This is a genomic window from Bradyrhizobium sp. USDA 3650, assembly GCF_054057395.1.
Genome location: NZ_JBSRZG010000001.1, coordinates 6205044 through 6320386, shown reverse-complemented (window position 1 = coordinate 6320386; position 115343 = coordinate 6205044). Strand labels below are relative to the sequence as shown.

The window sequence follows — 115343 nt, the reverse complement described above, 5'->3', positions numbered from 1 at the left end:
ATGGGCGGATCAAGCCTCGGGCCGGAGGTGCTGGCCGAGACCTTCGGCAAGAAGCCCGGGTTCCCGAAGCTCCACGTGCTGGATTCCACCGATCCGGCACAGGTGCGGGCGATGGAGGCCAGGATCGACATCGCCAACACCGTGTTCATCGTCTCCAGCAAGTCCGGCGGCACCACCGAACCGAATGCGATGAAGGATTATTTCCACGAGCGCGTCGCGCAGGCGGTTGGGCCGAAGGTCAAGACCGGCCACCGCTTCATTGCGGTCACCGATCCCGGGTCGTCGCTGGAGAAGGCGGCGAAGACGCTGAACTACGCGCGCATCTTCCACGGCGAGCCCTCCATCGGCGGACGCTACTCGGTGCTCTCGCCGTTCGGGCTGGTGCCGGCGGCAACCGCGGGCATCGATATCAAGACCTTCATCAAGCACGCGCTTGCGATGGCCCGCTCCTGCGGACCGGACGTGCCGCCAAGTGAGAACCCCGGCGTGCAGCTCGGCCTTGCCATGGGCCATGCAGCGCTCGAAGGCCGCGACAAGGTGACGATCCTGTCGTCGAAGAAGATCGCCGATTTCGGCGCCTGGGCCGAGCAGCTCATCGCGGAATCGACCGGCAAGGATGGCAAGGGCCTGATCCCGATCGACGGCGAGCCGCTGGGCGAGCCCGCGGTCTATGGCAATGACCGGCTCTTCATCGACATCCGTATCGAGGGTGAGGCGGATGCCGCCCATGACTCGCAGCTTGCTGCGATCGAAGCGGCCGGCCATCCCGTCGTGCGCATCGTGATGAAGTCGATCGACCATCTCGGCCAGGAGTTCTTCCGCTTCGAGATGGCAACGGCGGTCGCAGGCAGCATCCTCGGCATCAACCCGTTCGACCAGCCGGACGTGGAAGCGGCCAAGATCAAGACCCGCGAGCTCACCGCCTCGTTCGAAAAGACCGGCGCGCTGCCGGCCGAACGGCCGGTGGTCAGCACCACCGAGGCCGATCTCTACACCGACGAGACCAATGCCGCGGCCCTGCGCGCCGCCGGCGCCAACGGCGACCTCACCTCATGGCTGAAGGCGCATCTGTCGCGCTCCAAACATGGCGATTATGTCGCCCTGCTCGGCTACATCGCCCGCGACAAGGCGACGATCGACGCACTCCAAGCCATGCGGCTCGAAGTGCGCGAGAAGCGACATGTCGCAACCTGCGCCGAGTTCGGACCGCGTTTCCTGCACTCGACCGGACAGGCCTACAAGGGCGGGCCCGACAGCGGCGTGTTCCTCCAGATCACCGCCGAGGATGCCAGGGACTTGCCGGTGCCGGGCCAGAAGGCCAGCTTCGGCGTCATCAAGGCCGCGCAGGCGCGCGGCGACTTCGACGTGCTTACCGAGCGCGGCCGGCGCGCGCTGCGCGTCCACCTGAAGGGTGGGCTCAAGAAGGGTCTCGCGGCGCTCAATGCGGCGCTCAATGACGCACTGAACTAAGGGGAATTCCTCAAATGCAACTCGGCATGATCGGCCTCGGCCGGATGGGCGGCAACATCGTTCGCCGCCTGATGCGCCACGGACATTCGACGGTGGTGTACGACAAGGATGCCAAGGCCGTCGCGGGCCTTGCCGCAGACGGCGCTGTCGGCTCGGCGACGCTCGAAGAGTTCATTGCGAAACTGGAGCGGCCGCGCACGGCTTGGGTGATGCTGCCGGCCGGCCACATCACCGAGACCACGATCGACACGATCGCGGGCGTGATGCAGGAAGGCGACGTCATCATCGACGGTGGCAACACGTTCTGGCAGGACGACGTCCGCCGCGGCAAGGCGCTGAAGAAGCGCGGCATCCACTATGTCGACGTCGGCACCTCCGGCGGCGTCTGGGGCCTCGACCGCGGCTATTGCATGATGATCGGCGGCGAGAAACAGGTGGTCGATCGGCTCGATCCGATCTTCGCCGCGCTCGCGCCCGGCGCCGGCGACATTCCGCGCACGGAGGGACGTGAGGGCCGCGATCCCCGCATCGAGCAGGGCTACATCCATGCCGGCCCCATCGGCGCCGGGCATTTCGTCAAGATGATCCACAACGGCATCGAATACGGCCTGATGCAGGCCTACGCCGAAGGTTTTGATATTCTCAAGAACTCCAACATCGAGGCCTTGCCGGCGGATCATCGTTACGATTTCGATCTCGCCGATATTGCCGAAGTGTGGCGCCGCGGCTCCGTGATTCCGTCCTGGCTGCTCGATCTCACTTCGACGGCGCTCGCCGACAGCCCGGCGTTGACGGAATATTCCGGTTTCGTCGAGGATTCCGGCGAAGGACGCTGGACCGTGAACGCCGCAATCGACGAGGCCGTGCCGGCCGAAGTCCTGACCGCGGCGCTGTTCGCACGTTTCCGTTCCCGCAAGGAACACACCTTCGCGGAGAAAATTCTCTCAGCGATGCGAGCCGGCTTCGGCGGCCACAAGGAGCCGAAGCAGCCGGCTGCTTCGAAGCCCAAATAGCTCGGAAGTAAAACGTAACAAGCGAAGGCCAATAGTTCGTGACAAAAGACCCGCAAGCCAAGCGCAAGCCGGAAAATTGCGCCTTCGTCATCTTTGGTGTCACCGGCGACCTCACCCATCGGCTGGTGATGCCATCGCTCTACAATCTTGCGGCCGAGCATCTGTTACCGGAAAAGTTTTGCGTGGTCGGCGTCGCCCGCCGGAGCCAGTCGGACGACGAACTGCGCGACAGCCTGTTGAAGGGCTTGCGCCAGTTCGCGACCCGTCCGGTGGACGACGACATTGCCAGGAAGCTGCTGGAATGCGTGACCTTCGTCGAAGCCGACGCAAAGGATCCGCCATCCTTTGATCGCCTGCGCGAGCATCTGGATTCCCTGGAATGCGCGCAGGACACCGGCGGCAACCGGCTGTTCTACCTCGCGACCCCGCCGGCTGCGTTCGCGCCGACCGCGCGCGAGCTCGGCCGCACCGGCATGATGAAGGAGAACGGCGCCTGGCGGCGGCTGGTGATCGAAAAGCCGTTCGGCACCGACCTCGCCTCCGCGCGCGCGCTGAATGGCGAGCTGCTGAAGATCATGGACGAGCACCAGATCTATCGGATCGATCACTATCTCGGCAAGGAGACGGTGCAGAACATCCTGGTGCTGCGCTTTGCCAACGGCATGTTCGAGCCGATCTGGAATCGCAACCATATCGACCACATCCAGATCACGGTGGAGGAAAAGCTCGGCGTCGGCCATCGCGGCGGCTTTTACGACGCCACCGGCGCGCTGCGCGACATGGTGCCGAACCATCTATTTCAGCTGATGTCGCTGGTCGCGATGGAGCCGCCGGCGCGGTTCGACGCCCATTCTGTGCGCTCCGAGAAGGCCGAGATTCTGACCTCGATTCAGCGCCCGAGCGAAGAGGAAGCGCTGAAGAGCTCGGTGCGCGCCCAATATCTGTCGGGGCGCATCGGCGACGATGAGATCCCGGACTATCGCAAGACCGAGGACGTCAAACCCGGCAGCACCACCGAGACCTATGTCGCGCTGAAACTGATGATCGACAATTGGCGCTGGGCCGGCGTGCCGTTCTATTTGCGGACCGGCAAGGCGCTCGGCCACAAGCGCACCGAGGTCGCGATCAAGTTCAAGCAGGCACCGTTGTCGATGTTCTCAGGCACCGCTGTCGATCGCCTCTCCCAGAACTTCCTCACGATCGGCATCGCGCCGACCGAGACCATCGAGCTCCAGTTCAACGCCAAGATCCCGGGGCCGAGCGTCACCATCGACGGCGTCGAGATGAAGTTCCGCTATGGCGACTATTTCCGGGCCGATCCCTCGACCGGCTACGAGACGCTGATCTACGACTGCATGATCGGCGACAACATCCTATTCCAGCGCGCCGACGGCATCGAAGCCGGATGGGAGGCGGTGCAGCCGTTCCTGGACGCCTGGAAGAACGCGGGCAGCAACGGCATCGAGACCTATCAAGCCGGCAGCGACGGCCCCGCCTGCGCCGATGAATTGCTCCGCCGCGACGGCCGAAGCTGGCGCAAGTTTTCGTGACGGCGGCCGGACAGCCGGAGCTCATCGTCGCGGCCGACGCCGAGGCTCTCGCGCGGGCCGCGGCCGAGCGGGTGATGGCGCGAATCGCCGACAATCCCGGGCGCATCGCGATCTGCCTGACCGGCGGCTCCAGCCCGAAGAAGCTCTACCAGCTGCTGGGCAGCGAGGCCTGGCGCGAAAAAATCCCGTGGGAGCGCGTGCACTGGTTCATCGGTGACGAGCGCTTCGTGCCCGAAAGCGACCCCCTCAACAACATGGCGGTTGCCCGCGCGACCTTTCTCGATCGCAACGCGCCCTCCGGCCATGTTCACCCGATCCCGACGACGGCTGACACCCCCGATCAGAGCGCCGAGGCCTATGCGCGCGAGCTGCAGGCTTTCTATGGCGCGGAAAGCCTCGATCCGGCGCGGCCGCTGTTCGACATGGTCTTGATGGGCGCAGGTCCCGACGGCCACACGGCGTCGCTGTTCCCGGGCTACCCCGCGATCGAGGAGACCGAGCGCTGGGTGGTCGGCGTCCCCAAGGCCAATGTTGCCCCCTTCGTGCCGCGGGTCTCGCTCAGCCTGCCCGCGCTGGCGTCCTGCCGCGAAATGCTGTTCGAGATAGCGGGGCACGACAAGCAGCCGATCTTGACGCGCCTGCTCAATGGCGAGACTCTGCCGGCTGTACACGCGCGCTCGAATGGCGAGACCGTCTGGCTGGTCGACCAGGCCGCGCTTCCAGGGGGAATTCGTGACGGGCGTTGAAGCACCTTGTGCATTGATCGTGATGGGCGTGTCGGGCTCGGGCAAGAGCACGGTTGCAAAAGCGCTCGGCGAGCGCCTCGGCTGGCGCTTCGAGGACGGCGACAGCTTTCATCCCGCCAGCAATGTCGAGAAGATGCGGGCCGGCCATCCCCTCACCGACGAGGACCGCTGGCCCTGGCTCAACGCCATCGCCGACGAGATCGCGCGGGTCTGTGACAAGGGCGAGCACGTGATCATCGCCTGCTCGGCGCTGAAGCATACTTATCGGGACGTGCTGCTGCGCGGACGTGACGACGTCCGCTTCGTCTTCCTCAGGGGCACGAAGGAGCTGATCGCCGCCCGCCTCGCGCAACGCAAGGGGCACTTCATGCCGCCCGGCCTGCTGACGAGCCAGTTCAACACGCTGGAGCCGCCGGAGGCCGGCGAGCACGTGATCACCGTCTCGATCGACGAATCCGTGGAAGCGATCGTGGACGGCGCGGTGCGGCAGTTGAAACTGGGCGGCGCGAAACGCTGAGGCCAAACACCCAAGAAACACCCAAGGGACCGCCATGACAAAAATCTCGCTCGTCGTCTCCGACGTCGACGGTACGCTGCTGACCAAGGACAAGACGCTGACCGACCGCGCGAGGTCCGCGGTGCAGCGTCTGCACCAGGCCGGCATCGGTTTCACGATTACGTCGAGCCGCCCCGCGATCGGCATGCGCTTCCTGATCGAGCCGCTGGCACTCTGGCTGCCGGTCGGCCCGTTCAATGGCTCCTCGATCGTCGATCCCGAGATGAACCCGGTCGAGCAGCATCTCATCCCGGCCGGCGCGGCCGAGCGAAGCTTGCAAATTCTCCGGGACTTCGGCGCCGACATCTGGCTGTTCACCACCGACAAATGGCTGATCGACAAGCCTGATGGCCAATACGTCGCTCACGAGCAGCACACCATCCGCTCCGATCCCACCATCGTCACGGACTTTTCACCGTATCTCGCCAGCGCCTGCAAGATCGTCGGCGCCAGCGCAGATGCGGCGGGCCTCGAGCGTTGCGAGAAGGCGATGCAGAAGGCGCTCGGCAGCGAGGCGATGGCAGTGCGTTCGCAAACCTACTACCTCGATATCACCCCGCCCGGCTTCGACAAGGGCACCTTCGTGCAAGCCATGGCCAGGCGCCTCGGCATTTCAACCGACGCGGTCGCCACCATCGGCGACATGCAGAACGACCTCGCGATGTTCCGCGTCAGCGGCACCTCGATCGCTATGGGCAATGCGGCCGACAACGTCAAGGAGCAGGCGACCCACGTCACCGCGAGCAACGAGCGGGACGGCTTTGCGGAGGCGATGGAGATGATCTTGAAGCGGAACGTGAGTGGTTAGACGAGCGTGCTGGTTTCACCTCTCCCGCTTGCGGGAGAGGTCGACGCGTAGCGGCGGGTGAGGGTTCTCTCCTCTCGGGGGTTCTCGCCCGCGGAGAGACCCCACCCCAGCCCTCCCCCGCAAGCGGGAGAGGGAGCGCACCTCCGCTCGGGATACGAGCGAAGCTAATCCACTTCACTACTTCGACCGCTGCATCGCAGGCTTCTCGCTGCCATGCCTTGCCGCCGACAGATTATGCGCGGTGTTGACCAGCGCGATGTGGGTCAGCGCCTGCGGGAAATTGCCGGTCTGACGCTTGGCGCCTGAATCATATTCCTCGGCCAGCAGCCCGACATCATTGGCGATACCGACCACGCGATCGAACAGGATCTGCGCCTTGTCGAGATCGCCCGACAGCACATGGGCATCGGCCAGCCACAGGCTGCAGGCGAGGAAGGCGCCTTCGAGCGGAGGTTGCCCCGCAGGCACCTCGCGGGGATCGTGCCGCAGCACGAAGCCGTCGCGCAGCATGTGGTTTTCGACCGCCGCGATGGTGCCGCGAATGCGCGGATCCGACGCTTCCAGGAAGCCGACGGCCGGCAGCAGCAGCACGCTGGCATCGAGCAGCTTCGAGCCGTAGGACTCCACGAAGGCATTCTCCTCCGCGTCGAAGCCCCTGTTGCAGACGTCGCGATGAATGGCCTCGCGCAACGTGCGCCAGTGCAGCAGCGGCGCCTTGAAGCCGAAGGTCTCGGCGCTCTTGATGCCGCGGTCGAAGGCGACCCAGGTCATCACCTTAGAGAAGACATAGTGCTTCGGCTCTCCGCGCCGCTCCCAGATGCCATGATCGGGCTGGTCCCAGACTTCGGCGAGATGCTTGAGCACGGCGCATTCCAGCGCCCAGGTCGTCTCGTCGTCGAGCTTGAGCTTGGCCATCCGCGATTGGTGGAAGGCGTCGATCAGTTCGCCGTAGACGTCGAGCTGGAGCTGCGCATGCGCGGCATTGCCGACGCGCACCGGCTGCGCGCCTTCGTAGCCATCGAGCCAACCGGCTTCCCATTCCAGCAGCCGCCGCTGCCCCCAGATGCCGTACATGATCTGCATGTTCGACGGCGAGCCTGCCGCCGCACGCAACAGCCAATTGTGCCAGGCCAGGGCTTCCTCGGTATAGCCCGAGTTCATCAGCGCCAGCAGCGTGAAGGTGGCGTCACGCAGCCAGCAGAAGCGGTAGTCCCAATTCCTGGCGCCGCCGAGCTTCTCCGGCAACGAGGTGGTCGGCGCCGCGACGATGCCGCCGGTCGGACCGAAGGTCAGCGCCTTGAGCGTGATCAGCGAACGCACGATCAGGTCGCGGTAGTCGCCATCGCGATGACAGTGGCTGCACCAGTCCTGCCAGAATTTTTCCGTCTCCTGGAGCGCGAGCTCCGGGTCGATCGGCGGGGGCGGCTCGAGATGCGAGGGGCCGTAGGTCAGCACGAACGGCACGGTCTCGCCGGCCTTCACCTCGAAATCGGAAACCGTGGTCAAATCCTCACCGCGGGTCTGCGCCGGCGTCCGCAGCACGGTCATGTCCTGCCCGGCGACCGCCAGCAGGGAATGGTCGATCCGCCGCACCCACGGGATGTCGACGCCGAAGCCGAAGCGGATGACGAGCTCCATCCGCATCTTGACCGTGCCACTGACACCGCGGACCAGCCGCACGATGTCGGAGGCCTTGCCGCGCGGCGGCATGAAGTCGATCAGCGCAACGGTGCCGCTGTTCGTCTCAAAGCGCGTTTCGAGGATGAGGGTGTCGCCGAGATAGCGGCGCGACGTCGCGGTGACGTCCTCGCCCGGCGCAATCAGCCAGCGGCCGTTCTTGTGTGTGCCGAGAAGCGCGGCAAAGCAGGCATCGGAATCGAAGGCCGGCCAGCACAGCCAGTCGATCGAGCCGTTGCGGCCGACCAGCGCCGCGGTCTCGCAGTCGCCGATCAGCGCATAGTCCTCAATTTTCTGAGACAATGGCGTACGAGCCTTGAAAACGGCAGCCTCGGAGCCCCGGCGATCAACGCCCGCCAGGCAACGAGCGTTCCCGTGTCGCGGCCTTCAAAGCCGCGAGATCGACTTTCGAGGCGATCTTGTCGAGCGTCACAGGCAGGCGCTGGCGCCAGTTCGGATGCTCGTCGATCGTGCCGGGAATGTTGGGCTGGTCGATCACGCCGAGCAGATCCTCCAGCGACACCGCAAGCAGCCGCGACGGCGTGCGCGACAGGAAGGCGAGCACCGAATAGACATCATTGGCACGGATGCCGTTGGCACGCAGGATCTCGTCGAGCAGGCCGAGCGCATCCCAGCGGGCCTGATCGTTCTCGCCGGGATCGAGCCCGAGCGAGCGCTTCATCTTGAGATCGCTGAATGAGCGCCAGCCGGCATAGGTCGACAAATCATGCGTGTTCAGCGTCACCAGCGCGTTGGGCCGGTAGTGATCGACGGGCCGGAAGTGACCGGCGTCGTCGCGCTCGAACATCATGACGAGGTAGGACCAGATGCCGAAATCCTGCATGGTCTCGCGAAATCCTTCCGGCACCGTGCCGAGGTCTTCGCCGATCACGATGCACTTATGGGCCGCGCTCTCGCGCGCCACGGTCGCCAGCAGCGCCTCGAACGGCATCTGCACATAGGCGCCGTTGTCGGGTTTGAAGCCGCGCGGCACCAGATACAGCCGCTTCAAGCCCAGCACGTGATCGAGACGGATGGCCCCTGAATGGCGCATCGAAGCCGCGAGCATGTCGGCGAACGGCACGAAAGATTGCGCCTCCAGGCCACCGGCATTGAAGCCGGCAAGACCCCAATCCTGGCCGATGGTGTTGAGCACGTCCGGCGGCGCGCCGACCGCGAGATGACGGGAGATCGCCCCCTGCTCATTCCAGGCATCGAAGCCGTTCGACTGCACGCCGACAGCAACGTCGAGATAGAGCCCGACCCGCATGCCGAGCTGGCCAGCCAGCTCCTTGGCGGCATGCAATTGACTATCGGCCGTCCATTGCACGAATTCGACGAACTCGACCTCGTGCTTGTCTGGGCCATTGCGCAACTCGGCGCATTTCGTCTCGTCCGGCTTTTGCCATTCCATGGGCCATTCCCACCACGGCGCCGCGAAGCGATGGCGGAGCACCTCGAAGCAGGCAAAGCGGGACAACAGCGGCGCGCGAGCCGCGCGGAAGGCGTCGAACTGGTTGCGGCGGACGCCGCTCGCGGTTTTCACGAAGCTATCGAAGGCGGCGCGCAGGCCGAGCCATTTCAAGGCCGCCATGTCCGAATAGGGCACACGATCGCCGTCACGGAGCCGCGCGGCGGTCGCGGCCGCGTCGGGGACGAGGTCGGGGGAAAATTCCGGGATCGCCTCGACGTCGATATAGAGCGGATTGAGAAACAGCCGGCTGTTCGGCGAATAGGGACTGCAATCGGCCGGATGGTCGTCGAACAACACATGCAGGGGATTGAGCCCGACGCCATTGGCCCCCAACTGCTTGGCCAGCCGGACGAGACCGGCGAGGTCGGTGAAATCGCCGATGCCCCAATTGCGCTCGGAGCGAACGCTGTAGAGCTGCACGGCAAGCAGCCAGCCGCGGTCGAAATCGCCGCCGAAGGCCCGCTCCGGCGCCACGATCATCGGCACCTCTTCCGCCACGCCTTCGGCATCGGTCAGCGTCAGGCGGTGATAGCCGAGCGGCAGGCCGGCCGGCCAGGCAATCACGGGCTCGCGCGTCTCACCTTGCGCGATCAAATTGCCGTTGCCGGTCATCTTCCATTTGAGTGGTGGCGCACCGGTCGTCACCAATTCGGTGCGCGGATGTCCCAAGGCGCGGACCACCACGGGCCCGCTGACGAAGCGGTAAACCCGCTTCTCCGGCAGGGCGTCGAGGATGGATTTGAGGGCCACGGGATCGGTGACCCGCAGCTTTCCAAGGGCATCGACGAATTCAGATTGAACGCCCTTGATCCGGGCTTGAGCTAAAAGATCCATTCGGCACGCAGCTTGCAAGCCATTCTCTGGCCGGGGGAATTGATTTTAACGAGGTCGCGGAAGAGGTTAGTCAGGGTTAACTCGCAAACCGCACCTGCCGTTCCCCAGGGAACCAATGACACACAAGCGGCTTTCTATAGTGGTATCAAGCGTAGGTTCCCGGCAAGGGAAACGGGCTCCTGCTTTCTTGTCAATGGCATCACCGTGAACAAGACAATTCAAACTGTCGAGAGTGCCGCAGCGGGCAGCACTTTCCTCATCGAGGACGTCTATCCCCTGATCGACGGCGGGCGCTTCGCCGTGAAGCGGATCGCGCGCGAATCGGTCGAGGTCTGGGCCGACATCTACCGGGACGGCGACGCCGTGATCGGCGCAGCGCTGATCTGGCGACAGGAGCAGGACCGCGAATGGCGGAGCGAGCCGATGATCCCTCACGGCAATGACCGCTGGTCCGGCGCATTCACACCCGTCGAGCCCGGCAAATATGTCTATGCGATCGAAGCCTGGACCGACGAATTCGCCACCTGGTCGCACACGGTCGCGCGCAAGCAACGCTCCGGTGCCGACGTCACACTCGATGCGATCGAGGGCGCCGGCCTTCTGACCAAGGCGCATGGCGCGCAGCAGGACGCCGCCGCCGTCATCGTCAGGCAATGCGAGGACTATCTTCAGACCGGCAACGTTGCCCCGCTGCTGGCAACCGAGCTCGGCGCAGCCATGGCCGAGAGCCAGTCGCGGCCTGATCTCACGCGCTCGGCGCTATTCCCACTGTTCGTCGACCGCGACAAGGCGCGCTTCAGCGCCTGGTATCAGATGATGCCGCGTAGCCAGAGCGTGGTGCCGGGACAGCATGGCACGCTCCGCGACTGCATCGCGCGCGTGCCCGACATCGCCGCGATGGGCTTTGACGTGCTCTACTTCACGCCGATCCATCCCATTGGCCGCACCCGGCGCAAGGGCCGCAACAACATGCCGGTGGCGGGCGACGGCGATCCCGGCTCGCCTTATGCGATCGGCGCCATCGAGGGCGGGCACGATGCGCTGCACCCCGAACTCGGCACGATCGAGGATTTTCGCGCGCTGGTCGCGACCTGCCTGGAATATGGCCTCGAACTCGCGCTCGACTTCGCCGTGCAATGCTCGCCGGACCACCCGTGGCTGACGCAACATCCGGAATGGTTCAAATGGCGCCCGGATCGCTCGGTGCGGACGGCCGACGGGCCCTATTCCGATATCGTGATCCCCGATTTCGCGTCCGTCGACCGTGCTGGACTGTGGAACGCGTTTCGCGACGCCATGCTGTTCTGGATCGACCACGGCGTCACCATCTTCGCCATCGACAATCATGACACCGCGCCGCTCGCCTTCTGGGAGTGGCTGATCCGTGACATCCGCCGCCGGCATCCCGAGGTGATCCTGTTCTCCAAGACGTTTGCGCGCCCGAAGCTGATGAAGGGTCTCGCCAAGCTCGGCTTTGCACAATCGTTCAGCTATTTCCCCTGGCGCACGGCGACGTGGGAGCTGGAGCAATATCTCGGCGAGCTGACGCGCTATCCCGAACGTGATTTCTATCGGCCGAACCTGTTCGTGAATACGCCCGATCTTTTGCCCTATCATCTCCAGGGCGGCGAGACCTGGGCGTTCAAATCGCGCGTCGCGCTGGCCGCGACCTTGTCCGGCAATTATGGCGTTTACAGCGGGTTCGAGCTGCTGGAGCACGACGCTGTCCCCGGCCGCGAGGAATATCTCGAATCCGAGAAATACCAGATCAAGCAGCGCGACTGGAACAAGCCCGGCAACATCAAGGCCTACATCACGGAGCTCAATCGCATTCGCAATGACAATGCTGCGCTTCAGCAGACGGCGAACCTGCGCTTCCTCGGCATCGAAGACGGCGAGACGATCGCCTTCGTCAAGGAAGCGACCGACCCGGCCAACATCGTCGTGGCCGTGGTTGCGCTCTCGCGCCACGTACGCGAATTCTGGTTGCCGCTCGGCGACGTCACGGTTGACGCCGGCGGGCAGCGACACCATGTGTCGGCACTCGAAAACCTCCTCACCGGCGAACAGGCCCGCATCGAATGGGGCGGGATCAAATTGCGTATCGATCCCGAGCGCGATCCGGCGCTGCTGTTCCGCTGCCTGGCGTAAGGGCGCACGCCATGAACGTATTGTCTTCCGTCGACACCAAGAAAGCCGAGGCTGCCGAGATCGTGGATGAACTCTGGTACAAGGACGCCATCATCTATCAGCTCCACGTCAAGGCGTTTGCCGATAGCAATCAGGACGGCATCGGCGACTTTGCAGGGCTGACCGAGAAGCTGCCTTATCTCCAGGAGCTCGGCGTCACCGCGCTGTGGCTGCTGCCGTTCTACCCGTCGCCCGGCCGCGACGACGGCTACGACATCGCCGACTACGGCGCGGTCAATCCCGATTTCGGGACAATGAAGGATTTCAAGCGCTTCATCCAGGAAGCACAGAAGCGCGGACTGCGCGTCATCACCGAGCTCGTCGTCAACCACACCTCGGACCAGCACAATTGGTTCAAGCGCGCGCGCCGCAGCCCTCCGGGCTCGAGCGCCCGCAACTGGTATGTCTGGAGCGACACCGACCAGAAATACCAGGGCACCCGCATCATCTTCACCGACACCGAGAAGTCGAACTGGACCTGGGATCACGAGGCCGGCGCGTTCTACTGGCACCGCTTCTTCTCGCACCAGCCGGATCTCAATTTCGACAATCCGCGCGTCGTCAGCGCCCTCATCCAGGTGATGAAGCGCTGGCTCGATGCCGGCGTCGACGGCTTCCGTCTGGACGCCATTCCCTATCTCTGCGAGCGCGAAGGCACCTCGAACGAGAACCTCCCGGAGACGCATGCCATCATCAAGCGGCTGCGCCACGAGCTGGATTCCTACTCCAAGGGCAAGCTGCTGCTGGCCGAGGCCAATCAATGGCCGGAGGACGTGCAGGAATATTTCGGCCGCGGCGACGAGTGCCACATGGCCTACCACTTCCCGCTGATGCCGCGCATCTACATGGCGATCGCGCAGGAGGACCGTTTCCCGATCACCGACATCCTGCGCCAGACGCCGGACATTCCCGCAAGCTGCCAGTGGGCGCTGTTCCTGCGCAACCATGACGAGCTGACGCTGGAGATGGTGACCGACGTCGAGCGCGACTATCTCTGGACCACCTACGCCAACGATCCGCGCGCCCGCATCAATGTCGGCATCCGCCGGCGCCTCGCGCCGCTGATGGACAACGACCGGCGCAAGATCGAGCTGATGAACTCGCTGCTGCTGTCCTTCCCGGGAACGCCGATCATCTATTACGGCGACGAGATCGGGATGGGCGACAACATCTATCTCGGCGACCGCAACGGCGTGCGCACGCCGATGCAGTGGAGCCCGGACCGCAATGGCGGCTTCTCGCGCTGTGACCCGGCCCGCCTCTACGCGCCGCTGATCATGGATCCGGTCTATGGCTACGAATCGGTGAACGTGGAGGCGCAGTCGCGCAGCCTGTCCTCGCTGCTCAGCGCAACCAAGCGCCTGATCTCGGTGCGCAAATCGACGCTCGCCTTCGGCCGCGGCACCATGACCTTCATCCGCCCGGCCAACCGCGCCGTACTGGCCTATGTCCGGCAGTACCGCGACGAGGTGATCCTCTGCGTCGCCAATCTGTCGCGCGCCGCCCAGGCGACCGAACTCGATCTGTCGCCCTGGAAGGACCGCATCCCGCAGGAGATGCTCGGCCGCACGCGTTTTCCGGCGATCGGCGAACTGCCCTACATGGTCACGCTGGGGCCCTATGGTTTCTACTGGTTCCAGCTCACCGAGCGCGACAAGTCCGAGCCGGTGATGCCGCGCGCTGTCCCGGAATTCGAGACGCTGGTGGTGCCGGTGAACTCGACCTGGGTGTCGCTGGCGCGCGAGCGCGGCGTGTTCGAGCATGAGGTGCTGCCGGGATTCCTGTCGCGCACGCGCTGGTATCCGGAGCACAATCCCAAGCAGATCAAGCCGACGCTGACCTCGGCGGTGCCGTTCTGCGACATCGGCGACAACAGGCCCTGGATCGCGTTCTTCGAGGTGGCGCAGGGCGACGCCACCACGCGCTACGTGCTGCCGATGCAGATCGAATGGGTACGCTTCGACCGCGAACGCTTCAATCCCAGGGCGCTCGCCGCCGTGCGCCAGGGTGCCCGCGAAGGGACGCTGCTGGATGTGGCAACGGAGCAGATCTTCATCGGCCTGTTCCTGCGCAACCTGTCGCAGAACCTGGTGGTGGAAGAAAACAATCTGCGGCTGGAGTTCAAGGCGACCAGCCGGTTTGCCGAGTACACCATCAAGGAGCCCGAACGCATCCGCGCGATCGAGCAGTCGAACAGCACCGCGCTGGTCGATAACCAGTATGTCGCCAAGATCTATCGCCAGCTCGAAGCCGGCATCAATCCCGAGATCGAGATCGGCTCCTACCTCACCGAAATCGCCCGCTTTGCCAATACGCCGGCACTGCTCGGCAGCGTCGAGCTGGTCGAAGACGACCGTCGCAGCGCAGTCGGCGTGCTGCACGCCTATGTCGAGAACCAGGGCGACGGCTGGGGCGTCACCGCGGGCTATCTCGACCGCTATATCGACGAGCAACGGGTGCTGCCACCGGGCGAGATGCCCCGCGAGACCCAGGAACAAGCGCCCTATCTGCATTTCATTACGCAGATCGGCCGACGGCTCGCCGAGCTGCATGTGGCTCTGGCCGCTGCAAAGCCCGGCGATCTCGCGCCGGAGCCGATTGGCTCCGCACAAATCAAGCGCTGGTCATCGGAACTCAAGACACGGGCCGAGCGGGTTTTCGAGCGGCTGGCCGCCGGCAGCGACGGCCTGCGGGAGGTGGATCGACCGCTGATCAATCAGCTCGCCGCGGAGCGCGCGTCCCTGTCCGGCCGGCTCAACGCGCTATTACCTTCCGGGATCGGCGGGTTGAACATCCGTCATCATGGCGACTTCCGCCTCGGGCAAACTCTGATCGTGAAGGACGATATCTTCATCATCGACTTCGACGGCGATCCGCGTTTGCCGCTGGCCGACAAGCGGCGCAAGCTGCCTGCGGCGCGCGACGTTGCCGGCCTGATCCGCTCGATTGATCTTTCGGTTAACGCGGCGCTCCACCGCGCGCTCACCGGTGCTTCCGACGAACAGGGCCGGCTTACGGCTGCGCTCGACGAATGGCGCGAGCGCACCACCGCGACGTTCCTCATTGCCTACCGCGAAGCCATGACCGATCGGCGGCTGTGGCCGGAAGATCCGCAATCCGCGGCAGGCCTGTTAAGGTTTTTCCTGCTTGATCAAGCGTTTGAGGAAGTAGAGTACGAGCTGTCCCACCGGCCTGAGGGGCTCCATGCGCCGCTGTCCGGACTGCTTCGCATTCTGTCCAGTATCGAGAGCGAAGCCCATGCCTAAACTCCCTGCCGAGGCCTATGCGATCATCGAGGGTCGCCACTCCGATCCGTTCCACTATCTCGGGCTGCATCCCGAGGGCGACAAGAGCGTGGTGCGCGCGTTTCTCCCCGATGCTTCCAACGTCGAGGCGGTGGGCGAGCACGGCGAGGTGGCGAAGCTCGATCGCGTCCATGATGCCGGCCTGTTCATCGGCGCGCTTCCGAACGGCGCGAAGCACTATCAGCTCCGCGCGAAGTTCGGCGATAACGTCATCGAATTCGAGGACACCTATCGCTTTCCGCCGATCCTGACCGATTTCGACCTCTATCTGCTCGGCGAAGGCACCCACCAGCGCCTTTACGACAAGCTCGGCGCGCATCCGTTGCGGCTCGAAGGCATCGATGGCATCGGCTTCGTGGTGCTGGCGCCCAACGCGCGACGTGTCTCCGTGGTCGGCGACTTCAACTTCTGGGACGGGCGGCGCCATCCGATGCGGGTGCGCGGCGCGGGCTATTGGGAATTGTTCATCCCGCACGCCAAGGCGGGCGACCACTACAAGTTCGAAATCATCGGACCGCATGGCCATCTGCTTCCGCTGAAGTCCGACCCGATGGCCTTTGCAAGCGAGGTGCGGCCGAAGACCGCTTCCATCGTGTTCGACGAAGCGCATCTGCCGCGGCCGCGACCGGCGCCCGACGGCATCAACGCATTGTCCGCGCCGATGTCGATCTACGAGGTCCATCTCGGCTCGTGGCGGCGCAAGAACGGCGATGAATGGCTGACCTATCGCGAGCTGGCCGAGCAGCTGCCGGCCTACGCCCGCGACATGGGCTTCACCCATCTCGAATTCCTCCCGGTCAGCGAGCATCCTTTCGACGGCTCATGGGGCTATCAGCCGACCGGCCTGTATGCGCCGACCAGCCGCTTCGGCACGCCGGAGGATTTCGCCGCGCTGGTCGACGCCTGCCACCGCGAGGGCGTGGGCGTGCTGCTCGACTGGGTGCCCGGCCACTTCCCGGACGATCCGCACGGGCTCGGCAGCTTCGACGGCACGGCGCTGTACGAGCACGCTAATCCGCTCCAGGGCCGGCATCTCGATTGGGGCACGCTGATCTACAATTACGGCCGCACCGAAGTGACGAACTTCCTGGTCTCGAACGCGCTGTTCTGGCTCGAGCGCTACGCGATCGACGGACTGCGCGTCGATGCGGTCGCGTCCATGCTCTACCTCGACTACAGCCGTCCACCCGGCGCGTGGATTCCGAACCAGCACGGCGGCCGGGAGAACATCGAGGCGATCGCGTTCCTGCGCCGCTTCAACACCGAGCTGTTCGCGCGTTTCCCGCAGGCGACCACGGCCGCCGAAGAGTCCACCGCCTGGCCGCAGGTCTCGCGTCCGGTCGAATTCGGCGGGCTCGGTTTCGGCTACAAGTGGAACATGGGCTGGATGCACGACACGCTGAACTACATCAGCAAGGACCCGATCCACCGCAAGCATCATCACGGCGACATCCTGTTCGGCCTGCACTACGCCTTCTCGGAGAACTTCGTCCTGCCGCTGTCGCATGACGAGGTCGTGCACGGCAAGCGCTCGATTCTGGGGCGCATGCCCGGCGACGAATGGCAGCGCTTCGCGAATTTGCGCGCCTATTACAGCTTCATGTTCGGCCATCCCGGCAAGAAGCTGCTGTTCATGGGCGCCGAGATCGCGCAAAGCCGCGAATGGAATCACGACCAGTCGCTCGACTGGCACTTGCTCGAATACAAGCCCCATTCAGGCATCCAGGCGCTGATCCGCGATCTCAACCGGCTCTATCGCGCGGTGCCCGCCCTGCACCAGATGGACTGCGAGCAGGCCGGTTTCGAATGGCTGATCACCGACGACGCCAACCGCAACGTCTTCGCCTGGCTGCGCAAGGGATTTGACGAGCACGCCCGGTGCATGGTGATCGTCAACTTCTCACCCAACGTCTATCGCAACTACCGCGTTCGCGCGCCCCTCAGTGGCAAGTGGAAGGAAGTCTTCAACTCCGACTCCGCCCATTACGGCGGCAGCAATGTCGGCAACATCGGCGAAGTCCACGCCGTCAATGGCGAGCTCCGGCTCACCATTCCGCCGCTCGCTGCGATCTTCCTCGTTCCGGAAAGCTGAACGATGCGCCTGACTGCTGGATCGCCCGCACGCCTCGGCGCAAGCTGGGACGGACGCGGCACCAATTTCGCGCTGTTCTCCGCGAACGCGCAGAAGGTCGAGCTGTGTCTGTTCGACATGCAGGGCCGCCGCGAGCTCGAGCGCGTCGAGCTGCCGGAGCGCACCGAGGATGTCTGGCACGGCTATCTCAACGACGTCTCGCCCGGCCAGCTCTACGGCTACCGCGTGCATGGCCCCTACGAGCCGGAGCACGGCCACCGCTTCAACGCCAACAAGCTGCTGCTCGACCCCTATGCCAAGCGGCTTTCCGGGCGGCTGGTCTGGAGCGACGCGCATTTCGCCTATCGCACCGGAAGCCCGCGCGAGGACCTGTCGTTCGACCGGCGCGACAACGCGCGCGGCATGCCCAAGGCCGTCGTCGTCGACGAGACTTTCAACTGGGGCCGCCGCGAGATCCGGCCCAACATCCCCTGGGAAGACACCATCATCTACGAGGCCCACGTCAAGGGACTGACACAGAAGCGCGACGACGTGCCGCCGAATTTGCGCGGCACCTATGGCGGCCTGTCCTCGCCGGCGATGATCGAGCACCTGAAGAAGCTCGGCGTCACCACGGTGGAGCTTCTGCCGGTGCACAGCTTCGTCGACGACCGCATCCTGGTGGAGAAGAAGCTTGCCAATTACTGGGGCTACAACACCTTGTCGTTCTTCGCGCCCGAGCAGCGCTACGCCCAGGACAACGCCCTCGATTCCTTCCGCACCACGGTCGCGCGCCTGCACGATGCTGGCATCGAGGTGATGCTCGACGTCGTCTATAACCACACCGCCGAGGGCAATCACCTTGGTCCGACGCTGTGCTACCGCGGCATCGACAACGCCTCCTATTACTGGCTGAACCGCGAGAACCCGCGCTATTACGACGACTTCACCGGCTGCGGCTCGTCGGTGAACCTCACCCATCCGCGCGTACTGCAGATGGTGATGGATTCCCTGCGCTACTGGGTCGAGGTCTGCCACGTCGACGGCTTCCGTTTCGACCTCGCCACCACGCTGGCGCGCGGGCCGAACGGTTATGATCGCGGCAGCTCGTTCCTGACCGCGATCCGCCAGGACCCGGTGCTGGCGAGCGTCAAGCTCGTCGCCGAACCCTGGGACCTCGGCCTTGGCGGCTATCAGGTCGGCGCATTTCCTTCGCAATGGTCGGAGTGGAACGACCGCTACCGCAGCGCCATGCGCCGCTACTGGAGCGGCGAAGGCAGCCTGATCGGCGACATCTCCAGCCGCATGACGGCGTCCTCCGACCTGTTCAACCACGATGGACGGCGGCCGCGCGCCAGCGTCAACCACATCACCGTGCATGACGGTTTCACCCTCGCCGATCTCTTCAGCTACAACGAAAAGCACAACGAGGCCAATGGCGAGGACAATCGCGATGGCTCCAACGACAACCACAGCAACAATTGCGGTGTCGAGGGCCCGACCGACGATCCCCAAATCGTCAGCTTGCGCCGGCAGCTTCGCAAGAACGTACTGGCCTGCCTCATGTTGGCGCAGGGCATTCCGCTGATCCTCGCCGGCGACGAGGTCGGGAATTCGCAATCAGGCAACAACAACGCCTATTGCCAGGACAACGAGGTTGGCTGGGTCGGCTGGGACAATCTCGGCAAGGACGGCGACGACATGGTCGATTTCGTCGCCGAGCTCGCCGATATCCGCCGCCGGTTCTCGCAGCTTCGCAGCCATCGCTGGCTCGACGGCCGCCCCAAGGACGGCATCTCCTACGGCGCGCTGTGGCTGACGCCGGCCGGCGACGAAATGACGGAAAGCGATTGGAAATTCCCGGAAGGGCGGTTTCTCTCCTATGTGATGGGGCCGATGGAACCGGGCAGCGCCGCGATCTTTATCGTACTCAACGCAGCCCCCGAAGAGATCGCATTCAAATTGCCAAAAATGACCGAATACAAGAGTTGGCAGCAAATCCTGAACACGACCGACGCCAAGCTGAACACGGTCGACTTCCTGCCCGGAAGCGACAGCAAGGCGCCGCCGCGCTCCGTGCTCGCTTTCGCGGGGGCGCTATGAGGCCATCCTTCGGGGCGAGGCCGACGAAGGACGGCGTGTCGTTCCGGCTGTGGGCGCCTGCAGCGCGCCGTGTCGATCTCCTGCTCGACAGACGGCACGCGATGCAGCGCCGGCAGGATGGCTGGTATGTCGCCGAGATTGCCAACCTGCCCGTCGGCAGCGACTACAAATTCAGGATCGATGACGAGATCGACGTGCCCGATCCGGCGTCTGGATTCCAGCCCGACGACGTGTTCGGCCCGAGCGAGGTGATCGATCACGAGGGCTTTGCCTGGCGCGCATCCGATTGGCGCGGCCGTCCCTGGGAAGCGACGGTGCTGATCGAGACGCATGTCGGCACCTTCACCGCGGAAGGCACCTATCGCGCCATGATCGACAAGCTCGATCATCTCGTCGCGACCGGCATCACCGCGGTCGAGCTGATGCCGCTGGCCGACTTCGCCGGTCGCCGCGGCTGGGGTTATGATGGCGTGCTGTGGTACGCGCCCGACAGCGCTTATGGTCATCCCGATGAATTGAAGACGCTGATCGACGAAGCCCATCTGCGCGGGCTGATGGTGTTCCTCGACGTCGTCTACAATCATTTCGGCCCCGAGGGAAATTACCTCGGCCGCTACGCGCCCGCCTTCTTCACCGACGCGCACACGCCATGGGGCAGTGCGATCGATTATCGCGTGCCGCAGGTTCGCGCTTTTGCCGTCGAAAACGCGCTGTCGTGGCTCAGCGACTATCGCTTCGACGGCCTCAGGCTGGATGCCGCCAACCACATCATGGCGATCCCCGGCGAGCAATCGATGCTGCAAGACCTCAGCGTCGCCGCGGGCGAGCTTGCCAAGGCGACGGGACGGCACATCCATCTCGTGCTGGAGAACGGCGACAACCGCGCGAGCCTGCTCGACGCCGCGCAGGAGCCTCCCAACGGCAAATATCGCGCCCAGTGGAACGACGACTACCACCACGTCTGGCACGTGATGCTGACGGGCGAGCTCGCCGGCTATTACGCGGACTATCAAACGCCGCGCCTCGATCTCGCACGCGCGCTCGCCTCCGGCTTCGTCTATCAGGGCGAGATCTCGGAATTCTGGGGCAAGAAGCCGCGCGGCGAGAAAAGCGATGAGCTGCCGCCGGCAACCTTCGTCAACTTCCTGCAAAACCACGACCAGATCGGCAACCGGCCGCTCGGCGACCGGCTCGAAATCCTGGCATCGCCCCAGCAGATCGAAGCCGCACTCACGGTGACCCTGCTCGCGCCGATGGTGCCGATGCTGTTTCAGGGCGAGGAGTGGGGCTCCACCGTGCCTTTCCCGTTCTTCTGTGACTTCCAGGGCGGACTGGCTGATGCCGTGCGCAAGGGGCGCAAGCAGGAGTATGCCTGGGCCTATGAGACGTATGGCGACGAGGTGCCCGACCCGCTCGATCCGGCAACGCTGCAATCGGCCGTGCTCGACTGGAGCGGTCACACGCCGGAGCAGGATGCACGCCTCGCGCTGGTGCGGGAGCTGCTCGCTCTCCGCCACAAAGAGATTGCGCCACGACTGAAAGGTGCGCGCTTCGGTGACGCCGCCGTGGCCGATAGCGGCCTGCTCACCGCGCATTGGAACATGGGAGATGGCGCGACGTTGCGCCTCGTGGCCAATCTCTCCGACAAGGACATCGCATACCCCGACAGCGGCGTGGGGACCCCGATCTGGGGCGGCGCAGGCAGCGACCGGCTTACGCCCTGGTCGGTGGTCTGGCGCCTCGGAGGCTGACATGCCTTCTGCCATTCCTCTCGCGACCTACCGGCTTCAGCTCACCGCGGATTTCGACTTCGACAAAGCCGCCGCGGTGGTGCCCTATCTGAAGGCGCTGGGGATCACGCATCTCTACACCTCACCGGTGATGAAGGCCCGCAAGGGCTCCACCCACGGCTATGACACCGTCGATCACAGCCAGTTCAATCCGGAGCTCGGCGGCGAGGCCGGCTTCGCGCGGCTCAGCGAGGCGCTGACGCGACACGACCTCGGCCTCATCATCGATTTCGTACCGAACCATGTCGGCGTCCACTTTGCCGACAATCCCTGGTGGCTGGACGTCCTGGAATGGGGCCAGGCCTCGCCGCACGCCGTCTCCTTCGATATCGACTGGGATCAACTGGCTTTCCGCGCCCGCGGCGGCGTGCTGCTGCCGATCCTCGGAGCGTCCTATGGCGAAGCGCTCGAGAGCGGCGATATCGAGCTGCGCTACGATCCCGACGAAGGTAGTTTCTCCGCCTGGTATTTCGAGCATCGATTGCCGATCGCGCCGGAGCGCTATGGCGAGATGCTGCGGATGATCGTGAAGGACGCCGACGCCGCCGGGACCGAGGCCGGCAAGCGCATGCTGTCGCTTGCGGCCCGCTATACGGGACTGCGCCGTCCCAACCGCAAGGAAGCGCCCGGCTTCAAGGCGGAGCTCAAAGAGATCGCACGCGGCGCCGATATCATCGCGCGCGGCCTCGGCGCCTATCGCGCCGCCAAGGACCGTCCCGCGCAGACGCTGGCACTGCATCATTTGCTGGAGCGCCAGCACTACAAGCTGGGGCACTGGCGGCTTGCCTCCAGCGACATCAATTATCGTCGCTTCTTCGACGTCAACGGGCTCGCCGGCATGCGCGTCGAGGATCCCGGCACGTTCGCCGCCACGCACCGGCTGGTGAAGCAACTCATTGCCGACGGCAAACTGCAAGGCATCCGGCTCGATCATATCGACGGGCTGCGCGATCCCGCGCAATATTGTCAGCGGCTGCGCCGGCTGGTGCGCGACGCGCAGGGCACCACAAAGCCGTTCTATACGGTGATCGAGAAGATCCTTTGCGAGCACGAGCGCCTGCCGCATTTCGCCGGTGTCCAGGGCACCACCGGCTACGAGTGGATGAATGCCATCACTCACGTTCTGGTCGACGCCAAGGGGCTGGAGGCCCTGGACGAGACGTGGCGGCAGATCAGCAACCGGCCGCCGCGGCTGGCGCCTTACGTCAAGGACGCCAAAAGGCGCGTGCTGGAGACGCTGCTGACCAGCGAATTCACGGTTCTGACGCGCCTGCTTGCGCGCATCGCCAATGGGCACTACTCGACCCGCGACTTTTCCGCCGACAGCCTGCGGCAGGCGCTCGAGCTCTATGTGCTGCATTTCCCGGTGTACCGCACCTATTTGACGACAAGCGCGCCGACGGCGAACGATCGCAAGCTGATCGACGACACTATCGAGCAAGCGCGCCGGGAATGGTTCGCCGCGGACGAAGGCATTTTCGACTTCCTGCGCGACGCCCTCACCATGGATTTGCTCAAGCCCGGCCGTCCCCCGCACAGTGCTCCGAGGGTGCGCCGCTTTGCGCTGAAGGTGCAGCAATTCACCGGACCGATGATGGCGAAGTCGCTGGAGGACACCGCTTTCTATCAATTCCACCGGCTGCTCGCCCTGAACGAAGTCGGCGGCGATCCCGCAAGCAAGGGCCTCACCATTCCCGCTTTTCACGACGCCATGCAGGCCCGCGCCAGGGAATGGCCGCAAGGGATGACGGCGACCGCCACGCACGACACCAAACGTGGCGAGGACGCCCGGGCGCGGATCGCGGCCTTAACTGAAATTCCCGGCGAATGGACCAGCGCGGTCGCGCGCTGGAAAGTCCTCAACGCGCCGCACCTCGCGCTCGACGGCAATCTGCGCGCTCCGTCGGCCACGTTCGAATACATGCTCTATCAGACGCTGCTCGGCGCCTGGCCGCTTGTGGAGACGGCCGATGCCGGTTTCGTCGCGCGTATCCAGGCCTATGCGCTCAAGGCCGCGCGCGAGGGCAAGGAGGAGACCAGCTGGCTCAACCCGCACGAGGCCTATGAGAACGGCGTCAAGAGCTTCATCGCGAAGATCCTCGATCCCGCGCTGTCAGGCGAATTCCTGGAGGCGCTGCAAACCCTGGCTCGTCGCGTCGCGCTGCTCGGCGCGCTGAACGGGCTGAGCCAGCTCACGCTGAAGGCGACACTGCCGGGCGTGCCCGACTTCTACCAGGGCACCGAATTCTGGGATTTGTCGCTGGTGGATCCCGACAACCGCCGCCCGGTGGATTTTTCCGCGCGACACGCGGCGCTGGGCACGCTGAACAATCCGGATTGGAATCATCTGATCAAGAGCTGGCCGGACGGCCAGCTCAAGCTGGCCTGGACGCGGCACCTGCTCAAGCTGCGCAACGAGTTGTCCGACGTCTTCGCGCGAGGTGACTACCAGCCGCTTGAGGTGCGGGGCGCACATGCCGACCATGTCGTGGCCTTTGCCCGCCGCCACGGCCGCACTGCTGCGATCGTCGCGGTCGGGCGCCACTTCGCACCTTTCACGCAAGCAGGACGCGAATGGCCGGCCCTCGATGGGGTCGATGCCACCGTCGACATCACGGGCTACAACGTGCCGGGCTTTGCAGGGAACGATCTGCCGCTCGCGCAGGCGCTTCGCGGTTTTCCCGCTTCTGTGATCCCGGCGCGCCCCGCGGGTGCGGCGAAGCCGGTGCGACAGCGCGCCCGCGCTTGAACGCTAACTTTTCGCGTCTTTGCCCAACAGCAGCTGGCCGCGCTTGCGGATCGTGGCCTGTGCCATCTCCGCAAAGCGCTGCAATAGCCAGGGTAGCACCACCTGCACCTTGACATGGTCGTCGGCGACGTCGACCTGCCCCGTCGCGATCTGCCCGAGCGCGCGGATGCGGAAGTTCATGCTGTCGCCGCTCCAGCGCTCCTCCTCGACCTGCATCACGGGAATGCTGGCGGCAGCGCGGCCGAGCCCGGTCTTGAGCCGGCGCACCGCCTCCTCGCGGCCGAGGCGATGGGGAATGGAGACGACAAGCGGTGCTGACATGGCTCTGCCCAGCTAGTGATTGAACCTCACATAATCATGCCGGCCGGTACCACAAAGGTTCCATGCAAGTTGAGCGTGCACCCCGTGTTTCATTGGCGGAACTTTAAAACCTGCGGCAAGTTGCCATCGCACAACGGGACAGGTTGCAAGAGACCCTTCCAACGAAGGGCCGGAGGAGATTCCGCATGTCTATCGGTACGATCATTCTGATCATTTTGGTCATCGCGCTGCTCGGCGGCTTCAGCGGCATCGGCGGCGGCCCGTTCTACGGCACCGGCTATTACGGCGGCGGCGGCCTCGGGCTCGTCATCGTGATCTTGCTGATCCTGTTGCTGCTGGGACGGATCTAGCTGGGTTCGGTAGGGTGGGTTAGCCGGAAGGCGTAACCCACCTCTTTTCTTTCCGCGTCAACAGAAGTGGTGGGTTACGCTTCGCTAACCCACCCTACTTCTTTTTCGTCGCGAGCTTCTTGATCGCTGTCTTGATCGACACGGCCGCATCGTCATAACCATCCCACGCCTTCGACCGCGGCAGCAGCCCCGGCACCGTCCGCAACGTATACCGCTTCGGATCGAGATCGGTCTTCACCTGCGCCCAGGTGAGCGGCATCGACACGGTGGCGCCGGCGCGCGCGCGCGGCGACAGAGGGGCCACCGCCGTCGACATGCGGTCGTTGCGCAAATAGTCCAGGAAGATCTTTCCCGTTCGCAGCTTCTTCGACATGTTGAGCAGATAGCGCTCGGGATCGTCGTCCGCCATCCACTGGCAAACGCCTTGTGCAAAGGCCTTGGCCTCCTTCCAGCTCACCTGATCGCGCGCGCCATGACGCAGCGGTACCACGACGTGCAGGCCCTTGCCGCCGGTGGTCTTGCAGAAGCTTTCCATGCCGATGTCGGTCAGCCGCTGCCGCATCTCCTTGGCGGCCTCGACGACCTCGGCGAAGACGACGTCGGGCGCGGGATCGAGATCGAACACCAGCCGGCCCGGAGTATCGTAGGCGTAAGGCGCGCAATTCCAGGGATGCAGCTCGACGCCGCCGATCTGTGCTACGGCCGCGAGCCCCTCGATGCGATCGATCTGCAGGTAAGGCTTGCGGTCGCCGGAGACCCGCGCGAGCTCCAGCAGGTTCGACGTGCCCTGCATGGCGTGGCGCTGGAAGAAGCACTCGCCCTTAATGCCGTCGGGCGCGCGGATCAGCGAGCACGGACGGCCCTTGAGGTGCACGATCATCCATTCGCCGACAGCTTCGAGATAGCGCGCGAGATCCAGCTTGGTGACGGGATCGCCATTGCCGTCGTCCGGCCAGAGCTCCTTGTCCGGCTTGGAGATGACAACTCCCATCACTTCGGCACTGCCGCCAGCCTGGGCCGTTCGTGCGCCAGTCTTCGCTTGCGCGCGCGGCTTGGCGCGCCGCTTCGTCGAGGGCTCAGCAAGCTCGGTATCGACCGGTGTCTCGGCCTCGACCTCCGCCGCCGGCTTGTCCTGCCGCAGCCCTTTGAAGGCGGCTTGGCGGATATTGCCGTCGGCGGTGAAGCCGGCGAACTCGATCTCCGCCACGAGCTCCGGTTTCAGCCAGTGCACCTCCCGCGCTTTTTTCGGTGCGTTCTTGCCGCCAAAGGGGCTTTGCTTCGCCTCCATGGCTTTCAAGGACGGCATGATGCGCTTGACCTTGTCCGCGCCGAAGCCGGTGCCGACCATGCCGACGAAGGCGAGATGATCGCCGCGGTGCACGCCGGCCATCAGCGAGCGGAATTTGCCGTTGGTGGTCTTGTAGCCGCCGATCACGACCTCATGGCCAGCGCGGCATTTGGCCTTGGTCCAGCTTTCCGTCCGCCCCGAACGATAAGGTGCGTCCAGCTTCTTCGACACCACCCCCTCGAGCTCGAGCTTGCAGGCCGATTGCAGCACGGCGTCGCCGCCGCTTTCGAAATGCTCGACATAGCGAATCTGGCTCGATTTCTTCTTACGTGCCTCCAGGAGCTCCTTGAGGCGGTCCTTGCGCTCCCCGAGCGGTAGCCGCCGCAAATCGAGGCCTTCGACGAACAGGAGGTCGAAGGCGAAGAAGATGAGCTCGTCGGTCTTCCCGTCCGACAGCGCGGCCTGGAGTGACGAAAAATTGGGTGCTCCGTTGTGATCGAGCGCGACGATCTCGCCGTCGATCATCATATCCGGCAACGCGCCCGCTTCCTTCGCAATGCTTGCGAATTTTTCGGTCCAGTCGAGGCCTTTGCGCGTCTTCAACGTCGCCTTGCCGCCCTCGACCCGCAGCTGCACGCGGTAACCGTCGAACTTGATCTCGTGGCACCAGCCTTCGCCCCCCGGCGGGCGCTCGACCGAGGTGCAGAGCTGCGGCGCCACGAAATCCGGCATCTCCGCCGCCTTCTTCGCGCTCGTGGCAGTCGTGGCTTTCTCCTTTGCCGTTTTTCCGGTTTTCAACGCCGCGCGGGGTGCCGGCGTGACCGTGCGTTCTTTCGCCTCGTCCGCCCGGTTGGACTGCCAGACCGCGTCGGCCTTGGCCCTGGTGCCCTTCGCCAGCATGAACGGTCTTGGCGCGCGCCCCTTGCCTCCGGCGATCTGCTCCATCGCGCGCCCGGAGGCGACCGATTTGTCCTCCTCGAGAATGTCGTTGTCTGCGCCCTCACGGACATGTTCGTCGCGATGCTTGATCAGGAGCCAATTGGTCCGTTTACCGCCGGTGCGGTCGTTGCGCATGCGTACCAGGACCCAGCTGCCGTGCAGCTTCTCGCCATGCAGGGTGAACTTCAGATCGCCCTTCTTGAAACCGCGTTCGGGATCTTCGGATTCCCATGTGCCGCGATCCCACAGCATGACCGTGCCGCCGCCGTACTGGCCTTCCGGAATCGTGCCCTCGAAGTCGCCATAGTCGAGCGGATGATCCTCGACCTCGACGGCCAGCCGCTTGTCGTGCGGATCGAGCGAGGGCCCTTTTGTCACCGCCCAGGACTTGAAGACCCCATCGAACTCGAGCCGCAGATCGTAGTGCAGCCGCGAAGCGTCATGCTTTTGAATCACGAAGCGCCGCTGCTTCGATGGCGCCACCGCGGTTTTGCCCGACGGCTCCGGCGTCTTCTCGAAATCACGTTTCTGTCGATACTTGGAGAGCTTTTGCAGCACGACTGGTCCCGGATTCTCTTTCGGCGTGGAAGCCTATCACGGCCCGCATCCCACCCGGAACCAAAACCCCGCGGGACGGTTGGGGTTCCAAAATGACTCGCAGACGCTGGAGAACGGAATGGCACCGCGCGCCTATTGGAAGGGAACGTTGAAGCTCTCGCTGGTCAGTTGCCCCGTTGTGCTTTATCCGGCGACCACCGCGGCCGAGAAGACGCGGTTTCACATGATCAACCGCGAGACCGGCAACCGATTGAAGCAGCAGATGATCGACGCCGAGACCGGCGACGTCGTCGAGAGCGACCAGAAGGGCCGCGGCTACGAGCTGCGCAAGGGCAAATATGTCGAGATCGAGCCGGAGGAGCTCGAAGCGGTCCAGATCGAGAGCAACCACACCATCGACATCGAGAGTTTTGTGCCGAGCGACGAAATCGACCAGCGCTATCTCAACCATCCCTACTATATCGCGCCCGACGGCAAGGCCGCGGTCGATGCCTTCGCCGTGATCCGCGACGCCATGAAGGACCAGGATCGCGTCGCGCTCGCCAAGATCGTGCTCACCAATCGCGAGCACATCATCGCGATCGAGCCGCTCGGCAAGGGTCTGCTCGGCACCACGCTGCGCTTCCCCTACGAACTGCGCGACGAAGACCAGTTCTTCGACGACATCAAGAGCCCGAAGATCACCAAGGACATGGTTGAGCTCGCCGGCCATATCCTCCAGACCAAGGCCTCCCATTTCGATCCCAGCAAGTTCAAGGACGACTACGAGAACGCGCTGAAAGCGCTGGTGAAGCGCAAGGCCAGCGGCAAGACAATCGAACTGCCTGAGCCTGAGGAGAAGCCAAGCAACGTCGTCAGCCTGATGGATGCGCTGAAGCAGAGCTTGAAGGGGCGCGGCGGGAAGAAGACGGCGGCGAAGTCCCATGCGCGCCGGGCATCGGGGCGGCAGCGCGCCGCGAAGAAGACGCACCGATCGACGGCGCGACAGAGGAAGGCGGGTTGATTTAATCCGTCATTGCGAGCGCAGCGAAGCAATCCAGTATGTTTCCGCGGAGGCAGTCTGGATTGCTTCGCTGCGCTCGCAATGACGATGTTGATGCAGGCTTGCGCCGCCATTTCGGTCGTCATGCCCGGGCTTGTCCCGGGCATCCACGTTCTCGGGTCCCCCACATCAGGACGTGGATGGCCGGGACAACCCCGGCCATGACGGATCGTCGCACGTGGTCAGCCTAGTCCCCCGCCTTCAACCGATAGCCGATGCCCGTCTCCGTCAGCACATATTGCGGCCGTTCCGGATCGGCTTCGATCTTCTGCCGGAGCTGGCGGACATAGACGCGTAGATATTGCGCGTCGGTCAGCTCGTCCCAGAGCTCCCTCAGCAGGAATCTGTGAGTAAGCACCTTGCCGGCGTGCTGCACCAGCACACGCAGGAGGTCATATTCCTTCGGCGACAGTTTGACATCGCGCTCTCCGACCTTGACGATCCGGCGCACCAGATCGACCGAGAGATCGCCGGCACGAAACACCGGCCGTTCGCCCTGGATCTGAAGCTGGTGCCGCAGCGCGGCGCGGAGGCGCGCCAGCAGCTCGTCCATGCCGAATGGCTTTGTCAGGTAATCGTCGGCACCGAGATCGAGCGCCTCCACTTTGCCGGCCTCGTCGCCACGGCTCGACAGCACCACGATCGGCACAGCTTCATTGCGGGCGCGGATGGTACGCAACAACTCATGGCCCTGGATATCGGGCAGGCCGAGATCGAGGATGATCAGCGCGGGATCCTCGCTGAGCTTCTCCAGCGCGGTCTTGCCGTTCGACGCCTCCAGGATCTCATAGCCTTGCGTCGAGAGCCCCATCCGCAGCAATTTGCGGATCGGCGGCTCGTCGTCGATGACCAGCACCTTGATCGGGGCAGCGCTCATGCGGCGGTATCCAATGCGCGGGTCCGGGCCGGAATGGGCAGGCGGATGGTCAGTACCGCGCCGCTCCGGTCACTGCGATTCGCAGCCGAGATCGTGCCACGCATCGCCTCGACGAAGCCGCGGGAGATGGCGAGCCCCAGCCCGGTGCCGGGACGAACATGGTCGCCCTTCTGCGCGCGATAAAACTTGTCGAACACGCTCTCGAGCTCCTCGGACGGAATGCCGTCGCCCTCGTCGGCGATCTGGAGCACCACATGATCGCTGTCGCGCCGGCTGCGGATCGAGACCGTCGCGTGGGGCGGCGAATATTTGGCGGCGTTGTCGAGCAGGTTGAACAGCACCTGCTCGAACAGCACCGCATCGAGCTGGAGCATGGGAAGGTCTGCGGCCAACTCCAGCTCCACCTTGTGGGCGGTGAGGATCTTGGCTGCGCGCCGGAGCGCGCTGCCGACGATCTCTCCGAGATCGTGCAACGCAGCGTTCGGCACGATGGCGCCCGATTCGAGCTTGGTCATGTCGAGCAGATTGGCAATGAAGCGGTTGAGCCGTTCGGATTCGTCGATCACGGTGGCGAGCAGGTCGCGCTTCTCGGTGTCGGAGAGCGCGCTGGCGAGATCGCGCATGGTCGAGGCAGCGCCCAGCACGGATGCGAGCGGCGTCTTCAGGTCGTGTGAAATCGAGGTCAGCAACGCGGAACGCAGCCGCTCGGATTCGACGGAGCGCTTGACGCGATCGACGTCCTCGACCAGCAGCACGCGCTCGATCGCCAGCGCGCCCTGGTCGACCAGCGCGTCGAGCAGCCGGCGCTGGTCTGGCGTCAGCAAGGGACCGGTGCGGTCGTTGTCGATGCCGATGACGCCGATCGGGCCGCGCCCGGTGCGCATCGGCAGGAACAGCCGTTTTGCACCCGGCAGCGTGTCCGAGCCGCGGCCGGCAGGACGGTCATTGCTCCAGGCCCAGTTGGCGGCGGCGAGGTCGGCCTGATCGAGATCGTCCTCGGGGGGATAGCCCGACTTCACCGTGAGCAGGCCGTCCTCCGGCAGCAGCAGCACCACGCGGACTTTCAGCATCAGCGCGATCTGGTAGGCGGTCGCCCACAGCACGTCGTCGAGCGTGCCGGTGCCGGCGAGCTTGCGGCTGAAAGCATAGAGCTGCTCGGTGGTCCGGATGCGGCCGATCGCAGCATCAGCCTGGGTGCGGACCCGCCCCGCCACGTTCGACACCACGAACGCAATCAGCATGAAGAAAAAGAACGCCGCGACATTGGTCGGATCGGTGATGGTGAAGGTATAGACCGGCGGCAGAAAGAAGAAATTGTAGGCGAGCGACGCCGCGACGCTCGCAAGCAGCGACGGCCACAATCCGTAGCGCACGGCAACCGTCACCACGGCGGTCAGAAACATCAGGTCGACGTTCTCAATGCCGAAATACGGCTTGATCGCCACGGCGGCAGCGAGGCCAAGCGCGGTGATCCCGAGTGCCTTCAGATAGGGCCGCGCATCGAACGGGTCCGATCGCGTTGCGGTCTGCACCGCCGTCTTCGGCGCCGGCTCGCTCGTGAGCTCGTCGCCGGGGATGACATGCACGCTGATATTGCCGGCACGGCGCACCAGATCATGCACGACGGAGCCGCGCGTCATCTCGAACCAGAGCGAGCGCGTCGACTTGCCGATCACGATCTGGGTGACGTTGTTGCCCTGCGCGAAGTTGACGACGTCGTCGGCGAGGCGGCGGCCCACGCCCGGAATCGTCAGCGCCTCCCCGCCAAGCGATTCCGCGAGCCGCAGCGTATCGGCCAGCCGGTCGCGCTCCTCATCTGACATTTGCAGGGATCGCCGCGTCTCGATCGACACCGCGATGAACGGCGCGTGCAGCCGGTCGGCCAGCCGCTTGGTATAGCGCACGAGGCTGGCCGCGCGCGGATCTTCGCTGACGCAGACCAGGATGCGCTCGCCCGCGGCCCAGGGACCCGCGATCGCGTTCGCCTGCATGTGGGTGAGCAGCTGCTCGTCGACCCGTTCGGCCGTGCGCCGCAGCGCGAGTTCGCGCAGCGCCGTCAGGTTGCCCGGCGAGAAATAATGCTCCAGCGCCCGCTCGGCCTGCCTGGGGACATAGACCTTGCCCTCTTTCAGCCGCTGGATCAGGTCGTCGGGCGTGAGGTCGATCAGCTCGATGGCGTCTGCGCGGTCGAACACCGAATCCGGCACGGTCTCCCGCACCCGCACATGGGTGATCTGCGCGACGACGTCGTTCAGGCTCTCGATGTGCTGGATATTGACGGCGGTGTAGACGTCGATGCCGTGGGACAGCAGCTCCTCGACATCGAGATGGCGTTTGGGATGGCGGCAAAGGGGAGCATTGGTGTGGGCGAGCTCGTCGACCAGCGTGATTTTCGGCCGGCGCGCGATCACGGCGTCGAGGTCCATTTCCTCGACAATCTGGCCGCGGTAATCGAGCTTCTTACGCGGGATCACCTCCAGCCCGCGCACCAGCGCCTCGGTCTCGGCGCGGCCATGGGTCTCGACGAAGCCGACCACGACGTCGATGCCGGCCTTGCGCTTGGCGTGGGCGCTTTGCAGCATCTCGTAGGTCTTGCCGACGCCGGGAGCGGCGCCAACGAAGATCTTCAGCTTGCCGCTCACGCCCTCCTCCCGGCGCGCGGCTTCCAGCAGCGCCTCGGGCGAAGGACGTTGTTCGGGATCGCGGCGCTCTCGGACCATCAGATCAATATAATCATCCGCGCGGACCTAGCCTAGACTACTTCGTGGCACGATCGAGCGCGAGATTGAGAGCCAGCACGTTGACCCGCGGCTCGCCGATCAGGCCGAGCAGGCGGCCCTGGGTGTTGGAAGCCACCATTTGCTTGACCTGATCCTCCGCCACATTTCGCGCTTTCGCGACGCGCGGCACCTGGAATTGCGCCGCTTCCGGCGAGATATCTGGATCGATGCCGCTGGCTGAGGTCGTCACGAGATCGACCGGCACGGCGACATTCGGGTTCTCGCCCTTGAGCTTGTCCACATCCTCCTTCAGCCGGTCCGCCAGCGCCTTGCTGGTCGGGCCGAGATTGGAGCCGCCCGAATTGGCGGCGTTGTAGGGCGCCGGCACCGTCTTGGTCGAATCGTTCGGATCCGGCGCCACCGTCGCCGAGGGACGGCCGTGGAAATATTTGTCGTCCTTGAACTCCTGCCCGATCAGGGCGGAGCCGACCACCTTTCCGTCCTTCTCGATCAGGCTGCCCTGCGCCCGCGCGGGGAAGATCGCGCCGGCAATAGCGGTCATCGCGAGCGGATAGGCAAGTCCGGTGATGGCGGTGAGCACCAGCAGCAGGACGATGGCAGGGCGGATTTCTCTGAGCATGTGTTTCTCCTATTTCTTTCGTCATTGCGAGCGAAGCGAAGCAATCCAGGATCTTTCCACGGAGGCAGTCTGGATTGTTTCGTCGCTTCGCTCCTCGCAATGACGGGGTTAAGCCAGGCGTAAAGCGGTCACCACCAGGTCGATCGCCTTGATGCCGATGAAGGGAATGACGATGCCGCCGAGGCCGTAGATCAGCAAATTGCGCCGGAGCAGTGCGCCGGCCCCGACCGCACGATAGGCGACGCCCTTCAGCGCCAGCGGGATCAGCGCGATGATAACAAGCGCGTTGAAGATGATCGCCGACAGGATGGCGCTCTGTGGGCTCGACAGGTTCATGATGTTGAGCACGTTGAGCTGGGGGTAGAACGCCAGGAACATCGCCGGGATGATCGCGAAATATTTCGCGACGTCGTTGGCGATCGAGAACGTGGTCAGCGCGCCGCGCGTCATCAAGAGCTGCTTGCCGATCTCGACCACCTCGATCAGCTTGGTCGGGTTGGAGTCGAGGTCGACCATGTTGCCGGCCTCGCGAGCCGCCTGCGTGCCGGTGTTCATGGCGACACCGACGTCAGCTTGGGCGAGTGCCGGGGCGTCGTTGGTGCCGTCGCCGCACATCGCCACCAGCTTGCCCTTGGCCTGCTCGTCGCGGATCAGCTTGAGCTTGTCCTCGGGCGTTGCCTGCGCCAGGAAGTCGTCGACGCCGGCTTCCGCTGCGATCGCGGCCGCCGTCATCGGATTGTCGCCGGTGATCATGACGGTGCGGATGCCCATGCGCCGCAGCTCGGCAAAGCGCTCGCGGATGCCGCCCTTGACGATGTCCTTGAGCTGGATGACGCCGAGCAGCTTGCCGTCCCTGGCGACCGCCAGCGGCGTGCCGCCGGCCTTCGATATGTCGTCGGCAATGGTCTGGATCTCGCGGCCGATGTCCGAGAGCCCGGCGGGCTGGATGGAACGAGCCGTGTTGCCGGAGGCGACCACCAGCGGTGCACCGCCACCGACATAGTTGAGGATCGCATCGACCGCCCCCTTGCGCACCGACGAGCCGCCGGCATCGACACCGCTCATGCGGGTCTGCGCCGTGAACGGGATGAAGGTAGCTCCCAACTCGGCCATGTCGCGGCCACGGATGCCGTATTTCTCCTTGGCCAGCACCACGATCGAACGGCCCTCCGGGGTCTCGTCGGCGAGCGAGGCGAGCTGAGCCGCGTCAGCAAGCTCCTGCTCGGTGACGCCGCGCACCGGGCGGAAGGAGGTCGCCTGGCGATTGCCGAGCGTGATCGTTCCGGTCTTGTCGAGCAGCAGCGTGTCGACGTCTCCGGCGGCCTCGACGGCACGGCCGGACATCGCCAGCACGTTGAAGCGGACCAGGCGGTCCATGCCGGCGATGCCGATCGCCGACAGCAGTGCGCCAATCGTGGTCGGGATCAGCGTCACGAACAGCGCAACCAGCACAACCACCGAGATCGAGCCACCGGCATAGGCCGCATAGCTCGGGATGGTGACGGTGGCGAACACGAAGATGATGGTGAGGCCGGCCAGCAGAATGTTGAGCGCGATTTCGTTCGGGGTCTTCGCCCGCTCGGCGCCCTCGACCAGCTTGATCATGCGGTCGATGAAGGTCGAGCCTTGAGCTGCCGTGATCCGCACGCGGATCCAGTCGGACAGCACTTGGGTGCCGCCGGTCACCGCCGAACGGTCGCCGCCGGATTCGCGGATCACGGGCGCGGACTCGCCGGTGATGGCGGCCTCGTTGACGGACGCGACGCCCTCGATCACCTCGCCATCGGAGGGAATGGTATCGCCGGCCTCGACCAGCACGATGTCGCCGACCTTGAGGCTGGTGCCCGGCACCAACTTGAAAGTGCGGTCGGAGCCGGTCAGCAGCTTGGCCTGGCTCTCGGTGCGGGTCTTGCGCAGCGATTCCGCCTGCGCCTTGCCGCGGCCTTCGGCCACCGCTTCGGCAAGGTTGGCAAACAGCACAGTGAACCAGAGCCAGACGATGATCTGGAAGGTAAAGCCGAGATTCCCGCCGCCCGTGACGAGGTCGCGCAGGAAGATCACCGTGGTGAGCGCAGCCACGATCTCGACCACGAACATCACCGGATTCTTGACCATCAAGCGCGGATCGAGCTTGATGAAGGACGCGCGGATCGCAGGCACGACGATCTTGGGATCGAACATCGCCGAGACGGACGCACGCTTTTGCAGTTTCATGGTATCCATGGAGGTCACTCCAAACAATCAGAAGGCTATCAATCAGAACACTTGCTGCTCAGAACACTTGGCCGGCGTTCATCGCGAGATGCTCGACGATCGGGCCGAGCGCGAGCGCCGGGAAGAAGGTCAGTCCCCCGATGATCAGGATCACGCCGACGACCAGGCCGACAAACAGCCCGCCGGTGGTCGGGAGGGTGCCCGCGGACGGCGGGATCGATTTCTTGGCGGCCAGCGAACCCGCAATCGCCATCGCCGGGATGATCATGAAGAAGCGGCCGACGAACATCGCGCTTGCAAGCGTGAGGTTGTAGAAGAAGGTGTTGCCGGTGAGGCCCGCGAAGGCCGAGCCGTTGTTGCCGGTCGCCGACGTGAAGGCATAGAGCACCTCGGTGAAGCCATGCGGCCCGGCATTTGCCATCGAGGCGACCGCCGCCGGATAGACCACGCCGACCGCCGTCCAGCCGAGGATCATCAGCGGCAGCACCAGGATGGCCAGCATTGCCATCTTGACCTCGCGCGCTTCGATCTTCTTGCCGACATATTCCGGGGTGCGACCGACCATCAGGCCCGCCACGAAGATCGCGAGGATGACGAACAGCAGCATGCCGTACATGCCGGCCCCGACGCCGCCGACAATGATTTCGCCGAGCTCGATGTTGATCAGCGGAATCATGCCGCCGAGTGCGGTGAAGCTGTCATGCATGGCGTTGACCGCGCCGCAGGAGGCGGCCGTCGTGATCACGGCGAACAGGGAGGACGCGACAATGCCGAAGCGGACTTCCTTGCCCTCCATGTTGCCGCCTGTCAGGCCGAGCGCGTGCATGGTCGAGGTGCCGCTGGCTTCCGCCCAATAGGTGATGGCGACACCGGCGAGGAACAGCACGCCCATCACCGCGAGGATCGCCCAGCCCTGGCGTTGGTTGCCGACCATGCGGCCGAACACGTTGGTCAGCGCCGCGCCGAGTGCGAAGATCGACAGCATCTGCACGAAGTTCGACAGCGCGGTTGGATTTTCGAACGGATGTGCCGCGTTGGCGTTGAAGAAGCCGCCGCCATTGGTGCCGAGCATCTTGATCGCAACCTGCGAGGCGACCGGCCCGACCGCGATGGTCTGCTTGGCACCCTCGAGCGTGGTGGCCTCGACATAGTCACTGAGCGTCTGCGGTATGCCTTGCGAGACCAGGAACAGCGTATAGACGATACAGATCGGCAACAGCACATAGAGCGTGCAGCGGGTGACATCGACCCAGAAATTCCCGACGGTGCGTGCCGACGCACGCGAGAAGCCGCGGATCAGGGCGACCGCCAGCGCGATGCCTGTCGCCGCCGACAAGAAGTTCTGGTGCGTCAAGCCGAGCATCTGCACGAGATAGGACAGCGTGCTCTCTCCACCGTAGTTCTGCCAGTTAGTGTTGGTGATGAAGGAGATCGCGGTGTTAAAGGACAAGTCGGCGGCGACCGCCGACTGCCCGGCTGGATTGAACGGCAATACATCCTGAAGCCGCATCACGCCGTAGATGATGAGGAAGCCGCCGACATGGAACAGCAGCATGGCGACCGTATAGGTCAGCCAATGCTGCTCGCGCTTCTCGTCGACGCCGGAGAACCAGTAGATGCCGGTCTCGATCGGACGCAGCACCGGCGACAGGAAGGTCCGCTCGCCGTTGAACACGCGCGTCATGTACCAGCCGAGCGGTTTTGTGAGCGCGACGATAATGACGCAAAAGAGAATGATCTGGAGCCAACCGATCACAGTCATGACATCAACCCTTCAGGCTTCGTGAGCACGGTCAGAACCGCTCGGGCCGCAGCAGCGCGTAAGTGAGGTAGAACAGGAGGCCGAGCGAAACGGCGCCTGCGAGCGAATAATCGAAGATCATGGTCCGCTCCCTCAGAGCCGTTCGCAGGCGTAGGTGTAGCCGATCGCAACGGCGAAGAAGCCGAAGCCCAGCGCCAGCATCAGAACGTCCATCATGGAGATACTCCTCGTTGCGCCCTTGATTTGGACGCAACCGTTTCTCGGGAGACCCGGTCGGCGCGTGAAAGGAAATGCCAGTGCATTTCCACGGCGCCCACCGGGACTTTTGACTGGGCTGAAGTGCCACCGCGGGCATAGGTTTTCGAGACGAGGGCCGTGGCGAAGTTATAGGAATCTCATAAAGGGCCGGCGGCGGTTCAATGCCCGCACTTATGAAATACCTATATCTCTCGCCCCGTCCCCATCTCGTTTTCAAATGCCGTTTTGACCATCCTGGAGAGGCCGGCCGACTGACCGACGCCATTCCAGGAGGCCTGACGTGACCGCCGCACGCCGACACCACGAACCGCCGTCACTCAGCGATCGCTTGCACAGCACGCAGGCGATAACCCGATCGTTGATGCTCGACATTATCGAGCACGCCTGCCGTCGCATCCCTTTGCTTGGACAAAGCGAACGCACCGCACGCATCTTGCGCCTGATCGACGTCGAGGCCTGGGCCGATGCCACGCTGGCGCTGATCGAGCTGGAGCTGCCGCTATGGCGGGTCCGCCGCATCGCCTATGACGAGGGCGAATGGCACTGTGCGCTATCGCGCGAGCGCGAGTTGCCGGATTGGCTCGACGCCGCGGTCGAGGCCCGCCACGCCGATCTTTCGCTGGCGCTGCTGGCGGCTTTCATCGAGGTCAAGGCATTGGCCCTGGAAGTTTCGCGTTCGAGCGTTCCCGTTGTTCGTCCCGCGTCTGACCCGCTCTATGAGCCGGTCGGCTGCGAAAATTTCGGCTAGTGGGCCGGACACAGTCCGGTTCGGGGCACTTATGACGTTCCTATATCGCAGCACCGACAGTCGTCTCGCATTCCTATGCTGCGACAGCCATCATGCAGGGCAGATCAAAGCGGCAGCTTCGCCGCCACGAATGAGGACTTCCAGCATGTCGATGCTGACACATGGCTTTGACCGGCCCTTCGATGGAGCCGAGCGCCCGGCGCGACCGTCAACGGCACGCAAGGCCCGGTTCGAGCGCTTTGCCCTTGGCGCGCTGACCATGCTCTCGATGGGAAGCGTGCTTACCGCGCTGATCGCGCTGAAGACCGCGATCCTTGTCTGGCGCCTCCACGCGTGACCAGCGCCTTGACCGTGAGGTTTTCCAGACATGGTTGAGCTGAAGATCATCATCCTGGTCGCATTGATGGCCGTGCTCCTGCTCAGCACGCGCATCGCGGCGACACCAACTTCGGACAGCTAGCGTGCAGCCGCTTAAGCGAAATCTGGAGCAGGCGATCACCACGACGGTCCTGACGGTGACCTTGAGCTTGATCTGGGGCGCGGTCCTGACGCTCGTCATCACACTCGTGGCGCGCGGGCTCGGAGCATAAGCCCTCACGCCCATCGACCGCGAATTGACCATGGCTGCCTACGGGGCGAGCAACCGGCTCCGTGGCCAAGAGGCACGGCTAAAAGGCGTGGCCAAAAACACCCGGCCGATCTGGCGCAGTTTCACGGAACCGTGTAGATCGGTTTCATGAGCATCAGCAACGTCAACGTCGTCGCCCATCCCCTGGTCCAGCACAAACTCTCCCTGATGCGGGAGAAGGACCGCTCGACCAAGAGCTTTCGCGAGATCCTGAACGAGATCGGGATGCTGCTCGGCTACGAGGTGACGCGCGACCTGCCGCTGGAGCTGGTCGATATCGAGACGCCGATTGCGCCGATGCGGGCGCCCAAGATCGCCGGCAAGAAGCTCACGCTGGCGCCGATCCTGCGCGCCGGCGTCGGCTTCCTTGACGGCATGCTGGCGCTGATGCCGTCGGCGCGCATCGCCCATATCGGGCTCTACCGCGATCCTGAGACGTTGCAGGCCGTCGAATATTACTTCAAGGCGCCGCAGGACCTGTCGGACCGCACCGTGATCCTGATGGATCCGATGCTGGCGACCGGCAATTCGGCCTGCGCCGGCGCCTCGCTGCTGAAGGCGCGCGGCGCCCGCGACATCCGCTTCGTCTGCCTTCTGGCCGCGCCTGAAGGCATCGCGCAGTTCCAGAGCGAGCATCCGGACGTGCCGGTCTGGACCGCCGCGATCGACGAGCAGCTCAACGACCATGGCTATATCGTGCCGGGCCTGGGCGACGCCGGCGACCGGATGTTCGGCACCAAGTAGACAGGTTCGCGCGGTCGGGTTAGTCCGGTTGCCATGAGCGCCAATGAGTTTTCGCTGCAATCGCTGATCCGGACCGAGGCCGCCGCCGATCCGGCCTTCGTGTTCGACGGCACGCGGGTCTCGCGCGCGGAGTTCTCGGAAAAGATCGAGCAGACCGCCGCCTGGCTTGCCGCGCAGGGTATCGGCACGGGCGACGTCGTCGCGGTCTGGCTGGTCAACCGGATCGAATGGATCGCGCTCCTGTTCGCCGCCGGCCGCCTCGGTGCCATCATTGCCGCCGTCAATACACGCTATCGCAGCGCGGAGGTCGCGCATCTCCTGAAGCTGTCCGGCACCAGGCTGATGGTGATCGAAGCCGCGTTTCGCTCGATCGACTTTGCCGCTATTCTCGCCGACGTCGCGAAGGACGAGGTGCCTGCGCTGCGAGAGATCGCGGTGGTCGGCGCGGATGAGATTCCCGCCCAATGGCCATGCGTGCGCTTCGACGCCTTCGACAAGCCCTATCCGCCGGCCCCGCCCGCTCAGGATGATTTCGATCTGCCGGTTCTGCTCTACACGACGTCAGGCACGACCAAAGGACCGAAACTCGTCGCGCATTCGCAGCGAACGTTGGCCACGCACGCCGCCTCCGTCGCCGAGGCGCTAAAACTCTCTCCCCAGCGCCATGCGCTGCTGGCCATGCTGCCGTTCTGCGGCACCTTTGGCATGACGAGCCTGCTCGGCTTCGTCGCAGCGGGCGCGACCGTCCACGCGCTCGACGCCTTCGAGGCCACGCCGGCGCTGAAGATTCTCCGCGAGTGCGGAATCACGCACGCCTTTGGCTCGGACGAGATGTTCCGCCGCATCCTCACCCTCACCGAGGCGCCGCATCCGTTTCCGCATCTCGAAGTCTGCGGCTTTGCCGCATTCCAGCCCGGCTGGCGCGAGCTCGCCGCGGAGGCCGAGGCGCGCGGCATGCCGTTGCACGGCCTCTACGGTTCGAGCGAGGTGCAGGCGCTGTTCTCGATCGCACGTGCGAGTGACGCCTTCACCGATCGCATCGAGGGCGGCGGCTGGCCGATGTCGCCGGAGGCCAAGGTCCGTGTGCGCGACACCGAGACCGGCGAACTCGCGGCTCGCGGCATCTCTGGCGAGATCGAGATCCATGCGCCGTCACGCTTCCTCGGCTACTATAACAATCCCGACGCGACGCGCGACGCCATCACCGCAGACGGCTTCTTCCGCACTGGCGATATCGGCCAGCTGCGCGGCGACGGCTCCTTCGTCTACGAAACCCGCGCGGGCGACGCCATGCGGCTCGGCGGCTTCCTCGTCGCGCCCGGCGAGATCGAGGACGAGCTCAAATCGTGCGCTGGCGTGGCCGACGCCCAGGTCGTCGCGGTCGATCTGAAGGGAAACGCACGCTGCGTTGCCTTCGTGGTTGCCACCCAGGACCCCCACCACGAGCCGCCGCGGCAGGACGCGTTGACCATGCGCCTGCGCGAGCGGCTCGCCGGCTACAAGGTCCCCGCGCGGATCTATGTCGTTGAGACCTTCCCCGTCACCGACAGCGCCAACGGCGTCAAGATCCAGCGCGCCCGGCTTCGGGCCATGGCGATGGAGCGGATCGCTGCGGAATAAGGTCTATGGGCTTCGCTTGGAAGCGACCATCGCAGGGCCGGCAATGGTGCGCGCTCGAGCCTAGTACGACTTCGCCAGTCCAAGCACCTTTTCCGCAATGAAGCTGAGCGCAAGCTGCGGGCTGACCGGCGCGATGCGCGGGATCAGCACCTCGCGCAAGTAACGCTCGACGTGGAATTCCTTGGCATAGCCGAAGCCGCCATGGGTCATCACCGCCTGCTCGCAGGCATGATATCCGGCCTCACCCGCAATGTATTTCGCGGCATTGGCGGCGCCGCCGCAAGGCATGCCCTTGTCGTATTGCCAGGCCGCCGACATCACCATCAACCAGGCCGCCTCGAGCTCGACCCAGTTGACGGCCAGCGGATGCTGAATGCCCTGGTTCTTGCCGATGGGCCGGTTGAACACCACGCGGGTCTTGGCGTATTCGGTCGCGCGCGACAGCGCGAGCTTGCCGAGGCCGACGGCTTCCGCTGCGATCAGAATGCGCTCGGGGTTCATGCCTTCGAGAATGTACTGGAAGCCTTTGCCTTCTTCGCCGATGCGATCCTCCATCGGGATTTCAAAGTCCTCGAAGAACAGCTCGTTGGAATCGACGACCTTGCGGCCCATCTTCTCGATCTCGTGGACCTTGATTCTGTTGCGATCGAAGTCCGTATAGAACAGGCTCAGCCCATGCGTCGGCGAGCGCACCTCCTCCAGCGGCGTGGTGCGCGCCAGCAGCAGGATCTTGTGCGCGACCTGCGCGGTCGAGATCCACACCTTCTGGCCGTTGACGATGTAGCGGTCGTTCTTGGCCACCGCGCGGGTCTTGAGCTGGGTGGTGTTGAGGCCGGTGTTGGGCTCGGTCACGGCAAAGCACGCCTTCTCGCGACCCTCGACCATCGGCGGCAGCATGCGCTTGCGCTGCTCTTCGGTGCCGAACACGACGACGGGATTGAGCCCGAACACGTTGATGTGCACCGCGGATGCGCCGGACATGCCGGCGCCGGATTCGGCGATGGCGCGCATCATGATCGCGGCCTCGGTGATGCCGAGGCCGGAGCCGCCATATTCCTCCGGCACGCAGATGCCGAGCCAGCCGGCGTCCGCCATGGCCTTGTGAAAGTCGTGCGGGAAGCCGCCGTCGTGGTCCTTCTTCAGCCAATAAGCGTCGGGAAAGTCCTCGCAAACCTTTGCGACAGCGTCGCGAATGGCTTCCTGCTGAGCGGTGAGCGCGAAATCCATGTTCTTGATCTCCTTCTTGGGAGAAGCGATCGCGCAATCTCCCCCTCGTCGCGTTCCCCACTCGACGGCCGTGGCGGATTGGTGCGCCCGAACGTGCCTTCGCTTGCGTTCTTTAACTTGAAAAACAGGGTACAGATACGTGAATTTCCCTATCAACTGTGTGTAGCATGCATAGGGTCATGCGGCGCGAGGATGCGGGCGCGCCGTTATTTCGTAGGGAGGAAACCGCGATGGCCGGACTTTATTTCGAGGAGTTTTCCGTGGGCCAGGAGTTCAGGCATCCCCTGACGCGGACCGTCACGGAGATGGACAACACCATGTTCAGCCTGCTGACGCTCAATCCGCAGCCGCTGCACATCGACGCACATTTTGCGGCCCAGACCGAGTTCGGCCAGCGCATTTTCAACAGCCTTTACACTCTTGGGATCATGATCGGCATGACGGTCTATGATACGACCATGGGCACCACCGTTGCCAATCTCGGCATGACCGACGTCACTTTTCCGAAACCGGTCTTCCATGGCGACACGCTGCGGGCGACGACGAAGGTGCTATCTTTGAGAGAATCAAATCGCGTCCCAAAGCGGGCATCGTCGAGTTCGAGCACCACGCTCTCAACCAGAACGACGAGATCGTCGGCAAATGCCGCCGCATGGCGATGATGCACAAGAGGCCGGTCTGATGCGTTCGATGCTGTTCGTGCCGGGCGACTCCCCGCGCAAATTCGAGAAGGCCAGCGAAGGCAACGCCGGCGCGCTGATCATCGATCTCGAAGATTCCGTCGTCACCGACAAGAAGCCGGAGGCGCGCGGGCTGACGCTGGCGATGCTCAACGGCCGCAACAAGCCGCATCAGCTCTATGTCCGGGTCAACGCGCTCGACACCGGCATGACGCTCGCTGACCTTGCCGCGGTGATTCCAGGCAAGCCCGACGGCATCGTGCTGCCGAAATCGCAGGGTGGCGACGACGTGCGACAGGTCGCGACTTGGCTCGAAGCTTTTGAGGCTGCGGCTGGCATCGCCATCGGCTCGACACGCATCGTCTGCGTCGCGACCGAAACCGCAGGATCGATCTTCGGGCTCGGCAGCTACAAGGGCTGCTCCCCTCGCCTCGCGGGCCTGATGTGGGGCGCGGAGGATCTCTCGGCCTCGCTCGGCGCGACTGAAAAGGCGTCAGGCGGTGTGTTCCACAGCCCTTATCGGCTGGCGCGCGATCTCTGCCTGATGGCGGCGGCCGCGGCCGAGGTCGCGCCGATCGACACCGTCTATACCGATATCGACAATCTGGCGGGGCTCGAACAGGAAACGCGCGCGGCGCGGCGCGACGGTTTTTCGGCGAAAGCGCTGATCCATCCCAAGCACGTCGACGTGGTCAACGCGGCGTTCGAGCCGACCGAGGCCGAACGCAATTGGGCGGAGAAGGTGATCACGGCGTTCGCGAACAATCCGAATTCCGGCACGCTGCGCCTCGACGGCCAGATGATCGACAAACCGCATCTTCGCGCCGCGAAGAAGATCCTCGGCCAGAGCTAGATCAGGACGCCGCGCTTCGACAGATGGGATCGAAGCCACTCTCAGCGTCGTCGTGGCCGGGCTTGTCCCGGCCATCCACGGGCTTCCACGCAACCGGCACCCAAAACGTGGATGCCCGGGACAAGCCCGGGCATGACGAAGCGAAAACGTCCCGCCCCTCACTTTCCGCAGGCAGGAGAGGCGAAGACCGCCGCTAGACGATCTTGATCGACATGTCCGGCAAGCCGTCGAGCTTGCACAACAGCACGTCGCCCTTCACGACCGGGCCGACATTCTCGGGCGTGCCGGAATAGATGATGTCGCCGGCCTTCAGCTCGAACGCTTCCGACAGTTTTGCGATCTGCTCGGCCACGCTCCAGATCATCTTGCTGAGATCCGAGCTCTGCTTGACGGTGCCATTGATCGCCAGCGAAATAGCGCCCTTGTCGAAATGACCGGTCTTGCTGGCCGGGTGGATCGGTCCGATCACCGCGGCGTGGTCAAAGCTCTTGCCGATCTCCCATGGCTTCTTCTCCGCGGCCATGCCGTTCTGGAGATCGCGTCGGGTCATGTCGAGGCCGAGCGCGTAGCCATAGACGTGGTCGAGCGCCTTCTCGGCCGGGATGTTGCTGCCGCCGGATTTCAGCGCGGCGACCAGCTCGACCTCGTGATGATAGTTCTTGGTCAGCGACGGATAAGGATGATCGGCGACCTCGCCGACCGCGACGTTCTGGATCGCGTCAGTCGGCTTCTGGAAGAAGAACGGCGGCTCGCGGTTCGGGTCCGAGCCGCGCTCGATCGCGTGCGCCGCATAGTTGCGCCCGATGCAGTAGATGCGGCGGACCTGGAACACCTGGGTTTCGCCGACGATCGGGATGGTGACCATCGGCACCGGAAAGATCGGCTTCGGCCCGGCCTGCGCCGCAGCCGGCGCAACTTCCGCGATTGAGGCAGCACTTGCCGCCGCTGCAATTGCGAGCAGCTCTCGTCGCGTGGCTGAGATCCCTGTCATGTTTTGTGCTCCCTTTTTATGTTCGTTGGGCGCATCATGCACGCCGACCCGCCTGATAATCAATATTCAGTATGCCAGCAACGCTGCACCGGCACCTCGTCTAATCGACGAGAACACCGCCCGCAGCCCCGCCTTCCCACCCCGGCTCCCATTCGCCCTAGCATGGAACTTGCATAAATTCTGGGCGACATGGACGCCGCATGAACCTCATCAGCCTCGATATCCGCATGCTCCGGTCGCTGATCTCCGTGGTCGAGACCGGCAGCATTACCGAGACCGCGCGGCGGCTGGGCCGTACCCAGCCGGCGATCACCCTGCAATTGCAGCGGCTGGAGGAGCTCACCGGCAAGCAATTGTTCGAGCATGCCGGGCGCCGGCTGACGCTGAGCGAGGACGGCACCACGGTTCTCACCTACGCCAAATCCATCCTGCGGTTGCATGACGAATTGATTTCGCAACTGGCGTCACAGGAGATCGAGGGTCAGGTCGTACTCGGCACGCCCGACCTCTACGCCGCCTTCATGCTGCCGCAGATCCTCAGCGTGTTCCGAAAATCCTTTCCCCGCGTCCAGGTCGAGCTCAATTGCGCGCTCTCGACGCCGCTGGTGGGCCTCGTCAAGCGCGGCGATGTCGACATCGCGCTCGTCACCCGCATGAACGATTTTACGGGCGGCCAGGTGGTGCGACGCGAGCAGTTGGTCTGGATGACCGGCGAGCAGTCTGCCGCGCACCAGGAACGGCCCATTCCGCTGGCGTTGCTGCCGCCCGGCAACATCTACCGCGACTACGCGATCGACACGCTGGAACGCGCGAATTTGCGCTGGCGCATCGCCTGCGTCAGCGAAAGCGTCGGCGGCCTCCAGGCAGCGGCGTTCGCCGGCATGGCCGTGACCGTACTCGGCCGCAGCGCCCTGGTGCCGGCGATGCGCGAGATCGGCCCGAACGAGGGCCTGCCGCCGCTGCCGAAGATCGAGCTGCTGCTCTACAAGTCGAGCGGCGCGACCTCGAAGGCGGCGACCGCCTTGCACGACTATCTCGCGCACTATCTGCGCCTCGACGAGGAGCTCAGCGGCCGCGGCGATCCGATCGAGCTGTCCTGAGCTGGGGCCTGTTCCCGCTGCGATGGTGCGCTCCCTCGCCCCGTTCTTACGGGGAGAGGGTTGGAGTGAGGGGCTGCTTCCGCACATTCGGTGAGAGCTGCCCTCGCGGCAACTCCCCCTCACCCGGATTGCATCTCCGATGCAATCCGACCTCTCCCCGCAAGCGGGGCGAGGTTAAGGCGCCGCTTTCGTGCGCGCGGGACTTTCGCGGAGCGCCAGTGACGGCCAGAAGTTTGCCCAGGGCTGGGCCGCTTCGAACGCAGCGGCGATGCGGAAGATCGTGGGCTCGTCGAGCCAGCGCGCCACGATCTGCAAGCCGATCGGCAGCCCATCGCGATCGAAGCCGCAGGGCAGCGTCGCCGCCGGAAGACCGGCGAGGTTGATCGGCCAGGTGAAGGGCGACCAGCCGAGATGCGGATCGACCTTGCCGCCGTCGATCGTCTCGACGCCGAGGCGACCGGCCTCGAACGCGGTCACCGCGACGGTCGGCGTCACCAGCGCATCGACTCGCTCGAAAAGCTTCAGGAAGCCGCTGCGAGCCTGGCCGCGGCGATACCCCGCTTCGATATAGTCCGTGCCGCTGTAGCGTCGGCCTGCACTGATGACGTCAAGATAATCTGCTTCGGAGCTGGCGAGATCGGCTGTGGTCTTGCTCGAGACCGCGGCCGCCTGTTCGGTGAAGGCGATCGGCTTCAGCGTGTGCTCGAGGATCCCGGGATCGAGGCCCGGACCATCCATGGTGACCTGCGCGCCGCAGGCATCGAGAATGGCCAACGCCTTGCCGAACGCCGCGCGTACATCGGGGCTGACGGCGGCGTAGCCTAGATCGACGCTGGCGCCGATACGAATACCGCTCAACGGCTCGGCCTTCGTGTCGAACCGCCGCGCCGCCACTGGCAGGCTCGCGGGATCGCGCAGATCGTAGCCGGCGATGATCTCCAGCATCAGCGCAGCATCGGCGACCGTGCGCGTGATCGGCCCGGTATGCGCGAGCGAGCCCCAGGACGGTGGCGAGAAGCCGGGCGAACGCGGCACCAGGCCAAAGGTCGGCTTCAGGCCGAACACACCGCAGAAGGACGAGGGCACGCGGATCGAGCCGACGCCATCGGTTCCGATCGCGATCGGACCGCAGCCGGCGGCAACGCCCGCCGCCGCCCCGCCGCTCGATCCGCCACTGGTGCGACCCGGGTTCCAGGGGTTGCGCGTGGTGCCGGTGACCGGGCTGTCCGCCGTCAACTTGTAACCGGACTCGCAGGTCGTGGTCTTGCAGGTGACGATTGCACCCGCCTCCTTCAGCGCCGAGACAACCGCGGCGTCGACATCGGGCACGAAGGCCTTGTTCATCGGCGAGCCGCCATAGGCCGGCACGCCCGCGACAAAGACCAAATCCTTGATCGTCACGGGTATACCCGCGAGCGCCCCCTTGGTCTCGCCGGCACGCATCTCCCTGGTGAGACGATCGGCCTCCGCCCTCGCCTGCTCGTACATCGGCGTCACCACCGCGTTGCAGGTCTTGTTCGTCACCTCCAGCGCGGCAATGGTGTCGTCGACGACATCGCGCGGCGTGAACGCCTTGCGCCGGTAGCCGGCCAGGATCTCGGTTGCCGAAAGCGAGCCAAGGCCAGTCGGCGCCGGCGGGAAGGCCGTTCGGCCGGAACCATCAGTCATCATCAACCCTAAAGAGCTAGCTGAGCGCCGCGTCGACGGCGCGCTTGGCCATGACCGTGACGAGATGCGCACGGTAGTCGGCTTCGGCATGGATGTCGGAGGTGAGACCGTCGGTGTCGATCTTGATCGCCGCGATCGCGGACGGATCGAAACTTCGAGACAGTGCTTCTTCCATCGGGGGAACGCGGAATACGCCGGAGCCCGCTCCGGTCACGGCCACGCGAACGCCATCGGCGAATTTCGCCGCGAACACGCCGACCAACGCATAGCGCGACGCCGGCGCCTTGAACTTGGAGTAGCCCGCCTTGACCGGCACCGGAAAGCGGATCGCCGTGATGATCTCGCCTGGTTCAAGCGCGGTCTCGAACAGGCCGCGGAAGAACCCGTCGGCCGCGATCTCGCGCGTGCTGGTGACGACGGTCGCCCCCAATCCGAGCACACCTGCCGGATAATCGGCCGCTGGATCGTTGTTCGCGACCGAGCCGCCGATAGTGCCGCGGATGCGGACGGCGGGATCGCCGATCATCGAGGCCAGCGCGGCGAGACCGGGGATCTTCGCCTGGACCAGCTTCGAGGCGGCCACCACCGCATGTGGCGTCATCGCACCGATGGTGATAGTGGCGCCGTCGTCGCTGATGCCCTTCAGATGTCCGAGCCTCGACAGGTCGACTAGGGCGGGCGGACTGGCGAGCCGCTGCTTCAGCGTCGGGATCAGCGTCATGCCCCCGGCGACGAGCTTGCTGTCCTCGATCGAGGTCAGCAGTTTGGCCGCATCGGGAATTTCGCTCGGCTGATGATAGGCAAACGGTTTCATGGTTGTTCTCCCCTATTCCGCGGCGACTGGCAAGGACGCGTTCTGCAGCAGGCGCCAGATCCGGTTCGGCGTCGCCGGCATGTCGACATGAGTGACGCCGAGATGCGACAGCGCATCCACCACCGCGTTGATGACCGCTGCCGGTGAACCGATGGTGCCGACCTCGCCGCAGCCCTTCACGCCCATCGGCGTGTGGGTACACAGCGTCGAATGGGTCGCGATGTTCATCATCGGCATGTGGTCGGCGCGCGGCATGCAATAGTCCATCAGCGAGCCCGACAGCAGCTGTCCCGAGCCCTCGTCATAGACCGCGTTCTCGTACAGCGCCTGACCGACGCCCTGCACGATGCCGCCATGCAACTGGCCCTCGACGATCATCGGGTTGATGACGGTGCCGACGTCGTCCACGGCGGTGTAATTGACCAGCGTCACCGTGCCGGTTTCCGGGTCGATCTCGACCTCGGCAATGTGGCAGCCGCCGGGATAGGTGAAGTTGACGGGATCATAATAAGCCTGCTCTTCCAGTCCCGGCTCCAGCACTTCGAGCGGATAGTCGTGCGGCACGTAGGCGGCGCCCGCGATCTCCTCGAACGTCTTCATGCGGTCGGTGCCTGCGACCGAGAATTTTCCGGCCTCGAACTGGATATCCACTTCGGCCGCCTCAAGCAGATGCGCCGCGATCTTCTTGCCCTTCGCGACCACCTTGTCCGTCGCCTTCGACAGTGCCGCGCCGCCGACCACCAGCGAACGCGAGCCATAGGTGCCCATGCCGAACTGCACGCGGTCGGTATCGCCGAACACGATGTCGACATTGTCAAACGCGACACCGAGCTTTTCCGAGACGATCTGCGCGAACGTCGTCTCGTGGCCCTGGCCGTGATTGTGCGTGCCGATCATGACCGTGACCTGGCCGGTCGGATGCACCCGCACCGTGGCGCTCTCATAGAGCCCGCCGCGCGCGCCCAATCGTCCCGCGAAGCGCGACGGCGCGAGGCCGCAGGCCTCGACATAGGTCGAATAGCCGAGCCCGCGGAATTTGCCCCTGCGCGCCGACTCCGCCTTGCGGATACCGAAGTTCTTGACGTCGGCCGCGACAAGCGCGCCGTCGAGACACCCCATCGGATCGCCGGAATCGTACTGCACCAACACCGGCGTCTGGTACGGATAGGCCTCCTTCGGGATCATGTTGCGTCGGCGGATCTCGACCCGGTCGATCCCCATCTCGCTGGCTGCGACATCGACGATGCGCTCCAGCACGAAGGTCGCCTCGGGACGGCCGGCGCCGCGATAGGCGTCGACCGGAACCGTGTTGGTGAAGACCACCTTCACGTTGCAGTAGATTGCCGGCGTGGTGTAGACGCCGCCGAGCAGCGGTCCGTAGAGATTGGTCGGGATGTTCGGCCCGAAGGTCGAGAGATAGCCACCCATATTGGCGAGCGTGTTGACGCGGAAGGCCAGAAACTTTCCGGTCTCGTCCAGTGCGAGTTCGGCCTCGGTGACGTGATCGCGGCCGTGGCGATCGGAGACGTAGCCTTCGGAGCGGCTCGCAACCCATTTGATCGGCCGCATCACGCGCTTGGCGGCCCAGGTGATCACGGCCTCCTCGCCGTAGTGGAACTGCTTGACACCGAAGCCGCCGCCGACATCGGGCGCGACCACGCGCAGCTTGTGCTGCGGAATGTTCAGCACCAGCGCGCCCATCAGGAAGCGCACGACATGCGGGAACTGGCTGGTGGTCCACAGCGTGAAACGATCGGTGCCGGGCTCATATTCGGCGATCGCCGCACGCGGCTCCATCGGGTTGCCGATCAGCCGGTTGTTGACGAGGCTGAGCTTTGCGACATGCGCCGCTTTCCGGAACGCGGTCTCGACCGCCGCCTTGTCGCCGAGCTCCCAATCGCAACAGATGTTGTTCGGAACGTCGTCGAACAATTGCGGCGCGCCGGGCCGCACGGCTTCAAGCACGCCGACCACCGAGGGTAGCACCTCGTAGTCGACCGTCAGCAGCTCGGCTGCCGCGCTAGCCTGCGCCGGCGTCTCCGCGACGATGAAGGCAACCATGTCGCCGACGAAGCGCACCTTGCCCTGCGCCAGCATCGGGAACGGCGGCTCCTTCATCGGCACACCCTTGGCGTCCGTGATACCCCAGCCGCAGGGCAGCGAGCCCAGCTTGTCCGCGGCGGCATCCTCGCCGGTCAGCACCGCGATGACGCCGGGCGATGCGAGTGCCGCACTCTTGTCGATCTCGCGCAGGATCGCGTGTCCGTGCGGCGATCGCACGAACACACCCGCCGTCATGCCCGGACGCTTGATGTCGGACACGTAATTGCCGCGGCCGGTGAGGAAGCGCTGGTCCTCTTTCCGTTTCGGTGAGGCGCCGATCCCGATCACATTGCCCATGGTCACTCTCCCCTGGCGGCGTTCATGGCGGCAGCGCCTGCTATCACCGAGACGACGATGTTCTGATAACCGGTGCAGCGGCAGATGTTGCCTTCAAGGCCGTGGCGGACGTCGGCTTCCGACAAGTCCGGCTTCTCGGTCGCGAGCGCCACCGCCGTCATCAGCATGCCGGGCGTGCAAAAGCCGCATTGCAGACCGTGATGCTCGCGAAACGCCTCCTGCATCGGATGCAGCCGGTTCGAACCCGGCGCATCTTGCAGGCCCTCGATGGTGAGCAGCGTCGCACCGTCGAGCGCAGGCGCCAGCAGCGTGCAGCTCTTCACCGGCAGGCCGTCGAGATGCACCACGCAGGCGCCGCACTGGCTCGTGTCGCAGCCGATATGGGTGCCGGTGAGATTGAGCTGCTCGCGCAGCAGCTCTGCGACGAGCGTCGCCGGCTCGACATCGACAGTGGTTGGCCGTCCGTTGAGTGTGAAGGATATCTGCACGATCATACTCCTGTGCGCGACGGGTCTTTAGGCGAGTGGAAGCGCGCTGCCGGTGGCCCATGTGGCCATCACGACGTCGCCGACGGTGAACGGATCCGCGAAGAAGGTCTTTTCCGGCACGTAGGCGACGAACGCGTCGTCCGGCACGGTGTCGAGCATGACCTTGACGAAATAGCCCTGGTATTCGATCGCGAGCACGCGGCTCGGCAGCGAATTGGAGCAGCCCGGCGGCAGCTCCCTGCCCGGCCGGACCAGCGCGACATCGTCGCGGCGCACGGCGATATCGATCTTGTCACCGACGCTGACCGTGGACCGCGCCTGAAGCGGGACCTCGATGCCATCAGGCGCCGCCTGCGCGAGCGTAAAGGTCGAACCGTTGACCTTCTCGACCCGCCCCGACAGCACGTTCTGCCCGCCCATGAACTCGGCGACGTAACGATCATGCGGATGGGCATAGACGTCGCGGGCCGCGCCCGCCTGCTTGATCCTGCCCTGCTCCATCACCACCACCAGATCGGCGAGCGCGATTGCCTCGAGCTGGGTGTGGGTGACGTGGATGAAAGTAATGCCGAGCTCCTGCTGCATCCGCCTGAGCTCCTGGCGCATCTGCACGCGGAGCTGCTCGTCGAGCGCGGAGAGCGGCTCATCGAGCAAAAGCACCCTCGGCTCGGTGATCGCGGCGCGCGCCAGCGCCACACGCTGCTGCTGGCCGCCGGAGAGCTGCGCCGGCAGGCGGTCGGCGAACTGCGTCAGACGCACCTTCTCGATCATGGCATCGGCTGCGCGCAGGCGATCGGGCTTCGACATGCCGCGCACGCGGAGCGCAAAGGCGATGTTCTCGCGCACGGTCAGATGCGGGAACAGCGCGTAGGACTGAAACATCATCGCGGTGCGCCGCTGCACCGGCGCGAGGCCGACGACGTTCTGGCCGCCGATCACGATCTCACCGGCGGTCGGGTCCTCGTGGCCGGCGATCATGCGCAGAATCGTGGTCTTGCCGCAGCCGGACGGACCGATGAAGCAGCAATAGGCGCCGTCGGCGATCTTGAGGTTGACGCCGTCGACCACATTGCTGACGCCGTCAAAGCTCTTGCAGATGCCCGCCAGTTCGATATCGCCGCGATCGCTCTTCATTTCCCAGCTCAACCCTTTGTGCTGCTGCCGCGTTTCTTCTGGATCAGCACGATGCTGCCCAGGCTCGCGCCGATGACGATGAAGGAGACGATAGTGGTCACGGTGCCGAGCGCATAGAGCGAGGGCGAGGTGACGTTCAGGGTCATGCTCCAGATCTCCAGCGGCAGCGTGTTCAGTGAGCCCGCAGTCTGGAGGCTGCGGGCGAACTCGTCGTAGGAGAGCGTGAAGCCGAACAGCGCGACCGCGACCAGGCCGGGCGCCAGCACCGGAATCATCACCAGCCGGATCGATTGCCAGCGGCTGGCGCCGAGATCGTAGGCCGCCTCCTCCCAGACATGGTTGAAGCGCGACATCACCGCGAACATCACGAGCACGCCGAACGGCAGCGTCCAGGACAATTGCGCGCCAAGCGCCGAGGTGTACCAGCTCGCATTGAGCCCGAGGGCCTGGAACAACAGACCGGTGCCGAGGCCGAGCACGAGACCCGGAGCGACCAGGCTGCCGATCATCATGTAAAACACGACGGTGTCGCCGCGAAAGCGCTTGCGAAAACCGAGCCCGGCGAGGAATGAGACCACCACCGTGATGACAGTGACGATGACGGCAAGCTTGATCGAACGGTCGAACGAGCCCTTGACGTCACCGGTCCGCACCTGGGTGAAGAGATCGACGAACCAGTGCAGCGAAGTGCCCTTCATCGGGAACACGAGGCCGCCACGAATGTCCTGGAACGACAGGACGTAGATGCAGAACATCGGGCCGTACAGCGCGATCACATAGAACCCGAATAGCGTCGCCAGAACATAGAACGTCCACGGCCGGCCGCCCTTGCTCGGTGCAATCGCGTTGGTCGTCGCCGGCGCGACCGTCTTTGACATGTCAGTCTTGGAAATGTCAGTCTTGGGCATGTCGGTGAGAACCGCGCTCATCGCGTGATCTCCTGCCTGATGTCGACGGTGCGCAGGATCAGCGAGACGATCGCGACCAGCACCAGCGTCAGCAGCACCGCGCTTGCCGCCGCGGTCGGATATTGCAGCACGCCGACGTCCTCGTAGAACGCGCTGACCACCGAGGCCGAGCCGCCGCCGGACATCACCTTGACGACGAAGAAATCGCCCATCACGATCGAGACGACGAAGATGGTGCCGAGCGCGATGCCGCTCTTGGACATCGGCACCACGATCAGGCGCATGATGTCGAAACGGCTGGCGCCTGCATCGATCGCGGCCTCGATCAGCTTCTTGTCGATCCGTGCCATGGAATTGAAGATCGGCACGATCATGAAAATGGTGAGCTGGTGGACATAGGCGATGACGACCGCCAGGTCCGAGAACAGCAGCACTTCCAGCGGCTGGCGGATCAGGCCGAGCCCCAGCAGCGCCTGGTTGATCAGGCCTTCCTTGCCGAGCAGCGGAATCCAGGAAATCATCCGGATGATGTTCGAGGTCCAGAACGGCACCGTGCAGAGCAGGAACAGACCAATCGCCAGCAGTTGGTTGCGAACGTGGAAAACCAGGAAGTATGCGACGAAGAAGCCGATGATCAGCGTAAATATCCAGGTCAGCACCGTGAACTTGATCGTCGCCAGATACAGCTTCAGCGTCAGCGCTGAATGCAGCACCTCGACATAGCTTGCGAGCGTGAAGCCCGGCGTCAGCCCGCCAAAGCCGTCGGTGGCGAAGAAGCTCGCGGCCAGCACGACCAGGATCGGCGCCACGAAGAACGGTACGAGTACCAGCACGAGCGGCGACACGTAGAGCCAGCCGGCGAGATTTGCGCGTGGTGGGGTTTGACTGGTCTGCATGTTGGCAAACGCCTCGAACTCGGTCTTTTCGCACCGGCGCATCGCCGCGCCGGCGCTTCGTTCACGTCAGGTGAAGCAGGTTTCAGGCCACCTTGAAGTCGTTCCAGCGCTTGTTCATGTAGGCAGCTTCGTCCATCAGCGTGTTCCAGCAGGAGATGTTCTTGACGCGGTCGAGGAACGAGCCGCCGTCACGCTTGGTGCCGCTCTTCTCCATCGGCACGCCATAGGGGTCGTTGACCACCTCGGGCGCGGGCTGGCCCTCGTACCAGAACGCCCATTCGGCCGGCGTGAGGAATTTCTTCGCAGTCGAAGGCACCGGGCTGTAATAGCCGTAGCGCGCGACGAAGCCGCCCTGCCATCCCGACAGATACCAGTTGAGATATTCGTAGGCCGCGTCCAGCTTCTTGCCGGAGAGATGCTTCATCAGCCCCATGCCGTTGCACCAGCCGCGATAGCCTTCCTTGCCGTTCTTGATGTTGACCGGCGCGTAGACGCAGGGGATTTCTTTCACGCGTACCGCGGCAACCGCCGGCGACCACATCGACTGGATGACCACTTCGCCCGCCGCCATCAGCTGCACCGACTGGTCGAAGGTGGTCCAGGTCGCGCGGAACTGGCCCTGCTTCTTGAGCTCGATCAGCTTGTTGCAGGTGAAGTCGATCTCCTCCTTGGTCATGTTGCCCTTGTTGCCGTACTTGATCAGCCCGGCGCTTTCGAAGCAGAGCGCGGCGTCCATGATGCCGATCGCGGGCACGTCGAGAATCGCGGCCTTGCCCTTGAATTTCGGATCGATCAGATCCTTCCATTCCGTGACTTCATGGCCGACGAGGTCGGGGCGATAGCCAATGGAGTCGGCGTTGTAGACCTGCGGCAGGAAGGTCGCCCATTCGGTCACGCCGTCGTTCAGATCGGTCGAATCCGGCTTGGCGATATACATCGCTTCGTAGGGCGAGATGCCCTGGCGCGGGATCTTGTGACCGTCGATCTCGCCCTTGGTGAAGATCGGCAGGATGTTGTCGAACTCCTTGACCTTCTTGACCTCGATGCCCTGGATCACGCCGCGCTTGGCGGCGAGCTTGGCCTGCCAGCCCTCGAGATCGGCGATGTCGACCGTATTAGGCTGGCTTATGAAGCGGTTGATGGCGGCGGAGGTGTCGAGGTTCTGCATCGTCACCTTGAAGCCGAGATCCTTGGCCGCCTGGTCGCCGATCGCCTTCACCACCGAATAGGACACGCCGACATGGCGCAGCTCGATATCCTTGATCTCCTGCGCCCAGATCGTCGGGAACCCGCGGATCGCGTCCGATCCTGCCGCCGCGCCGGCCACCGCCGCGGCGCCCTTCAACAGCGTGCGCCGGCTCAGCTTTTTCGCAGGCTTGTCGCTCGTCCCCGCCGGATTGGCAGTGGATGTCCCCTTGTCCCTGTCAAGCATGGCAACCCTCGTTGGCTACGATGAACGCTGCGCACCGGTCGCCATTGACCGGCTGCGGATGTGATCAATTGCGAGGGAGGCTATGGGCGGGATGTTGTGAAGTAAAATTGGAAGTAAAAATTCGCCGCATAAACGCGGCTAATGGTTCGCCCCGCTGCATCGGCTTTTGGCAGCGCGCATAAGAAGGCGTCAGGACCTGCATACAAAAACGATAGCTTCGAACGTGCGGGCCCGTTCGCGCGGCAGACGTGATGAAGGCGGTGCTCAGGACCTGAGCTGGTCCCGCGCCGTCTCCGGCGCCATCAGCGTTGCGATGATGGTGATGACCGACAGCGCGATGATGTAGACCGACACGGCCCAATAAGAACCGGCCCATGCCAACAGTGCCGTCGCAATCAGCGGCGAGAAGCCGCCGCTCAGCGCGGCGGCAACGTTGGCTCCCAGCGATGCGCCGCTGTAGCGCACCTGGGTACGGAACAGCTCCGGCATGAAGGCCGCCTTCGGCCCGAACAGCAACGCATGCGTCAGTGTCATCGTGACGACGAGCGCGAGCGTGATCAGCGCCGGGTCCCTGGTGTCGAGGAACCAGAACAACGGAAATGCCAGCGCCACAGAGAACACACCGCCGGCGAGATACAGCGCCTTGCGGCCGAAGATGTCGGACAGCCAGCCGGCGAGAGGCAGCGTCGCGAGTTCGACGAGCGCGGCATAGACCACCGCGTTCAGGATCACCTGCCGCGGCAGGCCGAGCTGCGTCGTGGCATAGACCACGGTGAAAACAGTGAGGAGATAAGCGAGCCCGACTTCGGACACCGTGATACCGATCGCCAGCAGGAAGCTGCGCCAGTCGCGGCGCAGGACTTCCAGCGCCGGCTGCGCCAGAACCTCCTTGCGCTCGAGCACCTCCTTGAAGTGCGGCGTCTCCGCAAGTTTCAGCCGCACGATGAAGCCGACGCCGACGAGCAGGATGCTGATCAGAAACGGGACGCGCCAGCCCCAGCTCAGGAAGTCCGCCTCGGGCAGCTGCGTCATCAGACCAAAAATGCCGGTGGACGCGGCGACGCCGACGGGGAAGCCGATCTGCACCAGGCTGCCGTAAAAGCCGCGGCGGTTGCCGGCGTGCTCGGCGACCATGACCACGGCGCCGCTCCACTCGCCACCGAGCCCGATGCCCTGGACGAAGCGCAAAATGACGAGGAAGATCGGCGCCCAGACGCCGATCTGGCTGTAGGTCGGCAAGCAACCGATCAGGAACGTGCCCAGTCCCATCGCGATCATGGTCGCGACCAGCATCTTCTTGCGGCCGAGCCGGTCGCCATAATGCCCGATGATCGCGCCGCCGATCGGCCGCGCGACGAAGCCAACCGCATACGTCGAGAACGCCGCCAGCGTGCCGACGAAGGGATCGAAGCTCGGGAAGAACAGCTTGTTCAGAACCAGCGCCGCCGCCGTGCCGTAGATCAGGAAGTCATACCACTCGATCGCGGTGCCGAGCGCGGCTGCCCACACCACATGCGCCGTCGTCGATTTCTCCGCCGCACTGGAGACTCCCGCTGCTGCCGTCATTGCCATGCCCCACAATTTCCGGGTGGCATCATGGCTAATCATGATTGAGGTTGCAACTTGCGGGAGTGTTAGTTCTCCCCAGATCACGGTGCGAGATTTTCGCGCCACTTCCTCCTCACCGTCATCCCGGCCTAGTGCGCAATTGCGCACGGGGGGCCGGGACCCATAACCACAGGGAGGAGTTTGGCGAGGACGCGTGCTCCGGTACTGCGACCGCCCGGCATCCAGAGATCACGCGGTATGGGTCCCGGCCTTCGCCGGGACGACGTGGAACTTTTATTCGCTATTGACAAACTAATTCGCCAATATCTAATTTGCCTTCACAATAACCAGCCGCGCCAAGCGGCCATAAACGAGAGGGAACGACGATGAGAGGGCTTTTGGCCTGCGCCATGCTCGCGGCCATGACTTCGGCTGCCATGACCACCGTTGCGAACGCGCAAATCTCCGACGACGCGGTGCGGATCGGCGTGCTGACGGATCTGTCGAGCTGGGGCCGCGACAACAGCGGGCCGGGCTCCGTGGAGGCGGCGAAAATGGCGGTAGAGGAGTTCGGGCCCACCGTGCTCGGCAAGCCGATCGAGATCATCAGCGCCGACCACCAGATGAAGACCGACGTCGGCGTGCAGATCGTGCGCGGCTGGCTCGACAACGGCAAGGTCGATGCCGTCGTCGACATCCCCAATTCCGGCATCGCGATCGCCGTCCACAACATGGTGCGCGAGCGCAACAAGATTGCGCTGCTCTCCGGCCCCGGCGCGAGTTCGCTGACCGACGAGCTTTGCAGCCCGAACACCGTGCACTTCACCTACGATACCTACGCGCTGTCGAAGGTGACGGCCTCCGCCGTGATCAAGGAAGGCGGCAAATCCTGGTACTTCATCACCGCCGACTACGCCTTCGGCCAGCAGCTCGAAAAGGATGCCACCCGCTTCATCAACGAGATGGGCGGCAAGGTCCTCGGCGGCGTGAAGCACCCGACCAACACGGCCGATTTCTCCTCCTTTGCACTCCAGGCGCAAAGCTCGAAATCGGACGTGGTCGCCTTCGCCAATGCCGGCCAGGACACCGACAATGCGATCAAGCAGTCCGGCGAGTTCGGCCTGGTCCAGGGCGGCCAGAAGCTGGTCGGCCTCCTGATGTTCGACACCGACGTGCACGCGATCGGCCTCAAATCCGCGCAGGGCACCTACATGACCACGGCGTCCTATTGGAACATGGACGAAGCGACCCGCGCCTGGTCGCGGAAATTCTACGAGCGCACCAAGGTGATGCCGACCATGATCCAGACCGGCGTTTACGGCTCGGTGCTGCATTATCTCAAGGCCATCAAGGCCGCCGGCACCGATGATCCCGCCAAGGCGATGGCCAAGATGCGCGAGCTGCCAATCGAGGATACATTCGTCCACGGCGGCAAGTTGCGCGAGGACGGCCGCGTCATTCGCGACATGTATCTCGCCAAGGTGAAAACACCCCAGCAGTCCAAGGAACCCTGGGATTATTTGGAGATCATCAAGACGGTGAAGGGCGAGGACGCCTTCCGCCCGGTCTCCGAATCCAAATGTCCGCTGCTCAAGAAGTGAGGCCTGCATGACCGGCAACGAGCGCAGCGCAATTGAGACTTACGAGTGCGATGTGCTCGTGGCCGGATCGGGCTGCTCCGGCATGTCGGCCGCGATCACCGCGCGCTTTCGCGGCCTTGACGTCCTGATCGTCGAGAAGGAGCCGCGCTTCGGCGGCACCACCGCCCGCTCCGGCGGCTGGTTGTGGATTCCCGGCACCTCGCTGGCCAAGGCTTACGGCATCGCGGAGACGCCCGAGCAGGCGCGGACCTACCTGCGGCACGAAGCCGGCAACAACTTTGACGCCGCGCGCGTCGATGCATTCCTGAGCGCCGGGCCCGAGGCGGTCGATTTTTTCACCAACAAGACGGCGCTCCGTTTCGACATGCCGCTGGTGTTCCCGGACTACCACGCCGAGGCGCCCGGCGGCAGCCAGGGTGGTCGTTCGATGGTGGCGCGCCCGTTCGACGGCCGCGAGCTCGGCGACCAGATCAAGACCCTCGGCATGCCCCTGCCCGAGCTGACCGTATTCGGGATGATGCTCGGATCCGGCAAGGACATCGTCCATTTCATGCGCGCGACGAAGTCGCTGACCTCGGCGGTGTACGTCGCAAAGCGCCTGTCGCGGCATCTGATGGACGTGCTGCGCTATGGCCGTGGCATGACGCTGACCAACGGCAATGCGCTCGCCGGGCGACTGGCAAAATCCGCGCAGGATCTGAAGATTCCGATGTGGCTGTCCGCCCCGGTGCGCGAGCTGACGGTCGAGAACGGCACTGTCACCGGCGCCATCGTCGCCCGCGAGGGACGCGACGTCCGCATTCGTGCAAGACAAGGCGTCGTGCTCGCCTGCGGCGGTTTCCCGCATGACGTCGAACGGCGCAAGAAGATGTTTCCACACGCACCGACCGGGAATGAGCATTTTTCGCCGGGACCTACCGGCAACACCGGCGATGGGCTGCGGCTCGCAGAAAGTGCCGGCGGACATGTCGAGGAGCGGCTGCCGAACGCGGCAGCCTGGGTCCCGGTCTCGGTCACCAAGCGCAAGGACGGCTCAAACGGCGTGATGCCGCATTTCATCGACCGCGCCAAACCCGGCGTGATCGCGGTGATGCGTGACGGCAAGCGCTTTGCCAACGAGGGCAATTCCTATCACGACTTCGTCCAGGCCATGGTGAAGGCTGCGAAGCCCGGCGAGGAGATCGCGGCGTACCTCATCTGCGATCACCCGACCCTGCGCAAATATGGCCTCGGCTGCGTGCCGCCATTCCCGATGCCGCTGAGTCATCACCTCAATACCGGCTATCTCATGCGCGGCGAGACGCTGGAGGCGCTCGCGGCAAAGGCGGGTATCGACAGCATGGCATTCGTCGAGACCGTCAAGCAGTTCAATGCGACCGCACCACAGGGACACGACGCAGCCTTCGGCAAGGGCTCGAAGGCCTATAACCGCTACCAGGGCGATGCGCTGCACGGCCCGAACCCCTGCGTCGCGCCGATCGAGAACGGGCCGTTCTACGCCATCAAGATGGTGGTCGGCGATCTCGGCACCTATGCCGGCATCGTCACCGACGAGAACGCGCGGGCGCTCGACGCCGAAGGCCGGGTCATTCCGGGGCTCTATGCCGCCGGCAACGACATGGCCAGCATCATGGGCGGCAATTATCCCGGCGCCGGCATCACGCTTGGGCCGGCGCTGACCTTCGGCTACATTGCCGGCCGTCATCTCGCCGACAGCGCCGCCAAGCGCAACGCGGCGTAAGCGAGCCGCACGCCAGGAGCCGTATGAAAAGAGAAAGCCGCGGCATCCAGTCGATCGAGGTCGGCGGAGAATTGCTCCGCGCGCTTGCCAGATGCGGCGAGCCGATGATGCTGCGCGATCTCGCGCGCGAGGCTGGCATGACGCCGGCCAAGGCGCATCCCTATCTCGCCAGCTTCTCCCGCATCGGCCTGATCGAGCAGGACGAGACCAGCGGCCGCTACGAGATCGGCGCGCTGGCGCTGGAGCTCGGCCTGATCAGCCTGCGCCGCCTCTCCGGCGTACGCATCGCAGGACCGAAGATCGCGGCGCTCGCAAGTCAGATCGGGCATGCGGTCTCGCTCGCGGTCTGGGGCACGCACGGCCCGACCGTGGTGCAGCTGGAAGAACCCGCCCAGCCCGTTCACATCGTGATGCGGGCCGGCTCGGTGATGGCGCTGCTGGAGACGGCCACGGGTCGGGCCTTTGCGGCCTTCCTGCCGGAGAAAACGATCAATGCCGCGCTTGAAAGCGGCCTCGATCGTCACGGCGTCGGCTATAATCCGAAGCGCACCGTGAAAGGCGCGAAGCTCACTGAGATGCTCACCGAGGTCCGCAAGCACGGCCTCGCCCGCGCGCTTGGCGACCCCCTGCCCGGCGTCAACGCATTCTCTGCGCCGGTGTTCGACCATTCCGGCCATGTCGCGTTGGTGATCACCGCGATGGGGCCGGAAGGTACTTTTGATGCGCGCTGGGACAGCCCGATCGCTCACGCGCTACGCGATTGCGCGGGCGGGATCTCGAAACGGCTTGGTCACGGGATGACGGCCGCGGCGGAATAGCCGCATACAACCACCGCTGTCATGCCCCGCGAAGGCGGGGCATCCAATACGCCGCGGCCCATCGGCCCTGTCGCTGCTATCTCGCAGTACTGGATCGCCCGGTCAAGCCGGGCGATGACAGCGAGTGTGGGACAACCTTTCGCCCCCTATTTCTCCTTCACCGGCACCGTGTAATTCAGGATCAGCCGGCCGCCGTCGGGATAGATGGTCTGCCCCGTGATGTAGGAGGCGTCGTCGCTCGCCAGGAACGCGACGACGGAAGCAACCTCGCTCGGCTCGCCGCCACGGCCGGCCGGCGTGCGTGACATCACGGTCTTGCGGGCATCCTCCGAGGTGTAGATGGACGATGCCACCATGTCGGTCAGGATCGTGCCCGGTCCGACGGCCACCACGCGAATATTGTGCGGAGCCAGCGCGACGGCGGCCACTGATGTGAGCTGCTTCATGCCGCCCTTGGACATGGCGTAGGTCGCAAGCGCTGGGATTGCCAGCAGTGCATTGACCGAGGACATGTTGATGATGACCCCGCCGCCGCTACCTTGCGCAATCATCTGCTTGGCCGCCGCCTGCACACCGAAGAACGCGCCCTTCAGATTGATGCCGATGATTTCGTCGAATTCCTCTTCGGAAATCTCCAGGATGTCCCGGTTGCGGGCGACGCCGGCGTTGTTGACCATGATGTCGAGTCGGCCGAACTCCTTCACGGCGGTGGCGACCAGCTGGTCGACGTCAGCACGCTTGGCGACATTGCCGACGACGGTGCGCAAGGCGTCCGGTCGCGCGAGTTCGGCGGCCGTCGCGGCCAAGCCGTCGGCATCGACATCCGAGATGACGACCTTGACGCCATCGTCCAGGAATCGTTTCGCGCAGGCCTTGCCGATGCCGCGCGCCGCGCCGGTGATGGCGGCGACCTTGCCGGATAGTTTCATGGTCTCACTCCAGAGTAGCTGCTTCGACAGCAGACTGTCGCCGGGCGAGAAACCCGGCTCAGGCCGCCGCGAAGCCAAGATGAGCACGGAACCGGTTCTTGATAAAGACAGCATCGCGCGAGGGCAGTGAGCGCGGCGGATTTTCGGCCAGAACCTTGATGACGAAGAGTCGCGGGCCATCGGCCGGCCCGGCGATTTGGGTTGCGAGGCGCTGCACCTCCTCGATCGTCCGCACGGTTCCGGCAGCAGCAAAGCCGCAAGCCACGGCGATTGCGGTGAGATCGACGCCGCGCCCGGTGTGGCTCGCCTGCATCCCGGTCTCGCCAAAATGCTGGTTGTCGATCACGACGATGTCGAGATTGCGCGGGCGTGCGACGCCGATGGTGGCGATGCCGCCGAGGCCCATCAACTGCTCGCCATCCCCGGTCAAAGCGAGGACGCGTTTTCCCGGCTGGGCTTGCGCGAGGCCAAGCCCGATCAACGCGGCGCCGCCCATGGCGCCCCAGAGATAGAAATTGCCGTCGTGGTCGCCGACCGAATGAAGGTCATAGGTCGGCGAGCCGAGGCCGGACACGACCAGCGTGTCCTTGCGATTCTTCAGGAGCGCGGCAACGGCGGCGCGGCGATCGAGTTGAGCTTGCATTGGGATCACCACTTCTTCTTGCCGATCAAGCGCTGTCCGATCAGCACCGCGATCTGTTGATCGGAATCGTAGGCGAGCGCTGCGGCCGATTCCACGGTCTCGACCAGATCCTCCGCCGTTTCCGCGCGCATCACCTTCAGGCCGATCGCCTCCAGCGAGGGCTGCGTCGCTCGGCTCATCGGCACCTGCCAGGGATTGAACTCGGCCCATTCGCCGCGCATCGTCACCAGCATCAGCAGTGGAAATCGTCCGATCGCCGACAGCGACAGCATGTTGATGCAATTGCCGACACCGCTCGACTGCATCAAGAGCACACTGCGCTGGCCGCCGAGCCAGGCGCCGGCGGCAACGGCGATGCCCTCCTCTTCCGTCGTCAGCACGTTGGTGGTGACGTCGCGGTCGGCCGAGAACAGACGGATGAGCTGGCTGTGGCCGGCATCGGGGACGTAGGACATCTGCCGCACGTCGGCGGCTTTCAGGATGCGGTAGAGCTCTGACGGCCAATCGTCTGCGCGCGTGTCGGGATTGGATTGAAGGCTGTGCACCGCTTGTCTCCGTGGATTTCGAGCAGCACTCTAGCGATGTTCAGGCCCGAAAGCTCTGACCGTCTGGCGCGATCAGGTATCGAGGGATTGTATAGCTGCCTCTTCCGCTGCGGACTGCGCACGATGCGCATAGCTGCGCCCATAGACAACTTCTCGACCTCTAGCCGAACTGACGCGGGCGCAGTCCGGCATGAAACCACGTAATCATGGAATAGATGTCATAGACGGGCAATCCGACCTCGGCCTGAAGCGCCGCTGCATAAGGCGGCATGTTGGTGCATTCCAGCACGATCGCGCCGACATCCGGGTTGCTGGCGACCAGCTCCTTGCCGGCCTCGACGACGTCACGTTCGGCTTGCGCGATGTCCATGTCCTCCTTCTCGGCCTTGATCAGGACGCGGAAGAATTCCTTGCCGTGCTCGGTGCCGACCAGCGGCGTATCGAGCGGCACGCCGGCACCTGCGAGATGGGCCGGCGTCAAGGTCGAACCGGACACCGTGACGAGGCCGACGCGCTTGCCCGGCGGCAAGGTCGCCTGCACCCACGGCACCTGCATCAGTGACGAGGTCGCGACGGGAACGCCGACCGCGGCTGCAATCTCCTTCTGGAACAGCGAGAGGAAGCCGCAATTGGTGGGTGATGGCTTCGGCCCCGAGCCGCACCAGATCCTTCGCCGCGTCGATGAAATCAGGCAGTAGACCGGCCGCACCCTTGAGCACCACCTTCTCCGGCGAGGCACCGCTCACCACGCGATAGAGCACGGGGAAAGGCCAGGTGGTGCCGTTGCCCATGTCGCCGGGAATGCGGGGAAAGCGCGCCTCCAGCATCAAGATGCCGAGCGGCGCTCCATAGATGGCCTTGCCGCCGCGAGCGATTCGGGATGACGATTTGGCTGGAGTGGTCATGATGCGATCTCAGAGAAAACGATCGGGCGAAAACGGTGCGAGCGGAATTTCCGGCGGCTTGCCGCTCAGAAGCTGGGCGACGAGACGGCCGGTGCGGGCCGAACCGACCAGGCCGATATGGCCGTGGCCGAAGGCATAGACGATGTCGCGCGAGGCCCGCGCGTAGCCGATGCAGGGACGTCCGTCCGGCATGCTGGGACGATGGCCGAACCAGGTCTTGATACGCGAAGCCGGAATGTCCGTCGGCAGTTTCGGAAACATGCTGACAAGGTGGTTGCGCAAAATCTCGGCGCGCTTCCAGTTCGGCGCGGCCTCGAGGCCTGCGATCTCGACCGTTCCGGCGGCGCGCAAACCCTTGTCGGTCCAGTTCACCACCATCTTCGCATCCGAGGCCATCATCGAGCTGCGCGGGCCCGTTTCCGGATTCTCGATCATGACGTGATAGCCGCGCTCGGTCTCCAGCGGCAGCGGATCACCGACGGATTCCGTGAGCCGCTTCGAATGCGCGCCGGCGGCAATCACCGCGGCATCGCACGCAATCTCACCGGTCTCGGTCAGGACAGCCACGAGCTTGTTGTCAGATAGCTTCAGCCCGATTGCCTTGGCGCGCACAAGCTTGGCGCCGCTTGCCAGCGCATGTTGCGCGAGGGCCGCGACATAGGCTCCGGGGTCGCGGCAGCGCCCGGCCTCTTCCACCACCACGCCGAACGTGTAGCGCGGATGCAAGTCGGGCTCGCGCTGACGCATCTCGTCGGCCGAAAGCTCCAGCCATTCGACACCAACGCGTTTGCGCACGCGCCAGCCGAGATCATTGTCGAAATTGCCGCGCGACGGGAAGACATGCATCACGCCGTTACGCTCGATCAATTCAGGAACGCCCGCCTCCTCCGCGAGCTTCCTGTGCAGCAGTGGCGCGTCCTTCAGAAGGTCGCGCAGCGCAAATGCCGTCGTCTCGACCCGCGCCTCGGTCCAGCCCGAGAGCAGATATTTGATCAACCAGGGCAGCACCTTCGGCAGATAAGACCAGCGGATCGCGAGCGGTCCGAGCGGATCCATCAGATAACCCGGCACCTTCTTCCAGACCCCGGGCTCGGCCGGCGGGATCACCGAATGCGAGGAGAGCCAGCCGGCATTGCCGTAGCTCGCCGCCTGTTCGCCACCGGGCTCGCCCGGATCGATCAGCGTGACGCGATGGCCCTCGCGCAGCGCCTCGATGGCGCTGATCACGCCGACCGCGCCGGCACCGATGATGGCGACGTGGCGGCCCTCCGACATCGCTTTAGGCCTTCACCGCAGGGGCAAAGTCCTTACTGACCGACATCGCCCGCGGATCGATGATGCAGTGGAGGATCGACGGCTTGCCCGAGGCGAGCGCACGTTCGAACGCCGGTGCGAACTCTTCGGTGCGCTCGACGCGCTCGCCGTGGCCGCCGAACGCTTTTGCGTACATCGCGAAATCCGGGTTCTTGAGCTGGGTGCCGACCACGCGACCGGGATAGTCGCGCTCCTGGTGCATGCGGATGGTACCGTATTGCGCATTGTCGACGATGATGACGACGAGGGCTGCGTCGTACTGCACGGCAGTCGCGAACTCCTGGCCGTTCATCAGGAAGCAGCCGTCGCCGGCGAAGGCGATGACGGTACGGTCCGGATATTGCCGCTTCGCGAGCACCGCGGCCGGCACGCCATAGCCCATCGAGCCCGACGTCGGAGCAAGCTGCGAGGCAAAGCTGTGGAAGCGGTGATGGCGATGGATCCAGCCGGCATAATTGCCGGCGCCGTTGCAGACGATCGCGTCCTTGGGCAGGCGATCGCGCAGCCAGGTCATCGCCTGGCCGTACTGGAACGTGCCCGGCAGCTCGCGCGCCTTGTCGGTCCAGGCGAGGTAATCGGCATGCGCCTTGGCGGCTTCGCCCTTCCAGGCGACGGCGCCTGCCGGCTTCAGCGTCTCGACCGCGGCCGCGAACGCGGCGGGCGTGGCCTGGATCGCGACCTCAGGCTGATAGATGAGGCCGAGCTCTTCGGAGCCGGGATGAACGTGGATCAACTTCTGCCGCGGGGTCGGAATGTCGAGCAGCGTGTAGGATGAGGACGGCATCTCCGACATACGGCCGCCGATCAGCAGAATGACATCGGCACCGTCGATGCGCGCCTTCAGGCCTGGGCTCGGGCCGATGCCGAGATCGCCGGCATAGTGCGAGTGATCGGCGTCGATCAGCGACGCGCGGCGGAACGAGGTCGCAACCGGCAGGTTGAAGCGCTCGGCAAAGCGCGCGATGCTCCTGGTCGCCTCATCGGTCCAGCGCGAGCCGCCGAGAATGACGAGCGGCGCCTTGGCGCTCGCAAGCATGGCGCCAACGCGCTCGATATCGGCAGGCGCCGGCCAGCTCACCGCCGGCTCGATCCGCATGGCGTCCGCAACGGCTGCGGTCTCGGTCAGCATGTTCTCGGGCAGCGAGATCACGACGGGACCGGGACGGCCCTGCATGGCGACGCGGAAGGCGCGCGCGACCAGCTCCGGAATGCGGTCGGGACGATCGATCTCGACCGCCCATTTCGCCATGGTGCCGAACACCGCCTTGTAGTCGAGCTCCTGGAACGCCTCGCGCTCGCGCATGCCGGTGTCGACCTGACCGACGAACAGGATCATCGGCGTGGAATCCTGCATCGCGATGTGGACGCCGTGGCTGGCATTGGTGGCTCCGGGGCCGCGGGTGACGAAGCAGATACCGGGACGCCCGGTGAGCTTGCCATAGGCCTCCGCCATCATCGCAGCTCCCCCTTCGGCGCGGCAGATCATGACGTCGATCGGGCTGTCATGCAGCGCGTCGAGCGCCGCAAGGTAGCTCTCGCCCGGCACGCAGGTGACGCGCTCGACGCCTTGCGCGACCAGCTGATCGACCAGGATCTGGCCCCCGGTGCGGGTGTTGCGAATGGTCATGACGGCTCCCTCAAGGCTTTGGCGATGCGTTTCGCAGCTTCGCGAAACTTTTGTTCCGGGCTGGCGTAGGACAGCCGGAAACAAGGTGCAAGGCCGAAACCGCTGCCCGGCATTACGGCCTCGTCATGCCTCTCCGGCAAATGGCGGCGGCAGCCATGCCTCTCTCGGACGTCGGCCGGGAAGCAGGCCCCCTTGCCGTCATGCCCCTTTACGCTGCCGCGCGCTCGCCAACAGCACCAGCATGAACGAGGCCGCGGTCATCAGCGTCGAGATGGCGGCGATGGTCGGGTCGATCTCGTCGCGGAGCGCGGTGAACATGCGCTTGGTCAGGGGCTGATACTGGCCGCCGGAGATGAAGAGCGCGACGATGGTCTCGTCCATCGCCGAAATGAAGGCGAAGATTCCACCTGCGACGACGCTGGACTTGATCTGCGGCAAGGTCACCGCGAAGAAGCTGCGCAGGCGGTTCATGCCGAGGCTACGCGCGACCATCTCCTGCGCCGGATCGAAGCTTTGCAGGCCCGCCAGCACCGAGATGATGACGTATGGCAGGCCCAACATGACGTTCGCCAGCACCAGGCCCGGCAGCGTCGCGACCAGGCCGACTTTGGCATAGAGGAAGAAGATGCCCACGGCGGTGATGATAATCGGCACCACCAGCGGCAACAGCAGCAGCATGTGGATCAGCCGCATGATCCGCAGCTTCGACTGGCTGATGGCGTAGGCGGCGGCAACGCCGAGCGGCGTCGCGATCACCACGGTCAGGAGAGCGACCGTCAGCGTCACCCGCGTCGCCTGCATCCAGGCCGCGTTGGAGAAATACTGCTGATACCAGCGCAGCGAGAACGACGGCGGCGGGAAGGTCAGGAAGCGCGCGCTGGAGAAGGAGATCGGCGCGATGATCAGCACCGGCAGGATTAGGTAGACCAGCACCAGCGCGCTGATCACATAGAGGGCAATCCGGGCGGGCGACAATCGTGTCATTTCTGCCCCAATATGCGATCGAGCGAGATGAAGCGGCTGACGGCGAAGAAGATCGCGAGCACGCTTAAGAGCAGCACGACGGCGACTGCGCTCGCAGCCCCGAACTGGTTGTAGAGCTCGACATTGCGGCTCACGAGCATCGACACCATCACCGTGCGGCCGCCGCCGAGCAGCTCCGGCGTGATGTAGAAGCCGAGGCAGAGCACGAACACCATGGTGCAGCCTGCGAGCACGCCCGGCAGCGACAGCGGCAGAAAGACGCGGACGAAGGTGAGCGACGGGCTCGCCCCCAGGCTGGCGCCGGCCTGCATGAGATCGCTCGGGATCTTCTGCATAGTGGCATAGAGCGGCAGCACCATGAACGGCAGGAGGATGTGGACCGTCGCAACCACGGTGCCGAAGGTGTTGTGCACCAGCGCGAGCGGTTCGCTCGTCACGTCGAGATAGCGCAAAAGCTGGTTGATCACGCCGGTGCGCTGGAGCAGCGCCAGCCAGGCATACGCCCGCACCAGCACACTGGTCCAGAACGGCAGCACGACCAGCGACAGGATGAGAATGCTCCATCCTTTCGGCACCGAGTTGGCGAGGTAGGCCACGGGATAGCCAAGCAGCAGCGCGATTGCCGTGACCGCGAGGCTGATCTCGAAGGTCAGCGCAAAGCTGCGCCAGTAGATGTCTTCGGTGAAGACGCGGCGATAGTTCTCCAGCGTGAAGCCGTCATGGTAGATCGACTGCCAGGCGAGCCAGCCGACCGGCAGCACGATCAGAGCCAAGATCACCAGCAGCGCCGGCGATACCAATGCCAGCATCAGCGCATGCTCGCGGCGCCGATGTCTTTGCGATGTATCTGGCATGGATCTCGTCAATGCGGTCTCGCTTCGCTTACTTCTGCATGAACGACGCCCAACGCTTCTCGGCGGCTTCGCCCGCCGGCGAGGACCACCAGGCGTAGGACATCAGCGCCTGCTTGGCCGCATTGGCCGGCTCGCTCGGCAATTGCGCGGCGCGCTCGGGCTTGATCACGTTGGTCTCGAACGCCTTCGGGTTGCCCGGGCCGTAGTCGATGTGGAGCGGCAGATTGGCCTGGTGCACGGGATCGACGGCCTCGTTGAGAAACTTGACGGCCGTCTCGAGATTCGGCGCGCCCTTGAGGATGCAGAGCGAGGTGCTTTGCAAAACCCCCTGGTTGTAGGTGAAGGCGACCTTGGCGCCTTCCTTCGCGACTGCGCTGACGCGGCCGTTCCAGGCCATCTCCATGTCGACCTCGCCGTCATTGAGAAGCTGCGCCGACTGGGCGCCCGAGGTCCACCACACCGTGATGTGCGGCTTGATCTCTTCGAGCTTCTTGAAGGCGCGGTCGACGTCGAGCGGATAGAGCTTGTCGGGCGCGACGCCGTCGGCCATCAGCGCCGCCTCGAGCGTCGCGAACGGGTGGTTGCGCAGTGCGCGGCGCCCGGGAAATTTCTTGACGTCCCAGAAATCGGCCCAGCTGTTCGGCGCGTCCTTCGGAAAGGTCTTCTGGCTGTAGGCCAGTACGCTGGAATAGAACTCGTAGGAAACCGAATAGGGGCTGCGATAGGATTCCGGCATCGCGGCGCCATTCGGAATCTTCGAGAAGTCGAGCTTCTCGATCAGCCCCTGCTCGCCGCCACGCAGGCAGTTGCCGGTCGGAGTATCCACGACGTCCCAGATCGGCTTGCCGCTGCCGACCTGCGTCTTGATCGCGGGCCAGGCGTCGGGAATGGAGTCCTGGTTGACGGTGATGCCGAGCTTCTTGGCGGAGGGATCGAGGATCGCCACCGTCTGCGCCTGCTGATAGGCGCCTCCTTGTGAGACGAAGGTGATCTGCTCGGCGGCGCTGGCCGCGGTGCCGCCGAGCGCGATCGCGCCAACCAGCGTGTAGCCAAATCCAACAAGCCGTTTCGTATTCATCCTCGCCTCCTCCAGGTAAATCTCACTGTCCGATCGCGTCGAGAAACTGGTACCAGCCCGCGACCATGCGCACGGCGGGCTCGCGCAGCGGATAGAACGGGATGGCTTTCAATCGCCGCGCGTCGAGCAGCCCGACATCTGGCGTCTCGCCGCGCACGAAGGCGGCGAGATAGCGGCCCATCAGGCTCGACATCGCCACGCCCGCGCCGTTGTAGCCCATCGAGAACAGCGTGCGGTCGTCGAGTCGGCCGATATGCGGCACCGAGTCCAGCGTCATCCCGACCAGGCCCGACCATTTGTAGGCGAGCGGGACGTCGGCGAGATCCGGGAAGATGCCGACCATCGCCTTGCGCAACGCGTCGAAGGCGGTTTCCGAATCCTGCTTGCCGAACGCGCCGCGGCCGCCAAAAATCACGCGGTTGTCGACCATGCGGAACCAGCGCATCATGCGCTTGGTCTCGGTGTAGGTGCGCCCGGTCGGCATCAGGCTTCCCGCGAGGTTGCGCGGCAGCTCGTCGGTCGCGATGATGGCGCTGCGGAACGGGATCAGCGTGCGCTGCATGTTCGCGGTCGCGCCGGTGAGGTCGGAATAGCTGTTGGTGGCGATGATCGCCTGCTTCGCGCGCACCGCGCCCTGCGGCGTTTCGGCGACGATGCCGCTATTGTCGCGCCGAAGTTTTACGACCGGCGATTCCTGGAAAATGGGGATACCGCGGCGCGCCACGCCATCGGCAAGGCCGCGCAGATAATTCAGCGGATGGATGCCGCCCGAGCCGGGATTGAGCACGCCGCCGACGAAGATGTCGGAGCCGGTCTCGTCGCGCACTTTCCCCTTGTCGAGGATGCGGACCTCCGCATCGCCCATTTCCTGCTTCATCCATGCCACTTCGTCGATCGCGGCTTTCAGGGTCGTGTCGTTGTGGGCGGCCTTGACCTGGCCGGTGCGCGTCAACGCGGCGCTGCTGATGCCAAATTCGGAGACCAGCTCCTCGACGATATCAGTGGATTCATGCGCGATCCCGTACATGCGCTGCGCCATGGCGCGGCCGTGCACGGCGTCGATCTCGCGGAATGAGAGGCGGAACTTTGCGGTGATCACGCCGCCATTGCGGCCACTGGCGCCCCAGCCCGGGCGGTTGGCCTCGAGCACGATCGGCGAAAGGCCGCTCTTCGCGATGTGGTGCGCAGCGGACACGCCGGTATAGCCCGCCCCGATGATCACCACATCCGCCTGGTGCTCGCCTGACAGAGCCGGAAACTCGCGCGCGGGCTCGGCCGTGGCTGCCCACAGCGAGTTGGCCGATGGCAGCGCGTTCCAGTCCCGTGTCATGCCACCGCTCATGCCTTACGCCGCCGGCCCGATGGCCGCATCGGCAAGCGCTTTCAAGGTCGGAAAATGGAAGTCCGGCTTGGTCAGCGTCTCCACGGCCGGTGTGCCTCCGAAGCCGGCCATGCCCTGGCGGCGCTCGATCCAGCACACCTTGTAGCCGAGTTTCCGCGCGATCCCGATGTCGTGATACTGGCTCTGGGCGACGTGAAGGATATCGGACTGCTTGTAGCCGAAAGCGGACTGGCGCCCCTTGTTGTACGCGAAGAACTCCGGATCGGGTTTCGCAACGCCAGTCTCGTCGGCGCAAACGGTATCGTCGAAGGGATTGCCGAGCGCATGCGCGTAACAGGAGAGCGCGACGCGGTCGGCGTTGGTCATCGCGACCAGGCGGAATTTCGTGCGCAGGCGTTTGAGTGCCTCGACCGAGTCCGGGAACGGTCCCCAGCGCAGCACCGCGAGTTGGAAGACGTCGCAGGAGGCGTCATCTGCCTGCAGCCCGAGCTCCTTGGCGAGATAGCGATAGACATGGAACATCACCTCGCTGGAACGCTCATGGTGCTTGTCGCGGCCACGCTTGTAGGATTCGAAGATCTTGTCGTCGCTGAGCTCGGCCGGCGACTTGCCCGAGATCCTGCGCACCGCGGAGAGCACGCCGGTCTCGAAATCGATCAAGGTGCCGACGACGTCGAAGGTGAGAACCTTGAAATTGCTGAACGAGGCTGCTGACGACATTTTTTGGCTTCTTCTCTCGGTTGGACAAGGCTTGGGTTCAGTCCCTCACCCTGGGCACCACGATGGTGTCCTCGGGGTGAAGGGTCACGGTGAGGCTGCCGCCGAGCGGCGGGATGCGGCTGTAGGCTTCGTGATGGCTCGCCTGGCGCAGGCTCAGCACGATGCCATCGGCGAGCGCCAGGAAGATGCGCAGGCTCTCGCCCTGATAGACGATGTCGGTGACCGTGCCGGTCAGCCGATTGCAGGCGGTGTCCGGCGCACCGTCGTCGATCAGCAGTTTTTCGCTGTGCACGGCGAGCATCAGCGCGTCCCCGTCGGGAATGGCGCGGGCGCTGCGCAGAAGCACGTTGCCGAGCGCAACGCCGGAGGCATCGACGCGTCGCACGGGAAGCATCGTGGCCTCGCCGATGAAACTCGCGACGAAGGAATCGGCGGGATGATCGTGCAGGCGCTCGGGCGCGTCGATCTGGATCAGCCTGCCGTCCTTCATCACGGCGACGCGGTCGCTCATGGTCAGCGCTTCGCGTTGATCGTGGGTGACGTAGATGATGGTGGCGCCGATGCGCTTGTGCAGCGTGCGCAGCTCGATCTGCATGGATTCGCGCAGCTGCTTGTCGAGCGCGGACAGCGGTTCGTCCATCAGGATCAGCCGCGGCTCGAAGATCATGGCGCGTGCGAGCGCCACGCGTTGGCGCTGGCCGCCGGAGAGTTGCGCGATACCGCGCTCTTCGTAGCCGGCAAGGCCGACCATCGAAAGCGCCGCGCGCACTTTGTCCGGCCAGACCGCCTTGGGCAGCCGTCGCGCGCGCAAGGGAAAGGCGACATTCTCGCCGACGCTCATATGCGGGAACAGCGCGTAGTTCTGGAACACGACGCCGATGTCGCGCTTGTGCGGCGGCATCCAGGTGACGTCGCGGCCGCCGAACAGGATCGTTCCGCTCGATGGCAGGATGAAGCCACCGAGGATGCCGAGCAACGTGGTCTTGCCGGAGCCGGAGGGGCCGAGCAGCGAGACGAACTCGCCGGCGGCGACATTGAGGGACACGTCGTCGAGGGCGCGAACGGCACCATAGGCCTTGCTCGCGGATCTGATCTCGACGCTTTCCGCTCGTTTGTCCAACGATCGACCTCGCCATGTCCCTACAATGGCGTGCCTCACTGCGCGCCATAAGCCTGCTTTATAGACAAGACATTTGAGCACTTACGGTCGAAGCGTGCACCGCACCAACTTCTTCGCTCGCAAGCCTTGTCTTTAGGCTGTCATGTCGATGACACCAGACTTGGTAAAACTCGGCAATTGCCAAATTCTCACCCGGCTCATAACATGGCGTTATGCCTGAGCTACGTCGGATGCTGCCCTCAAGTAACGCCCTGTTCGTCTTCGACGCAGCGGCGCGCAATGGCAGCTTCACGGCTGCGGCCGCCGAACTGAACGTCACACAGCCGGCGGTGAGCCGGATGCTGGGCCAGTTCGAGGACCATCTCGGCGTCCGCCTGTTCGACCGCAAGGCGGGACGCGCCGTGCTCACCGAGGAAGGCGAACTCTTGTATCGCCGCGTGCTCGAAGGCTTTCGCAGCATCGAGAGCGGACTCATGGAAATCGAACGGCGGCGCAAGGGCACCGAGACGGTGACGCTGTCGGTCTCCTCCGCCTTCACCACGCATTGGCTGATGCCGCGCATCGACAAGCTGCAGCGGCAATTCCCTCAGGTCGATTTGCGCTTTCAACTGATCTCCGGCGCGCTGCGCGGACCGGTGGAGAATGTCGACCTCGGCATGCGCTTCCGCGATCGCGAGGAGCCGTCATCCGGCGGCACGCTGGTGATGAAGGAGGTCATGCTGCCGATGTGCAGCCCCGCCTATCTCGGCGAAACCGATCCCGCTGAGGGCAACACCATCATTCGGCTCGCCGAGACGCCGGGCGACTGGGCCGCGGATTACGCATCGCTTCTCACGGGGCGCCGCGGTGCGGCCAAGGCGCTGAGCTTCACGGACTATGCCGTCGTGATGCAGGCCGCCCTGCTCGGCCAGGGCATCGCGCTCGGCTGGCTGACGGTCGCCTCGCACTGGATGCTGACCGGCGCGCTGGTGCCGGCGTCCGACACGCTCACCACCACACGCCGCATCTGCGAATTCCTGCCACCGCGCAACCGGCCGATGCGTCCCATCGCCGCCGAGATCCGCGACTGGATCACCGCGCAGATGAAAAGCGAGATCGCCGCGATCGACCGGCGCTATCCGAAGCTCGGCGCGATGGCGGCCTGCTATTGAGCGAGCGGGAGGTGTTGGAGTGAGGCACCTCTCCCTCCACGTCATTGCGAGCGCAGCGAAGCAATCCAGAGTCTTTCCGCGGAGAGATTCTGGATTGCTTCGCTGCGCTCGCAATGACGGTGTGGATAGAGTTTTGGCCTCTACCGATGCTCGATTGCGCGGATTGCGCCACGGAGCTCGGCGAGACCGCGGAGGCGACCGATCGCGGTGTAGCCCGGATTGGTGCGCTTGGTCGCCGCGAGGTCGTCGAGCATGCGATGGCCGTGATCGGGCCGGAACACGATTCTCTTGTCGGGCGAACGCCGCGCGTTCTCCTTCAGCAGCGCCTTCAGCACCGCGACCATGTCGACGTCACCGTCGAGATGATCGGACTCGTAGAAGGAAAGGCCATCGGCCTCGCGCTTGGTCGCGCGCAGATGCGCAAAGGCAATGCGCGGACCGAAGCGTTCGGCCATCGCCGGAAGATTGTTCTCGGCGCGCACGCCGAGCGAGCCCGTGCACAGGCAGATACCATTCGCCTTCGACGGCACCGCATCGAACAACGCCTGATAGTCATCGGCGCTGGATGCGACGCGCGGCAGGCCGAACAACGGGCGCGGCGGGTCGTCCGGATGCAGCGTCAGCGAAACGCCGAGCTGCTCGGCGACGGGCGTGACGCGGCCCAAAAACTCGGCGAGATGCTGCCGCAGGATTTTTGGCGTGACGTCGCGATATGTTTCAAGCCGGTCGCGGAATTGCGGGATGGTCATCGGCTCGGTGGTCGAGCCCGGCAGCGCGCTGGCGATGACCATGACGAGATAGTCGATATCGGCCTGGCTCATCTGGTCGAACAGCTTTTTCGCGCGGGCCTGCTGCTCGGGTGAGTATTCCTGGACGGCGGCGGGACGCTTCAGGATGTGCAGCTCGAACGCAGCAAAGCGACCCTGGTCGAAGCGCATGGCGCGGGCGCCGTTCGGCAACTCCCATTCCAGATCGGTGCGGCACCAATCCACGACGGGCATGAAGTTGTAGCAGATGATCTTGATGCCGGAGGCGGCGACCGCCTCCAGGCTAGCGATCCACGCCTCGATCGAGCGCGTCGCCTTGGCCCCGAGACGCTTGACATCGTCGGGGATCGGAATTGATTCCACCACCGACCAGGTCAGCTGCGAACGGCCGGGTTGGCCGTTCTCGATGAAGTTCTTGCGCTCGTCGACCGCCTTGCGTGTCCAGGCTTCGCCGATCGGCACCTGATGCAGCGCCGAGACGATATCCGTCGCGCCGGCCTGCCTGACATCATCGAGCGAGACCGGATCATCCGGCCCGTACCAGCGCCATCCCTCAAGCATCATAAAAAATCTCCCGGATCAGTTAGCGGTCAGCACGACCTTGACGCTCTGCGAGCGGTCGAGCGCCAGCCGCAGCGCGTCCGGCGCGGTGGACAGCGGCCGCTCGGCGGTGACCAGCGACAGCACGTCGACACTGCCGTCCGCGATCAGCTCCACCGCGGTCATGAATTCGAGCCCGAACCGGAACGAGCCGCGCAAATCGATCTCCTTGGCCATCACCGCATTGGCGGGCACCGGAATCTGGCCACCCGGCAAATTGCCGATCTGCACCACAACGCCGCCGCGCCTGACGATACCGATCGCACTGGCAAGGCCCGCAGCCGTGCCGGAGACTTCGAACGCGACATCGTAGGGGCGCGACGCGGCCTGCGCCTTCAGGCCTTCCTCACCGGCTGCGACATTCTCGACGTGAGAGGCGCCGAGCCGGGTCGCAAAGGCCAGCGGCGCCGGCGCGATGTCGGCCACCGTGATGTCGGTCATGCCGGCGCGGCGCGCGGCGAGCATGGTCAGAAGCCCGATCGGACCGGCACCGAAAATGATGCCGCGCTTGCCTTCGATGTTGCCGGCACGCGCGACCGCGTGCAGGCAGACCGCGAGCGGCTCGGCCAGCGCCGCGGCCTGATAGGACACATGATCGGGGATCTTCACGCACTGCGCCGGAATCGCGTCGAAGTAATTGGCGAAGCCGCCCTGCATGTGTGGGGTCTTCGAGGCCGAACCCATGAAGTAGATGTTCTCGCAGAGGTTTTGCCGGCCTTCGCGGCAAGCGACGCAATGGCCGCACCAGCGCGACGGGTTGACGGCGACACGGTCGCCGAGCTTCAGGTTCGCTGCGGAGCCCGCGATCTCCACGACCTCGCCGGAGATCTCATGGCCGAGCACCAGCGGCGATTTCACCACGAAATCGCCGGTCCGGGCATGACGAAAATAATGCATGTCCGAGCCGCAGATGCCGCCGGCGCCGAAACGGAGGCGCACCATGCCTTCAGCGAGCTTGTCGAGCGGATGCTCGACCATGCGCAGATCTTCGGGGCCGAACAGGGTTGCGGCGAGAGCTGTGGATGTCATTTGGAAAGTCCCATGTATTTCGGCAGCCAGAGGGTCAGTTCGGGGATGTAGGTGATCGCGATCAATGCGAGCATCAGCGGCACCAGCCAGGGCAGGATCGCCACCGTCGTGCGCTCGACCGAGAGTTTTGCGACGCGCGCGAGCACGAACAAGACCATGCCGAGCGGCGGATGCAGCAGGCCGATCATCAAATTCAGCGTCATGATCAGACCGAAATGGATCGGGTCGATGCCGAGCTTGAGCACAATCGGCAACAGGATCGGCACCAGAATGGTGATCGCCGCCGTAGTGTCGATGAAACAGCCGACGAACAGGATCAGGACGTTGGCGAGCGCCAGGAACACCCATTTGTTGTGGGTGATGCTGAGCATCCAGTCCGACAGCATCTGGGCTGCCTGCGACACAGTCAGCAGCCAGGCGAAGATCGAGGCTGCCGTGACGATGAACAGCACCGACGCCGTGGTCTCGATGGTGTCGAAAGTCGCCTTCGCGACCGTTTTCATCGTCATGGTGCGGTAGCGTACCAGGCCGAGGAACAGCGACCAGATCACGGCGGCGACCGCCGCTTCCGTCGGGGTGAACCAGCCGAGCGTCATGCCGCCGATCAGGATCACCGGCGCCATCAGCGCCATCACCGCGGAGAAGTCGAAGTACCAGTCCATCGCGAGCAGCACGATTAGGCCAAGCCCAACCGCCCAATTGGTGGAGAGACCGGCGACCGTCAGAAGCCAGACAGCCATCGGGAAGCTCAGCACGACGAGGATCTCGAGCCCCGCCGATCCCAATTGCGGCCAGGAGAACGGCGTATCGCTGCCCCATTTGTTCTTGTGCGCGAAGTAGGTGACGGTAGCCATCATGAGCAGCGTGAGCACGACGCCTGGAATGACGCCCCCCAGAAACAACGCGCCGATCGAGACGTTCGCCATCATCCCGTAAATCACGAAAGGCAACGACGGCGGGATGATCGGGCCGAGCGTGGCGGAGGCCGCGGTGACGCCGACGGAGAATTCCGTGGTGTAACCGTGGTCCTTCATCGCCTTGATCTCGATGGTACCGAGACCGGCGGCATCCGCGATCGCGGTGCCGGACATGCCGGAGAAGATCACCGAGCCGATGATGTTGACGTGGCCGAGGCCGCCGCGCATCTCAGCCGACCAGCGCGACGGCGAATTTGTAGATGCGGCCGGTGACGCCGGCGATGTTCATGAGATTGCCGGCCAGGATGAAGAACGGCACGGCGAGCAGCGGAAAGCTCTCGACGCCGGCGATCATGCGCTGCGCCAGCGTGACGTCGGGCGTCACCCCGCTGACCAGGATGTAGAGCAGCGACGACGCGGCCATGGCGATCGCCACGGGAACGCCGAGCAGCATCAGGACGAGAAAGCCTCCAAGCAACAGCAACATGGGATTACCCTTCAAAACCGTCGTAGGCGCCGGGACGCTCGAGGATCGAATAGCCCTGTCGCAAATGTTGCACAGCCACCTGCAGCGAGCGCACGAACATCAGCACGAAGCCGAGCAGCACGGCGTAATAGACGTAGTCCTTGGGAAGATTGATCGTGGTCATGGATTCGTCGCCGATGATCTGGATGTAGACCCAGACCAGCTTGATGGCGTAGCCGAAGAAGGCGATCCGGATCAGGTCGATCACCGTCGACAATACGCGCGCCACGAGGTGCGGCAGATAGCGATAGAGCAGATCGACCTGGATGTGCCGCGACAGCCGCACGCACATCGAGGAGCCGATGAAGACCACCCCGATCAGGCAGTAGGTCGCGATCTCCTCGGTCCAGGCGTAGCTGTCGTTGAGCACGTAGCGGGTGAAGAACTGGAGGAAGACGGCGAGCGCCATCACCCAGAAGATCGCCAGCGCGACCCAGTCCTCGAAAGCGTAGATGCCGAGATCGACCTTCGGCGCCGCCTCCTCCTCGAAGGTGTGGGCGATCTCGTCCGCGCTGATCTGCCGGTGCGTTTCGGCGGTGGACATGGGTTGCTCCTCAAACTGGTCACGTCGTTCCGGGATGGTGCGTCAGCACCAAACGCGGAACCTCGAGATTCTCAGGTGCGCAATTGCGCACCTGAGGTTCGGTCCTGCGGACCGCCCGGGATGACGACTACGTCGTCACTTCACCGCCTGAATGCGTTCCCAGTCGGCCTTGCGGTAGCCGAAGGTCTCGAATGCGACGTTCTTCAGCACGGTGTCGCGGAACTCGTTCTTGTCGACCTCGGTGACGGTCAGGCCCTTCTCCTTGAAGAAGGCGACCAGCTTGGCCTCGTTCTGCTTGATCTCCCCGGTCGCCTTGGCGGCGGCCTCCTGCGCGACGTCGGTGAAGATCTTCTTGTCCTCGTCGCTGAGTTTCTTCCAGAGCGCACCGGCCACCACCGTGTTGAGATGGTCGACGATGTGGCCGGTCAGCACGATATGCTTCTGCACCTCGTAGAACTTCTTGGCCTCGATCGTGGTCAGCGGGTTCTCCTGCGCCTCGACGGTGCCGTTCTGGAGCGCCAGATAGACTTCGGCGAACGCGATCGGCGCGGTGTTGGCGCCGCAGGCGCGCGGCATCGCCAGATAGGCGGGAACGTCGGGCACGCGCATCTTCAGGCCCTTGAGGTCGGCACAGGTCTTGATCGGCTTGTTCGACGAGGTCTGACGCACGCCGTAATAGGTCACCGCGAGGATGTGGTGGCCGCTCTTGTCCTCATAACCCTTGGTGAGCTCCTTGAAGATGTCGCTCTTGGTGTAGGCGAGCAGATGATCCGCATCGCGGAAGGTGTAGGGATAATAGGTCACGCCGATCGGCGGAAAGCTCTTGGCCGCGAAGCTCGAGCCGGAGATGATGATGTCGACCGAGCCGAGCGAGAGGCCCTGGTTGATGTCGGCCTCCTTGCCGAGCTGCGAGGCCGGATAGACATCGATCGCATAGCGCCCGTTGGTGCGCTTGCCGATCTCCTGCGCTGCCCAGACCGACGCCGTGTGGAACGGCTCCGAGGTCTCGTAGACATGGGCCCATTTGAGCTTGGTCTGCGCCATGCCGGCGCCAGTCGTAGCAATCATCGCCGCGGCCGAGACCGCCAGCACCATTGTCATCTTTTTCAACACTGACTTTCCTCCATTTTTCAAGTCTGCTTCTTTTAAATCTGCTTCTTGTCAGCCCGCCCCCAACGCGGGTGCGGGCTGCACAATGTCATTGCTGTCGCGCGCTGCTGCTCGCAGCTCGCTTCTTCTTCGGCGCACGTTCCGGTTTTGACGGCTTTGCCGTCGATCGCCCGGTGCGCACGGAAGACGGTGCTGCCGCTTTCTCGGCGCCGAAGTTCTGCGCAAAGCGCTCCTGGGATCGTGCGAGATGATCGCGCATCGCGTCGCGAGCCGCTTCGGGATCGTGTGCGGCGATGGCGTCGCGCACCGCGCGATGCTCATCGAGCGCGGTGCGCCACGTACCCGGGCTCTCGAAATAATGCGCAAGCTGCGCGAAATAGGGATTGAGGCGCTGGTCGAACAACTCGCCGACCACACGGACCAGAACGGCATTGCCGAGGCTTCCGGCGATCGCGACATGGAAGGCGCGGTCGTGGACCATCGAGGCTTCGCCGGGGTGCTCTACATTCTCCATCGCGACAAGGGACGCATCGATGCGGGCAACGTCGTCCTTCGTCGCCACGCGCGCGGCTTCTTCAGCGATGGCACTTTCCAGGAACTCGCGGGCGCGCAGCAGCTCGAACGGGCCCTCGATGACGGAAGCAGGCGCGGTCGCCGCAACCCCCGCGGGCTCGATCACATAGATGCCGGAACCGACGCGGATACGGAGGCGGCCCTCGACTTCGAGCGCGATCAGGGCTTCGCGCACCGTCGGCCTGGAAATCTTGAGCTGCTCGGCGAGCTCGCGCTCGGTCGGCAAGCGGCTGCCGACCGCGTACTCGCCGCTGTCGATCAGGCTTCGCAATTGATCGGCGACCTGGCGATAAAGCCGTCTCGCCTCCACAGCTTCCAGCGGCACGCTGGTCCTCCCGAAAGGGTCATGCCGGCAGCTCTCGCGCCCGCGGCCCGCCAATTTTGGAAAATTGGTCTTACCAATTGACCGCAGCATTGACCGAGGACAGGCGCCATGTCAAGCAGCGGCCAAACAAGGGGAGAGACGACCATGCGCCTTGATCCAACGCGCCTTGGCCGCGCCAATCTCGACGGGCTGCCACCCGGTATCCGCCGCCCGGCCTACGACCGTTCGCGCGTCACCTCCGGCATCGTGCATCTCGGCCTTGGCGCGTTTCATCGCGCCCACCAGGCCGTCGTCATCGACGATTGCCTTGCCGCCGGCGCCACCTCGTGGGGCATCGTCGGCGCGAGCTTGCGCAGCCCTGACACACGCGACGCCCTCGCCCCGCAGGATCATCTCTATACGGTTGCCGTCCGTGCAGCCGAAGGCACCGAACACCGCATCATCGGTGCGCTGCTCGACAGCGTGGTCGCGCGCGAAAGCCCGGCACGACTGGTCGAGCGAATGGCCGATCCCGCCATTCGCATCGTCTCACTCACCGTCACCGAAAAGGGCTATTGCCACACGCCGCAGACCGGCGATCTCGACGAGCGCCATCTTGATGTCGTGCACGACCTCAACAATTTCGACGCGCCGCGCTCGGCTCCCGGCTTCATCGTGGCCGCGCTGGCGCGCCGGCGGGCCCTGGGCGCCCCGCCCTTCACCGTGCTGAGCTGCGACAATCTCGCCGCCAACGGCCACACCGTGCAGCGGATCGTGACGCAATTCGCCGCGCTGCGCTCGAAGGATCTCGGCAAGTGGATCGCGGATACGGCGGCCTTCCCCTCGACCATGGTCGACCGCATCGTGCCGGAGACGACGGATGGTGACCGCGATGCGGTTTCATCAGCGCTCGGTTTGGGCGACGCATGGCCGGTCATGACCGAGCCGTTCACGCAATGGGTGGTCGAGGATCGCTTTACGGCAGGCCGGCCCGACCTTGCCGCCGCCGGCGTCGAACTGGTGAACGACGTCAAGCCGTTCGAGCTGATGAAGCTGCGGCTGCTCAACGCTAGCCATTCGGCGCTGGCCTATCTCGGCTATCTCGCCGGCTACGAGACCATCGCCGACACCATGCAGGATCCGCATTTCGCGCGCCTCGCCGCGCAGGTGATGGAAGAGGCCGCGGTGACGCTGACGATGCCCGCAGGCACCGATCTCGCCGCCTATCGCGCCTCGCTGCTCAAGCGCTTCGCCAATCCGGCACTGCATCACCGCACCTGGCAGATCGCGATGGACGGCTCGCAAAAGTTGCCGCAGCGCCTGCTCGGCGCGATCCAGGATCGTCTCGCCAGGAACCTGCCGATCGCAACGCATGCGCTCGCGGTGGCCGGCTGGATGCGCTACGTCACCGGCCTCGACGAGAAGGGCCGCACCATCGACGTGCGCGATCCGCTCGCCGCCGAGTTCGCCGATTTGGCGCGCGAGGCAGGTCCCATCGCCGAACGATTGGCGCCCGCGCTGCTCGGCGTCGCAAAAGTGTTCGGGCCGCTAGGCGCGGAGCCGCGCCTGCGCGAGGCCGTGACCGCGGCGCTCGGCCGACTCTACAAGGATGGCGCGCGGCGTGCGGTGGAGACCCTGGTCTCGGTGTGACCACAAAACCGGCAGCAATGCTGCATTGCGGTCCAGAGCGAACGGAAAGTCGACGGAAGTCTTGCTTGATTTTTGCCTGTCATTGCCCCACCCGAGAGGCATGGCAAAGGACAGCAAGGTGATCGCCGCAAACGCGGCCTTCTATGACGCCTTTTCGACCGGCGATTTCGACGGAATGGAGCGGATGTGGGCGGACGATGACGCCATTTCCTGCATTCATCCCGGCTGGCCGGCCATCATCGGCCGGGCTACGGTGATCGGAAGCTGGCGCGACATCCTGCAGAGTCCGGAACGGCCGCAGATCGTTTGCGCGGAACCCCAGGCCATCATCGACGGCGACAGCGCGCGCGTGCTCTGCATCGAGATCGTCGATGGCACAGCATTGGCCGCCGCCAACCATTTTCGGCGCGTCGGCGACGACTGGCGCCTGGTGCACCATCAGTCGAGCCCGATCGCGCAGATTGTCGAGCAAACTGAGGACGATAGAGCGAGCCACCGCGTCCATTGAGGGCGGCCGGCCCGCAGGCACATTCTACTGTGCATGGGGTTGTTTTTCAGTTTTTTTGTTTTGGCGCCTCACCCGAGCCCAGACAAATCATCCAGCACGACCCGCGCCCCGCTGAAATCATCGTCCCGGAAGAACATGCTTCTGGTGATGAGCACGGGAATGTTCGCCCTTGAGGCTGCGATCAGGCCGTTGGCGGAATCCTCGATCGCGACGCAGCCGGACGCGTTGAGCTTCAGCCGCGCCAGGGTCTCGACATAGACATCCGGCGCAGGCTTTTTGTGCCGCACGTCATCCCCGGCGACGATCGCATCAAAATCCGCGGCCCAGCCCGTTCCCAGCGCCCGCGACAGCAGCGCGTCGATGTTGGCGTGCGACGTGGTCGTCGCGATCGCGAGCCGCTGGCCGCGCGCCTTGGCAGCAGCGAGCAGATCCGTCATCCCGGGCCGTAAGGGGCAGCAGCCGGTCTCGACCAGTTCGGCAAAATGCGCGGTCTTGATGCGGTGGAGTTCCGCGATGTCGACATCCGATAATGGCGCGGCAATCCTCAGCCTTTCATGGTGGGCGCGGATCCGTTCCTTGCCGCCGGTGACCCGCAGCAGGTCCTTGTAGTCGGCCCGATCCCACTGCCAGTCGAGACCCTGGCGGGCGAAGGCATGGTTGAAGGCCTGCCGATGCAGTTCCTCGGTCTCAGCCAAGGTGCCGTCGACGTCGAAGATCAGCGCGGCGGCGCGGCGGACTAGCTCAGCCGCGTCAGATAGCATGATGGCTGGCGCTTCTGCCTGCATGATCGATGCGTCCCTCCGATGAGCGACCATCGCCTGCACAGGCGGGCGAGACAAATTGCAATATCTTTTGCCGGACCCAAAAATCTCTTATGAGCGGAGGCGCGCTGCGGCGCGAACGGGAACCCCGACCTACAAGGAAGACGTATGCGGCTCTTTATCCTTGGCCTCGGCTACAGTGCCCGGCACTTCGTCCGCCTGTTCGGTGGCGGCTTCTCGCATATCGCCGGCACGGTGCGCGATCCCGCGCAACGGGGCGACCTCGCCGGCATCGAGGTGCACGCTTTCTCCGGCAGCCGTCCGGCACGCGAGACGGTCGAACGCATAAGAGACGCGGATGTCCTTCTCGTCTCGATCCCGCCCGGCAGTAGCGGCGATCCTGCCATCGCGGCCTTCTCCGGCCTGCTGGCGGCGGGCGGCGACCGCAAGATCGTCTATTTGTCCACGATCGGCGTATATGGTGATCACGCCGGCGGCTGGGTCGACGAGAACACGCCGCCGCAGGCCGGCCTCGACCGCACGCGCATCCGGTTGGCGGCTGAGCAGGCTTGGACCGGCACGACCGATGGCGACGCCGCGATCCTGCGGCTTGCGGGTATCTATGGCCCTGGCCGTAACGCGCTGGTGACGCTGCGCGCTGGAACGGCCCGGCGCATCATCAAGCCGGGACAGGTGTTCAACCGCATCCACGTCGACGACATCGCGAGCGCGATCATGGCCGCGATTCATCACCCGAGCGGCGGCATCTGGAACGTCTGTGACGACGAGCCGGCGCCGCCGCAGGACGTGATCGCTTACGCGGCGAAGCTGATGAACGTTGCACCGCCGCCGGAAGAGCCGTTCGAGACCGCCGAGATGTCGGCGATGGCCCGCAGCTTCTATGCGAGCAGCGCCCGCGTCTCCAACGCGAAAATGAAGCGCGAGCTCGGCGTCACGCTTGCTTATCCAACCTACCGTCACGCCCTCGAGGCGTTGTGGCAAGCGGGGGAACGAGGATAGGGCTCCGGCATTCCCGGCGTCCTAGACATGCCCTGCCCGCGCTTGACTTCGCGCCGATGCGGTCGTGATCTAATCGCTGAGCGGGCCAATGCATAACGAGCCCGAACTTGGGAGCATTCCATGAAGAACATCGCCATGATCGCCGCGACCGCTGCCGCCATCACGTTCGGCGCAGCGCGCGCCGCACCGCTGCCCGAAGCTAGTCCAGACGACACCGGCTTCTCGAAACAAGGCCTTGCACGGCTCGACAATTTCTTCGCGCGTGAGATCGCCGCCAAGCGCGTCCCCGGCGCGGTCGTTGCGGTCGCGCGGGACGGCAAGCTCGTGCACTACAAGGCCTATGGCATGCTGGATCCGGACAAGGGCACACCGATGCCTATCGATGCGATCTTCGCGCTGGCCTCGATGACCAAGCCGATGGCCGCAGTCGCGGGCCTGACATTGATGGAGCAGGGCAAGCTACCGCTCCAGGCCAAGCTGTCCGACTATTATCCCGGATTTGCCGACATGAAGGTCGGCGTTCAGCAGGCCGACGGTTCGTTGAAGCTCGAACCGCAGGCATCACCGATCTTCATTCACGACCTGTACCGACACACGTCTGGCCTGATGTATGGCGGCCGCGCGGACAGCGCGAGCCCGGTGGCACGGCAATATCCGGAAGGCACAGCACCGGCGATCGAAGGCGACACTCAGGCCTTCATCGATCGCATCACAAAGCTGCCGCTGGCGCATCAACCCTCGACCGAGTTCGAATACGGTTTCTCGATCGACGTGCTCGGCGCCGTCGTCGAGAAGGTCAGCGAGCAGAAGCTCGGCGACTATCTCGCCGCCAATGTCTGGCAGCCGCTCGGGATGAAGGACGCCACCTTCCATCCGACCGACGCACAGCGCGCTCGCCTCGCCCGCCCGTTCGCCAACGATCCGCTGACCGGCAAGCCGCAAGCCATCAAGCTTTTGGACATGCCGACAAAATCCGACTGCGGTGGCGCCTGCTCGTTCGCGACCGTCGGCGACTACGTCCGCTTCGGACAGATGCTGCTCAACGGCGGCGATCTTGACGGCCAGCGCATCCTCGGTCCCAGGACCGTGCATCACATGACGACCAATCATCTCGGCCCGGAGATCAAGAACAACGTGGCGAATATCGAGCCGCATCGCGCCGGGTTCGGCTTCGGCCTCTCGGTCGCGGTCCGCACCAGCGAGGGATTGTCGTCGGTCCCCGGCAATCCCGGCGAGTTCACCTGGAATGGCGCGTACGGCACGCAGTTCTTCTGCGACCCCAAGGAGCGTCTCGTGGTGGTGGTGGGAACGGCGGCACCTGGCGAGTTGCGGAAATATTATCGCGAGCAGGTTCAGGACATCGTCTATGGCGCAATGGTGAAATGAGATCGGCGCCTTGAAATCGAGAGGGCGGCCAACGTGACCGCCCCCTCGGAACTATGCGTCAGCTCAGAACACCGTATTTCCTGAACCAGGCCTGCGCCTGCTTCCAGGCATCTTCCGCGGCGTCCTTGCGGTAGCTGCCGCGGTAGTCGGCATGGAAGCCGTGCGGCGCTTCCGGATAGATCTTGAATTCGGCCGTCTTCTTGCTTTGCTCGAGCGCAGCCTTCATCTGCTCGACCTGGGTGACGGGAATGCCGGTATCGGCGCCGCCATAAAGGCCGAGCACCGGCGCCTTCATCTCGGGAGCGAGCTGCATCGGGCTCTTCGGCCACAGCGGATTAGCGGGATCGACCACGGTGCCGTAGAACGCAACACCAGCCTTGAGGCTGCCGCTGTGAGCGGCGTATTCCCAGACGGTACGTCCGCCCCGACAAAAGCCGACGATGCCGAGCTTCGCGGTGTCGCCGCCTTGCGATCCCGCCCACGCCACGGTCGCATCGAGATCTGACAGCAGCTCCGCGTCCGGCTTGGCATTGACGATCGGCAGCAGGTCCTTGATCTCGGCGATCTTGGTGAGGTCCGTGCCCTTGCGGAAGTAATAGTCAGGCGCGACTGCGAACGCACCGAGCTTGCCAAGGCGCCGCGTCACGTCCTTGATGTATTCGTGCAGGCCGAAAATCTCCATCGCCACGATGATCACCGGCGCCTTGGTGTTGCCGGCGGGGCGGGCAAAATACGCAGGCATCTGTTCGGAGCCGACCTTGATCTTGGCGTCCCCGGTCTGGAGGCCGCTGGTGTCGGTCGTGATCGCCTCGGCGCGCACGGGCCCGGCCGCAAGCGTGTAGCCGGCGGCGACGGCCGCGGTGGCGCTCATGAATCCGCGGCGCGAGACCGGGGCGACCTTGGTCAGCCCGACGACGTCGGATGTCATGGTGGTTTCGATACTCATCGGTTCGTCCTTCCTGATGCGCGGCCCTGATCCGTCGGGCGACGCATTCGCCAATAGTTGCCGGTGAAACGCAAATCACCAGCCTGCGAGCGCGGCGCTTTCAGGCCTTGTTTTCAGATCTTGGTCTGACGCTGTTTCACCGGCGCAGTCTCGGGCATGAGGCTCATTGCGCCAAGTCCGACGATCGCCGCAAGCAGCAGGTACCAGGCCGGCGCCAGCGGATTGCCGGTGACGTGGAGGAGCCAGGTGACCACGAGCTGCGCCGTCCCGCCGAAGCTCGCGATCGCGACCGCATAGACGGTCGCGAACACGCCGCCGCGGATGTTCTGGGGCAGCGCCTCGGTGAAGGTCGCGTAGAACGCGGTGAACGGCAGCGAGCCGATGACGGACAGGACACCGAAACCAACCAGGAGCGACAACGCGCCGGGCGCATGGACGATCCACAGGAAGGTCGGGTAGGTCAGCAGCAGCGTTGCGAGCTGCGGCCAGATCATCACCGGCTTGCGACCGAGACGATCCGCCAGCCAGCCCCCGACCAGCGCACCGACGAACTGGATGCCGTTGCTGACCAGCGACACGGTGAAAGCCAGGGTCGACGACACATGCAGCGTGTTCTGCGCATAGGTCGTCATGTATTGGGTGACGTAGGTCGAGATCGTGCCGCTTGCCAGGATCATCAGCGCAAGTCCGATGATGCCAAGGTGTCGTCTCGCCTGCGAAAGATGGCTGGTGTGCTCGACGGTGCGGGCACCGGCTTCGGCCTGCGGGATCGTCTCGGGCAGCGTCCGGCGCATCCAGAAGCCGAATGGCAGGCACACCGCCCCGATCAGAAACGCCACCCGCCAGCCATAGGCGTCGAGCATCTCCGGCGCCATCGTCCTGCTCAGGATGACGCCGACGAGCGCGCCCGCGGTCGCGGCGATCTCCTGGCTCGCCGGCTGCCAGGCCACCACCAGCGCGCGATGCTGGGGCGGGGCGATCTCGATCAGATAGGCGGTGGTCGGTCCAACCTCCCCGCCCAGAGCAAAGCCTTGCGCCATACGCGCCGCGATCACGATGACGGGCGCGGCAAGGCCGATCGATTGATAGGACGGCGTGAGCGCGATGGTCAGGATCGATAGCCCCATGAGCGCGAAGCTCAGCAGCATGGCAGGCCGCCGGCCGATCCGGTCAGAATAGATCCCGAGCACGATTCCGCCGATCGGCCGCGTCACGAAGCCGGCGCCGAAAGTCGCCAGCGACAGCATCAGGCTGCCGTACTCGCTTTCCGTCGGGAAGAAGGTATGGCCGATCTGGATGGCGAAGAAGCTGTAGGTGATGAAGTCGTAGAACTCGAGCATGTTGCCGACGGTGGCGGCCAATGCTGCGCGCTTGACGCTGAACGGCTTCACTTGCTCGATCACGGACGACACTCTGGCATTCCCGGGCTCGATCCTATTTCGATTTAACCGCCTGGCCGCATTGCAACGCAACATCCATTAACCGAAAACGGCGGTTCCCTGGTCCCCCTTTCCGCTGCCCCGACTGGCGGCCGATCCGCCCGCTCGCGCAATTGGAAGCGGATCGCGCAACAAATAGGCTTTGCGGTGGTCGTAACGACACATCATGTTGCACGCACATCCCACGCTATCGGAATTTGCGCGTACACCGCGGTCATTTGACTGAAATTTTCAGAAGAGTTGAGCCGGGCGATTTACTCGAACTTTCTTCGCGACGCTCTAGTTCCACGACCGGAAGGTTCCACCTCTTTGGGGATCCTCATTATCAGCCGCCCGGATTGCGCTACCAAAAGCTCAATTGAATTAAGCTTTACCGACCTGGAATTGAAATGAACTTGGCTCGCGAATCGATTGAACTGCTGGAACAGGTCGCCCGGATCCTGTGGTTCGAAGGCACCAAGCACGGCTTGCGTGACCGCGAGTGGATGGCGCTGCGTTTCCTTTCCCGCGCCAACCGGTTTTCCCGGACGCCGTCGGCGCTCGCGAGTTACGTCGGCACCACGCGAGGCACCGCCTCGTTCATCATCGGTGAGCTGGAGCGGCTCGGATATCTCGAGCGAAAGCGCTCGGCCCAGGACAAGCGGTCGGTGATGCTGAGCGTGACACAACAGGGCAAGAAGTTCCTGGTGCGCGACCCCGTCAACGTCCTCGTCGAGGCCATCGCCGTGCTCGAGGGCGAGGCGAAGGTCAGCTTCCGCGACGCGCTCCGCCACGTGCTGGATCAGTCGGACGCAGCCGAACAGCGGCACCATACCGACGTCTGCAAGCGATGCATCTTCCTCCGCGAAGATCGCACCACCACGGACAGCAGGACGACGGCCGAGTTCAGCTGCCGCCTGTTTCGGGCGCCGATCGCGGAGGCGGAGGTCGATCTGCTATGCACCAGCTTCGAGCATCACCGTAAATAGCAGGCGGCCCTCGCTCAGGGCATTGCCTTGCGTGACGAATAGATGACACCCCCGCTGGACTCGACCACCAGACGTCCGTTCTCGTTTTTGATCTCCTCGATGCGGCCAAGGCCGGGCACCTGCTGTCCCAACACCGCCTCGACGACACCGTTCGGGCCTTGCAGGATCGCAATCCCCTCATAGGCCTGGCGGACCGACCAGCCCTTGATCGACTTGCGCGGCGCCGAAATGCGCTCGGACGGTGCTACCGATCCCGTGACCTCGGGCGTCGCGGCCGAGGCCATCATCGGCATTGGCTGCGAGGCGACGGGCGCCGGAGCCTGGGCCTGCACCTGGGCAAGCTTGTCGAGCTTCACCGTAGAGGACGAGCTCACCCGTTCGATGCGATCCAGATTTTCGCCAAACCGGCCAAAGCGGTCATTGGTCGCCTTGCTCGATTGATCGACCGCGGTGCGCAGGCCGTCGAGATTGTCGGACACGCCCGACACCTGCCTGCGCAGTTGCGCCACCGTCTCGCGCAGATTCCTGATCTCAGTGTTGGCCGCGACGTTGGTCTGGGCGGGCTGCATGGCGAAATAGGCGATTACGCCGGTGCAGGCACAGACGACCAGGATCGCAGCGACCGCCAATGTCGCGAGCGGCGCGACCCATGTCGGACGCGGCGGCGGCGGCTTGGCCACGATCACGGCGGGCTTGATCACGACGGGCGTAGGCTTGGAGATTGCCATCTTGTCGAGGCGCGCCTTGGCGCGAATACGCTTCAGACCCTCGAGCGCCTCTTTCGCCAGAGTTTCATCACTCGCTGCTGCCGACGCAGGCTTGGTGTTCGCAGCAGGTTTGGTGTTCACAGCAGCTTTGGTATTTGCAAAAGGCTTGGCCGTCGGCGCCGCATTGTCTCTGGCATCGCGCATCGCCGCAGCCGGTTTCGCCGCTGCGGAAACATCGGCGGTCGCGTTGGGACGAGCTTGTCCATCGGACAACATGCGAGAATGCTCTCGTTCGGTTCGATCTGTCGAACGGTGACATTATTTGCCGAAGCTTGCCTGAAACGGGCGCATCGAAAACTTTTCATCACGCGCGATGCGACGTCACATGAGTCAAACGCGTCACGCACGTGGCGAGAGTGCGACTCGAAAGACACACCCTCGCCAAGATTTCGCCAAGCTGGAGTCGCCTCGCCATACATGAGTCGAATTGTCGCATGTGGAAAGATGATCACGGGAGTCAATCCCGGGTTGAAAATCCATCAACTTGCATGAAGCGCAGCACCATCCAAAATGGCTGTAATCATACGGGGATGCGGAACTTTAGAACCGCCAGGGTGCAAAACTAGTTCGAATTCCAAATCAACTGATGCGATTGAATATACCAAGAAACAACTCGAACCGAATCAACAGCATCAAGCACGTGTAGCAAACGCTTAGTTGCGCACGCTTGATCGGAAATCGGCAATTGTTACGGTCCTACTCAAGTGATTCTCGCCAGTTGGCGAGGAGATCGACACAGTACAGTGGCGTTCGGACGCATGAGCAACTTGGCGCAACTGTTCTAGGTCGCTTTCTCAATCCGCTCCGCGAGGTGATCCGCAAGACACCCGCCGAGCTTCACGCAGTAAGCGTTCAGTATCGAGTCGAAGTAGCAGGCCTGCGAGACGCAGGCACTGAATGCGTAGGGCTGCCCGCGAATAAACCATAATAACGGTTCGCGGGAAGGAATATCGTCAAACAGCACAGTTGCCGAGCCGGGCATCACAACAAACAACCGGCCGTAACAAGTGCGAAACAGGGGCGAAAAACTGATGTATATTATCGTTGATGATCGCGAGAGCGTCACGAACAGCTATGTCGGAGGGCTCGTTCGCGAAGGTGTATCGTCGATCGGCTTCTCCTCCGGAGAATTCTGGGACTGGCTGCAATCTGCGAGTGAATCGGATCTGGCCGCGGTGGACGCCTTCCTCCTCGGGGATTGCGACACCCGCGGAAGCCTGCCGCGGGCAATGCGCAAGCGCTCCTCGGCGCCGATCATCGCCATGAGCGGCCAGAAGATGCTCAAGAACACGCTGGAGCTCTTCGAATCGGGCGTCGATGACGTCGTCCACGTGCCGATTCACCTCCGCGAGATCCTCGCCCGAACGGCCGCGATTGCGCGCCGCCGGGTCGGGGAACTGCCGAGGCCCTGCGAGACCAGGATCCAGGTCTTCTTCAACGGACGTGACCCCGAGATCGCTGGCCACGCCCTCACCCTGCCCCGCCGCGAACTGCGCATCCTCGAATATATGGTCAGCAACCACGGCAAGTGGGTCACCAAGACGCAGATCTTCAACGCGGTCTACGGCATCTTCGAAGCGACATTCGACGAGAGCGTGATCGAGAGCCACGTCAGCAAACTGCGCAAGAAGCTCCGCGACCGCCTCGGCTTCGATGCAATCGTGGCCCGGCGCTACGTCGGATACCGCCTCGACATCCCGGCCGGCGAAACCATCGACGTCCCGATGCAGGAGCTCGACGAAGTCGGCATCCTCCTGAACAGGGCGCATACCGCCCCAGTGGCGTATCCGGCCGGAAACTGATCGGCAGCGCGCCGCCACGAAACCGACAACGGCCTCTGCGAACCACCTTCGCAGAGGCCGTTGTAGTTTCTGCGACGTCAACGGCGGATAGAGCGCGGCAGTCCCGGCGCTGCGGCTCGCGTGTAATCCTAGAGGCTCGCTTCTGATTCAATCAGAACCGGTAATGCCCTAGGGCTTCTGCTGGAATTCTTCCTTCGACACGTAATTGAAGTCCTCGACAAGAACGTCCTGGACGACTTCGGCCTGCATTCGCTCGTTGACACGCTGCTTGATGGCCGTCGTGAGGATGGAGAGGTCGTAACGGGCGAGTTTTCTGAAATCGAGGCGGTCGTCGGCATAGATCCTGCGGAAGGCTTCATCGACGACGAACGGCTCGGGCGGAACGTTGAGCTGGTGCATGGTCCGCGCCTCTACGGTATAGACGAAGCGCGCGACGATGTAGCCCTGCACGTTGCCGCTCTCGACCATCGGCACGCTCAGCGCCCGCGTCTTCTGGTACTGCAGCCCGTCAAGATATTCGTCCTTTGCCGGCAACAGGCTGCCATTTTCCTTCCAATAGGCCACGGCATAGCTCGTTCCCGCGGTGAGGATGCATACCCAGAGCCCGGCCAGCACGAGTCTGATCATTTTCCGTCCTGTGCTGCGCGACCGGTATAGGTGCCGTCCGACTCGGCGTCCTTGATGGCCCTGACGATGATGGTCGCAACCTCGCGCACCGCATCGTAGTGCATTTCGAGGATGGAACGGTTCCGCTCGAGCTTCTCGCGCAGCCGCTGGACCTCCTCGGTGATCTCGACCTCGCCGCCGAGATGCATTCGTGCCCGCATCAGGCGGACGAATTCCAGCATGCTCCGGCTCTTCCGGGCGCTGAACTCGTCGAAGTCGATCTTCTTGCCCGTCGCGAGCGCGGCCGTCTCCTCTTCGACGATGCCTTCGAGCCGGCGGATCGCAGCCAACAGGCCGCGCACCTCGTCCGATCTCGCCGTGTCCGCACCGTCGTTCGCCACCTCGCCACCGACATTCGGCAGCAGCACGGGCAACAGGGCATCCCCCGACACGGCCGCCGTCGTCATCGCCTCGGTGTCCACGGCCGGCTGCTCCATCACCATGGCCGCCGCGCCTTCTTGTGCCTGCATAGGAAATTCACCCTTCAACTTCTGTCACCCATTCCCGAATCATCATCCGGCCTTGCCCGTAGCGTCCGGTCCCGCCGGATGCGCGGCAGCAAGCTGCTTGGCAATGCCAATGCCCTTGCCCTTTGCCAACTGCGCACCAAGTTGCTCCGCCAGCATCGACTTCCAGACGCCGCCGGCCGTGCCCTTCCCAAAGACCTCCTCCGACTCCTTCGGCAACATCGTCTCGACGAAGGTCTGGAGGATGAAGGCCTCGAACTTGCGGTACACCTCGCCGGATGCCGGCGCCTTGATCACTTGCACCGGCGCCCCGTTCACCGCGCTCGACTGCGGTTCCGAAACCTTCGTCCCGGATTGATCGGCAGCAGCCGTCTTGGCCTTCGCCTTGCCGACCTCCGCGTCCATCGTGGCGGCGAAATCCGCGTCCGATGATTTCAACGCGTCGAGCTTCGCGGTGGCTGCGCGCTGCGTCACGGGATCGGCGGCATCGAGGACGTCGAGAACGAGGTCGGGTGTCGCTGTCACGATCATGTCTTGGTCCGATTGGCTGGCCGTGGCGTCCACTCGCGCACGGTGAGGCTTGTTCCCGTCATCTCCTCGAGCGATCGCTTCTCGGCGTCGCGAAGCTTGTCCGCGAGCGCCGCCTTCGCGACCTGCTCGAACTGCTTCACACGGCGGCTCTCCGCGCGAACCTGGTCGAGCTGCTGCGAGGCCTGCGCCTGAATCGCGCGCGCGCCGACGCTGGTTCTGGTCAGACGCCGCGCGATCGATTCGCTCGATGATCCCGCCGGCGGCTTGCCCTCGTTGAGAGTCCCGACCAGCCATTCCTGCTCGTCCTGCAAGCTGCGCTCCTGCTGCCGCAGATGCGCGAGCTGCCACTCTGACAGCCGGAGCTGGAGCTTCACGAGCGAGACCATCCGGCCGAGCTTGTCCGCGCGCGACGTCATGACCGATCACTCCGCCAGCCACGACGAGACGCCGAGCATGAATTGCGTCAGGAGCTCGTCGCTGGTGAGGTAGAGCAGCAGGAAGCCGCCGAACAGCACGAAGGGCACGGAGATGAAATAGACCGGAATCGCCGGCGTCAGCTTGTTGATCAGGCCGACCGCCAGGTTGACGACGACCGAATAGACGATGAAAGGGCTGGCGATCCGCAGCGTCAGCACGAATGCCTCCGACAGCCGGCCGACGAGCTGGTCGAGCGGCATGCTGCCGCCGAGCCGGTCGCCCGGATGCCAGACGTCGTAGGAGTTCATCAGCCCGCGCAGGACCTGCCAGTGCTGGTCGGTCATGAAGAATAGCGTGGTGACGGATGTCATGATCAGCGGCACCAGGGCCGGCGCCGGATCGGTGTCGCCGACCGGCGTCCCCGGGATGTTGCTCAGCCCGATTGCACTGGCCATCACGGTGGCCATGGTCTGCAGTGCGAGAAAGAACACGCGACCGCCGAGCCCGATGACGCTGCCGACCACGAGCTCTGAACAGATCAGCAGCACGAGGGTCAGCGGCGCCGCGTTCTCCGTAAGTGGTTTCAGGACGGCGATCAGGATCGGCGTCAGCGCAAACGTCGTGACGAGCGCGACGAACAAGCGGACCTGGGCCGGAACGTTGACGCTGGAATAGCCGGGCACCAGCATCAGGCAGGCACCGATGCGGCAGAACACGATGAACGTCACCAGCACGCTGTCGGTGAGGCCGCTGATCACGATATGGCTCCGAGTGCCCTGATCTCGGTGCTGCGCGCGACCTCGACATGCGACAGGATCGGCAGGGTGGGAAAGACCCGCTCCAGGATCATCCGGACGTAGGGACGCGCTTCCGGGGTCACCGCCAGCACCACGCTGGTGCCGTTCTCGGTGAACTTGCGGATCGCCGCGCTGGCTTCGGTCGCAAACTGCTCGATCAGGCGCGGATCGGCGTCGAATTCGACGACGTCGCCCTTGGCGTCGCGCTTCAGGCTCTGGTGGAACGCGAGATCCCAACGGTTGCCGAGACGGACGACGTTGAGCACGCCGTTGTCGGAGAGATCGCCGCAAATCTGCTGGGCAAGACGCGTACGCACATGCTCTGCCACCTGCTCGGAGCGCCGCACATGGGGCGCGATCTCGGCGATGGCTTCGAGGATCAGATGGAGATTGCGGATCGACACGCGCTCGGCCAGCAGGATCTTCAGGATCGCCAGCAGCCCCGAATACGATATTTGCGACGGGCAGAGATCCTCGACCAGGCGCTTGTATTCGGGATCGAGCCGGTCGAGCAGGCCGCGCATGTCCTTGTAGGACAGGAGCTGGGCGAGGTTGGCCCTGATCACTTCGCTCAGATGCGTGAGCAGCACCGACAGATTGTCGACCGGCTTGCAGCCCTGGCGCTTGACCTCGTCGGTGAACGCGTCCGTCACCCACAGCGCCTTCATGCCGAAGGCCGGCTCGATCACCTCTTCGCCGGGAACGTCGGGCTTGCCATCCTTGTCGACGAGCACCAGCACTTCGCCAAGCCTGAGCTCGCCCTGGGCGACGCGGGTGTCGTGGATCCGGATCTGGTATCCCTTGGGATCGATCGACAAATTGTCGGTGAGCTTGATCTCGGGCACCACGAAGCCGTACTGCTTGGCGAACTTCTTGCGGATCTTGGCCACGCGGTGCGCCAGCTCGTTGCGCGAGCCCAGCAGATGGACCGAGAGGTGGCCGCCGAGCGCCAGCTCGATCTCCGCGGTCTTGAGCGATTCCTTGACGGACTCCTTGGCATCGACCTGGGCGCGTTCGTCGGCCTTGCGCGCATCTTCCTTCTGCTTCAGGGCTGCCTGCCGCCTCGGCAGCGAGTATCCGACGAAGGCCATGACGCCGCCGAGCAGCAGGAAGGGCGCCGTCGGCAGCCCCGGCATCAAGGCGAGCACGAACATCATCAGCGCGGCGGCCGACACCGCGCGCGGATAGCCGCCGAGCTGCCGCAACACCGCCTGCTCGGCCGAACCTCTGGTGCCGCCCTTCGAGACGAGCAGGCCCGCCGACAGCGACACGATCAGCGCGGGCATCTGCGTTACCAGACCGTCGCCCACGGAGAGCTTGGTGTAGACGTCGGCGGCGCGTGCCAGCGTCAATCCGTGATGCGTCACGCCGATGATGATACCGCCGAAAATGTTGATCGCGGTGATGATCAGGCCGGCGACGGCGTCGCCGCGGACGAATTTCGAGGCACCGTCCATGGCGCCGAAGAACGCGCTCTCCTCTTCCAGCTCGCGCCGCCGGCGCTGGGCTTCCTTGTCGTCGATCAGGCCCGCGGACAGATCCGCGTCGATCGCCATCTGCTTGCCCGGGATCGCATCCAGGGTGAAGCGGGCGCCGACTTCGGCGATACGCGTCGCGCCCTTGGTGATCACGACGAAGTTCACCGTGACCAGAATCGCGAAGATGATCAGGCCGATGACGAAGTCGCCGCCCATGACGAACTTCGAGAAACCGGCAACGACGTGGCCCGCGGCGTTTTCCCCCTCCCCGCCGCGCGACAGGATGAGACGGGTCGTTGCGACGTTGAGCGCAAGCCGCAGGATCGTCGCGATCAGGAGCACGGTCGGGAAGGCCGAGAAGTCGAGCGGCCGCTGGATCCACAGCGCGACCATCAGGATCAGCGCCGACAGCGCGATCGAGAATGCGAGGCCGAGATCGATCAGGATCGGCGGTATCGGCAGGAACAGGATCGTGAGCATGGCCACGATGCCGCCTGCGAAAAAGGCGTCGGCGCCCAATCGTCGCGGGGTCGGCAGGCTAGCAGCTAACGTATCGGACATGGGTCACCGGCAGAGGATCCGGTCCGTAATCTGCCGTGCAAAGCTTACGCGGGGGTGGTGGCAGAGGCGGCCGGGACCGCCCGGATCAGAAGCCGCGCTCGATGTGCGAATAGACCATCTCGGTGAAGGTGGAGAGATGGGCTCCGATGAAGGAGCCGGAGATGGCGACGACCACGAGAATGACGATGATCTTCGGAACGAAGGTCAGCGTCACCTCCTGGATCTGGGTCAGAGCCTGGACCAGCGCGATGATGGTGCCGACCAGCATCGCGGCACCGACGGCAGGCCCGGAGGCGACGATGATGGTCCAGATCGCCGCCTGGACGATGTCGAGGGCATCCCGTTCGTTCATGACTGGCTGATCGTGAGACCGGGGCCGATCGCGACTTTGGTACCGTTGTCGAGTGTCGCGATGGAGCCGTCGCTGTTGATGGAGACCGAAGCGACCTTGCCGCTGAAGCTCGCTCCGGTCGAGTCCGTGAAGCTGACGGTCTTTCCGATCAGTCCATTGGCCTGCGACAGCGATTGCGAAGACAGCAGAGCGTCGAGCTTGGTATTGGTCTGCATCGCCTGCTCGACCGACGAGAGCTGCGCAAACTGGCTCATATATTGCGAGGTATCCATCGGATTGGTCGGATCCTGATTCTTCATCTCCGCGACGAGGAGCTGAAGAAATGTGTTGTAATCGACGCCGGTGCTCGAGGTCGTCGTCGTCGTGCTGGTCGACTTGCTGGTGCTATCGGTCGCGCTGGTGACGTTCATATCGCTCTCCGCTGTCAGGCAGCCTCGAATGGGGAATCGATCTTGGCGCCGGCCAGGATGGCCTGCTCCACCGGAAACAGTGCCCGGATCCGCTTGAGCGCCTCGAAGTAACGGCTCGCCCCGACCAGGTCGTCGACCGCACCAAGCCCGGCCAGCATCTCCTGGCTCTCGCACACGGCGAGCAGAGCGGCATGATGCTGCCCGTAGAGGGCCGAGGCATCCCGAACATCGGTCGGATTCATCAGCATGAGCTGGACGATGAAATAGAGCTGCCGCAGCGCCGTTGTGGCGTCGGAGGCCTGCATGATCTGCCCTTCGAGCAGGAACATCACGTCATTGACGAGCTCGACGGAGACCTTGCGGTCCACGCGCAGCACCGCGCCGTTGATGTAGACCCGTTCGCCTGCACGCAAGGATATCTTCATCAAAGTGCGTCTCGGATCAGGCGGTTGATTTCGATGAGCTGGAGCACGTCATTCGACTTTTCTTCGCGAAGGCGGTCGGCTTCCTTGACCACCCACAGCCCGATCGAGATGATGTCGGCGCGCAGCTTTTCCGGAAGCCCGTTTTCCGGATGCGCGAGATCCTCGATGAAGATCGTCCACAGCCGCCGCACATAGAGCAGGCTCTCGACCAGATCCTCGAGGCTGAAGCGGTCCTCCTGGATCCGCTCGAGCCGGTCGATGCCGAGGCTGAGCGCCTGCCGCTCGCGGCCCCGCGCCTCATAGCCGCTCTCGTCGACGACCGATTCATAGGCTTCAAACGTCATCAGGACAACTCTGCGCAGGAGACCGAACAACAAGACAAGGGTTACGCACCTTACGAAGGAGCTGGACTCAGAGATAGTTGATGAGGCTGATCTTCTGGAGCTGCGAGGTGAGCGCAAGTGCCGTCTGGATCTGCGTCTGCAAGGTATTGACTCTGACCGACGCTTCCGTCGGATCGACCTTCTCTATGCCGACGATCTGATTGTTCAGAATGTCCTGCTGCGTCTTCAGCTTGTCGGTTGCGGAGGTGATCCGCTGCTGGACCGTACCGATGTCGCCGCCGAGGGTCGCAAGGTCAGTGATGGCGTTCCCGACAAGGCCGATGGCCTTGTCCACGACGACCTGGAACGTCGCTTGGTCCAGGTTCGCGTTCCCGAGATCCGCCATCATGGTGTAGGCCTCGGCGAGCTTACGGAAGCCAGTCTGATTGGCGCTGACGGAGGTATCGGCGATCTCGGTCGTGGAGATACGGCTTTGCATGACCTGGTCGGTCGCCGATGACCAATTGGTGTTCCAGGCCGGGCTCGCGAACTCGGCATCGAAGGTGGTGTCGAGGAAGGTCTGCATCTGGGCCGGGGTGATGGTGTTCACGCTGGGCGATGATTGCGAGAAGCCGAAGGTCGCAAGGAAGTCGGCATCGACCTGGTTCTTGCTGGCCGAGCCCGCGGTGTAGGCCGTGATCGGCGTGTTCTGCGTGTTGATGCCCGCGAAGAGAGACGAGCCGTTATAGGAGACGTTCAGCGCGCCAATCAGATCCTGGAGGTTGGAGGACGCAGGCGGCAGGATGATCCGCCCGCCGCCGTCGGTGCTGCGCGCCGCGATCAGGTCCTTGAGGAAGTCCGTTGCGGTCGAACCAAGCTGGGTGATCCGGCTCTGCGTGATGTCCAGGCGTCCGGAGACCAGCCCGTTGGTGTCGACGAGCTGATCGGCGAAGCTCAAATCCGCCCGCAGGGTGACGTCGCCTCCCGTCGTGGCGCCAAGCTCGAGGCCGACATCGGCGAAGCGGCCGGTGGTGGCTTCCTTCGAGGCCTTGGCCAGCGCGGCCTGATTGTTGGTGATCGAGGACCTCAACGACGACGACAGCATCAAGGTCGAGATGTAGTTCGCGCTCATCATGACTTAATTTCCCACGGCAGCCAGCAGGCTCTGCAACATTTCGTCGACGGTCGAGATGATCTTCGACGAGGCCGAATAGGTGCGTTCGACCTGGAGCATCAACGACATCTCGTCGTCCATGTTGACGCCGCTGACGTTCGACAGCGCCGCGGTGCTGCGGTCGAGCAGCGTTTTCTGGTAGGTGACGTTGGAGTCGGCGGTCTTGCGCTGGTTTTCGATCCAGCTCGCCGATGACGACGCGAAGTCGATCAAGCTGCCGTTCGGCTTGCCTTGCGTGGTTGCATCGAACGGCTGCGACGCATCCATGGCGCCGATGAGCTGCTGCAGCCGGGTCGAGTAACCGCCATTGCCGGCGGTATTGTATTGGTATGCGACGTTGCCGCTGATCGCACCGTCGCGCAGCAGATTAGGATTGCCGCCCTGGGCCGGATCGACCGATGCAGCAACGGAAATCGTACCAGCGAGGCCCACCAAGACGGTGGCGCTCGCCGGCATTGCCGGCGCGCCGGGATAGGTGAAGAGACCGGGGACGTCGGGCAGCGTTGGAACAGGCGACTGGTCACTTTCCTTGAAGGCGTCGACCAGGCCGCGCGCGATTTCGTCGAGCTGGCTCTGGTAAGTAACCGTGTCATTGTCGCGCAGCTGCGCGAGGCCAGCAAGCTTGCCGGACTTGAGCGGCATCACGGAATTGGCGCCGGTCACCGGAACACCGTCGATATAGACGGCATTGCCGGTGGTGCCGGCCGTATAGGCGTTCGTCGGCGCAAAGCTCACCGTGCGCGCTATCTTGTCGAACAGCACGACGCCGCTGTCGGTATAGAGCGCCGCGTCGCCGTTGGGACGGAGCGACATCGAGACCCCGACCTCCTGCGACATCTGCGAGACGATGCTGTCGCGCTGGTCGAGGTAGTCCGTGATGTCGTCGCCGGAGATCGTCCCCTTCACGATCGCGGTGTTGACGGTCTGGAACTGGGAGAGCAACCGATTGATGTTTTGAACCGACGTTTGCATGTCGGCATCCGCGCCCTCACGGGCCGACTGCACGGTCAGAGTCGCCTGATTGAGCGCGGTCGCCATGTCCTTGGCGGACGTCACCGCTGCCTGCGCCAGCGTGGTGTTGTCCGGGGCGTTGGCATATTGCTGGAGCGCCTTCTTCAGCGCATTGAGCTGCGCCGTCGGCGACTGGTCGAGTTCCGGATCGTCCACCGTGGCAGATGCGATCTTCTGGAGACCGTCAAGGATCGCGCTCTGCTTGGCCGACGTCGAGGTTGCGGTCAAGACATTGTCGTAGAGCCCCGAGCTGGCGGCGCGCTGGATCGCCGCCACGTAAACGCCGGCCCCGGGGAAATTGTCCAATACGGCGATCTTGCGCGAATAGCCGGCGGCACTGGCACCGGCGATGTTGCGCGAGATCGTCGACGACTGGATGCCCGACGCCATGAGCGATGCGCGAGCGGAGTCGAGAGCAGCGGTAAGGGACATGGTCTACTCTTGGCCGGGACGAGCGCGGAAGGATTCAGCGCTTCAGGTTGACGACGACGTCGAGCAGGTCGGCGCCGGTCTGGAACGATTTCGAGTTCGCGGTGAAGCCACGCTGTGCCTCGATCATCCCGGTGAGCTCGTCCGCAAGATCGACGTTGGAGTCTTCCAGCGCCTCAGACTGGATCGTGCCAAGCCCACCGGTGCCGGCATTCGCGGCCTGGGCGTTGCCCGAATTCTGGTTGGTCGAATAGACGTTGCCCGGCTCGGGCGTCAGATTATCGGGGCTCGCCACGTCGGCGAGCATGAGCGTGTAGAGCGTCAGCTGCTGACCGTTCTTGAGCACCGCGGTCACGTACCCGTTCTGGTCAACGTCGACCTTATCGATGGCCGACGGAACGCTACCGTTGACAGTAGCCTTGAAGCTGAAGTTGGTGCCGACCTGCGTCATGTTCGACAAGTCGAGGGTCACGGTCGCGCCGCCGGTGACCGGAAATGCAAGCGTCGTGGCGCTCGCTGCGGCCAGCGCGCCCTTTCCGGCCGTCGTTGTGTCGAAAGTATAAGTGCCGGTCGCGCCGAGCGTGGCGCCCGTCGTCGAGTTGTAGGCTTGGATTTGCCAGGTGTCCAAGCCCGCCGCTGTCGCTGTATGGGACATATAGAGATCGACCTTAACCGGCTGGCCGATATTGTCGTAGGCCACGATCGAGCTTTTCGACGAGTACGCGCCCGGGCCGGGCGGACCGGCAATGAGTGCTGCCGTCGGATCCAGATTGCCGGTGGTGAGCGTTCCCGCCGTCGATGGCACGGGCACCTGCGAGACCTGGGCGATGTTCACGATCTGCATTCCCGACAGGCTGTTCTGCGAGAAATTAGTCACCTTCCCCGGCTGGCCGAGGAGGTAGTAGCCGGCCGCATTGACCAGATTGCCCTGGCTGTCCGGGACGAACGAGCCGGCCCGCGTCAGGAACTGCTGCGTGTTGGTGGCGTCGGACACCACGAAGAAGCCGTTGCCTTGAACGGCAAGATCCGTGCTCGATGTGGTGAATTGCGTATGTCCGGCGTCGCTGATGGCGTAGCGGACGGTGGTCTCGACGGCGCCGGAATCGTAATTGCCGGAGCCGCTCTTCAGGATCAGCGAGGAGAATTCGGTCGAAGCCCGCTTGTAGCCGGTGGTATTGACGTTCGCGATGTTGTCCGAAACCGTCGACAGCTTGTTGGACTGCGCGGCCATCCCGGAAACGCCGGTGCGCATAATGCCATAGAGGCTCATGGAGAGGGCTCCTTAAGTAGGTTGTAGTTACAATGATGGGTTTTGCTTGCGCGGGGCTGATGGAAAGCAACCATGCACAACTTCATGTCGTTAGCTCGTCTTGGGCTGACAGAACGAGCGCGCCTTGTCGGTCCACGCGCCGAAGCCGCTCGAGACGAGATGCGCGACGATGTGGCAGACGTAGCGCTTCTGCGCCGGCTGGTTGTTGGGGCCTGCATTGTAGCGGGCGACTGCCATGGTCCAGCTACCCTCGCGCTGCTTCAGCTCCTTGAGGAAGCGCGCGGCGTAGTCGACATTCCCAGCGGGATCGAACATCGCCCGGACCGAGGCGAATTTGTCGCCGTGATAGTAATGGTTGATCTGCATGCAGCCGAGGTCGATCAGCTTGATCCCCTTGGCTCGCATGGCTTCGAAGTTGGCGATCGCGTCGTTCATGTCCTTGGCGAATACGGTCTGTCCGTCGGCGCCGAGCGCGTAAGGGTAAAGTGCGCCGCGCCGCCCGGTCTCGGTCAAGCCGACCGCGTAGAGAATGCCGAGCGGAATTCCGTGCTGCCGGGACGCACGCGCCATCTCGCGCTCGCACGAACGCGAATTGTCGGTCGCAGCTGTCGCGGCGCCGGCGTTACAGATAAACAGGGCCGCGACGAATCTGCGGCCCCACGTCCTGGTCATGACGCGTCTCCTGGTTGGACGGGCGCTCCTGTCGGGCCTGCTTGGCGCCGCCGTCGGCTTGTCCCGACGAATTGCTCGTACCGTCGAACGTGCCTTGCGACTGCGACGATGGCTGCTGCTGGCTCGAAAGCTGCGGCTGCGACTGGCCGGAGCCGCTCTGGAATCCATCCAGCGAGCCGTGCTGGACGGGCGCAACGTCGGCGACGTAGCCCGCCGACTGCATCAGGTCGCGGATCGAATCGCGCTGCTGGTCCAGCATCTGGCTCGTGTCCTTGCGCGCGGCGGCGAGGTGGACGGACACTTCGTTGCCGACCAGACGAAGGCGCACGGTGACATTGCCGAGCGCGGGCGGCTCGAGATTGATGGTCAGGATCTTGAGCGGCTGATCGGGCGCATTGGCTTGGGACGCGGCAAGATCTGCAGCTGCGGACGCCGTCGGTGCCGGAGCTTCTTTCAGCTCGGCGACAACGGCGTTGGCAACCTGCTGCGGAGCGTTGAACTGCGCCGGCGGCAGATGGGTCTCCTGCTGGACCACAGTGACCTTGGTCGTCTCGGGCAATGCGTCCCGCGCCGAAGCCTTGGCGGCACGCTCGACATTGGCCGCGATGGCCTCGAAGCCGGGTGCCGTTGCCTTCAGCGGCGGCTCACTGCCTTGCAGCGATGTCGCCTGGTCGGCAGTCGTCGCGTGCAACGCCGCGGCCTGCGAATGCGCGGCGGTTGGAGCCGCGGGAGACGCGGGCTCGGCTGTCGTCGCCTTCGCCGTACCCATGGCCTGAACGTCGCGCTTCGTCGTGGAAGACCGCTCGTCGCGCCCGGACGCATCCTTCTTGTCGCCGGTCGGTGCTTGCATCTGCGGCATCACGACCGGCGGCCCGGCGACGATCTCCTGCCCCATAATCCCGGCAATGCTCGATCGGCTCTGGATGTCGGCCTGATCGGTAGGATCGAGGAATCCATGTTTCCCGGACGATTTCTCGGTCGGTTTCTCGCTGGATCCGGGCTCTTCGGCTGCCGCGGCACGGTCGTGCACCGTCTCGTCGTTGGCGTCGTCCTTCCCGCTCTGGTGCGCCAGGCGCGTCCGCAGCGTTCCTGCTTTCACCGCCGTGTCGCCGCCCTCGTCGTTGAGCGCCCGCTTCGCGAGACTCGAGACGGTGTGCAGCAGATCGTTGAAGGAGGAGTCCGCCTGCGCTTTCGCTCCGGCGCTCTTGCCGGAGCGCGATGTGCCCCGCATGTTGAGGCTTTCGGCGAGACTCGAAAAGACCTGTCCGGAGGTTCCACTGAGCTTCGTCATGGACGGCGATCCCTGGTGAGAAGTTCGAGCTCGCCGAGCTGCTTCTGCGCGCGCGTAAGCGTTGCGGTCGACGACGCGAGATCGAGACGCGCCGGCGTGACCGGAGGCTTGTCGGCTGCGGCGGAGGATCCGCCAGCGAACGGCTTGCGGACGTCGAGTGCGAGTTGCACCGTTGCATTGAGAAAGGGAATGTCGCGCTCGGGCAGCTTCGACCGGTCGAGCGCCTTCAACTCGGCGAGACCGCCGTCATATTCGCCGGCGAGCGCCCGCGACACGCCGCGGAACAAATGCGCCCGCTCGCGCTCCGCCGAGGCATCGGCGCTGAGCGTCAGGGCACGCTCGCCGGCAAGCCGGGTCACGCCCAGCCCTCCGCGCACCATCGCGGTCCGCGCAATCACGAGATAGAGCTTGAGGCGGCTCGCGCGGTCGATCTGCTCCAGCAGGGTGGTGATCCGCGCAAACCGGCGCTCGTCGAGCGCGAGGCTCGACTGCGTCAGGCCGGTCGCAAAGCGCTGCCAGAAGTCCCCGGCATAGACCGAGTTGTGGTAGTGGCGGATGTAGGCCAGCGTCAGGAACTCGAACTTGTCGAAATCCTCGGCTTGCCCGACCAGCAGGATCTCGCGCCGCAGCGCGGCCTCCTCCACCAATGTGCCCGGCAAGAGCAGGCGCGCGTCATCCAGACGCTCGATTGCGAGCGATGCCTCGGCGCGTGCGAACAGCGCGCCCTGGACCAGCGCGAGCTGTCCGCCCAGGCCCGCCGGAACCGTCCGCGGCTTGACGTCCTTGAGCAGTTCGCGCGCTTCGTCCTGACGACCTTCGACATAGGCAAGCGCGCCATCGAACAGCCGTCCATCGACGTTCAGCTTGTCGCGCGGCAGCTTGCGGATGATTTGCGGCGCGCCGCCGCTGAGCAGGTAGATAACGGCCGCTTGGCCGTTCTGCGAATTACTCCATACGCCCGGATCGGCGGCGAGAAATTTTTCGCCGATCTGCCGGATCAACGCGCTGTGGCTGCCGTGCGCCGCGCTATCGCCGTTGGCGATGCCGTCCTGCACGGCCTGCAACGCCCGAACGAGCTCGTATGGCTCGCCCGATGCCGATGCCGGCGGGGGCGGCACCGGTGCCGGCTCAGCGAATGCGCCTGCCGCCGTGAACGGCAGCAGTATCAGCAGCGCGGCGCGGAGAAGAGGCCTGATCAAGGACGCTTCTCCCGGACCATGATCTCGATCCGGCGATTCTGCGCGGCCGCGGGATCGTTTTGAAGTTTCGGCCGCCGATCGGCATAACCCTCGACATGCTCGATCCGCTGCGCATCCACGCCGGAGCGGACCAGCATGTAATAGGCCATCTGCGCACGGGCCGTCGACAGCCGCCAATTATCGTAGGTCTCCGAACGGTACGGCCGATTGTCGGTGTGGCCGCGGACGATGATCATGCCGGGACGCTTCGTCAGCAGCGGGCCGATCTTGTCGATCACACGGATAAGTTCGGGCCGCGGCTCAGCCGAGCCGACCGCGAACATGCCGAAGTTGGCATCGTCGGTCAGGCTGATCAGCAGGCCTTCCTCAACCTGACGCACCTCGGCCACCGGTCCGGCGCCAGCCTTGACGTCCGACAGCGCGTCGGCGATCGCCGACTGAAGCTGCTTGACCGCTAGTTGCTGGGCCTGGGCCGCGTCGCGCGGCTCGGATTCCTTCGCCGTGTCGTTGGGACGCGGCTGCACGGCGGCATTGGCTTGATTACCAGCCTGGGCGCCCGGCTGCGCGCTCCCTTCGCGTGAGGCCTGCGATGGCGCGGGCCCCGGCGGCAGCAGAGGCGACAGGCTTGCGGACGGCGCATCGGCATTCGGAGCCACGCTTCCGCCGGCATCGTCCTGCCTGGCTCGGCGCGCCTGCGGCTCGCCCTCGCCTGTGCCCGACGCAGTGTCGCGCGCGGACGCATTCGGCTTGGGCTCGGGCTTGGGCTCGACGATGCGATCGGCATCCTTGGATGCCTGCGGCGCAAGCTTCCAATAGCCGGGATCGAACGGATCGCGGTAGGCGTCGCCTCCCTTGAGGCCATCCTCTTCGGCGGACGTCAAAGCGCCGGCGCGCCGCTGGCCCGAGGCCTGGTTCGCGCTGCTGGCGATCTCGGCGAGTGTCGTATAGGGATCGCGGAACAGGACCTTCTCCTCGTAGAAGGGCGGCTTCTCGGCCGTCGGAGAGTCACCGCGACGTTCCTCGCTCGGTCCTCCCGGCTGGCGCCTGCCGTCCTGGCCGTCGAACGACGACGGCTCCTTCTTGGAGAGATCCTTCAGCCCCTTCGGGGCAGGTGCGTTCTCCGCGAGCTTGATCGGATTGAAATAGCTCGCGACCACCTGCTTCTGATCCTGGTTGAGCGCATTGATCAGCCACATCACCAGGAAGAACGCCATCATCGCGGTCATGAAGTCCGCATAGGCGATCTTCCAGACGCCACCGTGCGGCTTCTCGTCGTCGAAGGCGCTCCGCCGGCGGATGATGACGAGTTCTGACTTGACCTCATTCATGACGGACTACCGACGCGCCTCTTTCAGGCGCTCGCTCCAGGCCGTGATCTGCGTCTCGATCACGGTCTGGTCGGCCACGACGCGAACCTCGAAGGTATCGGCGGCCTCATACTCGATGCCGGTTCGCCGCGCCGTCCCGAGCTGCGTCTTCACCAGGTCGAGCAGTTCGCTCGGGCCGGTGACCTTGAACACCGGCACCGGCGAATTGCCGGTCAGCGCCGCAATCTGCTCGACCAGCGACCCGATCGCCTTGTCGCGGACCGCATCGGCGAGGAACGGCAGCAATATCCGCGCAACGGAGCTCGCGATGTTGGTCTCGATTTCGCGGCAAGCCGTGTCGAAGCCGCTGACGACCGCCACCGCCTGCTGGTCGGACCACTTGGCCCGCTCTTCGCCGAGCCGGATCGCGCTGCGCACGCGTTCCTCGGCGATCCTGGACTCGCCCTCCGCGACGCCGGCCGCATGGCCGCGCCGAAAGGCATCGTCCAGAAGATTGGCCGCCGGGGCTTCCACCTTCGGCGCCGGAGGCGGCGACTGAAGCTGCGGCTGCGACTGCGGTTGCGAATGGGTCTGGGGCTGCGGCTGCGGCTGCGGCTCGCGCCGGGCTTCCTTCGGCCTCGTCAGCACATCCTGGATTTTGGGCGGCGGTGGAGGCGGAGGTGATTTGACCCGCCCGTTCGCGTCGAACTGCGTCAGGAGCTTTCCGATTGCCGCGTTCATGCCGCCTCCTCGCGTCGCATCCAGTCTTTAAGGATCGCTGCCGCCTGCATCTGATCGAGACGGACGATCTGCTCCAACCGCTTCTGCGGCGTTCGCTGCATCTTGCCTTCGAGGTCTTCGACCAGGTTGAGCTCGGCCTCCTCGCTGTCCGCCAATGCGAGGGCGCCCGCGGCCGACTCGAGCTGAGCGGCTTCTGCCGCCTCGGTCTGCTCCTGCGCCGCGCGATGGGTCAAAATGCCGTTAACCGCAGGACGAAGTCCGAACCACACCAGCATCGAAGCTACGGCCAGGATCGTGACCGCGTTGATGACGCTGCCGAGCTGCTTGTTGATCATCTCGACGAAGCTGATCGGCGGCACCGGCGCCAGTTCGCGCGAGCCTTCGATGAAATCGACGGCCGTCACCTGGATCTGGTCGCCGCGCGCCTTGTCCAGCCCGCCGGCCGTGGCCGCGAGTTGGCTGATCTCGGCGAGCTTGCTGTCGACGATGGCCTGGTTGCTCTTGTCGCCCAGGTCGGCAATGAGCCGCCCGCGGTTGACCAGCACGGCAATGAACAGCTTCTTCACCGAATAGCCGTCGCTCACCGTCGTCGTGGTCTTGGACGAGACCTCGAAATTGGTGACGTCCTCGCGGCGGGTCTTGTCCTCGCTGGAATTCTTGGTGCCGCCGGCGTTCACCTGCTGGTCGGGAAGATTCTGCTGCACCGTGGTCGGCTGCGAACGGTCCGCGTTCTGTGACTTCTCGTTCTCGCGAACGTTCCGCACCGAGCGCTCGGCGCGGCTCTCCGGATCGTAGACGGTCTCGTTGATCTGTCGCTTGTCGGTGGAGAGCTGCGATGCAACGCTCACTTCGAAATTGTCGAGGCCCAGATACGGCGTCAGCGCCTTGCGGATGTTCTCCTGCACCATCCCGCCGACCGTCTTCTGCAGGCTCGCCATCTTGGTCGGAGCAGCAGTCGTCTCGTCCTCTTCGGCAAGCAGCATCGAACCGTCGGCGTCCAGCACCGTGACCTTGTCGCGGCTCATGCCCGGAATGGCCGCCGCGACGAGATGACGGATCGACTGCGCCGTGCGCGCCTCGATCGCGCCGTCGGTGCGCAGCACGACCGATGCCGAAGGCGGCTGCTGCGTCGCGCGGAACGAGCCGCGCACCGGCATCACGATATGCACCCGCGCCGCCTTCACGCCCTTCATCAACTGCACCGTGCGCGCGATCTCGCCTTCGAGTGCCCGTAGCTTGGTGACCTCCTGCATGAACGAGGTCAAACCGAGCGAACCGATCTTGTCGAACAGCTCGTAGCCGGAATTGGCGCTGGTCGGCAGCCCCTTCTCGGCGAGCAGCATCCGCGCCTGCATGGTCTGGCTCGGACGCACCGAGACCGCGTCGCCGGCGGTGTTGACGTCGAAGGTGATGTTTTGCTCGCGCAGCGCGGCACCCATGCGCGTCACGTCTTCGCGGGAAAGGCCGGTATAGAGCGTTTCGAATTCAGGCCGGCTCAGATAATATGCGCCGCCCACGACTGTGACGAGAACGGCGAAACCGATCAATCCCAAGGCCATCAGGCGTCGCGGCCCAAGCTCCAGCAGATTATTGAGCAGTTGCTGTATCTGCGCACGACTGAACAGCATGTGACCTCATACCAATGCGAACGTAGAGGACACTCTGCTGCCAACCTTGTCTGAAGGTTGCGCGAGACCACGAATGTGTCGGTTCGCCGGCGAGGCGTTGCAATTTTACAAGAGACTGAGTGACGCAATTGCGCGCGTCGGCGACAAGCGGACGGACGGTCGCATCGCGGTGCGATCGGCGACGGCGTGTTGCCTGGAATGTGGCGTCCGAAAATCGATGTGGGCACGTCGTGTGCCGTCGGATCCACCGCTCACGGCGGAGACCGTGCTCCCTGAGGAGCACGGTCGTTTTCGAAGCCGTGGCTTAGCGGAACAGCGACAGGATGCTCTGGCTGTTCTGGTTGGCGATCGAGAGCGCCTGAACACCGAGCTGCTGCTGGGTCTGGAGCGCCTGAAGGCGGGTCGATTCCGCGTTCATGTCGGCGTCGACGAGCTGACCGATACCGCGGTCCACGGAGTCCATCAGGGTCTTGACGAATTCCGTGTTGGTCGCGAGTCGGTTCTTGACGGCGCCGAGATTGGCGGCGGCCGACGCCACCGAGTTGATCCCGGCGGTGACCTGCGCGATGTAGCCATCGAGCGTGGTCTGGTCAGCGGCCGAGTCGGTCAGCACGGAGATGCTCATCGTGTTGATCGACGGAGAGGTCGAACCGGCCGTGTCGAGAATGCCGGTCTGCGTCGAGGTGTAGAGCGAGTAGTTCGCGGTGGTCACGGTGATGGAGCCGATGGTGGGCGTACCGCCGACACGCGAGTACGACGACACCAGGTTGAACGTCGTCGGCGTGGTGCCGGTCGTCGTGCTCAACCAGTTGATACCGTTGAAGGTCGCCGAGCTGGCCTTGAGCTTCATGTCCTGCTGGATCTGGGTGATGTCGGCCTGGATCTTGGTGCGGTCGATACCGGCGGTCTTGGCTTCGACCAGCAGCGCCTGGAGCTTGGTCAGGCCGGAGTCCTTGTCGCCAATGACCGAGGTCAGAGCGGTATATTCGGTGTCGACGGTCGCAGCCGACAGACCGAGCGAGTCGGAGACCGCGGAGAGCGCGGCATTGTCGGAGCGCATCGACGTCGCGATCGACCAATAGGCAGCGTTGTCCGAGGCCGTGGACACGCGCATACCGGTCGAGATCCGGTTCTGCGTGGTCGCGAGCTGCGAGCTGACGTTGCGAAGGGTCTGCAGCGCGGTCATTGCAGACGAGTTGGTGAGGAGGCTAGAACCCATTTTGATGTCCCTTTGGAGATTGAATTAAATTTGGGGACATACCGGACTTACACCGGTACGGCAGGGCGGCGTCATGCCTTTGGGCTGCGCAAAAGCGTCAAGGCCCAACCTGTCGTAACGGCGACGATAGCCCGCGAAGCTTGTGCGGGGCTTGTGGCTCTGTGTCTTTGCCGCAACAAGGCGGCCGAAATTGCGGCGCGCGACGTCACGCCAAAATGAAAGGGCCGCGCCTCGTGAGAAGCGCGGCCCTCCCCAAATCGTTTGAGGCTTAGCGGAACAGCGACAGGATGCTCTGGCTGCTGTTGTTGGCGATCGAGAGCGCCTGCACGCCGAGCTGCTGCTGGACCTGGAGGGCCGACAGGCGGGTGGACTCCTGGTTCATGTCGGCGTCGACGAGCTGACCGATACCGCGGTCCACGGAGTCCATCAGCGACTTCACGAAGTCCGTGTTGGTCGAGAGTCGGTTCTTGACGGCACCGAGATTAGCGGCGGCCGAGGCCACCGAGTTGATGCCAGCAGTGACCTGCGCGATGTAGCCGTCGAGCGTGGTCTGGTCAGCTGCCGAGTCGGTCAACGCCGAGATGCTCATCGTGTTGATCGACGGAGCGGTCGAACCGGCCGTGTCGAGAATGCCGGTCTGCGTCGAGGTGTAGAGCGAGTAGTTGGCGGTCGTCACGGTGATGGAGCCGATGGTGGGCGTACCGCCGACACGCGAATACGACGACACCAGGCTGAAGGTCGTCGGCGTCGTGGCGGACGTGCTCAGCCAGTTGATGCCGTTGAAGGTCGCCGCACTGGCTGTCGCCTTCATCTGCTGCTGGATCTGGGTGACGTCGGCCTGGATCTTGCTGCGGTCGATACCGGCGGTCTTGGCTTCGACCAGCAGGGACTGGAGCTTGGTCAGGCCGGAGTCCTTGTCGCCGATGACCGTGGTCAGAGCGGTATATTCGGTGTCGACGGTCGCGGCGGACAGACCGAGCGAGTCGGAGACCGCCGAGAGCGCGGCGTTGTCGGCGCGCATCGAAGTCGCGATCGACCAGTAGGCAGCGTTGTCCGAAGCGGTCGAGACGCGCTGGCCGGTGGAGATGCGGGTCTGCGTGGTGGAGAGCTGCGAGCTCACAGACCGCAAGGTCTGGAGTGCGGTCATGGCGGTCGAGTTCGTAAGCAGGCTTGACATTGCGAATGTCCCTTTATGTACGCGTTACATTTTCACGAGGGGACATACCGGGCTTTCACCGGTACGGAGGGGCGGCATCATGCCTTTGGACTGATGTGGGTAGGGTCCAACCCGCCGTGCCGCATTGCTAACACGCCGAATCTTGCGCGCAGATTAAGATCGGCTTGAATTACGCTGTAAAATCAGATGGTTAACAGTACCTATTGCTAACCATAGGGCGGTACTTCTCGCTAACCATAACGCTCCCTCTGGCGCTCGTTGTCGTTACGAGAACGAGCGCACCAGCCCGGAGGCAAGCAGGTTCCAGCCGTCGATCAGCACGAAGAACAGCATCTTGAACGGCAATGCGAGGATCGTCGGCGGCATCATCATCATGCCCATCGACATGGTCAGCGTCGCCACGATCATGTCGATGACGAGGAACGGCAGGATGATGAGAAATCCGATCTCGAACGAACGCCTGAGCTCGGAAATCATGAAGGCCGGAATGATGACGCGCATGTCGACGCGCTTGTCGTCGAACTTCCTGCGGAAGCTCTCCGCGGCGAGCGATTCGAAGGTCTGCAGATCCTTGTCGCGAACATGAGCCAGCATGAATTCGCGGAACGGATCGGTGATCTTCAGATAGGCCTCTTCCTCCGAGATCTCGTTCTTCATCAGCGGCTGGATGCCGGTTTCCCAGGCGCGGTCGAAGGTCGGCGCCATCACGTAGAAGGTCATGAACAGCGCGAGGCTGATCAGCACCAGATTGGCCGGCGTGGTCTGGAGGCCGAGACCGGCCCGCAGGAACGACAGCGCCACCGCAAATCGCGTGAAGCTCGTTACCATGATGAGCAATCCCGGCGCCACCGACAGCACCGTGATCACCGCCATCAACTGGATGATCCGGCCGCTGGTCGAGCCGTTGCCCGGCGGCAGCAGCGAATTGAGGTCCGGAATCTGGGCCAGTGCCACTTCGGGCAGCACGACCAGGAGCAACGCAAGCAGCAGGACTCTCAGTTTCACTGAATCACCAACGTCTCAATGATCAATTCGCGGATCTTGCCCGAGGAGCGGATATTGGCGCGTTCGGTCAGGTCCTCGCGCAGGTGCTGAAGCCCGCGCGATCCCTCGAACTGCGCCACCGTCGCCGACCTTAGATAGGTGACGATGTCCTCGCTGATATGGGCCGCCAGGATGCCGGCATCCTCGTCGCTCATGCTGTCGGTCACCATGGAGGCTTCGATGCGGGCCCAGTTGTTGGCCGGCGCGCCGAGATTGGTCACGATCGGCGACAGCTTCCTGAGCCGCGCGCTGCCGGCGTAGCTCGAGGCAAGAGGCGGCGGCGTGGCGGTTTTCTTCGCATCGGCGACGCGCTCGGCGGCCGCAAACAGATGCAGGCCGGCAAGCGCGCCCGCGCCGATCGCGATCAGGGTCAACACCACGATGGCCGCAATCAGGCGCATGACGTCCCCTGCCCTCGTGACGCGGCCCGACGGTCGCGCATCTCAGAACGGTGCCACGGCGTCATAGATCCGATGTCCCCATCCAGGCTGCTGCACGTCCGAGAGATTTCCCCGACCGCCATAGGCCACGCGCGCCTCGGCGATCTTCTCGTAGGAGATCGTGTTGGTTCGCGAGATATCGCGTGGACGCACGATGCCGCCGACGTTGAGCACGCGCATTTCCGTGTTGACCTTGAACTCCTGCGAGCCGCTGATCATCATATTTCCGTTCGGCAACACGTCGGTTACGATGGCTGCGATCGACAGTTTGATATCCTCTGTGCGGTCGATCTGTCCGTTGCCCTTGATCTGGGTGTTGGTGTTGAGGTTGGCGCTCGTCGAGCCCTTGTCCTGCCATCCCGCGACGTCCATCAGCCAGTCGAGCCCGAACTTGATCTGCGAATCGCGCGAGCGACCCGTCTTGTTGTCGAGCTTGGCCTTGTCCTGCATCGAGATGATCACCGTCACGACGTCGCCGACGCGCCGGGCGCGGGGATCGCGGTAGAGGTCGGTGCCGTCGTCCCAGGTCGAGCGATAGCTGACGGGCGAGTGCATGCGGGGCGTCACGGGAATCGGATCGGCCTGCGTCCTCAGGCCGCTCCCGACCGGCGACAATCGCGGGCCAGTCAGGACCTCGGCCGGATCAGTGACGCATCCCGCAAGCGACAACAGCGAGAGGATGAGGATCAGATTCTTCATCTATTTGGTCTTTCCGTCATCCACGCGACGCATCCCGCCGAGCAGATCGGCGAGGTGCGCCGCGCGCCCCGTCTCCATCTCGTTGAAGATTGCGCTCGAGCTCCTCGGGCTGAGCTTTGCGAGCACGGCCGCAGCCGTCTCGTCCGCCATCCCGGCGATCTGGGTTGCGGCGGCGTCCGGCTTCATGCGCGAGTAGATCTCGACGACGCTCGCTTCGGCCTTCTTCAGGAAGTCGTCGCGCAACGCCATCCACTTCTCATATTCGGCGCGCTTGGCCTCGACCTCGGCGATCCGCTCGCGAAGCTGGTTCTCGGCCTTCTCCAGCTCCTTGAGCTGCCAAGCCAGCCTTGCATCGACGGCGGGGTCGGCGACGTTGCTGCAGAACAGGGCGATCTCGTTGTCCGCGGTTGCAGCGGCCTGGGGCGGCACCGGCTTCGGCGGCGCCGTGACGCTGCCGGGCTTGGCCGGTCGCGGCGCGGCTGTGGGTGCCGGCGCGGGCTTCTCGGAGGCCGGCACGGCACCGGTGGTCGCGGGTCCCGAATCCTCGGCTGCCCACGCGGTCGCCCGCATCGACGCATTGTCGCTCGGGATCGATGAGATCGGCTTCTGCGGGCCAGGCGCGCGGGCGCGCGCGAAGGACAGCAGGTTGAGCGGCTTCGACGGCTTGGCCTCATCCAGCGCCAGAATGGGCGAAGCGCTCGCGAGCGCGGAAGCCGCGACCAGGAGGAGGAGTTTGGCTTTATGATCCAGCTTCAACATCGGTCCGCGTGCGATTCTCGGTCGAGAGAGCATTGAGCGACCAAGCTTGCACGGCGCTTACGCGTCATTGCACGATGACATCTGCCTGGAGGGCGCCGGCCGTCTTGATCGCCTGGAGGATCGCGATGATGCCGGATGGTTTCAGGCCGATCTGGTTCAGGCCGCGCACCAGGCGCTGGAGATCGACGCCGCTCAGGATCGCCACCTGCGATCCGGCCTCGTTGGCCTCGACCACGGTCTGGGGCACGACCACCGTCTGCCCTTTCGAGAAGGGCGCCGGTTGCGACACCACGGGAAGCTCGGTGACGCGGACCGTCAGATTGCCGTGCGTCACGGCAACGGTCGATATCCGTACGTCGCGTCCGATCACCACCGTGCCGGTACGCTCGTTGATCACCACCCGCGCCGGCGTATCCGGCTCGACCGTCAGCTCGCCGATTTCGGCGAGAAACCGGACCGGGCCGATGTGGCGCGGCTTCGACAGCACGATGGTGCGGTAGTCGCGCTCGAAGGCGATCTGCGCCCGATAACGGCCGCCGGCATAGCGGTTGATCGCGTCGAGGATTCGCGTTGCGGTGACGAAGTCCGGGTTCTTGAGCTCCAGCACAAGATACTCCATTTCATGGAGACTACCCTGCACCTCGCGCTCGACCAGAGCGCCATTCGGGATGCGGCCCGCGGTC

The 115343-nt window shown here is 64.4% G+C and carries 98 protein-coding genes and 3 pseudogenes (2 of these 101 cut by a window edge); 32 read left to right on the top strand and 69 right to left on the bottom strand.

The features are described 5' to 3' along the window. The 6 genes in view from ACVIN2_RS29645 to ACVIN2_RS29620 are tightly spaced (at most 38 nt apart) and all read left to right on the top strand, a layout consistent with a single transcriptional unit that may run on beyond the window. Window positions 1-1470: the 3' portion of a bifunctional transaldolase/phosoglucose isomerase gene (locus ACVIN2_RS29645; RefSeq protein WP_456768293.1), read on the top strand. The gene continues 1380 nt to the left of window position 1, outside the view; 1470 of the gene's 2850 nt are visible here — the last part of the coding sequence; the start codon falls outside the window, past its left edge; the stop codon is at window positions 1468-1470. Between the two features lie 14 nt (window positions 1471-1484). Continuing rightward, complete coding sequence (gnd, locus tag ACVIN2_RS29640; RefSeq protein WP_456768292.1) at window positions 1485-2483, top strand: phosphogluconate dehydrogenase (NAD(+)-dependent, decarboxylating); 999 nt, start codon at window positions 1485-1487, stop codon at window positions 2481-2483. A 38-nt stretch (window positions 2484-2521) separates the two neighbouring features. Further along, entirely contained in the window at window positions 2522-4033 is a 1512-nt protein-coding gene (gene zwf, locus ACVIN2_RS29635) for a glucose-6-phosphate dehydrogenase (protein WP_456768291.1), read from the top strand. Then, the gene (pgl, locus tag ACVIN2_RS29630; RefSeq protein WP_456768290.1) at window positions 4030-4779 is read left to right on the top strand and encodes a 6-phosphogluconolactonase; all 750 of its coding nucleotides are present in this window, start codon (window positions 4030-4032) and stop codon (window positions 4777-4779) included. Before zwf ends, pgl begins: the two co-directional genes overlap by 4 nt. After that, window positions 4766-5296, top strand: a complete 531-nt coding sequence (locus tag ACVIN2_RS29625; protein ID WP_007595717.1) for a gluconokinase — start codon at window positions 4766-4768, stop codon at window positions 5294-5296. The genes pgl and ACVIN2_RS29625 overlap by 14 nt, the downstream gene beginning before the upstream one ends. 34 nt (window positions 5297-5330) lie before the next feature. Then, entirely contained in the window at window positions 5331-6143 is an 813-nt protein-coding gene (locus ACVIN2_RS29620; RefSeq protein ID WP_456768289.1) for an HAD family hydrolase, read from the top strand. A gap of 177 nt (window positions 6144-6320) precedes the next feature. Here the strand turns inward: ACVIN2_RS29620 and ACVIN2_RS29615 are convergent, their stop codons facing one another. Beyond that, window positions 6321-8123, bottom strand: a complete 1803-nt coding sequence (locus tag ACVIN2_RS29615; RefSeq protein WP_456768288.1) for a glycoside hydrolase family 15 protein — start codon at window positions 8121-8123, stop codon at window positions 6321-6323. Window positions 8124-8166: 43 nt separating this feature from the next. Next, window positions 8167-10128 (bottom strand): 4-alpha-glucanotransferase, encoded by a 1962-nt coding sequence (gene malQ / locus ACVIN2_RS29610; protein ID WP_456768287.1) that lies wholly within the window; start codon window positions 10126-10128, stop codon window positions 8167-8169. 204 nt (window positions 10129-10332) lie between these two features. Here malQ and ACVIN2_RS29605 point away from each other — a divergent pair, with 204 nt between their 5' ends. The 6 genes from ACVIN2_RS29605 to treY are packed head-to-tail and all read left to right on the top strand — an operon-like array spanning window position 10333 to window position 24336. Then, window positions 10333-12279: a maltotransferase domain-containing protein gene (locus ACVIN2_RS29605; RefSeq protein WP_456768286.1), complete on the top strand. Its 1947-nt coding sequence runs from the start codon at window positions 10333-10335 to the stop codon at window positions 12277-12279. 11 nt (window positions 12280-12290) lie between these two features. Next, window positions 12291-15584: a maltose alpha-D-glucosyltransferase gene (treS, locus tag ACVIN2_RS29600; RefSeq protein WP_456768285.1), complete on the top strand. Its 3294-nt coding sequence runs from the start codon at window positions 12291-12293 to the stop codon at window positions 15582-15584. Then, complete coding sequence (glgB, locus tag ACVIN2_RS29595; RefSeq protein WP_456768284.1) at window positions 15577-17715, top strand: 1,4-alpha-glucan branching protein GlgB; 2139 nt, start codon at window positions 15577-15579, stop codon at window positions 17713-17715. Before treS ends, glgB begins: the two co-directional genes overlap by 8 nt. A gap of 3 nt (window positions 17716-17718) precedes the next feature. Further along, a complete protein-coding gene (glgX, locus tag ACVIN2_RS29590) occupies window positions 17719-19797 on the top strand; it encodes a glycogen debranching protein GlgX (RefSeq protein WP_456768283.1) in 2079 nt (692 codons plus the stop codon). After that, window positions 19794-21548: a malto-oligosyltrehalose trehalohydrolase gene (gene treZ / locus ACVIN2_RS29585; RefSeq protein ID WP_456768282.1), complete on the top strand. Its 1755-nt coding sequence runs from the start codon at window positions 19794-19796 to the stop codon at window positions 21546-21548. The genes glgX and treZ overlap by 4 nt, the downstream gene beginning before the upstream one ends. Before the next feature lies 1 nt (window position 21549). Beyond that, the gene (gene treY / locus ACVIN2_RS29580; protein WP_456768281.1) at window positions 21550-24336 is read left to right on the top strand and encodes a malto-oligosyltrehalose synthase; all 2787 of its coding nucleotides are present in this window, start codon (window positions 21550-21552) and stop codon (window positions 24334-24336) included. Window positions 24337-24339: 3 nt separating this feature from the next. On the opposite strand, the gene ACVIN2_RS29575 is transcribed toward treY, so the two are convergent. Beyond that, on the bottom strand, window positions 24340-24657 hold the full coding sequence (locus ACVIN2_RS29575; RefSeq protein WP_219681182.1) for a polyhydroxyalkanoic acid system family protein: 318 nt from the start codon (window positions 24655-24657) through the stop codon (window positions 24340-24342). A 185-nt stretch (window positions 24658-24842) separates the two neighbouring features. Between ACVIN2_RS29575 and ACVIN2_RS29570 the strand changes: the two genes are divergently transcribed. Beyond that, complete coding sequence (locus ACVIN2_RS29570) at window positions 24843-25007, top strand: DUF3309 family protein (protein ID WP_007595743.1); 165 nt, start codon at window positions 24843-24845, stop codon at window positions 25005-25007. A gap of 94 nt (window positions 25008-25101) precedes the next feature. Here the strand turns inward: ACVIN2_RS29570 and ligD are convergent, their stop codons facing one another. Beyond that, a complete protein-coding gene (ligD, locus tag ACVIN2_RS29565) occupies window positions 25102-27792 on the bottom strand; it encodes a DNA ligase D (protein ID WP_456768280.1) in 2691 nt (896 codons plus the stop codon). A gap of 118 nt (window positions 27793-27910) precedes the next feature. On the opposite strand from ligD, the gene ku reads away from it, so the two are divergent. Further along, the gene (gene ku, locus ACVIN2_RS29560; RefSeq protein ID WP_456768279.1) at window positions 27911-28795 is read left to right on the top strand and encodes a non-homologous end joining protein Ku; all 885 of its coding nucleotides are present in this window, start codon (window positions 27911-27913) and stop codon (window positions 28793-28795) included. 226 nt (window positions 28796-29021) lie between these two features. Here ku and ACVIN2_RS29555 read toward each other — a convergent pair whose 3' ends face one another. The 6 genes from ACVIN2_RS29555 to ACVIN2_RS29530 form a co-directional block, all read right to left on the bottom strand. Beyond that, window positions 29022-29711, bottom strand: a complete 690-nt coding sequence (locus tag ACVIN2_RS29555; protein ID WP_456768278.1) for a response regulator — start codon at window positions 29709-29711, stop codon at window positions 29022-29024. Beyond that, on the bottom strand, window positions 29708-32431 hold the full coding sequence (locus ACVIN2_RS29550; RefSeq protein WP_456768277.1) for a DUF4118 domain-containing protein: 2724 nt from the start codon (window positions 32429-32431) through the stop codon (window positions 29708-29710). Before ACVIN2_RS29550 ends, ACVIN2_RS29555 begins: the two co-directional genes overlap by 4 nt. A gap of 37 nt (window positions 32432-32468) precedes the next feature. Beyond that, a complete protein-coding gene (locus ACVIN2_RS29545) occupies window positions 32469-33071 on the bottom strand; it encodes a K(+)-transporting ATPase subunit C (RefSeq protein ID WP_456768276.1) in 603 nt (200 codons plus the stop codon). A 108-nt stretch (window positions 33072-33179) separates the two neighbouring features. After that, window positions 33180-35294, bottom strand: coding sequence for a potassium-transporting ATPase subunit KdpB (kdpB, locus tag ACVIN2_RS29540; protein WP_456768275.1), 2115 nt, complete (start codon window positions 35292-35294; stop codon window positions 33180-33182). A 49-nt stretch (window positions 35295-35343) separates the two neighbouring features. Next, on the bottom strand, window positions 35344-37047 hold the full coding sequence (gene kdpA / locus ACVIN2_RS29535) for a potassium-transporting ATPase subunit KdpA (protein WP_456768274.1): 1704 nt from the start codon (window positions 37045-37047) through the stop codon (window positions 35344-35346). Between the two features lie 31 nt (window positions 37048-37078). Next, window positions 37079-37168, bottom strand: coding sequence for a K(+)-transporting ATPase subunit F (locus tag ACVIN2_RS29530; RefSeq protein ID WP_018454042.1), 90 nt, complete (start codon window positions 37166-37168; stop codon window positions 37079-37081). Window positions 37169-37585: 417 nt separating this feature from the next. On the opposite strand from ACVIN2_RS29530, the gene ACVIN2_RS29525 reads away from it, so the two are divergent. The 5 genes from ACVIN2_RS29525 to ACVIN2_RS29505 all read left to right on the top strand — a co-directional run bounded on the left by ACVIN2_RS29525 (window position 37586) and on the right by ACVIN2_RS29505 (window position 41045). Further along, complete coding sequence (locus ACVIN2_RS29525) at window positions 37586-38053, top strand: hypothetical protein (protein WP_456768273.1); 468 nt, start codon at window positions 37586-37588, stop codon at window positions 38051-38053. A 145-nt stretch (window positions 38054-38198) separates the two neighbouring features. After that, a complete protein-coding gene (locus ACVIN2_RS29520; RefSeq protein ID WP_456768272.1) occupies window positions 38199-38390 on the top strand; it encodes a hypothetical protein in 192 nt (63 codons plus the stop codon). A 124-nt stretch (window positions 38391-38514) separates the two neighbouring features. Next, the gene (locus tag ACVIN2_RS29515; RefSeq protein ID WP_456768271.1) at window positions 38515-38643 is read left to right on the top strand and encodes a hypothetical protein; all 129 of its coding nucleotides are present in this window, start codon (window positions 38515-38517) and stop codon (window positions 38641-38643) included. Window positions 38644-38789: 146 nt separating this feature from the next. Further along, on the top strand, window positions 38790-39425 hold the full coding sequence (upp, locus tag ACVIN2_RS29510; RefSeq protein WP_456768270.1) for a uracil phosphoribosyltransferase: 636 nt from the start codon (window positions 38790-38792) through the stop codon (window positions 39423-39425). 33 nt (window positions 39426-39458) lie between these two features. After that, window positions 39459-41045 carry an AMP-binding protein gene (locus tag ACVIN2_RS29505; protein WP_456768269.1) on the top strand — a complete coding sequence of 529 codons (1587 nt, stop codon included), beginning with the start codon at window positions 39459-39461 and terminating at the stop codon, window positions 41043-41045. Between the two features lie 60 nt (window positions 41046-41105). Here ACVIN2_RS29505 and ACVIN2_RS29500 read toward each other — a convergent pair whose 3' ends face one another. Beyond that, entirely contained in the window at window positions 41106-42272 is a 1167-nt protein-coding gene (locus ACVIN2_RS29500) for an acyl-CoA dehydrogenase family protein (protein ID WP_456768268.1), read from the bottom strand. A gap of 230 nt (window positions 42273-42502) precedes the next feature. Here ACVIN2_RS29500 and ACVIN2_RS29495 point away from each other — a divergent pair. Together ACVIN2_RS29495 and ACVIN2_RS29490 are read left to right on the top strand one after the other, a co-directional pair. Beyond that, window positions 42503-42954, top strand: a pseudogene (locus tag ACVIN2_RS29495) (MaoC family dehydratase). Beyond that, a complete protein-coding gene (locus tag ACVIN2_RS29490) occupies window positions 42954-43805 on the top strand; it encodes an HpcH/HpaI aldolase/citrate lyase family protein (RefSeq protein WP_456768267.1) in 852 nt (283 codons plus the stop codon). Before ACVIN2_RS29495 ends, ACVIN2_RS29490 begins: the two are co-directional and overlap by 1 nt. 193 nt (window positions 43806-43998) lie before the next feature. Here ACVIN2_RS29490 and ACVIN2_RS29485 read toward each other — a convergent pair whose 3' ends face one another. Further along, complete coding sequence (locus ACVIN2_RS29485; protein WP_456768266.1) at window positions 43999-44796, bottom strand: fumarylacetoacetate hydrolase family protein; 798 nt, start codon at window positions 44794-44796, stop codon at window positions 43999-44001. 200 nt (window positions 44797-44996) lie between these two features. On the opposite strand from ACVIN2_RS29485, the gene ACVIN2_RS29480 reads away from it, so the two are divergent. Beyond that, window positions 44997-45896: a LysR substrate-binding domain-containing protein gene (locus tag ACVIN2_RS29480; RefSeq protein ID WP_027519799.1), complete on the top strand. Its 900-nt coding sequence runs from the start codon at window positions 44997-44999 to the stop codon at window positions 45894-45896. A 174-nt stretch (window positions 45897-46070) separates the two neighbouring features. Here the strand turns inward: ACVIN2_RS29480 and ACVIN2_RS29475 are convergent, their stop codons facing one another. The 9 genes from ACVIN2_RS29475 to ACVIN2_RS29435 form a co-directional block, all read right to left on the bottom strand. Then, window positions 46071-47564 (bottom strand): amidase, encoded by a 1494-nt coding sequence (locus tag ACVIN2_RS29475; protein ID WP_456768265.1) that lies wholly within the window; start codon window positions 47562-47564, stop codon window positions 46071-46073. A 16-nt stretch (window positions 47565-47580) separates the two neighbouring features. Beyond that, window positions 47581-48378, bottom strand: coding sequence for an FAD binding domain-containing protein (locus tag ACVIN2_RS29470; protein ID WP_456768264.1), 798 nt, complete (start codon window positions 48376-48378; stop codon window positions 47581-47583). A 12-nt stretch (window positions 48379-48390) separates the two neighbouring features. After that, window positions 48391-50778 carry a xanthine dehydrogenase family protein molybdopterin-binding subunit gene (locus tag ACVIN2_RS29465; protein ID WP_456768263.1) on the bottom strand — a complete coding sequence of 796 codons (2388 nt, stop codon included), beginning with the start codon at window positions 50776-50778 and terminating at the stop codon, window positions 48391-48393. 2 nt (window positions 50779-50780) lie between these two features. Then, the gene (locus tag ACVIN2_RS29460) at window positions 50781-51272 is read right to left on the bottom strand and encodes a (2Fe-2S)-binding protein (protein WP_456768262.1); all 492 of its coding nucleotides are present in this window, start codon (window positions 51270-51272) and stop codon (window positions 50781-50783) included. Between the two features lie 21 nt (window positions 51273-51293). After that, window positions 51294-52400 (bottom strand): ABC transporter ATP-binding protein, encoded by a 1107-nt coding sequence (locus tag ACVIN2_RS29455; RefSeq protein WP_456768261.1) that lies wholly within the window; start codon window positions 52398-52400, stop codon window positions 51294-51296. An 8-nt stretch (window positions 52401-52408) separates the two neighbouring features. After that, complete coding sequence (locus tag ACVIN2_RS29450) at window positions 52409-53329, bottom strand: ABC transporter permease (RefSeq protein WP_456768260.1); 921 nt, start codon at window positions 53327-53329, stop codon at window positions 52409-52411. Then, a complete protein-coding gene (locus ACVIN2_RS29445) occupies window positions 53326-54204 on the bottom strand; it encodes an ABC transporter permease (protein WP_456768259.1) in 879 nt (292 codons plus the stop codon). Before ACVIN2_RS29445 ends, ACVIN2_RS29450 begins: the two co-directional genes overlap by 4 nt. Before the next feature lie 82 nt (window positions 54205-54286). Further along, on the bottom strand, window positions 54287-55636 hold the full coding sequence (locus ACVIN2_RS29440; RefSeq protein WP_247358416.1) for an ABC transporter substrate-binding protein: 1350 nt from the start codon (window positions 55634-55636) through the stop codon (window positions 54287-54289). A gap of 264 nt (window positions 55637-55900) precedes the next feature. Continuing rightward, window positions 55901-57202: an MFS transporter gene (locus ACVIN2_RS29435; RefSeq protein WP_456769827.1), complete on the bottom strand. Its 1302-nt coding sequence runs from the start codon at window positions 57200-57202 to the stop codon at window positions 55901-55903. 368 nt (window positions 57203-57570) lie between these two features. Between ACVIN2_RS29435 and ACVIN2_RS29430 the strand changes: the two genes are divergently transcribed. From ACVIN2_RS29430 to ACVIN2_RS29420, 3 genes are read left to right on the top strand one after another with little or no spacing between them, the layout of a single operon-like run. Further along, a complete protein-coding gene (locus ACVIN2_RS29430) occupies window positions 57571-58785 on the top strand; it encodes an ABC transporter substrate-binding protein (RefSeq protein ID WP_456768258.1) in 1215 nt (404 codons plus the stop codon). A 7-nt stretch (window positions 58786-58792) separates the two neighbouring features. Beyond that, a complete protein-coding gene (locus ACVIN2_RS29425; protein ID WP_456768257.1) occupies window positions 58793-60526 on the top strand; it encodes an FAD-dependent oxidoreductase in 1734 nt (577 codons plus the stop codon). A 23-nt stretch (window positions 60527-60549) separates the two neighbouring features. Then, window positions 60550-61344, top strand: coding sequence for an IclR family transcriptional regulator (locus tag ACVIN2_RS29420; RefSeq protein WP_456768256.1), 795 nt, complete (start codon window positions 60550-60552; stop codon window positions 61342-61344). Between the two features lie 146 nt (window positions 61345-61490). On the opposite strand, the gene ACVIN2_RS29415 is transcribed toward ACVIN2_RS29420, so the two are convergent. From ACVIN2_RS29415 to ACVIN2_RS29360, 12 genes and pseudogenes are all read right to left on the bottom strand, one after another. Next, window positions 61491-62273, bottom strand: a complete 783-nt coding sequence (locus ACVIN2_RS29415; protein WP_456768255.1) for an SDR family NAD(P)-dependent oxidoreductase — start codon at window positions 62271-62273, stop codon at window positions 61491-61493. A gap of 58 nt (window positions 62274-62331) precedes the next feature. Further along, complete coding sequence (locus ACVIN2_RS29410; protein ID WP_456768254.1) at window positions 62332-62916, bottom strand: thiamine pyrophosphate-dependent enzyme; 585 nt, start codon at window positions 62914-62916, stop codon at window positions 62332-62334. Between the two features lie 5 nt (window positions 62917-62921). Next, the gene (locus ACVIN2_RS29405) at window positions 62922-63461 is read right to left on the bottom strand and encodes a phosphonopyruvate decarboxylase (protein WP_456768253.1); all 540 of its coding nucleotides are present in this window, start codon (window positions 63459-63461) and stop codon (window positions 62922-62924) included. 160 nt (window positions 63462-63621) lie between these two features. Next, window positions 63622-64366, bottom strand: a pseudogene (locus ACVIN2_RS29400) (aspartate/glutamate racemase family protein). Window positions 64367-64375: 9 nt separating this feature from the next. Next, window positions 64376-65641 (bottom strand): NAD(P)/FAD-dependent oxidoreductase, encoded by a 1266-nt coding sequence (locus ACVIN2_RS29395; RefSeq protein ID WP_456768252.1) that lies wholly within the window; start codon window positions 65639-65641, stop codon window positions 64376-64378. A 4-nt stretch (window positions 65642-65645) separates the two neighbouring features. Beyond that, window positions 65646-67307, bottom strand: a complete 1662-nt coding sequence (locus tag ACVIN2_RS29390; protein ID WP_456768251.1) for a thiamine pyrophosphate-binding protein — start codon at window positions 67305-67307, stop codon at window positions 65646-65648. 198 nt (window positions 67308-67505) lie between these two features. Further along, window positions 67506-68291, bottom strand: coding sequence for an ABC transporter permease (locus tag ACVIN2_RS29385; RefSeq protein WP_456768250.1), 786 nt, complete (start codon window positions 68289-68291; stop codon window positions 67506-67508). Further along, window positions 68288-69100 carry an ABC transporter permease gene (locus ACVIN2_RS29380; RefSeq protein ID WP_456768249.1) on the bottom strand — a complete coding sequence of 271 codons (813 nt, stop codon included), beginning with the start codon at window positions 69098-69100 and terminating at the stop codon, window positions 68288-68290. Before ACVIN2_RS29380 ends, ACVIN2_RS29385 begins: the two co-directional genes overlap by 4 nt. A gap of 73 nt (window positions 69101-69173) precedes the next feature. After that, entirely contained in the window at window positions 69174-70223 is a 1050-nt protein-coding gene (locus ACVIN2_RS29375) for an ABC transporter substrate-binding protein (protein WP_456768248.1), read from the bottom strand. 22 nt (window positions 70224-70245) lie between these two features. After that, entirely contained in the window at window positions 70246-71553 is a 1308-nt protein-coding gene (locus ACVIN2_RS29370) for an NAD(P)/FAD-dependent oxidoreductase (protein WP_456768247.1), read from the bottom strand. A 15-nt stretch (window positions 71554-71568) separates the two neighbouring features. After that, window positions 71569-72285: an HAD family hydrolase gene (locus ACVIN2_RS29365; RefSeq protein WP_018454007.1), complete on the bottom strand. Its 717-nt coding sequence runs from the start codon at window positions 72283-72285 to the stop codon at window positions 71569-71571. 37 nt (window positions 72286-72322) lie between these two features. After that, complete coding sequence (locus tag ACVIN2_RS29360) at window positions 72323-73405, bottom strand: ABC transporter ATP-binding protein (protein WP_456768246.1); 1083 nt, start codon at window positions 73403-73405, stop codon at window positions 72323-72325. Window positions 73406-73617: 212 nt separating this feature from the next. On the opposite strand from ACVIN2_RS29360, the gene ACVIN2_RS29355 reads away from it, so the two are divergent. Next, window positions 73618-74556: a LysR family transcriptional regulator gene (locus ACVIN2_RS29355; protein ID WP_456768245.1), complete on the top strand. Its 939-nt coding sequence runs from the start codon at window positions 73618-73620 to the stop codon at window positions 74554-74556. 140 nt (window positions 74557-74696) lie between these two features. Here the strand turns inward: ACVIN2_RS29355 and uxuA are convergent, their stop codons facing one another. The 6 genes and pseudogenes from uxuA to ACVIN2_RS29325 form a co-directional block, all read right to left on the bottom strand. After that, complete coding sequence (gene uxuA / locus ACVIN2_RS29350; RefSeq protein ID WP_456768244.1) at window positions 74697-75887, bottom strand: mannonate dehydratase; 1191 nt, start codon at window positions 75885-75887, stop codon at window positions 74697-74699. A gap of 15 nt (window positions 75888-75902) precedes the next feature. Beyond that, window positions 75903-76952 (bottom strand): L-idonate 5-dehydrogenase, encoded by a 1050-nt coding sequence (locus ACVIN2_RS29345; RefSeq protein ID WP_456768243.1) that lies wholly within the window; start codon window positions 76950-76952, stop codon window positions 75903-75905. Then, window positions 76949-78356 (bottom strand): annotated as a pseudogene (locus ACVIN2_RS29340) (TRAP transporter large permease). The gene ACVIN2_RS29345 and the pseudogene ACVIN2_RS29340 overlap by 4 nt, the downstream one beginning before the upstream one ends. A 4-nt stretch (window positions 78357-78360) precedes the next feature. Continuing rightward, window positions 78361-78939, bottom strand: a complete 579-nt coding sequence (locus ACVIN2_RS29335; protein ID WP_456768242.1) for a TRAP transporter small permease — start codon at window positions 78937-78939, stop codon at window positions 78361-78363. A gap of 135 nt (window positions 78940-79074) precedes the next feature. Continuing rightward, window positions 79075-80034, bottom strand: a complete 960-nt coding sequence (locus ACVIN2_RS29330) for a sialic acid TRAP transporter substrate-binding protein SiaP (RefSeq protein ID WP_456769826.1) — start codon at window positions 80032-80034, stop codon at window positions 79075-79077. A 103-nt stretch (window positions 80035-80137) separates the two neighbouring features. Further along, entirely contained in the window at window positions 80138-80947 is an 810-nt protein-coding gene (locus tag ACVIN2_RS29325; protein WP_456768241.1) for a FadR/GntR family transcriptional regulator, read from the bottom strand. A gap of 144 nt (window positions 80948-81091) precedes the next feature. Between ACVIN2_RS29325 and ACVIN2_RS29320 the strand changes: the two genes are divergently transcribed. Further along, entirely contained in the window at window positions 81092-82576 is a 1485-nt protein-coding gene (locus ACVIN2_RS29320; RefSeq protein WP_456768240.1) for a mannitol dehydrogenase family protein, read from the top strand. Window positions 82577-82676: 100 nt separating this feature from the next. Next, window positions 82677-83084 (top strand): nuclear transport factor 2 family protein, encoded by a 408-nt coding sequence (locus tag ACVIN2_RS29315; protein ID WP_456768239.1) that lies wholly within the window; start codon window positions 82677-82679, stop codon window positions 83082-83084. Window positions 83085-83152: 68 nt separating this feature from the next. Here the strand turns inward: ACVIN2_RS29315 and ACVIN2_RS29310 are convergent, their stop codons facing one another. After that, complete coding sequence (locus ACVIN2_RS29310; RefSeq protein ID WP_456768238.1) at window positions 83153-83869, bottom strand: HAD family hydrolase; 717 nt, start codon at window positions 83867-83869, stop codon at window positions 83153-83155. Window positions 83870-84013: 144 nt separating this feature from the next. Between ACVIN2_RS29310 and ACVIN2_RS29305 the strand changes: the two genes are divergently transcribed. Together ACVIN2_RS29305 and ACVIN2_RS29300 are read left to right on the top strand one after the other, a co-directional pair. Next, the gene (locus ACVIN2_RS29305) at window positions 84014-84865 is read left to right on the top strand and encodes an SDR family oxidoreductase (RefSeq protein WP_456768237.1); all 852 of its coding nucleotides are present in this window, start codon (window positions 84014-84016) and stop codon (window positions 84863-84865) included. Between the two features lie 120 nt (window positions 84866-84985). Further along, window positions 84986-86251 carry a serine hydrolase domain-containing protein gene (locus ACVIN2_RS29300; RefSeq protein ID WP_456768236.1) on the top strand — a complete coding sequence of 422 codons (1266 nt, stop codon included), beginning with the start codon at window positions 84986-84988 and terminating at the stop codon, window positions 86249-86251. Between the two features lie 58 nt (window positions 86252-86309). On the opposite strand, the gene ACVIN2_RS29295 is transcribed toward ACVIN2_RS29300, so the two are convergent. Then, the gene (locus tag ACVIN2_RS29295; RefSeq protein ID WP_456768235.1) at window positions 86310-87197 is read right to left on the bottom strand and encodes a dienelactone hydrolase family protein; all 888 of its coding nucleotides are present in this window, start codon (window positions 87195-87197) and stop codon (window positions 86310-86312) included. Window positions 87198-87310: 113 nt separating this feature from the next. Beyond that, window positions 87311-88600, bottom strand: a complete 1290-nt coding sequence (locus ACVIN2_RS29290; RefSeq protein WP_456769825.1) for an MFS transporter — start codon at window positions 88598-88600, stop codon at window positions 87311-87313. A 425-nt stretch (window positions 88601-89025) separates the two neighbouring features. On the opposite strand from ACVIN2_RS29290, the gene ACVIN2_RS29285 reads away from it, so the two are divergent. After that, on the top strand, window positions 89026-89604 hold the full coding sequence (locus ACVIN2_RS29285) for a MarR family winged helix-turn-helix transcriptional regulator (protein WP_027570502.1): 579 nt from the start codon (window positions 89026-89028) through the stop codon (window positions 89602-89604). 14 nt (window positions 89605-89618) lie between these two features. On the opposite strand, the gene ACVIN2_RS29280 is transcribed toward ACVIN2_RS29285, so the two are convergent. After that, entirely contained in the window at window positions 89619-90587 is a 969-nt protein-coding gene (locus tag ACVIN2_RS29280) for a hypothetical protein (protein ID WP_456768234.1), read from the bottom strand. An 815-nt stretch (window positions 90588-91402) separates the two neighbouring features. Between ACVIN2_RS29280 and ACVIN2_RS29275 the strand changes: the two genes are divergently transcribed. Next, complete coding sequence (locus ACVIN2_RS29275) at window positions 91403-92173, top strand: response regulator transcription factor (RefSeq protein WP_007595845.1); 771 nt, start codon at window positions 91403-91405, stop codon at window positions 92171-92173. 168 nt (window positions 92174-92341) lie between these two features. Here the strand turns inward: ACVIN2_RS29275 and ACVIN2_RS29270 are convergent, their stop codons facing one another. From ACVIN2_RS29270 to flgI, 26 genes are all read right to left on the bottom strand, one after another. Further along, window positions 92342-92800 (bottom strand): hypothetical protein, encoded by a 459-nt coding sequence (locus ACVIN2_RS29270; protein ID WP_018453988.1) that lies wholly within the window; start codon window positions 92798-92800, stop codon window positions 92342-92344. After that, window positions 92797-93309 carry a flagellar biosynthesis protein FlgN gene (locus ACVIN2_RS29265; protein ID WP_456768233.1) on the bottom strand — a complete coding sequence of 171 codons (513 nt, stop codon included), beginning with the start codon at window positions 93307-93309 and terminating at the stop codon, window positions 92797-92799. The genes ACVIN2_RS29270 and ACVIN2_RS29265 overlap by 4 nt, the downstream gene beginning before the upstream one ends. A gap of 42 nt (window positions 93310-93351) precedes the next feature. After that, the gene (locus ACVIN2_RS29260; RefSeq protein ID WP_456768232.1) at window positions 93352-93837 is read right to left on the bottom strand and encodes a rod-binding protein; all 486 of its coding nucleotides are present in this window, start codon (window positions 93835-93837) and stop codon (window positions 93352-93354) included. Continuing rightward, window positions 93834-94253 carry a hypothetical protein gene (locus ACVIN2_RS29255; protein ID WP_456768231.1) on the bottom strand — a complete coding sequence of 140 codons (420 nt, stop codon included), beginning with the start codon at window positions 94251-94253 and terminating at the stop codon, window positions 93834-93836. The genes ACVIN2_RS29260 and ACVIN2_RS29255 overlap by 4 nt, the downstream gene beginning before the upstream one ends. A 6-nt stretch (window positions 94254-94259) precedes the next feature. Continuing rightward, window positions 94260-95012 (bottom strand): flagellar biosynthesis protein FliR, encoded by a 753-nt coding sequence (fliR, locus tag ACVIN2_RS29250; protein ID WP_456768230.1) that lies wholly within the window; start codon window positions 95010-95012, stop codon window positions 94260-94262. Next, window positions 95009-97090, bottom strand: coding sequence for a flagellar biosynthesis protein FlhA (gene flhA / locus ACVIN2_RS29245; protein ID WP_007595850.1), 2082 nt, complete (start codon window positions 97088-97090; stop codon window positions 95009-95011). The genes fliR and flhA overlap by 4 nt, the downstream gene beginning before the upstream one ends. An 85-nt stretch (window positions 97091-97175) precedes the next feature. Next, window positions 97176-97442 (bottom strand): flagellar biosynthesis protein FliQ, encoded by a 267-nt coding sequence (gene fliQ / locus ACVIN2_RS29240; protein WP_456768229.1) that lies wholly within the window; start codon window positions 97440-97442, stop codon window positions 97176-97178. After that, entirely contained in the window at window positions 97439-97852 is a 414-nt protein-coding gene (gene flgD, locus ACVIN2_RS29235; RefSeq protein WP_456768228.1) for a flagellar hook assembly protein FlgD, read from the bottom strand. The genes fliQ and flgD overlap by 4 nt, the downstream gene beginning before the upstream one ends. 14 nt (window positions 97853-97866) lie before the next feature. Continuing rightward, window positions 97867-98277, bottom strand: coding sequence for a flagellar biosynthesis repressor FlbT (gene flbT / locus ACVIN2_RS29230; RefSeq protein ID WP_456768227.1), 411 nt, complete (start codon window positions 98275-98277; stop codon window positions 97867-97869). Then, window positions 98277-98621 (bottom strand): flagellar biosynthesis regulator FlaF, encoded by a 345-nt coding sequence (gene flaF, locus ACVIN2_RS29225; RefSeq protein WP_456768226.1) that lies wholly within the window; start codon window positions 98619-98621, stop codon window positions 98277-98279. The genes flbT and flaF overlap by 1 nt, the downstream gene beginning before the upstream one ends. 67 nt (window positions 98622-98688) lie before the next feature. Continuing rightward, entirely contained in the window at window positions 98689-99735 is a 1047-nt protein-coding gene (locus tag ACVIN2_RS29220) for a flagellar hook-associated family protein (RefSeq protein WP_027570493.1), read from the bottom strand. A 3-nt stretch (window positions 99736-99738) separates the two neighbouring features. Then, on the bottom strand, window positions 99739-101217 hold the full coding sequence (gene flgK, locus ACVIN2_RS29215; RefSeq protein ID WP_456768225.1) for a flagellar hook-associated protein FlgK: 1479 nt from the start codon (window positions 101215-101217) through the stop codon (window positions 99739-99741). A gap of 34 nt (window positions 101218-101251) precedes the next feature. After that, window positions 101252-102484 carry a flagellar hook protein FlgE gene (locus tag ACVIN2_RS29210; protein WP_027570491.1) on the bottom strand — a complete coding sequence of 411 codons (1233 nt, stop codon included), beginning with the start codon at window positions 102482-102484 and terminating at the stop codon, window positions 101252-101254. Window positions 102485-102574: 90 nt separating this feature from the next. Continuing rightward, the gene (locus ACVIN2_RS29205) at window positions 102575-103156 is read right to left on the bottom strand and encodes a transglycosylase SLT domain-containing protein (protein WP_456768224.1); all 582 of its coding nucleotides are present in this window, start codon (window positions 103154-103156) and stop codon (window positions 102575-102577) included. After that, entirely contained in the window at window positions 103107-104447 is a 1341-nt protein-coding gene (fliK, locus tag ACVIN2_RS29200; protein ID WP_456768223.1) for a flagellar hook-length control protein FliK, read from the bottom strand. The genes ACVIN2_RS29205 and fliK overlap by 50 nt, the downstream gene beginning before the upstream one ends. Then, entirely contained in the window at window positions 104444-105646 is a 1203-nt protein-coding gene (locus ACVIN2_RS29195; RefSeq protein ID WP_456768222.1) for a chemotaxis protein, read from the bottom strand. The genes fliK and ACVIN2_RS29195 overlap by 4 nt, the downstream gene beginning before the upstream one ends. Continuing rightward, window positions 105643-106974 carry a MotB family protein gene (locus ACVIN2_RS29190; protein WP_456768221.1) on the bottom strand — a complete coding sequence of 444 codons (1332 nt, stop codon included), beginning with the start codon at window positions 106972-106974 and terminating at the stop codon, window positions 105643-105645. Before ACVIN2_RS29190 ends, ACVIN2_RS29195 begins: the two co-directional genes overlap by 4 nt. A 6-nt stretch (window positions 106975-106980) precedes the next feature. Continuing rightward, complete coding sequence (locus ACVIN2_RS29185; protein WP_456768220.1) at window positions 106981-107694, bottom strand: hypothetical protein; 714 nt, start codon at window positions 107692-107694, stop codon at window positions 106981-106983. Continuing rightward, window positions 107691-109322 (bottom strand): flagellar basal-body MS-ring/collar protein FliF, encoded by a 1632-nt coding sequence (gene fliF, locus ACVIN2_RS29180; RefSeq protein WP_456768219.1) that lies wholly within the window; start codon window positions 109320-109322, stop codon window positions 107691-107693. Before fliF ends, ACVIN2_RS29185 begins: the two co-directional genes overlap by 4 nt. A 304-nt stretch (window positions 109323-109626) precedes the next feature. Further along, complete coding sequence (locus tag ACVIN2_RS29175) at window positions 109627-110541, bottom strand: flagellin N-terminal helical domain-containing protein (protein WP_456768218.1); 915 nt, start codon at window positions 110539-110541, stop codon at window positions 109627-109629. A 268-nt stretch (window positions 110542-110809) separates the two neighbouring features. Beyond that, a complete protein-coding gene (locus tag ACVIN2_RS29170) occupies window positions 110810-111718 on the bottom strand; it encodes a flagellin N-terminal helical domain-containing protein (RefSeq protein WP_027570484.1) in 909 nt (302 codons plus the stop codon). A 264-nt stretch (window positions 111719-111982) separates the two neighbouring features. Further along, the gene (fliP, locus tag ACVIN2_RS29165; RefSeq protein ID WP_007595877.1) at window positions 111983-112723 is read right to left on the bottom strand and encodes a flagellar type III secretion system pore protein FliP; all 741 of its coding nucleotides are present in this window, start codon (window positions 112721-112723) and stop codon (window positions 111983-111985) included. Next, window positions 112720-113163 (bottom strand): flagellar basal body-associated FliL family protein, encoded by a 444-nt coding sequence (locus ACVIN2_RS29160; protein WP_456768217.1) that lies wholly within the window; start codon window positions 113161-113163, stop codon window positions 112720-112722. Before ACVIN2_RS29160 ends, fliP begins: the two co-directional genes overlap by 4 nt. Window positions 113164-113205: 42 nt before the next feature. Beyond that, window positions 113206-113901, bottom strand: coding sequence for a flagellar basal body L-ring protein FlgH (gene flgH / locus ACVIN2_RS29155; RefSeq protein WP_018453966.1), 696 nt, complete (start codon window positions 113899-113901; stop codon window positions 113206-113208). After that, a complete protein-coding gene (locus ACVIN2_RS29150) occupies window positions 113902-114660 on the bottom strand; it encodes a MotE family protein (RefSeq protein WP_456768216.1) in 759 nt (252 codons plus the stop codon). It lies immediately after the preceding gene. A gap of 64 nt (window positions 114661-114724) precedes the next feature. After that, window positions 114725-115343, bottom strand: the 3' portion of a protein-coding gene (gene flgI, locus ACVIN2_RS29145; protein WP_456768215.1) for a flagellar basal body P-ring protein FlgI. Its footprint extends 512 nt past the window's final position; only the last 619 of its 1131 coding nucleotides appear in the window; its start codon lies beyond the right edge, outside the window; the stop codon is at window positions 114725-114727.

What these genes read in the sequence shown, in the direction of transcription:
- ACVIN2_RS29420 (WP_456768256.1), top strand. Translation starts at nt 60,550, where the DNA reads ATGAAAAGAGAAAGCCGCGGCATCCAGTCGATCGAGGTCGGCGGAGAA.
- flgD (WP_456768228.1), bottom strand. Translation starts at nt 97,852, where the DNA reads ATGAACGTCACCAGCGCGACCGATAGCACCAGCAAGTCGACCAGCACG.
- ACVIN2_RS29260 (WP_456768232.1), bottom strand. Translation starts at nt 93,837, where the DNA reads ATGATCGTGACAGCGACACCCGACCTCGTTCTCGACGTCCTCGATGCC.
- ACVIN2_RS29455 (WP_456768261.1), bottom strand. Translation starts at nt 52,400, where the DNA reads ATGAAGAGCGATCGCGGCGATATCGAACTGGCGGGCATCTGCAAGAGC.
- ACVIN2_RS29320 (WP_456768240.1), top strand. Translation starts at nt 81,092, where the DNA reads ATGCGCCTTGATCCAACGCGCCTTGGCCGCGCCAATCTCGACGGGCTG.
- ACVIN2_RS29150 (WP_456768216.1), bottom strand. Translation starts at nt 114,660, where the DNA reads ATGTTGAAGCTGGATCATAAAGCCAAACTCCTCCTCCTGGTCGCGGCT.
- malQ (WP_456768287.1), bottom strand. Translation starts at nt 10,128, where the DNA reads ATGGATCTTTTAGCTCAAGCCCGGATCAAGGGCGTTCAATCTGAATTC.
- ACVIN2_RS29445 (WP_456768259.1), bottom strand. Translation starts at nt 54,204, where the DNA reads ATGCAGACCAGTCAAACCCCACCACGCGCAAATCTCGCCGGCTGGCTC.
- ACVIN2_RS29430 (WP_456768258.1), top strand. Translation starts at nt 57,571, where the DNA reads ATGAGAGGGCTTTTGGCCTGCGCCATGCTCGCGGCCATGACTTCGGCT.
- ACVIN2_RS29395 (WP_456768252.1), bottom strand. Translation starts at nt 65,641, where the DNA reads ATGTCGGAGGGCCGCCACGTCGCCATCATCGGTGCCGGCGCGGTCGGC.
- ACVIN2_RS29175 (WP_456768218.1), bottom strand. Translation starts at nt 110,541, where the DNA reads ATGGGTTCTAGCCTCCTCACCAACTCGTCTGCAATGACCGCGCTGCAG.
- ACVIN2_RS29305 (WP_456768237.1), top strand. Translation starts at nt 84,014, where the DNA reads ATGCGGCTCTTTATCCTTGGCCTCGGCTACAGTGCCCGGCACTTCGTC.
- ACVIN2_RS29480 (WP_027519799.1), top strand. Translation starts at nt 44,997, where the DNA reads ATGAACCTCATCAGCCTCGATATCCGCATGCTCCGGTCGCTGATCTCC.
- ACVIN2_RS29410 (WP_456768254.1), bottom strand. Translation starts at nt 62,916, where the DNA reads ATGCAAGCTCAACTCGATCGCCGCGCCGCCGTTGCCGCGCTCCTGAAG.
- ACVIN2_RS29415 (WP_456768255.1), bottom strand. Translation starts at nt 62,273, where the DNA reads ATGAAACTATCCGGCAAGGTCGCCGCCATCACCGGCGCGGCGCGCGGC.
- ACVIN2_RS29170 (WP_027570484.1), bottom strand. Translation starts at nt 111,718, where the DNA reads ATGTCAAGCCTGCTTACGAACTCGACCGCCATGACCGCACTCCAGACC.
- ACVIN2_RS29435 (WP_456769827.1), bottom strand. Translation starts at nt 57,202, where the DNA reads ATGACGGCAGCAGCGGGAGTCTCCAGTGCGGCGGAGAAATCGACGACG.
- ACVIN2_RS29255 (WP_456768231.1), bottom strand. Translation starts at nt 94,253, where the DNA reads ATGACGTCGCGCGCGGACAAGCTCGGCCGGATGGTCTCGCTCGTGAAG.
- kdpB (WP_456768275.1), bottom strand. Translation starts at nt 35,294, where the DNA reads ATGGATACCATGAAACTGCAAAAGCGTGCGTCCGTCTCGGCGATGTTC.
- ACVIN2_RS29475 (WP_456768265.1), bottom strand. Translation starts at nt 47,564, where the DNA reads ATGACTGATGGTTCCGGCCGAACGGCCTTCCCGCCGGCGCCGACTGGC.
- ACVIN2_RS29365 (WP_018454007.1), bottom strand. Translation starts at nt 72,285, where the DNA reads ATGTCGTCAGCAGCCTCGTTCAGCAATTTCAAGGTTCTCACCTTCGAC.
- ACVIN2_RS29210 (WP_027570491.1), bottom strand. Translation starts at nt 102,484, where the DNA reads ATGAGCCTCTATGGCATTATGCGCACCGGCGTTTCCGGGATGGCCGCG.
- treS (WP_456768285.1), top strand. Translation starts at nt 12,291, where the DNA reads ATGAACGTATTGTCTTCCGTCGACACCAAGAAAGCCGAGGCTGCCGAG.
- ACVIN2_RS29335 (WP_456768242.1), bottom strand. Translation starts at nt 78,939, where the DNA reads ATGTCCACCGCCGAAACGCACCGGCAGATCAGCGCGGACGAGATCGCC.
- ACVIN2_RS29620 (WP_456768289.1), top strand. Translation starts at nt 5,331, where the DNA reads ATGACAAAAATCTCGCTCGTCGTCTCCGACGTCGACGGTACGCTGCTG.
- ACVIN2_RS29555 (WP_456768278.1), bottom strand. Translation starts at nt 29,711, where the DNA reads ATGAGCGCTGCCCCGATCAAGGTGCTGGTCATCGACGACGAGCCGCCG.
- ACVIN2_RS29575 (WP_219681182.1), bottom strand. Translation starts at nt 24,657, where the DNA reads ATGTCAGCACCGCTTGTCGTCTCCATTCCCCATCGCCTCGGCCGCGAG.
- ACVIN2_RS29485 (WP_456768266.1), bottom strand. Translation starts at nt 44,796, where the DNA reads ATGACAGGGATCTCAGCCACGCGACGAGAGCTGCTCGCAATTGCAGCG.
- flhA (WP_007595850.1), bottom strand. Translation starts at nt 97,090, where the DNA reads ATGTCCGATACGTTAGCTGCTAGCCTGCCGACCCCGCGACGATTGGGC.
- ACVIN2_RS29425 (WP_456768257.1), top strand. Translation starts at nt 58,793, where the DNA reads ATGACCGGCAACGAGCGCAGCGCAATTGAGACTTACGAGTGCGATGTG.
- ACVIN2_RS29220 (WP_027570493.1), bottom strand. Translation starts at nt 99,735, where the DNA reads ATGATGAGCGCGAACTACATCTCGACCTTGATGCTGTCGTCGTCGTTG.
- glgB (WP_456768284.1), top strand. Translation starts at nt 15,577, where the DNA reads ATGCCTAAACTCCCTGCCGAGGCCTATGCGATCATCGAGGGTCGCCAC.
- ACVIN2_RS29465 (WP_456768263.1), bottom strand. Translation starts at nt 50,778, where the DNA reads ATGGGCAATGTGATCGGGATCGGCGCCTCACCGAAACGGAAAGAGGAC.
- ACVIN2_RS29265 (WP_456768233.1), bottom strand. Translation starts at nt 93,309, where the DNA reads ATGCAGGCACAAGAAGGCGCGGCGGCCATGGTGATGGAGCAGCCGGCC.
- ACVIN2_RS29205 (WP_456768224.1), bottom strand. Translation starts at nt 103,156, where the DNA reads ATGACCAGGACGTGGGGCCGCAGATTCGTCGCGGCCCTGTTTATCTGT.
- ACVIN2_RS29270 (WP_018453988.1), bottom strand. Translation starts at nt 92,800, where the DNA reads ATGATCAGACTCGTGCTGGCCGGGCTCTGGGTATGCATCCTCACCGCG.
- upp (WP_456768270.1), top strand. Translation starts at nt 38,790, where the DNA reads ATGAGCATCAGCAACGTCAACGTCGTCGCCCATCCCCTGGTCCAGCAC.
- fliK (WP_456768223.1), bottom strand. Translation starts at nt 104,447, where the DNA reads ATGACGAAGCTCAGTGGAACCTCCGGACAGGTCTTTTCGAGTCTCGCC.
- ACVIN2_RS29530 (WP_018454042.1), bottom strand. Translation starts at nt 37,168, where the DNA reads ATGATCTTCGATTATTCGCTCGCAGGCGCCGTTTCGCTCGGCCTCCTG.
- ACVIN2_RS29370 (WP_456768247.1), bottom strand. Translation starts at nt 71,553, where the DNA reads ATGACACGGGACTGGAACGCGCTGCCATCGGCCAACTCGCTGTGGGCA.
- flaF (WP_456768226.1), bottom strand. Translation starts at nt 98,621, where the DNA reads ATGACGTTTGAAGCCTATGAATCGGTCGTCGACGAGAGCGGCTATGAG.
- treZ (WP_456768282.1), top strand. Translation starts at nt 19,794, where the DNA reads ATGAGGCCATCCTTCGGGGCGAGGCCGACGAAGGACGGCGTGTCGTTC.
- ACVIN2_RS29505 (WP_456768269.1), top strand. Translation starts at nt 39,459, where the DNA reads ATGAGCGCCAATGAGTTTTCGCTGCAATCGCTGATCCGGACCGAGGCC.
- ACVIN2_RS29545 (WP_456768276.1), bottom strand. Translation starts at nt 33,071, where the DNA reads ATGCTCAGAGAAATCCGCCCTGCCATCGTCCTGCTGCTGGTGCTCACC.
- ACVIN2_RS29460 (WP_456768262.1), bottom strand. Translation starts at nt 51,272, where the DNA reads ATGATCGTGCAGATATCCTTCACACTCAACGGACGGCCAACCACTGTC.
- ACVIN2_RS29160 (WP_456768217.1), bottom strand. Translation starts at nt 113,163, where the DNA reads ATGCGCCTGATTGCGGCCATCGTGGTGTTGACCCTGATCGCGATCGGC.
- glgX (WP_456768283.1), top strand. Translation starts at nt 17,719, where the DNA reads ATGCGCCTGACTGCTGGATCGCCCGCACGCCTCGGCGCAAGCTGGGAC.
- ACVIN2_RS29330 (WP_456769826.1), bottom strand. Translation starts at nt 80,034, where the DNA reads ATGGTGCTGGCGGTCTCGGCCGCGGCGATGATTGCTACGACTGGCGCC.
- ACVIN2_RS29295 (WP_456768235.1), bottom strand. Translation starts at nt 87,197, where the DNA reads ATGAGTATCGAAACCACCATGACATCCGACGTCGTCGGGCTGACCAAG.
- ku (WP_456768279.1), top strand. Translation starts at nt 27,911, where the DNA reads ATGGCACCGCGCGCCTATTGGAAGGGAACGTTGAAGCTCTCGCTGGTC.
- ACVIN2_RS29275 (WP_007595845.1), top strand. Translation starts at nt 91,403, where the DNA reads ATGTATATTATCGTTGATGATCGCGAGAGCGTCACGAACAGCTATGTC.
- ACVIN2_RS29500 (WP_456768268.1), bottom strand. Translation starts at nt 42,272, where the DNA reads ATGGATTTCGCGCTCACCGCTCAGCAGGAAGCCATTCGCGACGCTGTC.
- fliQ (WP_456768229.1), bottom strand. Translation starts at nt 97,442, where the DNA reads ATGAACGAACGGGATGCCCTCGACATCGTCCAGGCGGCGATCTGGACC.
- treY (WP_456768281.1), top strand. Translation starts at nt 21,550, where the DNA reads ATGCCTTCTGCCATTCCTCTCGCGACCTACCGGCTTCAGCTCACCGCG.
- ACVIN2_RS29490 (WP_456768267.1), top strand. Translation starts at nt 42,954, where the DNA reads ATGCGTTCGATGCTGTTCGTGCCGGGCGACTCCCCGCGCAAATTCGAG.
- ACVIN2_RS29550 (WP_456768277.1), bottom strand. Translation starts at nt 32,431, where the DNA reads ATGGTCCGAGAGCGCCGCGATCCCGAACAACGTCCTTCGCCCGAGGCG.
- ACVIN2_RS29385 (WP_456768250.1), bottom strand. Translation starts at nt 68,291, where the DNA reads ATGACACGATTGTCGCCCGCCCGGATTGCCCTCTATGTGATCAGCGCG.
- ACVIN2_RS29185 (WP_456768220.1), bottom strand. Translation starts at nt 107,694, where the DNA reads ATGAACGCGGCAATCGGAAAGCTCCTGACGCAGTTCGACGCGAACGGG.
- gnd (WP_456768292.1), top strand. Translation starts at nt 1,485, where the DNA reads ATGCAACTCGGCATGATCGGCCTCGGCCGGATGGGCGGCAACATCGTT.
- ACVIN2_RS29570 (WP_007595743.1), top strand. Translation starts at nt 24,843, where the DNA reads ATGTCTATCGGTACGATCATTCTGATCATTTTGGTCATCGCGCTGCTC.
- flbT (WP_456768227.1), bottom strand. Translation starts at nt 98,277, where the DNA reads ATGAAGATATCCTTGCGTGCAGGCGAACGGGTCTACATCAACGGCGCG.
- ACVIN2_RS29285 (WP_027570502.1), top strand. Translation starts at nt 89,026, where the DNA reads ATGAACTTGGCTCGCGAATCGATTGAACTGCTGGAACAGGTCGCCCGG.
- ACVIN2_RS29355 (WP_456768245.1), top strand. Translation starts at nt 73,618, where the DNA reads ATGCCTGAGCTACGTCGGATGCTGCCCTCAAGTAACGCCCTGTTCGTC.
- flgK (WP_456768225.1), bottom strand. Translation starts at nt 101,217, where the DNA reads ATGTCCCTTACCGCTGCTCTCGACTCCGCTCGCGCATCGCTCATGGCG.
- fliF (WP_456768219.1), bottom strand. Translation starts at nt 109,322, where the DNA reads ATGCTGTTCAGTCGTGCGCAGATACAGCAACTGCTCAATAATCTGCTG.
- ACVIN2_RS29440 (WP_247358416.1), bottom strand. Translation starts at nt 55,636, where the DNA reads ATGCTTGACAGGGACAAGGGGACATCCACTGCCAATCCGGCGGGGACG.
- flgH (WP_018453966.1), bottom strand. Translation starts at nt 113,901, where the DNA reads ATGAAGAATCTGATCCTCATCCTCTCGCTGTTGTCGCTTGCGGGATGC.
- uxuA (WP_456768244.1), bottom strand. Translation starts at nt 75,887, where the DNA reads ATGATGCTTGAGGGATGGCGCTGGTACGGGCCGGATGATCCGGTCTCG.
- ACVIN2_RS29310 (WP_456768238.1), bottom strand. Translation starts at nt 83,869, where the DNA reads ATGCAGGCAGAAGCGCCAGCCATCATGCTATCTGACGCGGCTGAGCTA.
- ACVIN2_RS29345 (WP_456768243.1), bottom strand. Translation starts at nt 76,952, where the DNA reads ATGACATCCACAGCTCTCGCCGCAACCCTGTTCGGCCCCGAAGATCTG.
- ACVIN2_RS29300 (WP_456768236.1), top strand. Translation starts at nt 84,986, where the DNA reads ATGAAGAACATCGCCATGATCGCCGCGACCGCTGCCGCCATCACGTTC.
- ACVIN2_RS29190 (WP_456768221.1), bottom strand. Translation starts at nt 106,974, where the DNA reads ATGAATGAGGTCAAGTCAGAACTCGTCATCATCCGCCGGCGGAGCGCC.
- ACVIN2_RS29375 (WP_456768248.1), bottom strand. Translation starts at nt 70,223, where the DNA reads ATGAATACGAAACGGCTTGTTGGATTTGGCTACACGCTGGTTGGCGCG.
- ACVIN2_RS29280 (WP_456768234.1), bottom strand. Translation starts at nt 90,587, where the DNA reads ATGTTGTCCGATGGACAAGCTCGTCCCAACGCGACCGCCGATGTTTCC.
- ACVIN2_RS29380 (WP_456768249.1), bottom strand. Translation starts at nt 69,100, where the DNA reads ATGCTGGCATTGGTATCGCCGGCGCTGCTGGTGATCTTGGCTCTGATC.
- ACVIN2_RS29450 (WP_456768260.1), bottom strand. Translation starts at nt 53,329, where the DNA reads ATGAGCGCGGTTCTCACCGACATGCCCAAGACTGACATTTCCAAGACT.
- ACVIN2_RS29470 (WP_456768264.1), bottom strand. Translation starts at nt 48,378, where the DNA reads ATGAAACCGTTTGCCTATCATCAGCCGAGCGAAATTCCCGATGCGGCC.
- ACVIN2_RS29520 (WP_456768272.1), top strand. Translation starts at nt 38,199, where the DNA reads ATGTCGATGCTGACACATGGCTTTGACCGGCCCTTCGATGGAGCCGAG.
- ACVIN2_RS29315 (WP_456768239.1), top strand. Translation starts at nt 82,677, where the DNA reads ATGGCAAAGGACAGCAAGGTGATCGCCGCAAACGCGGCCTTCTATGAC.
- kdpA (WP_456768274.1), bottom strand. Translation starts at nt 37,047, where the DNA reads ATGACTGTGATCGGTTGGCTCCAGATCATTCTCTTTTGCGTCATTATC.
- ACVIN2_RS29390 (WP_456768251.1), bottom strand. Translation starts at nt 67,307, where the DNA reads ATGACCATTCGCAACACCCGCACCGGGGGCCAGATCCTGGTCGATCAG.